At 38.8% G+C, this 89043-nt stretch carries 75 protein-coding genes, 8 tRNA genes, 1 rRNA gene, 1 pseudogene, 4 riboswitches and 1 other annotated feature; of the genes and pseudogenes, 9 read left to right on the forward strand and 76 right to left on the reverse strand.

What is annotated here, in order from left to right:
* Window positions 1–254: 254 nt before the first annotated feature.
* From ACFVSW_RS17235 to ACFVSW_RS17255, 5 genes are all read right to left on the reverse strand, one after another.
* Window positions 255–641 (reverse strand): FxsA family protein, encoded by a 387-nt coding sequence (locus ACFVSW_RS17235; protein ID WP_387317885.1) that lies wholly within the window; start codon window positions 639–641, stop codon window positions 255–257.
* Between the two features lie 152 nt (window positions 642–793).
* Window positions 794–967, reverse strand: coding sequence for a DUF4017 family protein (locus tag ACFVSW_RS17240; protein ID WP_387317886.1), 174 nt, complete (start codon window positions 965–967; stop codon window positions 794–796).
* Window positions 960–1673, reverse strand: a complete 714-nt coding sequence (locus ACFVSW_RS17245; RefSeq protein ID WP_387317887.1) for an ATP-binding cassette domain-containing protein — start codon at window positions 1671–1673, stop codon at window positions 960–962. Before ACFVSW_RS17245 ends, ACFVSW_RS17240 begins: the two co-directional genes overlap by 8 nt.
* Window positions 1674–2036 (reverse strand): GntR family transcriptional regulator, encoded by a 363-nt coding sequence (locus ACFVSW_RS17250; protein ID WP_387317888.1) that lies wholly within the window; start codon window positions 2034–2036, stop codon window positions 1674–1676.
* Window positions 2037–2777, reverse strand: coding sequence for a hypothetical protein (locus ACFVSW_RS17255; RefSeq protein WP_387317889.1), 741 nt, complete (start codon window positions 2775–2777; stop codon window positions 2037–2039).
* Between the two features lie 172 nt (window positions 2778–2949).
* On the opposite strand from ACFVSW_RS17255, the gene ACFVSW_RS17260 reads away from it, so the two are divergent.
* Window positions 2950–3699: a glucose 1-dehydrogenase gene (locus tag ACFVSW_RS17260; protein WP_387317890.1), complete on the forward strand. Its 750-nt coding sequence runs from the start codon at window positions 2950–2952 to the stop codon at window positions 3697–3699.
* 109 nt (window positions 3700–3808) lie between these two features.
* On the opposite strand, the gene ACFVSW_RS17265 is transcribed toward ACFVSW_RS17260, so the two are convergent.
* From ACFVSW_RS17265 to ACFVSW_RS17275, 3 genes are all read right to left on the reverse strand, one after another.
* Window positions 3809–4735, reverse strand: coding sequence for a D-alanine--D-alanine ligase (locus ACFVSW_RS17265; RefSeq protein ID WP_387317891.1), 927 nt, complete (start codon window positions 4733–4735; stop codon window positions 3809–3811).
* Window positions 4736–4739: 4 nt separating this feature from the next.
* Window positions 4740–6188: a MocR-like pyridoxine biosynthesis transcription factor PdxR gene (gene pdxR / locus ACFVSW_RS17270; protein ID WP_387317892.1), complete on the reverse strand. Its 1449-nt coding sequence runs from the start codon at window positions 6186–6188 to the stop codon at window positions 4740–4742.
* A gap of 257 nt (window positions 6189–6445) precedes the next feature.
* Entirely contained in the window at window positions 6446–7438 is a 993-nt protein-coding gene (locus tag ACFVSW_RS17275) for a glutaminase (RefSeq protein WP_387317953.1), read from the reverse strand.
* A gap of 164 nt (window positions 7439–7602) precedes the next feature.
* Window positions 7603–7842 (forward strand) — a binding site (T-box leader).
* A gap of 55 nt (window positions 7843–7897) precedes the next feature.
* Between ACFVSW_RS17275 and ileS the strand changes: the two genes are divergently transcribed.
* A complete protein-coding gene (ileS, locus tag ACFVSW_RS17280) occupies window positions 7898–10993 on the forward strand; it encodes an isoleucine--tRNA ligase (protein ID WP_483872257.1) in 3096 nt (1031 codons plus the stop codon).
* A 311-nt stretch (window positions 10994–11304) separates the two neighbouring features.
* Here ileS and ACFVSW_RS17285 read toward each other — a convergent pair whose 3' ends face one another.
* From ACFVSW_RS17285 to ACFVSW_RS17295, 3 genes are all read right to left on the reverse strand, one after another.
* Window positions 11305–11784, reverse strand: coding sequence for an SRPBCC family protein (locus tag ACFVSW_RS17285; protein WP_387317893.1), 480 nt, complete (start codon window positions 11782–11784; stop codon window positions 11305–11307).
* Window positions 11785–11901: 117 nt separating this feature from the next.
* Window positions 11902–13344: an amino acid permease gene (locus ACFVSW_RS17290; protein ID WP_387317894.1), complete on the reverse strand. Its 1443-nt coding sequence runs from the start codon at window positions 13342–13344 to the stop codon at window positions 11902–11904.
* A 383-nt stretch (window positions 13345–13727) separates the two neighbouring features.
* On the reverse strand, window positions 13728–14930 hold the full coding sequence (locus ACFVSW_RS17295; protein WP_387317895.1) for an ornithine--oxo-acid transaminase: 1203 nt from the start codon (window positions 14928–14930) through the stop codon (window positions 13728–13730).
* Window positions 14931–15187: 257 nt separating this feature from the next.
* On the opposite strand from ACFVSW_RS17295, the gene ACFVSW_RS17300 reads away from it, so the two are divergent.
* Window positions 15188–16588 (forward strand): sigma-54 interaction domain-containing protein, encoded by a 1401-nt coding sequence (locus ACFVSW_RS17300; protein ID WP_387317896.1) that lies wholly within the window; start codon window positions 15188–15190, stop codon window positions 16586–16588.
* A 191-nt stretch (window positions 16589–16779) separates the two neighbouring features.
* On the opposite strand, the gene ACFVSW_RS17305 is transcribed toward ACFVSW_RS17300, so the two are convergent.
* A complete protein-coding gene (locus tag ACFVSW_RS17305) occupies window positions 16780–18516 on the reverse strand; it encodes an ABC transporter ATP-binding protein (protein WP_387317897.1) in 1737 nt (578 codons plus the stop codon).
* A complete protein-coding gene (locus tag ACFVSW_RS17310) occupies window positions 18513–20255 on the reverse strand; it encodes an ABC transporter ATP-binding protein (RefSeq protein ID WP_387317898.1) in 1743 nt (580 codons plus the stop codon). Before ACFVSW_RS17310 ends, ACFVSW_RS17305 begins: the two co-directional genes overlap by 4 nt.
* 479 nt (window positions 20256–20734) lie before the next feature.
* Between ACFVSW_RS17310 and ACFVSW_RS17315 the strand changes: the two genes are divergently transcribed.
* The gene (locus ACFVSW_RS17315) at window positions 20735–21487 is read left to right on the forward strand and encodes a CPBP family intramembrane glutamic endopeptidase (protein WP_387317899.1); all 753 of its coding nucleotides are present in this window, start codon (window positions 20735–20737) and stop codon (window positions 21485–21487) included.
* Window positions 21488–21599: 112 nt separating this feature from the next.
* On the opposite strand, the gene ACFVSW_RS17320 is transcribed toward ACFVSW_RS17315, so the two are convergent.
* From ACFVSW_RS17320 to ACFVSW_RS17335, 4 genes are all read right to left on the reverse strand, one after another.
* On the reverse strand, window positions 21600–22658 hold the full coding sequence (locus ACFVSW_RS17320; protein WP_387317900.1) for an LLM class flavin-dependent oxidoreductase: 1059 nt from the start codon (window positions 22656–22658) through the stop codon (window positions 21600–21602).
* A 15-nt stretch (window positions 22659–22673) separates the two neighbouring features.
* A complete protein-coding gene (locus ACFVSW_RS17325) occupies window positions 22674–23615 on the reverse strand; it encodes a ring-cleaving dioxygenase (RefSeq protein WP_387317901.1) in 942 nt (313 codons plus the stop codon).
* Between the two features lie 52 nt (window positions 23616–23667).
* Complete coding sequence (locus ACFVSW_RS17330; RefSeq protein ID WP_387317902.1) at window positions 23668–24111, reverse strand: MarR family winged helix-turn-helix transcriptional regulator; 444 nt, start codon at window positions 24109–24111, stop codon at window positions 23668–23670.
* A 181-nt stretch (window positions 24112–24292) separates the two neighbouring features.
* Window positions 24293–25303 carry a serine hydrolase domain-containing protein gene (locus ACFVSW_RS17335; protein WP_387317903.1) on the reverse strand — a complete coding sequence of 337 codons (1011 nt, stop codon included), beginning with the start codon at window positions 25301–25303 and terminating at the stop codon, window positions 24293–24295.
* 216 nt (window positions 25304–25519) lie between these two features.
* On the opposite strand from ACFVSW_RS17335, the gene ACFVSW_RS17340 reads away from it, so the two are divergent.
* Complete coding sequence (locus tag ACFVSW_RS17340) at window positions 25520–26383, forward strand: pentapeptide repeat-containing protein (RefSeq protein WP_387317904.1); 864 nt, start codon at window positions 25520–25522, stop codon at window positions 26381–26383.
* A gap of 156 nt (window positions 26384–26539) precedes the next feature.
* Here the strand turns inward: ACFVSW_RS17340 and ACFVSW_RS17345 are convergent, their stop codons facing one another.
* The 38 genes and pseudogenes from ACFVSW_RS17345 to ACFVSW_RS17530 all read right to left on the reverse strand — a co-directional run bounded on the left by ACFVSW_RS17345 (window position 26540) and on the right by ACFVSW_RS17530 (window position 70826).
* Window positions 26540–28627: a GAF domain-containing protein gene (locus ACFVSW_RS17345; RefSeq protein WP_387317905.1), complete on the reverse strand. Its 2088-nt coding sequence runs from the start codon at window positions 28625–28627 to the stop codon at window positions 26540–26542.
* Between the two features lie 328 nt (window positions 28628–28955).
* Window positions 28956–29912 (reverse strand): sugar ABC transporter substrate-binding protein, encoded by a 957-nt coding sequence (locus ACFVSW_RS17350; RefSeq protein WP_387317906.1) that lies wholly within the window; start codon window positions 29910–29912, stop codon window positions 28956–28958.
* Window positions 29913–29942: 30 nt separating this feature from the next.
* Window positions 29943–31538 (reverse strand): ATP-binding response regulator, encoded by a 1596-nt coding sequence (locus tag ACFVSW_RS17355; protein WP_387317907.1) that lies wholly within the window; start codon window positions 31536–31538, stop codon window positions 29943–29945.
* Window positions 31480–32334 carry a CheR family methyltransferase gene (locus tag ACFVSW_RS17360; RefSeq protein ID WP_387317955.1) on the reverse strand — a complete coding sequence of 285 codons (855 nt, stop codon included), beginning with the start codon at window positions 32332–32334 and terminating at the stop codon, window positions 31480–31482. Before ACFVSW_RS17360 ends, ACFVSW_RS17355 begins: the two co-directional genes overlap by 59 nt.
* Before the next feature lie 9 nt (window positions 32335–32343).
* Window positions 32344–35094: a response regulator gene (locus ACFVSW_RS17365; protein ID WP_387317908.1), complete on the reverse strand. Its 2751-nt coding sequence runs from the start codon at window positions 35092–35094 to the stop codon at window positions 32344–32346.
* A gap of 313 nt (window positions 35095–35407) precedes the next feature.
* Window positions 35408–35467: riboswitch (Fluoride riboswitch) on the reverse strand.
* Window positions 35468–35477: 10 nt separating this feature from the next.
* Window positions 35478–35945 (reverse strand): 6,7-dimethyl-8-ribityllumazine synthase, encoded by a 468-nt coding sequence (gene ribH, locus ACFVSW_RS17370; protein ID WP_387317909.1) that lies wholly within the window; start codon window positions 35943–35945, stop codon window positions 35478–35480.
* 12 nt (window positions 35946–35957) lie between these two features.
* A complete protein-coding gene (locus ACFVSW_RS17375; protein WP_387317956.1) occupies window positions 35958–37151 on the reverse strand; it encodes a bifunctional 3,4-dihydroxy-2-butanone-4-phosphate synthase/GTP cyclohydrolase II in 1194 nt (397 codons plus the stop codon).
* A 19-nt stretch (window positions 37152–37170) separates the two neighbouring features.
* On the reverse strand, window positions 37171–37809 hold the full coding sequence (gene ribE / locus ACFVSW_RS17380; RefSeq protein WP_387317910.1) for a riboflavin synthase: 639 nt from the start codon (window positions 37807–37809) through the stop codon (window positions 37171–37173).
* Between the two features lie 10 nt (window positions 37810–37819).
* Window positions 37820–38902 carry a bifunctional diaminohydroxyphosphoribosylaminopyrimidine deaminase/5-amino-6-(5-phosphoribosylamino)uracil reductase RibD gene (gene ribD, locus ACFVSW_RS17385; RefSeq protein ID WP_387317911.1) on the reverse strand — a complete coding sequence of 361 codons (1083 nt, stop codon included), beginning with the start codon at window positions 38900–38902 and terminating at the stop codon, window positions 37820–37822.
* 180 nt (window positions 38903–39082) lie between these two features.
* A riboswitch (FMN riboswitch) is annotated at window positions 39083–39216 on the reverse strand.
* Between the two features lie 147 nt (window positions 39217–39363).
* Window positions 39364–39495, reverse strand: a riboswitch (FMN riboswitch).
* Window positions 39496–40134: 639 nt separating this feature from the next.
* A complete protein-coding gene (locus ACFVSW_RS17390) occupies window positions 40135–40380 on the reverse strand; it encodes a LapA family protein (protein ID WP_387317912.1) in 246 nt (81 codons plus the stop codon).
* A 194-nt stretch (window positions 40381–40574) separates the two neighbouring features.
* Window positions 40575–41720 carry a mannitol-1-phosphate 5-dehydrogenase gene (locus tag ACFVSW_RS17395; protein ID WP_387317913.1) on the reverse strand — a complete coding sequence of 382 codons (1146 nt, stop codon included), beginning with the start codon at window positions 41718–41720 and terminating at the stop codon, window positions 40575–40577.
* Window position 41721: 1 nt separating this feature from the next.
* Complete coding sequence (locus ACFVSW_RS17400) at window positions 41722–42159, reverse strand: PTS mannitol transporter subunit IIA (RefSeq protein WP_387317914.1); 438 nt, start codon at window positions 42157–42159, stop codon at window positions 41722–41724.
* Window positions 42156–44285: a BglG family transcription antiterminator gene (locus tag ACFVSW_RS17405; RefSeq protein ID WP_387317915.1), complete on the reverse strand. Its 2130-nt coding sequence runs from the start codon at window positions 44283–44285 to the stop codon at window positions 42156–42158. The genes ACFVSW_RS17400 and ACFVSW_RS17405 overlap by 4 nt, the downstream gene beginning before the upstream one ends.
* Window positions 44286–44483: 198 nt before the next feature.
* A complete protein-coding gene (locus ACFVSW_RS17410; protein WP_387317916.1) occupies window positions 44484–45914 on the reverse strand; it encodes a PTS mannitol transporter subunit IIBC in 1431 nt (476 codons plus the stop codon).
* Window positions 45915–46096: 182 nt separating this feature from the next.
* Window positions 46097–47239, reverse strand: a complete 1143-nt coding sequence (locus tag ACFVSW_RS17415) for a mannitol-1-phosphate 5-dehydrogenase (protein ID WP_387317917.1) — start codon at window positions 47237–47239, stop codon at window positions 46097–46099.
* A 5-nt stretch (window positions 47240–47244) separates the two neighbouring features.
* The gene (locus tag ACFVSW_RS17420) at window positions 47245–49335 is read right to left on the reverse strand and encodes a BglG family transcription antiterminator (protein WP_387317918.1); all 2091 of its coding nucleotides are present in this window, start codon (window positions 49333–49335) and stop codon (window positions 47245–47247) included.
* 85 nt (window positions 49336–49420) lie between these two features.
* Complete coding sequence (locus ACFVSW_RS17425; RefSeq protein WP_387317919.1) at window positions 49421–51325, reverse strand: PTS mannitol transporter subunit IICBA; 1905 nt, start codon at window positions 51323–51325, stop codon at window positions 49421–49423.
* A gap of 667 nt (window positions 51326–51992) precedes the next feature.
* The gene (locus ACFVSW_RS17430) at window positions 51993–53330 is read right to left on the reverse strand and encodes a glucose-6-phosphate isomerase (protein WP_387317920.1); all 1338 of its coding nucleotides are present in this window, start codon (window positions 53328–53330) and stop codon (window positions 51993–51995) included.
* A 75-nt stretch (window positions 53331–53405) separates the two neighbouring features.
* Window positions 53406–54074: a fructose-6-phosphate aldolase gene (gene fsa, locus ACFVSW_RS17435; RefSeq protein WP_387317921.1), complete on the reverse strand. Its 669-nt coding sequence runs from the start codon at window positions 54072–54074 to the stop codon at window positions 53406–53408.
* Between the two features lie 30 nt (window positions 54075–54104).
* Window positions 54105–54998: a phosphogluconate dehydrogenase (NAD(+)-dependent, decarboxylating) gene (gnd, locus tag ACFVSW_RS17440; RefSeq protein ID WP_387317922.1), complete on the reverse strand. Its 894-nt coding sequence runs from the start codon at window positions 54996–54998 to the stop codon at window positions 54105–54107.
* A gap of 29 nt (window positions 54999–55027) precedes the next feature.
* Window positions 55028–57022, reverse strand: coding sequence for a transketolase (gene tkt / locus ACFVSW_RS17445; protein ID WP_387317923.1), 1995 nt, complete (start codon window positions 57020–57022; stop codon window positions 55028–55030).
* 27 nt (window positions 57023–57049) lie between these two features.
* Window positions 57050–58552 carry a glucose-6-phosphate dehydrogenase gene (zwf, locus tag ACFVSW_RS17450; protein WP_387317924.1) on the reverse strand — a complete coding sequence of 501 codons (1503 nt, stop codon included), beginning with the start codon at window positions 58550–58552 and terminating at the stop codon, window positions 57050–57052.
* A 54-nt stretch (window positions 58553–58606) separates the two neighbouring features.
* Complete coding sequence (glpX, locus tag ACFVSW_RS17455) at window positions 58607–59554, reverse strand: class II fructose-bisphosphatase (RefSeq protein WP_387317925.1); 948 nt, start codon at window positions 59552–59554, stop codon at window positions 58607–58609.
* A gap of 41 nt (window positions 59555–59595) precedes the next feature.
* A complete protein-coding gene (locus ACFVSW_RS17460; protein ID WP_387317926.1) occupies window positions 59596–59730 on the reverse strand; it encodes a BA3454 family stress response protein in 135 nt (44 codons plus the stop codon).
* Between the two features lie 304 nt (window positions 59731–60034).
* Window positions 60035–60355, reverse strand: coding sequence for a winged helix-turn-helix transcriptional regulator (locus ACFVSW_RS17465; protein WP_387317957.1), 321 nt, complete (start codon window positions 60353–60355; stop codon window positions 60035–60037).
* Between the two features lie 44 nt (window positions 60356–60399).
* Window positions 60400–60897, reverse strand: coding sequence for a hypothetical protein (locus ACFVSW_RS17470; RefSeq protein WP_387317927.1), 498 nt, complete (start codon window positions 60895–60897; stop codon window positions 60400–60402).
* A gap of 406 nt (window positions 60898–61303) precedes the next feature.
* A complete protein-coding gene (locus ACFVSW_RS17475; protein WP_387317928.1) occupies window positions 61304–62629 on the reverse strand; it encodes a glycoside hydrolase family 18 protein in 1326 nt (441 codons plus the stop codon).
* A 43-nt stretch (window positions 62630–62672) separates the two neighbouring features.
* Window positions 62673–63296, reverse strand: coding sequence for a sporulation-specific diadenylate cyclase CdaS (gene cdaS / locus ACFVSW_RS17480; RefSeq protein WP_387317929.1), 624 nt, complete (start codon window positions 63294–63296; stop codon window positions 62673–62675).
* A gap of 190 nt (window positions 63297–63486) precedes the next feature.
* On the reverse strand, window positions 63487–63972 hold the full coding sequence (locus ACFVSW_RS17485; protein ID WP_387317930.1) for a hypothetical protein: 486 nt from the start codon (window positions 63970–63972) through the stop codon (window positions 63487–63489).
* Between the two features lie 14 nt (window positions 63973–63986).
* Window positions 63987–64472: a CBO0543 family protein gene (locus tag ACFVSW_RS17490; protein ID WP_387317931.1), complete on the reverse strand. Its 486-nt coding sequence runs from the start codon at window positions 64470–64472 to the stop codon at window positions 63987–63989.
* A gap of 238 nt (window positions 64473–64710) precedes the next feature.
* Window positions 64711–64986 (reverse strand): hypothetical protein, encoded by a 276-nt coding sequence (locus ACFVSW_RS17495; protein WP_387317932.1) that lies wholly within the window; start codon window positions 64984–64986, stop codon window positions 64711–64713.
* On the reverse strand, window positions 64986–65699 hold the full coding sequence (locus tag ACFVSW_RS17500) for a pirin family protein (RefSeq protein WP_387317933.1): 714 nt from the start codon (window positions 65697–65699) through the stop codon (window positions 64986–64988). Before ACFVSW_RS17500 ends, ACFVSW_RS17495 begins: the two co-directional genes overlap by 1 nt.
* Before the next feature lie 186 nt (window positions 65700–65885).
* Complete coding sequence (locus ACFVSW_RS17505; RefSeq protein ID WP_387317934.1) at window positions 65886–66440, reverse strand: NADPH-dependent FMN reductase; 555 nt, start codon at window positions 66438–66440, stop codon at window positions 65886–65888.
* A 405-nt stretch (window positions 66441–66845) separates the two neighbouring features.
* Window positions 66846–67463, reverse strand: coding sequence for an alpha/beta hydrolase (locus tag ACFVSW_RS17510; RefSeq protein ID WP_387317958.1), 618 nt, complete (start codon window positions 67461–67463; stop codon window positions 66846–66848).
* A 32-nt stretch (window positions 67464–67495) separates the two neighbouring features.
* Window positions 67496–68104: a flavin reductase family protein gene (locus tag ACFVSW_RS17515; protein ID WP_387317935.1), complete on the reverse strand. Its 609-nt coding sequence runs from the start codon at window positions 68102–68104 to the stop codon at window positions 67496–67498.
* A gap of 23 nt (window positions 68105–68127) precedes the next feature.
* Window positions 68128–69066, reverse strand: a complete 939-nt coding sequence (locus tag ACFVSW_RS17520) for a ring-cleaving dioxygenase (protein ID WP_387317936.1) — start codon at window positions 69064–69066, stop codon at window positions 68128–68130.
* Between the two features lie 117 nt (window positions 69067–69183).
* Window positions 69184–69606 (reverse strand): MarR family winged helix-turn-helix transcriptional regulator, encoded by a 423-nt coding sequence (locus ACFVSW_RS17525; RefSeq protein WP_387317937.1) that lies wholly within the window; start codon window positions 69604–69606, stop codon window positions 69184–69186.
* Window positions 69607–69828: 222 nt separating this feature from the next.
* A pseudogene (locus ACFVSW_RS17530) lies at window positions 69829–70826 on the reverse strand (NADP-dependent oxidoreductase).
* A 405-nt stretch (window positions 70827–71231) separates the two neighbouring features.
* On the opposite strand from ACFVSW_RS17530, the gene ACFVSW_RS17535 reads away from it, so the two are divergent.
* From ACFVSW_RS17535 to ACFVSW_RS17550, 4 genes are read left to right on the forward strand one after another with little or no spacing between them, the layout of a single operon-like run.
* Window positions 71232–71567 carry a PadR family transcriptional regulator gene (locus ACFVSW_RS17535; protein WP_387317959.1) on the forward strand — a complete coding sequence of 112 codons (336 nt, stop codon included), beginning with the start codon at window positions 71232–71234 and terminating at the stop codon, window positions 71565–71567.
* Window positions 71561–71911 (forward strand): DUF1048 domain-containing protein, encoded by a 351-nt coding sequence (locus ACFVSW_RS17540; RefSeq protein WP_387317938.1) that lies wholly within the window; start codon window positions 71561–71563, stop codon window positions 71909–71911. Before ACFVSW_RS17535 ends, ACFVSW_RS17540 begins: the two co-directional genes overlap by 7 nt.
* Window positions 71904–72662, forward strand: coding sequence for an ABC transporter ATP-binding protein (locus ACFVSW_RS17545; protein WP_387317939.1), 759 nt, complete (start codon window positions 71904–71906; stop codon window positions 72660–72662). The genes ACFVSW_RS17540 and ACFVSW_RS17545 overlap by 8 nt, the downstream gene beginning before the upstream one ends.
* Window positions 72663–72664: 2 nt before the next feature.
* The gene (locus ACFVSW_RS17550; RefSeq protein WP_387317940.1) at window positions 72665–73429 is read left to right on the forward strand and encodes an ABC transporter permease; all 765 of its coding nucleotides are present in this window, start codon (window positions 72665–72667) and stop codon (window positions 73427–73429) included.
* 362 nt (window positions 73430–73791) lie between these two features.
* On the opposite strand, the gene ACFVSW_RS17555 is transcribed toward ACFVSW_RS17550, so the two are convergent.
* The 21 genes from ACFVSW_RS17555 to rrf form a co-directional block, all read right to left on the reverse strand.
* The gene (locus tag ACFVSW_RS17555) at window positions 73792–75087 is read right to left on the reverse strand and encodes an NCS2 family permease (protein WP_387317941.1); all 1296 of its coding nucleotides are present in this window, start codon (window positions 75085–75087) and stop codon (window positions 73792–73794) included.
* A 154-nt stretch (window positions 75088–75241) separates the two neighbouring features.
* Window positions 75242–75348, reverse strand: a riboswitch (purine riboswitch).
* Window positions 75349–75548: 200 nt separating this feature from the next.
* Entirely contained in the window at window positions 75549–76325 is a 777-nt protein-coding gene (locus ACFVSW_RS17560; RefSeq protein WP_387317942.1) for a helix-turn-helix domain-containing protein, read from the reverse strand.
* A gap of 25 nt (window positions 76326–76350) precedes the next feature.
* Window positions 76351–76926, reverse strand: coding sequence for a LysE family translocator (locus tag ACFVSW_RS17565; protein WP_387317943.1), 576 nt, complete (start codon window positions 76924–76926; stop codon window positions 76351–76353).
* 392 nt (window positions 76927–77318) lie between these two features.
* Window positions 77319–77573 carry a DUF3888 domain-containing protein gene (locus ACFVSW_RS17570; protein ID WP_387317960.1) on the reverse strand — a complete coding sequence of 85 codons (255 nt, stop codon included), beginning with the start codon at window positions 77571–77573 and terminating at the stop codon, window positions 77319–77321.
* Window positions 77574–77927: 354 nt separating this feature from the next.
* A complete protein-coding gene (locus ACFVSW_RS17575) occupies window positions 77928–78365 on the reverse strand; it encodes a hypothetical protein (protein ID WP_387317944.1) in 438 nt (145 codons plus the stop codon).
* A 604-nt stretch (window positions 78366–78969) separates the two neighbouring features.
* On the reverse strand, window positions 78970–80772 hold the full coding sequence (gene glmS, locus ACFVSW_RS17580) for a glutamine--fructose-6-phosphate transaminase (isomerizing) (RefSeq protein WP_387317945.1): 1803 nt from the start codon (window positions 80770–80772) through the stop codon (window positions 78970–78972).
* A 475-nt stretch (window positions 80773–81247) separates the two neighbouring features.
* Window positions 81248–82597, reverse strand: coding sequence for a phosphoglucosamine mutase (gene glmM / locus ACFVSW_RS17585; protein ID WP_387317946.1), 1350 nt, complete (start codon window positions 82595–82597; stop codon window positions 81248–81250).
* A 36-nt stretch (window positions 82598–82633) separates the two neighbouring features.
* Complete coding sequence (locus ACFVSW_RS17590) at window positions 82634–83869, reverse strand: CdaR family protein (protein WP_387317947.1); 1236 nt, start codon at window positions 83867–83869, stop codon at window positions 82634–82636.
* Window positions 83862–84689, reverse strand: coding sequence for a diadenylate cyclase CdaA (cdaA, locus tag ACFVSW_RS17595; protein WP_387317948.1), 828 nt, complete (start codon window positions 84687–84689; stop codon window positions 83862–83864). The genes ACFVSW_RS17590 and cdaA overlap by 8 nt, the downstream gene beginning before the upstream one ends.
* 312 nt (window positions 84690–85001) lie before the next feature.
* Window positions 85002–85625, reverse strand: a complete 624-nt coding sequence (locus ACFVSW_RS17600) for a zf-HC2 domain-containing protein (protein WP_387317949.1) — start codon at window positions 85623–85625, stop codon at window positions 85002–85004.
* 18 nt (window positions 85626–85643) lie between these two features.
* The gene (gene sigW / locus ACFVSW_RS17605) at window positions 85644–86207 is read right to left on the reverse strand and encodes an RNA polymerase sigma factor SigW (protein ID WP_024030703.1); all 564 of its coding nucleotides are present in this window, start codon (window positions 86205–86207) and stop codon (window positions 85644–85646) included.
* Window positions 86208–86420: 213 nt separating this feature from the next.
* Entirely contained in the window at window positions 86421–87320 is a 900-nt protein-coding gene (gene rocF / locus ACFVSW_RS17610; RefSeq protein WP_387317950.1) for an arginase, read from the reverse strand.
* Between the two features lie 875 nt (window positions 87321–88195).
* Window positions 88196–88268, reverse strand: a tRNA-Lys gene (locus ACFVSW_RS17615).
* Between the two features lies 1 nt (window position 88269).
* Window positions 88270–88344, reverse strand: a tRNA-Gln gene (locus ACFVSW_RS17620).
* 40 nt (window positions 88345–88384) lie between these two features.
* Window positions 88385–88469: transfer RNA gene (locus ACFVSW_RS17625), tRNA-Tyr, on the reverse strand.
* Window positions 88470–88490: 21 nt separating this feature from the next.
* Window positions 88491–88563: transfer RNA gene (locus ACFVSW_RS17630), tRNA-Thr, on the reverse strand.
* 23 nt (window positions 88564–88586) lie between these two features.
* Window positions 88587–88662: transfer RNA gene (locus ACFVSW_RS17635), tRNA-Val, on the reverse strand.
* 8 nt (window positions 88663–88670) lie between these two features.
* Window positions 88671–88745 (reverse strand) — tRNA-Glu (locus ACFVSW_RS17640).
* A 19-nt stretch (window positions 88746–88764) separates the two neighbouring features.
* Window positions 88765–88837: transfer RNA gene (locus ACFVSW_RS17645), tRNA-Thr, on the reverse strand.
* Window positions 88838–88865: 28 nt separating this feature from the next.
* A tRNA-Asn gene (locus ACFVSW_RS17650) sits at window positions 88866–88940 on the reverse strand.
* Window positions 88941–88949: 9 nt separating this feature from the next.
* Window positions 88950–89043, reverse strand: a 5S ribosomal RNA gene (gene rrf / locus ACFVSW_RS17655); the annotation flags it as partial.

Raw genomic sequence — 89043 nt, forward strand, 5'->3', positions numbered from 1 at the left:
TAGTGTCCTTCGGGATGCCGCCGATGGACACTTCTCACCTAAAATTAAGAGAAAGTGTCCTTCGGGATGCCGCCGATGGACACTTCTCACCTAAAAATCAGGGGTAAGTGTCCTTCGGAATACCGTCGATGGACATTTCTCACTTAAAAAGCAATTGGAATGTCCTTCATATAAACTTAGAACCATTCAAATATAAATATACAAACGGAGAAAGTAAAAAAACGTCAACTCCCGATTAAGATAATTGACGTTTGTTATCTGATTATTTTTATATTCCCTCTTTGAATCTTTTTCCTTAGTGAATTAATCATTAGGAATTTAAAGACGCGCCTTGTTGGCGGGAATAGCATTAAAAAGCCGCTAATGTCTGTAATGAAGCCCGGTAATAGCAGAAGTATTCCGCCTGCTAATATACAAATTCCATCTAATACCGCCTCACCTGGCATTTGACCGTTTTGCAGCTGGGCCTGGGCTTTCCGAATCGTTTGCAAGCCCTCTCTTTTTGCTAAATACGCACCAATTACGCTGGTCAACATAATGAGAAGCAATGTTGGCCAAACGCCAATTGTTTTTCCGGAAAAGAGGAGTAACCCTATTTCAGCTGCAGGAATCGCAATGATCAAGATAAACAAATAACGCATTTTTAGGGTCTCCTTCCAAACGATTTAATTCTATTATACAGGAATGACTTTTTAATTGAAAATTCCCGGATTATTTGTTTGGAGAGGTTTCTATTAAAATTCCCTTAACCTTGAATATCCTAGAATTATCAGGGACAAGGAACAGTCCCTGTTTATCTGCTTCTAAAGTGGAGCGTTGCAAATACGATTAAAGTAATCGGAATGGCAAATACTTGCCCGACAAACAGCTTCCAGCTCCACGCATCGTATCCTTGACTCCCCTTACTTAATACCGCGCCGATGCACACAATTACATAGACAGCCAATGAAATTGTCCATTTATTCATCCTCAGTTCTCCCCTTATTTTTATAAAATGATGTAAACCATTCCTTTGCTTCCATTCCATGAACGCTACGAACATCATCTAAATTTTCATGAGCGATGATCTTTCCGTCTTTCAAAATCATGATTTCGTCTATGATTCTTGATACATCGTCAATTTCATGCGTACTCATCAGTATCGTTGCCTTTTCTAAATCAACAAATTGAATCAAGCTTTTTACTACATCCTCGCGCACGAGCGGATCGAGTCCTGAAAACGGCTCATCAAGCAGATAATAGCTCGCATCTCTTCCAAAGGTGGCAGCGAGTTTTAAGCGGCTTATGTTCCCCTTGCTCATCTTGGAAATTTTTTTTGTTAAATCAATCCGCAAGTAATTTGCCATTTCCTGCGCTTTTTCCTTCTGAAAATCATGAAATTGTGTTTCAAAAAAGGTAAACAGTTGATCCCCGGTAAGATATGAATAATAGTGTTGATCATCAGACATAAATGCAATTGCTGCCAGTGATGCTCTTGTCGTTTCTGAACCGTTCAATAAGACTTGACCGCTTGATGGCTGTAACAAGTTTGCCAGCAGCTTTAGGAATGTTGATTTTCCACTGCTGTTTTCGCCGACAAGGGCAATGATTTTCCCTAGTTCAATTTGAACATTGACGTTTTGAAGCACAGGTTGCTTATGATAGTGGAATTGGAGATTTTTCACCTCTAGCACTCATCTTTCACTCCTTTCTTTTAACGTCTGCAGTACTTCATCCTGGCTAAATCCCATCATTTCCACATTGTTCAAAAAACGGTCAACCAGCTGCTCCTTTAACTCTTCCCGCATGGAGCTTATTTTTGAAGAATCGGGTGTAATAAAAGTGCCCTGGCCACGCTTCGTTTCCGTTAACTCCATTTGTTCAAGCTGCTTGTAGACGTTTTGCACCGTGTTCGTATTGACACCAACTTCCAGCGCGAATTCACGGACGGATGGCAGTTTATCTCCCGGCTTCCGGACGCCGCTCACAAGCTCGCCACAAATTCTTTCCACCAATTGCAGATAAATTGGCCGGTCTTTTTCAAAATCGATGCCCATTTAATCACCGACCTTCGTTTTTAAAAGTCTGGCGGACAGGAGCAAACCAAGAGCAATGATGAACACGCCTGATAATATTTCACCTGCGTACAAGTTTTGTAAAGAAAATAATCCCAGCGAATTACTTTGCATAATTATCCCACTAATATCAAGAGGTATTGCTCCCACTTGAAGTAGATCATAATAATTCGAATATACGATGATCGAGATTACATACATTACCGGGATAACAAATAGTGCTAAGGTTTGCGAATAGACTGTAACCGCTTGAGAAAGACTCCAAATGAGTAAAAATAAAAGCTGCATAACGACTACTTTAAAAAGTGCGATAATGCTGAGCATAACATACGGCATTAGCATCGATTGAAGGCTTGCGTTTTGAACGATGAATTCACAAATCCATCCACCCATACACAGGAAAACAATGAAGACCGTACAGACAAGAACTAGAAACAGTACTTTTACATGTAAGAGCTGCCGGAGCGAAGCTTTTGTATAAAGCCAAAGATGCCGATCTTTCAAGTCCTTCTCTAGCATAATAAACAGTGGGACGACAACTAGGAATGGCAACACAATGAGCCAAAAATAAATGTAATTTCTCACAAAATCACTTACGGAACTGACCTGGCTCACATAGCTAATCACCGATAGTCCGATTCCAAGCAAAACAATGATGACAAAGGACGTGATTACTTTCTCACGCTGTTTCAACCATTCCAGATACAATTGTCCTTTTATCAAAACATCCTTCTCCTTTATTATTAGTGTATTACCTTAATGGTACACTGGTACGAATAAAAAAGCAACTATTTATTTCCAGAAATATTCTTATCCCTTCTCCTCCCCTTCCTCTTTTGTGATATTTTTATAAGTAGGAAGATGTAATGTATTTTATAAAGGATGTGTAAATACAATGAATTTTTCTAATAAAACAGTGGTCATAACAGGGGCTGGAAATGGAATTGGAAGAGGAATTGCTTTTCTTTATGCAGAAAAAGGGGCTAATGTCGTTTTAGCAGATATAGATGAAAAAGCAGGTACTCAAACAGTAGGGATGATAAAAGAACAGGGTGGAGAAGCACTTTTTATCCAAACAGATGTAAGACTGGAACCAGATATTGAGCGATTAATGGAAGTAGCTAATCAAACATACGGTCAGATAGATATTTTAATCAATAATGCAGGCAAAGGATTATTCAAGTCTCCCTATGAAGTATCGATTGATGAATGGGATGACGTCATTAACACAAACTTAAGAAGTGTGTTCCTGGGGTCACGTGAAGCAGCAAAATATATGCGCCATAACAAGGAAGGCGGTTCGATTGTGAATATTGCCTCCACAAGAGCCATCATGTCTGAGCCTAATTCAGAATCTTATGCAGCTACAAAAGGCGGAATCGTGGCGATTACACATGCTCTTGCCGCCTCGTTTAGCAAAGATCGGATTACAGTTAACGCCATTTCTCCAGGTTGGATTGAAACTGGTGATTATACAAAATTAAGCCCACTGGATCATGAGCAGCATCTTTCACGGCGTGTTGGAAAGCCTGATGATATCGCACGGGCTTGTCTTTATTTAACTGCAACAGAGAATGATTTTGTTACCGGGATTAACCTTGTCGTAGACGGTGGAATGACGAGGAAGATGATTTATGAGGAATAGAAAGGAATCTTTTCAATTAATAAAAGAAGGACAAAATACTTGAACCTAAACAATAGACTCCAGCCCCATGCTGGAGTCTAAATGCGCCTTTTCATTGGTCTCGCATTCTTTATAATCTATTGTTCATCCCTTCAATCGCTCTCACTTTTAGTGAGTTTTCTATAATCAAGTCAAGTAATTCACTATAAGGGATCCCAGCTGATGCAGCACTTTTTGGCAGCAGGCTATTCTTCGTCATCCCAGGTAATGAATTAACCTCTATGACATAAGGGTTACCGTTTTGAATCATCATATCGATGCGGGCATAAACGCTGCATTTCAATGCTTTATAGGAGGTCAATGCCGCATAAGCAACTTTTTCATATATTTCAGACGAAAGTTCGACCACCTCTTCAATTGTCGCGGCATCATCATATTTGGAAGTATAATCAAAAAACTCCGCTTTATGACGAATAGAAACAATAGGCAAGAGCTCTCCATCTAGCATAGAACACGTGATTTCTTCCCCTTTTACATACTTTTCAATGATCACTTCAGCATCCCATTTAAATACTTCAGCAATTGAAGACTTTATCGTATCTGGATTATAAACTATTTTTACGCCTACACTCGAACCGCCCGAATTAGGTTTCACCACTACTGGGTACCCCATCTTGTCTAGTTCATCCAAATTAAGTTCTTCTATATTGGTAAGGTGAATCCAATCCGGTGTCTGCACGCCTTCATAGCGGATGATTTTCTTTGAGATATTCTTATCCATGCATAAGCTGCTGGACAGTACCCCGCTCCCTGTATAAGGAATACCAAGGGTTTCAAGGGTACCTTGAACGGTGCCGTCTTCGCCGTACTTCCCATGAAGTGCAAGTAATGCAACATCGAGGTTTTTGACCTTATCTGTCAAATCTTCCTTGTTATCTATTTGAATTGGGGCAATTTCATATTTATTTTTATTTAAATTCGCAATCATTTCTTCACCTGTCATAAGTGAAACTTGTTTCTCGGAGGAAACGCCTCCCATAATTACGCCAACCTTCATTTTCTTAACCTCCAAAATCATTTCTTACTGTGTCACCTATGATTTTAATTCCCTGAGTAATCTCTCTTTCTTTCAGCCTAGAAAATCCTAACCGTAACGTGTCCTTTCCACTATCGTCCGTGTAAAAAACATCACCTGGCAAAAAAACTACACCCTTTTGAGAGCATTTTTCTAAAAGACTTCGTGAATCGATATTATTTTCAAGTTGTAAAAAAAGATGAAGTCCGCCGTCTCCTGTCATTCGTTTAAAAGGAATCGCTTGTAGGCAGGAATGAACAGCTAATTCATATTTTTTCTTATAAACTGATTTAGCTTTTTTTAGATATTTCTCAAAGCAGCCATCATTTAAATATTGGAATAACACCGCTTGATCTAAAGTAGATGTATGAATGGTACGAGCTCTTTTCATACTTTCCAAGTAATAAATCAAATCCTTGTCTGCTAAAATCCAGCCCACGCGTAAGCCGGGAAAAAGAATTTTAGAGAAGCTGCTAATATAAATGACATTATTACCGGCTCCTGCAAAGGCAGCCAACGGCGCCAGATGTGATCCCGAATACCGTAATTCTTCATTAAATCCATCTTCAACGACAGGTAGTTGATAGGCAGAAAAAAGCTCCATAATCTCCTTTCTTTTCTCTGAGGACGTAACGATTCCAGTGGGATTATGATAGGACGGGATTAAGTAGGCAAAATCATACTCCTTTTTTGATAAAGACGATTCAAGCTTAGAAGCATCGACACCATCATCTTCCATATCAATACCTTCGATTTCAAAGCCATGTAATCGAAACAGCTTTAGCGCCGTATGATGGGTTGGATTTTCACAAAGAATACGTCCGTTCTTTTTATGAAAAGAGGATAATAGGAGATCTAAACCTTCGGTGAATCCATTGGTAATCAATATATCTTTATTCCTAATGTCAACACCTTTAATTTCCATATAATGAAGCAAGTATTCGATCAGTGGTCTATAGCCTTTGGCATAACCATAGTTAAGAACGATATTGCCTTCAATGGCCATCCGATTTAAGAAGGCTCTTTTAAAATTTTCTACATCAAAAAGCTTTTCATCGGGGGCGATACTATTAAAGGAGATCATTTCATGATTCCAGCGAACTCCATGCTTCATTAGGTCCAATTCATCTGCCAAATACGTCTGCTCATTGAGTTTTTCTGTCCAATTCAATTGGATAGATGGGGCGTTGAAGGTCTCTACTTGACTAACAAAGTTTCCTTTTCCCTTTACCGCATAAATAAGACCTTCCTGTTCCAAATCGGCATAAGCTGTTAACACGGTATTTCGGCTTACTGATAGTAAAGAGCTAAGTTCACGGGTGGATGGAAGCTTTTGGTTCTCAAGCAAGTGCCCGTTCGTAATCATTCTTTTCAAGTATTCCTTCAGTTGAATATAGACAGGACGGCCTTCTATAAGCTTAAAATCGTTAAACACTACTTTTAATCCCCTTTCCAACATTTTTACACGTTTGGAATGATTCCAAAAGGTCCACACTATATCTAATTTTACAATCTTGTGGTATGGTGCCGAAGGATTTAATCAAACATTTTTTCAATTTTTGTACCAAAGTCTTGAAGTGGGATCTTACGGCCCGTTAATACGGGATAAATAGAAAGACTCCAGTACAACACCGGAGTCAACTAGTAACAACTTAAAGCGGGACAAGGAGCCTGTAAACTGTACCCTTTCCCCTAGAAAATGCTTAGATCCCAGCGATTGGCTATATGTTTTAGTAACATTAAACCAGCAACACTGCTTCCGTATTCGTCAACAGCAGGCCCATAAATACCTATTCCACATCCCTCCATAAATGGAGATGCTTCGGTTCTAACACGATTGGGAACGCTCACCATAATTCCACCAGACACTCCGCTCTTTGCTGGCACACCAATAAAGGCAGCGAATTTCCCTGAAGCATTATAAATTCCACAGGTTAACATTAAACTTTTTGCTATCCTAGCTAACTCTTTAGGAAGAACTTGCTCTTTTCGGATTGGGTGGTAACCATCATATGCAAGGACTAAGCCGATTAACGCAATATCTTCGGTATTAACTTCGATTGAACAATGCTTCAAATAAACCTCTAATGCTAGTTCAACATCCCCTTCTAAAAAACCTATCTCTTTCAAATAATAGGCAATCGCTTTATTTCGATAGGCCGTTAGCCATTCTGACTGGAATACTTCTTCATTGAATGGTGGACGTTTTCCGATCATTTTCTCCATTAATAAACAGATCGGTTCTAATTTATCATTAGCAGTATCTCCCGGAAGAAGGGAAGAAACTGTTATCGCTCCAGTATTAATCATGGGATTAAAAGGCTTTCCAGGTTTGTTTATTTCTAAACGAACAATGGAATTAAAGGGATCACCAGTTGGTTCTAAGTCTACTCTTTCTAATACATAAGGAATTCCATAGTGCAAGCATGCTGCGATAAAGCTAATCACTTTAGAAATACTTTGCAAGGTAAATGTAACATCCCCATCGCCAGATTTAATCATTGTTCCATCCGGTCCTATGATACATATACCTAAATGTGATGAGTTCGCTTTTTCCAGCGCAGGGATGTACGACGCGTTTCTTCCCTTCGTAGTAAATGAGCGATAATGCGATACCCATTTATCCACTAAATTTATATAATGTTCCTCGTTTAGAGCTTTAACAGTTTTTGTTGTATTTTTCATCATTCTCAACACCCCACCTTTATTGAGACCCAGATATATTTTCTCCTTCTAGCTATTCCCCAACATTTTAGCTATCAAAGACCGTTCGTAATAATTACACATTTTCCCCAAAATACTTTGACAGCCATTTTTATTTCTGTTACAATGTACCCCAATAAAAGCATACAAATTCGTTGATGAGAAAAAGTAGCGTTTCGTCTTGATCCACAGAGAGCCGACACATTGGTGCAAGTCGGTGTTCGAGTGTTTCGTGAAAATCCTCTCTGAGAAGTTAGGCTGAAACTTGTAGTAAGTCTAACCGGGCGTCTACCGTTACAAGGAACACGTATGATTGTACGTTGCTAAGTGCTATTGGATCGGTTCAATAGAATTAGGGTGGTATCGCGGTTAACCCCGTCCCTTTCATGGGACGGGGTTTTTTGTATGTTTTTTAACCATTTTTGAAAAGGAGCGATATCGATGAATGCAAATGAAAGAATGGAATCTGTTGTCCAGCGTGAGGAGAATATCCGTCATTATTGGACAGGAGAAAATACTTTTAAGCAATCTGTTCAATTAAGAGAAGGTAAAACCCCTTTTGTTTTTTACGAAGGTCCGCCAACGGCAAATGGTCTGCCCCATGTAGGTCATGCATTTGGGCGAACGATTAAAGATGTGGTCGCACGGTACAAAACCATGCAAGGATTTCAAGTGGAACGAAAGGCCGGCTGGGATACACATGGCCTTCCGGTTGAGTTAGGTGTCGAAAAACAGCTAGGGATCTCAGGGAAACAAGAAATTGAACGCTATGGTATTGAGCCTTTTATCAATAAATGCAAGGAAAGTGTATTCACCTATGAGAAGAAATGGCGCTCCTTTACAGAAGAGTTAGGCTATTGGGTTGACATGGATAGCCCTTATCTGACGTTAAGCAATGAATACATCGAGACTGTGTGGCATATTTTAAGCAAAGTTCACAAGGATGGACTCCTCTATAAGGGCCATCGTGTCTCACCATACTGCCCGAGTTGCCAAACTTCATTAAGTTCGCATGAGGTCGCACAAGGCTATAAAGATGTGAAGGATTTATCTGCTACTGTTAAATTTAAACGGCTTGATGCGGAAGATGAATATTTCTTAGGCTGGACAACAACACCTTGGACATTGCCGGCAAACGTTGCCCTCGCCATGAATCCAACCTTAACCTATGTTCGTGCCTTAAAAGGAAATGTCGTTTATATCGTTGCTAAATCATTAGTAGAAAAAGTCCTTGGGGAACATGTCACGGTATTAAGTGAGCATAGCGGCAGTGAATTTGCAGGTGTACAGTATGTAGCACCATTCAATTATGTGGCTGTGGAGAATGGACATCATGTTGTTTTAGCCGATTACGTCACGGAAGCGAGTGGAACAGGGATTGTTCACATTGCCCCAGCTTACGGAGAAGATGATTATAAAACCGTTCAGCAAAATGGTTTATCGTTTATCAATGTTGTCGATCTCCAAGGTCGTTACACAGAAGACGTTACCGAGCTTGCCGGGAGATTTGTCAAGGACTGTGACGTGGATATTATTAAAATGCTATCAGAAAAAGGCACACTCTTTCATAAAGAAAAATATGAGCACAGCTACCCACATTGCTGGAGATGTGACTCACCGTTACTTTACTACGCTACGGATAGCTGGTTTATCAGGATGTCGGCTTTAAAGGAGAAGATGCTTGCAAACAATGCGACCGTTACGTGGTATCCGGACCATATTAAAGACGGACGCTTTGGGAACTTCCTTGAAAACCTCGTTGATTGGAATATAAGCAGAAATCGCTACTGGGGTACACCTTTAAATGTTTGGCAATGTTCTGATTGTCAGCATGAAGTGTCACCAGGCAGTATCGAGGAACTCCAAAAACTAGCGGCAACACCAGTACCAAATGATATCGAACTGCATAAACCTTATATCGATGATGTAAAGTGTTTCTGTCCGAAATGTAAAGGCACCATGCAACGAACACCTGAAGTCATTGATGTGTGGTTTGATAGTGGATCAATGCCATTTGCACAGTATAACTATCCATTTGGCAATAAAGAAAAATTCCAAACACAATTCCCTGCCGATGTCGTCATCGAAGGAATTGACCAGACGAGAGGATTTTTCTATAGCCTTCTCGCTGTTTCCACCCTATTCACAGGAAAAGCAGCGTACAAAAACGTCTTGTCACTGGGGCACGTACTTGATGAGCATGGTCAAAAAATGTCTAAAAGCAAAGGTAATGCATTAGATCCTGTTGAACTCATCAAGGAATACGGTGCGGATGCACTTCGCTGGGCCTTCTTAGTCGATAGCTCGCCATGGAATCCGAAACGTTTTTCGAAAAAGACTGTCCAAGACGCAAAATCAAAATTGGTTGATACACTGGATAATACGTTTAAGTTTTATACGATGTACGCAAAAATAGATGGTTTTATCTACGATCCCAAACAGACAGGCACAAAAACAATCCTGGATGAATGGATCCTTTCACGTCTTCATAGTACAGTTAAGCTGGTTGTGAGCCATATGGATCGATATCAATTTACGCAAGCAACACGCGAGATTGCAGCATTAGTTGAAGAATTAAGTAATTGGTATGTACGGCGGTCAAGAAGCCGCTTTTGGGCTTCCGGACTTTCAGAAGATAAACGAGCTGCTTATTCAACACTATTTGAAACACTCACGACAATCAGTCGTTTGTTGGCTCCATTTGTACCATATGTGGCAGAAGATATCCATTTGAAGCTGCATCAAGATAGTGTTCATTTACAAGACTATCCGAAAGCTAATGATTCCATGATTCATCCTGATTTGGAGGCAGACATGCAAACAATCCTGAAAATCGTGGAGCTCGGCCGCAGTATTCGCAATGCGACAAACATGAAGGTTAAGCAGCCTTTACAGCAAATGATTGTATGGCAGCAAGAAGGCAGCCGTAATTTTCAAACCTACGAAAATGTCATTAAAGATGAGTTAAATGTTAAAGAGGTTGTTTTTACAGAAGATCTATCTCAATATGAATCGCTTGTTTTTAAATTAAATTTTAAAACAGCAGGTTCGGCATTCGGTAAGCTGGTAAATACGGTCAAGGGTTACGTCGAACAAATGCCAGATCATGAGAAAAAATCATTATTAGCTAATGGTCAACTTGAAATCGATGTTAACGGACAAACGGTAACATTACTAAGTGAACATATTACTGTCGAATATATGGTTTCATCTGGATTTGAGATGGCTGGCGATCAGCAGTTAAAGGTATTGTTAGATACAAAACTCACACCTCAATTAGTGGACGAAGGCCAAGTGAGAGAACTAATCCGAGCGATTCAAGATAAACGTAAAAAATTAGATCTACCTGTTGAGAAGTATATATCACTCGATTTTTCAGCAACGGAGAATGGTAAAAAAACCATTCAACGCTTTGAGGGGCTCATAAAGGAGAATGTACTTGTCCAGCAGATTAGCTTTGATATGGTAAATGACTTTGAAAAGTTAATTGAAGTAAATTTCGGAGATGAGATAGTAAAGGTTTCATTGAGGTATTAGTTTTCTTATTAAAAGAGGCACTGCAAACAGTTATATTTTGCGAACTGTTCGCAGTGCTTTTTTAACTTAAAATGGATAAAACGGAAAACTTAATTGGTACCTCTTAATTGACTTCAGAAATTTAATCAAACGTTTGATTTGTTTTCTAACCAGACATTTCATTGACTCTAGTAATTTAATCAATTGTTTGATTAGTTTAAATGTAAGGGATTTTGTTGAAAATTGCCGGTTTATAGTGAAGGATCTATTTCGTATAGTAAGGGTTCCCCTACCACTTAACATCTTAATCATGGGGGGCTAGCACCTTGATTCTAACTTTGAGTCACTTCTCCAATAACCTGTATATATTCTTCATACCATTTTTTCCATTCTTCCATCCTAGCGATGGTTTTGCCGTCCATTAATGCCGCAATCACATCGAGACATACGTGCCAGCCGGCAAGGTCCTTTGGAGTATGATCTGTAATTTTCTCGATCCGTTCGATTAAGACTAATTTGCAACCGTTCGATTCCTGTGCCAACTCAAAACGAACACTGTCTGCCCACCAGGAGAATTCAAATACTGCATGCTTTTTTAGTTCAGTTATTGGTAGCTCTTCAACTGTGCCATCCGGCATATTAAACTTCATGAACCCGCCTTCACGAAGCTCGCCGACTCGAAGTTCGTTAAACCATTGGGCTAGTTTTTCGTTTTCAGTCAACCATGACCAAACTTCTTTAACGGAATGCTCTACGTGGCGTTCGAAATGAGCGATGCAGCCTCTTTCCTTTTTTTCAATTTTTGCTATCATGATTTATTCCTGCCTCTCGATAATTTATATACCAACATCCTACTAGTTTGGAGTTTCAATCTCAATTATAAACTAAGCCCCCGCCGCTTTACCGCAACAGGGGCTGAATTCATAAGTTTAGATAATCATTTTTTTATTTTCTTGCAGTTGTAGTTCTTGTTCGCCGACACCGTCGTGCTCGCGGTTCTTTTTAATTCTAAAATGATAAATGAGGTAACATGCTATTACAAATGGTACTCCTAAATAAAGGGCTAAGCGTTGTTCTGAGTCAAAAGCTAAGCTCGCCAATACGATACAGTTTAAGGTTAGAGCGATTATCGGAAGCACAGGATATAGCGGTGTTCTAAATTTAAGATCCTCCACTTTACCGCCTTCGCGGATGAATTTTCTGCGGAAAGCAATCTGTGAAGCCGTAATAGAAATCCAGCCAACTTGCGCACCTAAACCTGCAACAGAGAGCAGCCAAACAAATACCGTTTCCGCAGCGAAAAAGCCTGATAATAACGATAATAATGCGATTCCAATCGTTAACACTAGGGCGTTAAACGGAACTCCTTGTTTATTTACTTTTGTCAGTTTAGGGCTGGTCATTTTCTCTTTCGACATCGCATAGAGCATCCGTGTTGCTGCATACAGCCCAGAGTTTGCAACGGATAGTAATGCCGTAAGGATGACAAAGTTCATTATGTCTGCTGCATAAGGAATACCGATACTATCAAAAACAACCACAAAGGGACTTTCAACAACGCCTGCTTGTTTCATAGGAATCAAACTGGCTAAGACAAAAATGGCTAAAACGAAGAAAAACAGCGTCCGCCAAACTGTTTGCTTAATCGATTTAGGGATGGTCTTTTCTGGTTCTTCACTTTCACCGGCAGCAATCCCGATTAATTCTGTGCCCTGAAACGAAAAGTTAACTGCAATCATCGTAATAATTAAAGCCGTAAACCCATGCGGCAGGAGACCATGTGCTGTAAAGTTTGAGAAAAACGGTGCTGGTTGTCCGCCTTTCATGTGAATTAAACCAAACATCGCCGCTCCGCCAAGGACAATAAAAGCAAGGATAGCGAAAATTTTAATACTGGAGAACCAAAATTCTGTTTCACCAAATGCACGTGCTGAAAGAGCATTCAGTGAGAATAATACTACGGCAAATATCGCACACCAAATCCAAATAGGTGTACCCGGAAACCATCTTTGCATGAGCTGCCCCGCAGCTAATAGCTCCAGCGCTACCGTTACAGACCAGCCAAGCCAATAAAGCCAGCCAAGTGCAAAGCCCGTTCCGGGACCAATAAATTTGGTCGTATAGGTTTGGAATGATCCCGATACAGGCATCGCAACCGATAATTCCCCTAAACAAAGCATCGTTAGAAACATAATCATGCCTCCAACAAAATAGGAAAGAACTGCCCCGGCTGGTCCCGCTTGGCTAATCGTGTAACCCGATCCTAAGAAAAGCCCCGAACCAATTACCCCGCCTAGAGAGATCATAAATAAATGCCTTGTTTTCATTGTTCTTTTTAATTCATGTGTTGCATTGTTCTCCTGTAAATTCATTAACCTTCCCCCTTATCCCTGAAAACAAATATTGCATTACAAGCCACCATCAATGCTGATTCGCTTTTGCGCCGCTCCTCCCCACTTCCATAGAAAGAATACGCTTTCAATATTTTAAAACCCTTTTTCTAAAATAGTAAACCGTAGTTACTCAAAAAGATTAGTGCATTAGCGTATTTCTATCAACGACTAAATCTTTCTAATATTTTTACTATTTCAATACATATTAAGTATGCAATTTATATGCCAATGTAAAATTCCCTATATTTGAACAATTATTGAAAAAAGGTGCCAATAATTTTGGCACTATTTTAAAATAATTTTGCACCATAGATGCAAAAAAATACTCTTCCCATTTGAATGGAAAGAGTATTTCAAGATTTTTATGATAAGACGTTCTGAATTTTCTCGACTGCCCAATCAATCTCTTCTTTTGTAATAATTAACGGCGGTGCAAAGCGAATAACCGTATCATGTGTTTCTTTGCATAATAAACCTGCTTCTTTTAATTGTTCACAATAAGGTCTTGCGGCTTCGGTTAGTTCAACCCCGATAAACAAGCCTCTGCCCCGGATTTCTTTAATGATTGGATTATTAATAGTTTTTAACTGTTCAAGAAAATAATTTCCTAATTCAAGGGACCGTTCCGCTAACTTTTCTTCCTCTATTACATCTAAAGCAGCAAGAGAAACTGCACATGCTAGCGGGTTTCCTCCAAACGTGGAACCATGTGAACCTGGATTAAAGACGCCAAGGACATCAGAATTAGCGACAACACAGGAAATTGGGAAAACTCCGCCGCCAAGGGCTTTACCTAAAATTAACATATCAGGTTCTACTTCTTCCCAATCGCAGGCAAACATTTTTCCAGTCCGCGCTAAACCAACCTGAATTTCATCAGCAATAAACAAGACATTTTCTTCTTTACATAGCTCGGATGCTTTCTTTAAGAATCCTTCAGGAGGTAAAATGATCCCCGCTTCGCCTTGAATTGGTTCTATTAAGAATGCTGCCGTATTAGGTGTGATCGCTTCCTTTAATGCTTCCAAATCTCCATAAGGAATTAACTTAATACCAGGCAGCAACGGACCAAAACCGCGTTTGTATTCCGGATCAGAGGATAACGATACCGCTCCCATTGTCCGTCCATGGAAGTTTCCTGTGCAAGCGATGATTTCTGCTTGATTTTCAGCAATTCCTTTGACATCATAACCCCAGCGGCGGGCAGCTTTTAGAGCGGTTTCCACTGCTTCAGCACCTGTGTTCATCGGCAAAGCCATGTTTTTATTTGTAACCTGACAAATTTTTTCGTACCAAGGCCCGAGCTGATCATTATGAAATGCCCGTGAAGTTAAGGTTACTTTGTCTGCTTGGTCCTTTAATGCTTGAATGATTTTTGGATGACGGTGCCCTTGGTTCACAGCGGAATAAGCACTTAGCATATCCATGTACCGATCTCCTTCTGGACTTTCCACCCATACACCTTCCGCTTTTGCGATCACGATTGGCAGTGGATGATAGTTATTGGCACCAAATTTAGTTGTTTGTTCAATAATTTTTGTTGTTTTTGTGGTTACTTCAGTCATGAAAAATTCCTCCTTTATTTTTATGGAGCATCCCGTTGCCCACCTTGATTTTATTCGATTAGCAGGATTAACATTTTATATTGCAAGTTTCATGCCAATAATTTTTTTGCGGTTTTACTAGGGTTTTCCGAAATTTAGTGCCACGAAATTTTGCAGAAAAATCCCATTCCCAAAGAATAGTGCCAAATTATTTTGCATTATTACGTTTTTTTTGATTAAATAAGTGCATAAGGAAAAAACAAAGGGAATGAACCGTTATGATGAAATCACAAAATGATTTGTATTATTTAACACGGATGTATGAACGGATTTTGGACGAAGTGGACGTTGGAATCCACGCGGTGGACGAAACGGGCAAAACGATTATTTATAATAAAAAAATGATGCAAATGGAGTCGATGGATCTCCATGATGTTATTGATAAAAATCTTCTAGACGTGTTTATGTTTAAAGACGACCAATCTAGTACCCTTGTAAAAGCGTTGCAGGAAGGGAAAATAACGAGGAACGTAAAGCAAACCTATTTTAATAATAAGGGTCATGAAGTTACAACGATCAACAATACCATCCCTATATATACAGCTGAAAAACTCGAGGGTGCTGTTGAAATTGCCAATGATGTTACAAAACTTGAACGGCTCATAAAAGGCAATATGAACAAGGGGTCCACGAAATATACCTTTGATAAAATAATTGGGAAGAGCCCTGCTATTAAGGAAGTGATTGAAGCGGCTAAACGAGCAACACGAACCTCTTCCTATGTGTTGATCGTGGGAGATACAGGGACCGGGAAAGAGCTTTTTTCCCAAAGCATCCACAACGGGAGCTCGCGTTTATCGGGTCCATATATCTCGCAAAATTGTGCGGCTTTGCCTGATAATTTAATCGAGAGTCTTCTATTTGGCACGAAGCGCGGTGCCTTCACGGGCGCCGTTGATACCCCGGGATTGTTTGAACAGGCAAACGGCGGCACCTTGCTGCTTGATGAAATCAACTCATTGAATCTAAATCTTCAGGCAAAATTGCTCCGCGTCCTTCAGGAAAAATCAATCAGGCGCATTGGCGATACGAAGGATACGCCCGTTGATGTAAGGGTCATTGCCAATATGAATGAGGATCCTATTGATGCCATTGCCCATCTGCGGCTGCGCAAAGATTTATATTATCGGCTTGGAGTGGTAACGATCTTTGTTCCGCCGCTAAAGGACCGCAAAGAAGATATTCCATTATTGGTTGAGAATTTTATTGAAAAATACAATGAGCGTTTTCAAATGAATGTAAAAGGGTTGTCGGAGGAGGTCAAATCGTCTTTCCTAGAGTATGATTGGCATGGGAATGTCCGTGAACTTGAGCATATTATCGAAGCAGCGATGAACATCATGATGGATGAGGAATACATTACGTACTTGCACTTACCCTATCAATATCGGAGCAAAATGCAATTGAAGGAGAGAATGATGCCTCTTTCCACGGTTGAAACCTTCTTGAAAGGCAATTCAGATATAACGGTGCCACTAAAGGACCAAATGGAGTTATTTGAAAAAACCTATATCGAACACGTTTTATCGAAACACGATTTCAATATTTCAAGAGCTGCTAAATCACTCGGCCTAAGCCGCCAAAGCCTGCAGTATCGGATGAAGAAACTAGGCATATAGGGACATGGGTACAGTTTACAGCTTACAGGCTCCTTGTCCCACTTCGTGACAAGGAGCCTGTCCCAATTCATTAAATTTGGTATTGTGTTGCATCCCAAACCATACCAAAAAGAACCACTAAGAGCATTAGTGGTTCTTCTTTGTGAGCTCCAGTCCATACACCGCGCAAAGGAAACTTGCGCTTTCTTTCTTTATACCTGAAGAGATTTTGCCTGCATTTGATACATTTGCTCATAGATGCCGCCTTGGGCAAGTAATTCATCGTGCGTTCCCTGTTCTTTAATCACGCCTCGTTCTAATACAAGAATACGATCAGCATTTTTTATCGTCGAAAGACGGTGAGCAATAATAAAGGTCGTGCGTCCCTTCTTAAGAACATCCATTGCATGCTGAATAATTTCTTCCGTCTCTGTATCAATATTGGAGGTTGCTTCATCCAAGATTAATATTGCAGGATCAAAAGCGAGCGCCCTTGCGAATGAAATAAGCTGTCGCTGGCCCGAAGAAAGTGTGCTGCCTTTTTCAATAACAGGTTCATCGATCCCTTTTTCAAGATTCCTAAGGACACTTTCGGCACCAACCGCTTTCAAGGCTGTTTCTACTTTTTCCCGCGAGATACTTGGGTCATTCAAACTTACATTCGAGGCAATCGTTCCGGTAAATAAATAAGGATCTTGTAACACAATGCCCATATGTTTGCGCATCGTCTGCCTTGGCACAGAAGTAACATCAATCCCATCAATATAAATCTTCCCTTTTGATGGATCATAGAAACGGAAGAGCAAGTTCATAATCGAACTCTTTCCAGAACCCGTATGGCCAACAAGCGCCACTGTTTCGCCGCGATTCGCTTCAAAGGATAAATTCTTCAACACATAATCATTGTTTTTGTAAGCAAATGACACATCTTCAAATAGTACATGCCCATCGTATCTAGGCATCATTTCTTGTGATACATTTTCACCAGTGGTATCTAACACTTCAAACACTCGTTTCCCGGCAACGAGTGAGCGTTCCAGCTGGGAAAACTGATTGACCACATTCGTAATTGGATTAAATAATCTCGTTAAGTAATCGACAAACGCATAGAGTGTACCCGAAGAGACAATTTGTACTGTCGTTAACGATTGTGTCCCAAAATAGATGATGAAAATCGTAAACAAGGTGAGACGTAACATATTCACTAAGTTAAATGATGTTGCCGAATCTAAAAACAATAGTTTGCGCTGATAAGCATAATGCTCTTCATTCATCTCATCAAATTCCTTCGTCATTTGCTTTTCACGACGAAAGGCTTGAATAATCGTCATGCCCTGAATGGATTCATTAATCATTGCATTAATATCCGCAATTTTTGTTCGAATCACATCATTGTATTGCGCTGCATACTTCCGGTATAAAATCATCCACAGATAGACGATTGGCATCATGATTAAGGCAATCAGCGCCATTTTCCAATTTAAAATAAACAGCGCGATATAGACACCCGCTATCGAAATGAAACTTGTGGCAAAGTTAGAAAGTACTTGCACATATAAATTTCTTAATGCTTCGGTATCATTTGTGACCCGTGCGACAATTTTCCCTGCCGGCAATTGATCAAAATACTGAATCGGCAACCTTTGAATATGCCCAAATACGTCTTGACGTAATCTTTGGACAACACGATTTGCTCCCATTTGCAAATAAATATACATAAAGTACCGTAATATGGCAGTTGCCACCGCTAAGATAAAATATAAACAAAGCAGCCAGGCAATCGGCTTGATTTCAATTTTTCCAATGGTCATATGTTCATCGATAATATTTTTTGCAATAAATGGACCTGCAAGTTCCGCAAATACAGCGGCCGCTAAGAATAATAGCCCCAGAAAAATTGGCCGCTTAAAGTACATCGCATATTTCGTTAAACGTTTCCCCGTACTCATGACTCGCCCCCTTCCAGCTGTTGACGGTCAAATTGTTCTTTATACCAGCCATTTTGTCCAATAAGCTCTTCATGTGTTCCTTGCTCGTTAATTTGCCCCTCATCAAGCACGATAATTTGATCTGCATGCTGCACACCAGATAAACGATGGGTTGTAATAATCGTTGTCTTACCACTTCGCTCATTCTGAATGTTGCGGAGTATTCTAGACTCCGTTTTTGCATCGACTGCGGATAATGAATCATCTAGGATTAATATTTCCGGATTTTTAATAAGCGCCCGTGCAATCGATACCCGCTGCTTTTGCCCGCCTGATAAAGAAACCCCTTTTTCCCCGACAAGCGTTTCGAGCCCCATCGGTAAGTTTTCTAAATCCTTTTTAAAGTAGGCAAGGTGAATAGCTTCCTGTAAATCCGCTTCTGTTGCATCTTCTTTCCCAAATAAAATATTTTCGCGAATCGTCCGTGAAAATAATACATGATCCTGTGGTACATACCCAATCCAATCCAGAATCTGTTCTTTTGTTTGCGCGGCAATATCAACACCGGCAATAGTTAATTGTCCTTCATCAAGTGGATATTCACGCAATAATTGTCTAAGGAAAGTTGTTTTTCCTGCACCTGTTTTCCCAACGATCCCAAGCGTCTCCCCCCTTTTTAGTGACAAGGAGATTTGCTGTAAATTTTTCACCTGACTCGTTGGATATTGAAACATCAAATCATCAAAACCAATGGCACTCGGCGTCGTGATAGCAACCGTATCTTTCGCGTTTTGGACGTCAGCCTCACTGTTAAGGGTTTCTTGGACTCGATCAAGTGAGGCATTTCCTTGCTGCATGACATTTATTAACTCACCAATAGCGAAAATAGGCCACACTGCTAGCCCTAAATAGACATTAAAGGTAACAAGCTGACCGACCGTCAAGTCACCATTAGAGACAAGAATTGCACCGTAACCAAGGGCGACAACATAGCTGATGCCGGTTCCGACTTTTGTTATCGGCCCGAATAGGGCATTAATTTTTGCTGTATACATATTTTTCGCGTATACTTCTTCACTCATGTCCGCAAAATTCTTTTCATCCTTTTTCTCCTGCACGTAGGCACGGATCACCCGCACGCCGGCAACGGATTCTAGAACACTATCATTCAATTCTCCAAATGCGTCCTGTGCCTTCATATATCGCTCATGCACAAGTTTGCCTAGATACTGAATTAGCACAGCCATTATTGGCACTGGCAGCATGGCAAAAAACGTTAATTTCCAAGAAATCATAAACCCCATCGCACAAATGATGGCACCCATATATAACGTGGAATCAATCAGCGTCATAATCCCAAATCCCGCTGTAATCGAAACGGAATTTAAATCATTGGTTGCCCGTGCCATTAAGTCACCCGTACGGTTCTTTTCATAAAATGTAGGGGTCATTTTTAAAAATTGCAGCATTAATTTCCGGCGCATTATCCTTTCAAGATTAATGGCCCCTTCAAACAAACGATATTGCCAAACGAAATTTAAAAAATAGCCAAATATTATAATCGAAATAAATATTAATACATATTTAACTAATAATGCCTTGGACATTTCGCCAGCCGTTAATACATCGATAATGGAGCCAAGTATATACGGGGGAACCACTTCCAGCACACTGGCAATCATTAAAAAGGAAATGGCAATTGTATATTGCCTCCAATACTGTTTAAAAAACCAGCCTAATTTACCTAATACATCAAACATGTAGCATCCCTACTTTCCCGAACATCTGTGAACAATAGCTACCCACAATCTAGCAGCTCCTTTTTGAAAATCAATCTTCTTTGTTTGTTCCACATCTTCATCTTCTCCTTTTTTAACAATTCACCAAAATCTTCCGCAACACAAAAAAGAGAAGCATACCCTAAAAAGAGCGTGCATCTCTGGAAAAGGTATCGAAGGCGTGCCCGTACCTTTCATCGCGTTAGGAATTCACCATGTTACAAATCACAGGTATGGACAATATATGAAATTAGCAGTTATGAAGTACACATGAAGATCTCTCATTGTCCATTCCTCCTTTGTAAAATAATGTTTAGTATCCTTGAAGATTATCATTCTTTTCGTACAATTGTCAACAGTCAGATGATTGGGATTATGGACAGGCTCCCTGTCCCGTTAAAAAGGTTTCACACATAAACCTAAAGATTTTTGAGTATTTTCTAAGTGGGAGGTGCCGCTTTTTGAAAAACGCTTGGCTTGTTTCGTTTATTCGATTTCCAATGTTAATCATGGCGCTGTTATTACTTTTTTTATTGCTAAAAATATGTGGTTTATCTTTTCGATTTCCCTTTCTGCCGGAATTTTCAAATGTTTATTTTACTATCGTTAATGTGTTTTGTTTTTATTTGTTACATCGCCTGTTAAAAAAAGAAGGTCGTTCCATTAAAGATATAATCAATTTTCGTATGGACCGAGTTGTAAAGGATATTTTGTTCGGTATGTTATGGCTTGTGGTTTTGTATGTCCCTTTCGTGGTTACAATTTTGGGAATCATGTTTGTCATGTATGGGCCGGATTTATTCGAACACTTTCCGACTGTTTTTGCCGGAAATGAAGATATCTTTTCATTTCCACGCCCCGGATGGCTACTATGGTTTACGGCCAGCATTTCTTGCGTTTTTCCGTTTCTAAATGCACCGATTGAAGAACTAATGTACCGCGGCTATGCCCAGCCGTTATTTATCAGCCATTTTAAAAAAGTGTGGGTTGGTATATTCATCCCCTCTGTCGGCTTTGCTTTGCAACACGTTATACTGGCTGTAAGTTTACAAGGTGCCATTGTCTATGCTGCGGCTTTTTTCGTATGGGGGATTGGGAGCGGGATCATCTTCCACAAACAAAAAAGATTGTTTCCTCTCATCGTATGTCATTTCTTCGTTAACATAGCATTCGGGATCTTGCCGCTGGTTTTTCTCATTTCAGGGCAAACTTAATAGAAGAAAGGGTCAGTCCTCTGCTGCTTTAACACAGCAGGGAGGACTGACCCGATAATTCACAATACATTTTGGACAATTTGTTGTGGGACAAGGTGTCCCTTTGTCCCTCCTAATTCTTAGTTGAAAATTTTCTTACCGCAGGTATAACTTCTGTTGCAATCAACTCAATATTTTTCGCAATTTTATCGAATGGAACGCCGCCAAAGTCAATTTGGGCCATGAATCTCTGTTGACCATATAATTCATATTGGTAGAGCATTTTTTCAATAATTTGCTGTGGGCTGCCAATCATTAACGCGTCACGATAGTCTGTTGCCTGCTCGAATTGTTGCTTTGGATAGCCGCCGCCTCTTAACGCCTGCATCCCTAAATTCAGATGTGGATAGTATTCTCGAAGGGCATCCTGTGAATTTTCTGCTGTGTAAAAAAGACTAGTTGTCGCAATAGGCAGTTCCGCCGGGTCAAAACCGCTTCGCTCTAATGCCTCACGATAAGCATCCACAGATCCTTTAAAATTGATTGCTGGTCCGCCAAGTGTCGTCAGCATCATCGGTACGCCTGCATTGCCTGCTTTAATGGCACTTGCAGGGGGTCCGCCTACAGCACGCCAAATCGGCAAATGGCCATTTCGGGGCTGTGGAAGAATGGACGCATTTTCCAATGGTGCCCGGAATTGACCTTCCCATGTCACCTTTTCTTCGGCATTTATCTTCAGCAGAAGCTCTAATTTTTCCTCAAATAATTCTTCATAATCACGGACATCATACCCGAGCAAGCTATACGCCCCAACACGGGAGCCACGTCCTGCCACAATTTCAGCCCGGCCGTTTGAGATTAAATCGAGAGTTGCAAAATCTTCATACACACGAACAGGGTCTGAGGTACTTAACACCGTTGCCGAGCTGGCAATTTTAATCCTTTTTGTCGCTTGAGCAATCGCACCTAATATGACCGTATGCGCCTGGGTAGTGAAATACGTTTGATGACTTTCCCCGACGGCAAATACATCAAGCCCCGCCTCATCTGCCAGCTTACTTGCCTCTATTAATTCATAGATCCGTTGTTCTGCGCTAATCCGACTTCCTGTAAATGGGTTTAGTGTATGATCACCAATCGAATATAAACCGAATTCCAATCCTTTACTTGGATCAATGCGATATTGTTTCATGGCTGCTCTCTCCCCTTAATCAATTGGCTTTAACTTTGCTTCAATTTCTGCCCGTTTTTCTTCTAAAAATGGTGGCAAATCTAAGTTTTTTCCTAACGCTTCAACTGTCGAATCGGCTGTAAATCCAGGACCATCTGTGGCTATTTCAAATAAAATCCCATTCCTATCACGGAAATATAAGCTTTGGAAGTAGTAACGATCGACGACGCCCGATGAATGGAAACCACGATCTTTCACCTGTTCCTCCCAATAGCGCAGCTCATCCATGTTTTTCACACGAATCGCCAAATGATGAATACTGCCTCGACCTGGCTTTTCACTCGGCCCCTCCTGCTGCTTTAGAACAATTTCACCAAATGCCCGCCCTGCGATAGACTGAAAAATAGCCTCATTTTCAGAACGGGTCACTTCTACATATCCCAACATATCCGTTAATGTTCTAACTGTTCGTTCCAAATAACGGACGGTTATTTCCACCGTTCCCATCCCTAAAATACGATGCTTTTGTACAACATTGGAATCTTCCCAAGCAGACCAGTATTCTGGTGTCACTGCGTCATTATTATTCAGCAGGATCATTCGTAAACCCTCTGTATCTTCAAAATATAAAGCATCGCGGCCTGCATAGGTTGTGATTTCTCCGTGCTTAACATCTAATAGCTCAAAACGCCTTTTCCAATATTCCAGACTTTCGAATGATGGTACAAGTAAGCCAATTTGCGTAATGGCATTGGTTCCGCGAACAGTCCTTCCTACGATCGGCATTTCAAAGAAGGTTAGCTCTGTGCCCGCACTTCCTGTTAAATCTCCATAAAATAAGTGATACATCGAAGGATCATCTTGATTGACGGTCTTTTTCACACGTCGTAAACCTAACACGTTTTGATAAAATCGATTATTCATTTGCGCGTTTTTTGTAATCATTGAAATATGATGATGCCCAGGAATTTTATACATAGTGGTTCCTCCTTATATTTAACTTGATTAGTCAAGTGATTGCCTGAAAAAATTACTCAGGCGGCAACTCTTTTTTCTGGCTATGTTTATGAACACGTGTCATTAACCTGTATAATGTTTTCGTTTCTTCCTCATTTAAAACATCTTCAAAAAATGACGTTTGAAACGCAAGCTGCGCTGGCATAGCCTCGTCTAAAATCGCCTCACCCTTCTTAGTTAAGCTAATCGTTTTCGTTTTCCAATCTTGTTTACGAACAATATAGCCTTCTTTCTCAAGCCGGGATACCATACGAGAAATACCACCTTGCGTGACAGTTACTTTTTCAGCTAACTCTGTTTGCGTGAGCGGCTGGTATACATGAATTTGCATAAGTACATCAAATTGTGCAGTCGTTATATTAAATTGTTTTAAAAAGTCGTTGGACAACTGGTTACTGAGGTTTGTAAAACGCACTAAACGTAACCAAATTAACGATCCTAGCGTATTATTACGCATATCGTTTCCTCCTCATCTGAGCTCACTATCACTTTACCACTCAAGTGATAGTGAGTCAAGGAAAATATCTCGAATTCGAGATTTATGTTTTGCCGCTTTAACACAGAAGGGACCTACCCAATTGTTCACAATACATTTTGTACAATTTGTCGTGGGACAGGGTGCCTGTCCCACTGCGCCTTTATAAACACCCCATAACAGTATCCCCAAATGATCTAATATCAGATAAATAATCGTATTCAGGAGTAGATCCAAAACTATTAAACATGCGAACAGCCACAATATTATGCCTTGGTATAACTAATACTGCCACGCTTGTATATCCCAAGATTTGATAGGAACCTTGAGGCACAAGGTCGCCAATTTCCGTTTGCTTTGCAGGCAAATCCTTCACGAACCATAAAAAGCCATTTTGAGGAAGGTCTTTATTTACGAATGGACTCTGAAGGGATGTCGCTAATTTAATGATATCGTTAGTTACCAATTGTTCCCCATCGATAAAACCTTGCTTCAAGTGGACATATCCCCAATAAGCAAGCTCACTTGTGGATACATACATATTCTTCTGATCCCCATCGGTACCTTTGCTCGTTGACCAAAACTTATCGTTTTGTTCTTTGATAACTTGCACTAATTTTTCATTTGCTTCATCATGCCAACCAGTTTCCTTAAACGCTAAAGGATTAAAAACCTGTTCTTTCAGAATTTCAGCTATTGTCCTACCTGTCGTAGATTTGACAATATCCGTCAACATTTTAATATTGATATCACGATAAGCCCATCCTTTCCCCGGACCAAATTCTCGGATAATCCTGCCCTCTTGTGTGTTTAACCCATGGGTATGTGTAAGTAGGTGTCTAATCGTTGTTTTATCAAATAGTTCCTTATCAGCAACAGACAGATATTTTGTTACTTCATCATCAATTGAGTCTATGTATCCATTATGTACAGCGTATGCCACCGCAAAGCCAATATAACTTTTCCGAACAGAAGCTATATGGAACTGTGAGTCTTCCTGGATCGGTCTTGCATCAGGTTCTTTGGAATGTTTCCCCCAATATTCCTCTACAACAATTTTATCATTTTGTATAACCATTACACCTGCACCAGAACCATCAACCAAATCATACGTATTCTTAACATGAGATACTACAGAGTTAAACTTTCCATTTATTCTTTGCTCAAGAAACATGAAATTCTAACCTCCTACTAAAAAAATCTATCAAGCTAATCAACAACAGTTTGCCCCACTGTGAACGGTTTCGCAATATTCCAATATTGCATTTTTTAAAAATATGATTTTTAATAAAAATAAACGGCAGAAATTTGGCAGCTATAAAATATTTATCAAATAAACCTACTAATATAGTAAACCATCCAAGGATTCAAAAACAAAGGGGATGTACTCATGTCCGAGAACCGTGATAGTCCAAATTTAAAAGGGAATCTTAGTCGAGACAGCCTCCGGGCTGACTGCGAGAACTGCTTCGGCTTGTGCTGTGTTGCCCCAACCTTCGCGGCTTCTACAGATTTTGCCATCGATAAAGATGCTGGCAAACCTTGCCCAAATCTGCAATCGGACTTTCGTTGCAGCATTCATAAAAACCTCAGACAGCAAGGATTTAAAGGGTGTACCGTTTTTGACTGCTTCGGTGCAGGGCAAAAGGTTTCCCAAATCACTTTTGGAGGAATCAATTGGCAGGAAAGCCCAGAATCGGCGGAGAAAATGTACAAAGTATTCCCGATTATGCAACAACTCCATGAGATGCTCTCGTATTTGACCGAAGCTCTAGCGTTGAAAGCAACGCGTCCAATTCACAAAGAGCTTCGCATCGCACTTGACGAGACAGAAAGACTTTCTCACCTTAGTCCTGATTCACTCATGGACTTAAACGTTCCGTCCCACCGAGCAGAGGTGAACGCTCTTCTATTAAGGACAAGCGAACTAGTATGGACGGAGTCACGCCGACAGCAAAAGAATGGTAAGAGAATTAACCGCCGGGGAGCAGATCTTATGGGAACAAATCTCAAAGGTGCGAATCTAAGAGGGGCCAACTTAAGAGGATCCTACCTTATTGCTGCTGACCTTCGAGATGCTGACTTAAGAGAGGCTGACTTAATCGGCGCTGATTTACGAGACGCCGATCTTAGAGGAGCAGATCTCACTGATAGTATCTTTCTCACTCAAGTTCAAATTAACTCGGCGAAGGGTGATGCCCGGACAAAATTACCGCACCTAATTGTTCGTCCAACACATTGGACTGCTTTCTAGTAAAAGACAAATAAAAGAATCCATTTTGAAAAAAGATTGTTCAAAATGGATTCTTTTAATTGAATGCTATCGAGTATCCGGAAAAAATGGATTCTTTTAATTGAATGCTATCGAGTATCCGGAAAAATTAGTTATACCAAGGTTTATTTACCAATTTCACTCTGCCAAAGTTGAGTTAAATATAATAAAAAAAGTAGTGCCCTCTGATCCTGTTTGAATTTCAATTTTTGCATTATGACGAGCAGCAATGGCATAACATATGCCTAATCCTAGGCCAGTGCCATCATCTTTGGTAGTAAAAAATGGCGTGCCCAATTTTTCTAAAATTTCTGGCCTAATCCCTTCTCCTTGGTCCTGCACTGCAAGAACTACACAATCATCTTCTTTGTAGGTTCTGATAGATAGAATTTTCCCTGTGCTCATTGATTCCAAGCCATTACGGTATAGATTTATTAATAATTGCCGTATCTCATTACGATTTAACAGTAATTCTGGGATGTCTTTAGTATCAACATGAATATATTTATTTTGATTAAATGCATCAATTTTAATTAATGGAGTAATATCATGAATAATTGAATTTAAATCTAACATTTGTAAATCTGATGTCCTTGTATTGCCCATTGAGAGAAATTCAGTAATAATTGAATTTGCGCGGTCAAGTTCTTCAATCATTAAATTAAAGTAATCAATATGTTTCGCAAATTCACCCTCTTTTTTTAATACCTGCAAGAATCCACGTACCGTTGTCATTGGATTTCTAATCTCATGGCTAATACCTGCTGCCATTTGTCCTATTAATTCTAGGCTGGATAACCTTTTCAATTCCTTCTCATATTTCTTTTTTCCCGTAATGTTTTTACAAAGACAACAGATCCCCTCATCAAACGGGTAAGCTACTATTTCGTGCCAATATTCGTCTGAGGCTGAACATATTTCGAATTGGACGGGTATCCGCTCTATCATCGCCCGATGAAATTCTTTATATAAGACCGTATCAACCGCTTTCGGGAAGACGTTCCATATATTCTTGCCTAAAACATCTTTTGTGTTTTTTATTGGTGGTAAATGTTGATGTTTATTTATGTAAATAAATTTCCATTCTTTATTCAAAGCAAAGAAACCATCCGTAATACTTTCAATGACACTTGTAACTTTTTCGTTAGCAGCAGCTAGTTCCCTTGTTCGCTCTTCCACCATGTACTCAAGTCGGTCCATATATTGCAGGTTTGAAAATGTAGGGGCTGTGGCATCAACAATAGATTTTGCCAGTTTAATCTGGGATTCAAGGTAATGGAGATCTTTTCCCTGTAATTTGACATCAGCAATTACTCCTAAAACTTCTCCCATTGAAACCAATGGTATCATAAGTAGACCCTTAATCTTGAAGCTCCGACAAAAATCATGGTCTAGTCTTTCATTTGTGAATACATCTGGGATGGTAATTACATTCTTTGTATGAATAACCTCTTGGATCATCGCTTCATAGCTTTTGGCTTTATGGATCTCCATCCAATCTGCTTCTGTCCAATCACTATCTTTACTTAACTTTGTTGAGCTAATTGAGTTTTTGTCTAGCGGATCTAGGAGGTGGACAGCTAAATTGTTGCTTTCTAAAGTCTTTCTTAAGTAGTAAAAACATTTATCAAGGCTTTCCTGTATCGAGGAACACTTCGATAAATCACTTGTAACATCAAGTAACAACTGCTTTTCAGCAATAAGGTTTTCCTTTTGTATTAAATTTTTCGCGTTTTGTATTGCGACTGCAGCCATATTCACATAAGCTTCGACACTTTGAATTTCTGATTCTGTTAGATTCATTGGAGTTCCATAATCAAATAAAAAAACTAGACCAAATAACTCTTGTTCAACTGAGATAGGGAGAGCTAATAAGGATTTAATTTTAAAGGCCGCGACTGATCTCGGATCCGGCCGATTATCCTTAGAAGTATCAGGGATGTAGATGGTTTTTTTGGTTTCTATAACTTCTCTTGCCAATAAATCTTGTACAGGTTCAATTACCTGCATATCAAGCGTCATACCATTTATGATATCCGGTTTTCCTGCAAATCCTCTGAACGTTCCATCTTCCTGGGGTAAATAAATACCAACAGCATTACATTGAACAATTTCTTCAGATATGGCCGTTGTTACATGCTGTAAAACTTCTCGTAGTTCTAACTTTGTATTTATTATTTTTGTTATATTCGCAAGGCGAGAATATCTCGTCTGTTCCCTTAACATTTACACGGTCTCCAATCATAGAGGATAATACAACTAACATTATAAATTCCCGTTAATAATTATGGCCTATATGTTATTTTCAAGTTTAATTCATGTCCTCTATTCTCCTCTTATTTTACATATTTTGCATTAATTTAATATAAGGAATAAAGAATTTCATGAAAAGATACTAAACTATTAAATATATAAAAAAAGAGACTCAAAGGCAAGGGGTTCAGACATCACAAGCAATTCTAGTTATTTTCAAAAGACTTTCTTCTATTATTTCTTCTAATAACTCCTGTAACGGGAAGCTGACTCCAGGAATGACCGTAGGCTAGTGAGTATTTTATTTCAACACCTTTTTCAAGAAGTCCAGCTTCTCTTTCGCATTATCTTTCGTGACAATATCGACACCGCTATCAATGTTCCTTTTGATCGTTTCTCCCTTTGTCACCTTTAATGCAGCTTGAACGCTTAAATATCCCATATCATAAGGGTTTTGCGCTACTGTACCGGTTATTGTACCTTTTTCTACTAACTCAAGCATTTTGCTTATTCCATCTGCTCCTGTGACGGGAATGGAAAGGCCTTGTTCTTGAAGATCCTTAATTACAGGAATGGCAAGATAATCAGTTGAGGTAACAATACCTTTAAGATCTGGATGCTTCTGCAAAATGGTTTCCATTACCTTGGTCACTTTTTGATTTTGGTTCTTATCATTAATTGATATTTTTATACTTTCTGCCGCTATGTTGATCCCTGCAGCTTCTAAACTGGCTTTAGCACCTTTTATCCGTTCTTTTTCCACTGGTGATTCTCTACCGATAAGGGCCACTTTATCTCCGGGATGCAGCATTGAGGCCATCAATGCCCCTGCTTTTCGCCCTAAATCTAGGTTATTGGTACCAATATATGCCGTTTTTTTTACCGTAAGCTCATCTGTATCAATCATCAATACGGGAATGTTTCTTCTAACAAACTCTTCTAATTTAGGAATGATATCAGATGAAATGTCCGGAGAGACTACTAGTACATCAGGATGTTCTTCAAGAACATTATCTAATATCTTGATTTGTTCTTCGCTTGTTCCATTTCTTGATGCCATAACCTTACCATCTATCCCAAAATCTAAGCATCCCTGCTCAATACCTGCGCGAATAATCTCCCAATACTCATTGTCCAAGGTTCTTAATACAAATACGGCTTCTGGCTTTTTATCGACAAGTTGTTTATAGCTAAAAACAATTAAAATTGCAGAAATAATAGTAAGAGTAAGAAGAAATAGCTTGCTCCTATTTAACATGCAAACCTTCCTTTTCTATTTTGATGTTCCTTAGTTTGGTTTGAAACGAATGAAAAAGGTTGTCCCTTCGTCTCCCGTTTCGATGTCAATATCTGCCTGATGGCGTTCAGCTACACTATAGCAGATCGCGAGGCCCAATCCTGTTCCATGTTCCTTCGTTGTGAAGAACGGTGTTCCGATTTTTTCCAAAACCTCTGGGCTAATCCCTTTCCCCTGATCTTTTATTTCCAAAATGACTGCTTGTTTTTCTGCATATGTTTTTATCGTAAGCTGCCCTCCAGACGACATAGAATCAAGACCATTTAAGACAATATTTAAGATTAATTGGCGAATTTCTTTTTCATCTACGGAGAGGTCGGGGCAATCATGTAAATCGAGCACAGCTTGTTTTCTTGAACGTAAGGCTTCAGCTTGAATAAGCGGAAATAATGCCTCAATTATCGTATTTATGTTTTGGATTTTTTTATAGCTTACCTTATTTTTAGCCAAATTAAGAAATTCAGTAATAATAGAATTTGCCCTGCTTAATTCGTCCAACATGAGGTCAACAATTTCTTTTGGCAATCCATCACGGTTGCCTCTTGCCACCTGCAAAAATCCATAAACGGTGGTCATCGGGTTGCGAATTTCGTGGGCAATCCCTGCAGCCATCTCGCCAATTAAATTCAATCGATCCAGTCGTGACATTTCCTGATTTAATTGCTGTTTTTTAACTTCTTCCATCTGCTTTCTTTCCGTCACATCACGAATGGTACAAATAAAAATTTGTTGACCCTCTACTGCCGTCTCACCAATCTGGATATCCGCAGGAAACGCGCTTTCATCCTTCCTTAATGCAACCGCTTCGATCACACCACCCAGAAATGGATTGATTAAGGAAAAGAACAAATCCGGAGGGTGATTTCCATCGTCTCCCTTCACATGTAGAAAAAGATTGCTGATAGGCTGTCCGACTAATTCATTCAAACTATAGCCAAACATCGTTTTTACAGCTGGATTTACCGATAGGATACACCTTTGACCGTCAAAGGTAACAATGGTATCGAGTAACGTTTCACTAATTACCTTTGCTAACGCTTCTGTCCTCTGCAAATCCAAGGTTGTCTCATCTAACTTTTTATTCACTTCATTTAATTCCGCAGAAAGCTGTATCTCACTCTTGCTAATTTCCTCTTTATGTTTTTGATAGATTTCTACAAATTTCTCTATCTTTTGTTTCAATGCTTCAGGTTGAAATGGTTTAAAGATATAATCAATTGCCCCTACGGAGTAACCGCGTTGAACATGTTCCATATCTTGACTGATAGCTGTTATGAAAATAATCGGAGTATGCTTTGTTTTTTCTCTGGCCTTAATTAGTTTAGCTGTTTCAAAGCCATTTAGTCCCGGCATTTGTACGTCTAGTAAAATAACAGCAAATTCTTGTTTAAGCAGACTTTTCAGCGCCGCGTTTCCTGACGTAGCACTAACTAAGTTATAGTGCGGAGCTGAGAGGACCGCTTCCAATGCCAGTAGATTCTCAGGATGATTATCCACCATTAAAATATTAACTTTTTGAGTAGTGGTGCTATTTAAATTTACGGTATAGTCTTTCTGTTGTATTAAATTCTTCGTAACAGTTTCCATAACTTGTAAATCTAATCCCCTCTCTTTTTCCCAGCCCTAGAAATCCTGATAAACTCAAGGACTCATAGAGGAGCCGATGGACATCATTTTGCAAATCCTTATTAAAATAAATGAGGACATTCCGACAAATAATTAGATCAAACTCATGAAATGAAGAGTCTGTTACTAAATTATGCTCAGCAAACACCACGTTTTTTTGGAGATCAGGGTGAAAAACAACTTGGTCGAAAGCCACCTTGTAATACTCTGAAAAAGCCCTCGTCCCGCCAGCTAATAAATAATTTTTGGTGTAGAGCTGCATATTTTCTAAAGAAAAAGTAGCTTTCTTCGCCTTTTCCAATACATTTGTGTTTATATCAGTGGCATAAATTTTCGTCTTTTCATATAGGCCCTCTTCCTGTAACAATATGGCCATTGAATACACTTCTTCCCCAGTTGAACAGCCCACATGCCAAATTCGAATTTCAGGATAATCTCTTATTAATGGAATGAGATTTGTTCGCAGGCACTTAAAAAAGTAAGGATCACGAAACATTTCCGTTACATTTATAGAAAAATCAGAAAATAGACCATTCATAACATTCGAATCACGCAATATTTTTTCTTGCAAAGCAGAAATACTTGGTAGATTCTCTTTTTGCACACGTTGCCAAATTCTTCTTTGAATGAAGGGGCGGGCATAATTTCGAAAATCATAGCCGTAAAAGCGGTAAATCGCTTCAAGAAGCAGATCAATTTCAATCGTTTCTACCACTTGGCTCGGTGTTTGCTTTTGTAGGTTTTCTTTTTTTTGAATCGTAATCACTTATCCTTCCTTTTTATACAACCATACATGCATAAGCGAGAATAACTGATCTAAGTTTAGCGGCTTACTGATATAGTCCGTTGCTCCTGCATTTAAACATTCTTCGCGACTGTGTTTCATCGCCTTAGCTGTAAGGGCAATAATCGGTAAGGTTGTAAATTTAGACCTGCTCCGAATTGCCCGTATTGCCTCAAATCCATCCATTTCGGGCATCATAATATCCATTAAAATGATATCTGTATCTGAATTTTCTTCTAAGATATCAATCCCTTCGCGGCCATTTTCTGCTACAAGAATTTCCATTTCATATTTCTCTAAGGCAATCGTAAGTGCATAAACATTTCGGATATCATCATCGACAATGAGGACCTTTTTATTTTTTAGCGATGAGGTTCCGATTTGTTTATTACTACTATCTTCTTCATCCTTTGTGTTAGGAACTTCTGGTGTATCATGTTCAGTCTCGAGGCCTGCCGAAGCTTCCTTAATATAAGCTTTTACCTCTTTCTGCTCGTTTACTTGATCGTAAGGCAGATATAAAGTAAAGGTGCTGCCCTTTCCTACTTGACTCGTTAACTCAATAAACCCGCCTAATAAATAAGCTATTTCTCGGCAAATAGATAATCCTAGTCCTGTACCCCCATATTTTCGACTTGTCGTTCCATCCGCTTGTTTAAAGGCATCAAATACCGTTCCATGATTTTCTCTAGCTATGCCAATACCTGTATCAATCACAGAGAAGGCAAGCATAGATTCTCCGTGTAAACGCTGCTGCCGGGAAGTTTCTTTTATTACCTTCCGAACAAGTAGTGAAACACTGCCGCTTTCAGTGAATTTAAAGGCATTTGAAAGCAGATTTTTTAAAATTTGCAGCAAACGATGTTCATCCGTATAGAAAATTGATGGTAAATCAGGTGCGACTTGAACGATTAATTGAATATTTTTCTTATTGGCTAGCAGTGAAAATTGCTGTTTGATGGAATCTTCTACATTATGTAAATCTACTTCTCTATGAATCACTTCTAGTTTACCTGATTCTACCTTTGCTAAATCGAGAATATCATTGATTAAATGTAATAAATCATTTCCAGATGAATAAATTGTGCGAACATACTCTGCTTGTTTAGCTGTCAGATTGCCCTCACCGTTTTCGGAAAGGATTTGTGCTAAAATGAGTAAACTATTAAGTGGTGTTCTTAACTCATGGGACATATTAGCAAGAAATTCTGATTTATATTGGGAGCTGATTTCTAATTGTTGCGCTTTTTCTTCTAGTTCCTCTCTTACTTTCTCCAGCTCTTCTTTTTTTAGGACGGAGGCTGCAAATTGCTCCTCCAGTTGTTCATTTGTCGTCCTTAGTTCTTCTTGCTGTAATTGCAGTTCTTCAGATTGAGCTTGAAGTTCTTCTGTTAAGGTTTGTGATTCTTGTAATAATCTTTCCGCCTTCATGTGATTTAACATACTTTTTAGCGTAATTCCTGTAGTAGGAATCACTTCTTCAAGGAGCAGGATTTGGGAAGGACTGAACGCTTCAAAGGAGGCAATTTCGATAACAGCCAGTACCTCATCTTCATTTTGTATCGGTAAAATAATAATATTTTTCGGTGACGCTCCTCCCATACCGGACTGTATTTTTATATAATTATCGGGAACATGATTTAGGAAGATGGGCTTTTTCTCAAGTGCACATTGCCCAATTAGACCCTCTCCTATCCGAAAGGATTCAAAGTCCCTATTTTGATTAAAAAATGCGTAAGCAGCGATTTTTTTCAAATACTGCTCGTTCCCTTTTCCTGTCTTTATATAAAACACACCATTACTAGCTCCTACCATAGGTACAAGCTTTAATATGAACAATTCTGCCAGCATTTTCACATCTTTAGCTTCCGGATACATCGCTAGTAATTCAGCAATTTTTGTTTTAAGCCAGCTGTGCTCCTCTGCTTCTTCTATTAATTGTTTCTCTCGTTTGCTATGTTCCTCTAGCTCTGAAACCATTTTGTTAAAAGCAGCGGCGATAGCACCAATTTCATCTTTAGAGAAAATCTCAATCCGCGGCAGAGCATTGGTGCCGCTATTGGTCACACTTTTCATGACAGTCGTTACCTGGTTGAGATTCTTTGTCATCCCCCTAATGATCCAAATGATAATTCCTATTCCTAAACTCAAACAGATGGCAAGATACACATAAATTGTCGTAACAGCCCAATGGTAGGTGTCTCGGGATCGATAAAGTTCATTTTTCATCTCTTGTTCTTGCAATCCGCGGAGAAGTTCCGCATTTTGAAGCATTCTTTCCCTGGTGAGCTTCAAATCGTTCAACATCTCTGGTTGGATTACCACTTTAGGATCGATTTTTTTAATAGCAATTACTTGCTGTACTTTAGTTAGATAAGATTCCCGGAGTACTTTATATTTTGCAATAAATTCATGAGTCTTTTCTTTACTATCTATCCTTTCAAGTGACTCCATCGCTTGGTTGATATTGATGTTCGAGTCTTCCAAAGCATTAATGGAAGTATCAATCGTTTCATTTGATTGATTGAGGATAATCCCATTCAACTCTCGGGCAATATTAACTGTCTCGTATTTAATCGTTGAAGCCATATTGATTCGTTCATATTTATCGGAAATAACTACATCGATATTCACCAAAGATTGTTCCAGCATATTCATTAAAATAATGACACAGATTGAAATTAAAACGATTATTGATCCTGTGCTCATATAGAGCTTTGTTCTAAATTTCATACAGCCTCCTACCATGTTGTCCCTTTATATTAATGTTTCAACGATTGTTTATAGTTTCACAATATTCAGATATCAAAAAACATAATAAACCCTTTAATTGTTAGACTAAAAAACAACCTTTTTACGACAAATTATAGCACATTTTACAAAACACTAAACAAAATTTTTTTTACAAAAATAAGGCCAGTCACCGCTACTTACCGTAGCAAGGACTGACCCCAAATTTAATTAATAGACCTTTTTCGAGATAAATAACCCGCTAAAATTGATATTTTCCCACCTAAAAAACAAACTTCTACCAGAAATAATGACTTCTCTGATAGAAGTCATTAGCCTTAAGGCGGTTTTGGCGAATTCCATCGCCTATTTAATTTAGAAATAATTTATTTAAATAAACGATTCAAATTGGCCATTTCAATGGCGGATACAGCCGCATCGTAGCCTTTGTTACCAGATTTTGTCCCAGAGCGCTCAATCGCTTGCTCAATCGTTTCTGTTGTTACAATACCGAACATAACTGGCACACCAGTTGTTAAGCCCACATTGGCAATCCCTTTAGCTGCTTCATTACATACGTAATCGTAATGAGTAGTTGATCCGCGAATGACGGTACCTAATCCGATAATTGCATCATACTTTTTTGTTTCCGCCATCTTCTTCGCGATGAATGGCACCTCGAACGCACCTGGCACCCATGCGATATCAATAGCTTCTTCAGACACACCATGACGTTTCAAGCCATCCATTGCACCACCCAACAATTTAGATGTTAAAAACTCATTAAATCTTCCTACCACTATACCAATTTTTAAATCTGTTCCGATTAATTGTGCTTCAAATACTTGTCCCATTTGTCATCTCTCCTATGCTAAAATATGATTCATTTTTATTTTTTTTGTCATTAAATAATGTTTATTTTCTGCTACGGCATCAATTTCCAGCGGCACGCGCTCGACCACTTCAATGCCATATTTCATTAAGCCTTCCATTTTTTCAGGATTGTTTGTCATCAAACGCACCTTCGTAATCCCTAAATCGCGCAGCATTTGTGCGGATAAACCATAATCACGCATTTCTGCTGGGAATCCTAATTTCTCGTTTGCTTCAACCGTATCATAACCCTGCTCTTGCAGCTCATAGGCCTTTAATTTATTTAGCAAACCGATATCTCTGCCTTCCTGTTCCATGTAGAGGACAACACCTCGGCCCGCTTCTTCAATCATTTCTAATGAAAGATGCAATTGCGGCCCACAATCACAGCGTTTTGAATGAAAAACATCACCTGTCAAACACTCAGAATGGATTCGTACAAGCGGTGCCTCATCTTCTTTAAGCAGATCCCCCTTCACGATCGCTACATGCTCTTTCCCGTCTAGATGATTGGAATAGCCAATCATCTGAAATTCGCCAAATGATGTTGGCAGCTTCACTGATGCCTCACGTTTCACTAACTGCTCATGTTGATAACGATAGCGGATTAAATCGGCAATCGTCACCAGTTTCAACTCATACGTTTCAGCAAATTTCATTAGTTCCGGCACCCTTGCCATTTCACCGTTATCACTCATAATTTCGCAAATGACCCCGGCAGGTTGAGCTCCGCAAAGTTTCGCAAAATCAACCGCTGCCTCCGTATGTCCATTTCGCTCAAGTACACCATTTTCCTTGGCTACAAGCGGAAACACATGACCAGGCCGGCGAAAATCTGAGCTGATTACGTTTGGATCTAACAGTTGTAAAATCGTTTCAGAACGCTCAAATGCACTAATACCAGTCGTTGTATCTTTGTAATCAATACTAACCGTAAAAGCCGTTTGATGGTTATCTGTATTGTGCTGGACCATCGGATGTAAATCGAGACGTGCCGCTAATTCCTTCGTTATGGGCGTACAGATTAAACCGCGGCCATGTGTAGCCATAAAGTTTATATTCTCCGGTGTTGCATAATCCGCCAGCACCAAGAAATCTCCTTCATTTTCACGGTTCTCATCATCGACCACGATAATAATTTTACCTTTTTTCAAATCTTCAATTGCTTCTTCAATGGTATGAAACACAGTCAAAACACCGCCTTTTCTAAAATCCATTTTGTCGTAAAAAATCCATCGTAATCGGCGAACTCTCTTGCTTGCGCTCCAATTGATGAATAACATATTTTCCAAGCATGTCATTTTCAATATTCACGACATCATGTTCTCTTTTAATCCCTAGTATCGTTTCACTAAACGTGAGGGGAATAAGCGAAACAGTCAGCTGTCTAGGCTGCACATCAAAAATCGTTAAACTGATTCCATCAATCGCTATCGAACCTTTCAGTACGCAATATTTACTCAGTTCTTCTTTGATGCCAATATCAACATATACCGCATTTTCAAGCTTCCTTTTTCGTAAAATGACACCTGTTCCATCCACATGCCCTGAAACGAAATGACCACCAAACCGGCCATTTGCCGGCATCGCCCGTTCCAGGTTGACCACATGACCAATTTGGAACGACTGGATATTGGTTGCCTTCACCGTTTCCGGCATAACATCAACTGTAAATGTGTTGGTTGAAAAAGCGGTGACGGTTAAGCAGACGCCATTTACCGCGATACTATCACCCAAATGAATGTCTTCTACAATTTTTTTCGATTCTAACGTTAACTGCATACTATTGGACCCACTTTTGATCGCTTTGACCTTACCTAAATCTTCTACAATTCCTGTAAACATGATTTACACCTCATTTCAGTACCGACGTTATTTTCAGGTCCTCGCCAATCACTTCTACATGTTGAAATTTCAATTCGTAAGCGTCTGTCATTTGCAGGACATCTAAATCAGCAAACATGGGTACTGCCCTATTCCCGCCGACAATTTTCGGTGCAATATAGGTGATCAATTGGTTTACCAAGCCTGATTTCAAAAAGCTTGCATTGACGGTTTTACCGCCTTCTACATAAAGTTTCATCACCTGACGTTTTCCAAGCTCCGTCAGTAACTCGGTAATGTCGATGGTTGGCTGCGAAAGTTGGATGATTTCTACATGCGGCTGTTGAAAACTAGCAATCCTTTCAGCCGCTGCCTCCGATCCGGTGAAAATCCACGTCTGTGACTGCTCATCCGTAATAACTTTTTTATCGTGCGGCATCGTTAAATGTGTATCTAAAATGATTCGAATTGGTTGTTTTTTCGTCTTGCCAAGCCGATTCGTTAGACTCGGATTATCCGATAAAACGGTCCCAAGACCGACTAAAATCGCATCATACTTCTCGCGGGCATTGTGCACATCTTGTTGCACCTCGCTGCCGGTAATTTTTTCACCACAACCCGTCTGTGCCGTTATCTTGCCATCAAGTGTAATTGCCTGTTTCAATGTCACAAAAGGTTTATTTTGTTGAATGAAATGAAAGAATGCCTCATTTAAAACATCAGCCTGGTCTTTCAAAACACCTGTTTTCACTTCAATCCCAGCGTCTCTCAAAAGAGCAACGCCTTTGCCCGCGACTAAAGGATTAGGATCCATCGAGGCAATGACTACACGTTCCACACCGGATTCTACTAGGGCCATGGCACATGGAGGTGTTTTTCCATAATGACTGCATGGTTCGAGCGTCACATAAACTGTACTTCCTTTAGCCCGATTTCCTGCCATTTGCAATGCATGGACCTCTGCATGCGGGCATCCCGCTTTCAAATGAGCACCGAATCCAATAATTTCTCCATCTTTCACAATCACAGCACCCACAACGGGATTCGGGGCAGTTTGTCCCTCAGCAACTTGCGCCAATTTCAAGGCAAAATCCATATAAAACTCATCCGTCATCTTGATCCCCTCCAATCACGGTTTACAGGAAGCTGGGGACGGTTCTCCTGCTTCCTTCCAAAAATAAAACCCCTTAGAATACGTCACTAAGGGGTTTAGGAGGAGAGTATGGAATAACGGCAGTACTAAATAAGCCTTCTGAAGGTTATTTTTTCTTCAAAAGCTTGATACCATTGCTCATACATCCTTCTCCCATCCAGACTATACTGTCGGCTTTGGATTCACACCAAATCCTGCCTTTATAAAAAGGCTCACGGGCTTAGAATTTCTTCATCACCGTCGATTGGGACTTTCACCCGACCCCGAAGGACATTGCATATGAAATTTTGTTTGGGTTTTATAAAAATAATAAAACCCCATAGATCATCTCTACGGGGTGGTTAGGAGTTTTCGTGTTGTAAGCATCACTAAATAAACCTTCTGAAGTGTGTTTTTCTTCATAAGGAAATAAGGCATGCTCATACGTCCTTCTCCCATCCAGACTATACTGTCGGCTTTGGATTCACACCAAATCCTGCCTTAAAAAAGGCTCACGGGCTTAGAATTTCTTCATCACCGTCGATTGGGACTTTCACCCGACCCCGAAGGACTATTCATATTTATAACATATTATAACACTGTTAGCATTAGAAATCACATTATATGACTAACTTGTAGAAAAAGGGAGATTCCCCCGCTGCTTTAATGATACTTGAATTCTCCATTATGATAAATCTTTTCTTAACTAATCTCATTTTCTCGGACTTTTTCCACCCTCTATTTTCCAACAAATTTCTTCGTAGTTTTATGATAAGAAGCCTAATATTTCAAGGAATACTACATTTTCAATCAAACGATTGATTAGTTTCAAAAAAACTAATCAATCGTTTGATTGAAATCAGATCAAGTGCTTATAAATAAGGGGTTTACAACTTAAAATCAGTAAATATATCGTCGAATATAGGATTCTTCTTGTTTATTTTATGTGCAATTCGTGGCGGAAAATAAGTATCTGCCGCTCATAATACACGTTTCGACAGGTATTCCTATATTTCCGTATTAACTAAACGTTTGATTGAATCATGACTATTTCCTTCTGCCGTTTGGCTTTTTCCCGGGAAATTGATAAAAATAACGTCGAAACCCGCTCGACTTTTTTCATAAAATAGGTCCTCTTATAGAGATTCTAAGTAAATGGAAAAATGAGTCCCCCATTGCTTTAATACAATGAGTGACTCATTCTAAGTCAGAATTTATTGGTCATCTGTTTTTACTGCAGCCTTTTTCAAAGTTCTTTGAAGTTGATAAATTTTCATCATACCAATTAAACCAGCTAATAATGCTCCTAGTAGGACTGATCCAATGATGACGAGGATCAATGGCCATTCCGCTTTTCCAAATAAGTAATTAACCGTTACAGGTTCAACATTAATAACTGAGAAGACCGCGATAATTAAGATCAAAAGTAGGGCAAATATTAGGTTCCATTGCTTTTTCATACGTCACCTCATGGAAAGTTTTGATTAACATGGGACTAGGGACAGCCTTCTTCCCCCAAATGGAAAAGACTCTTTCGTTAAGGAAGCACTAAAAATCTATCCTTAAGTAAACAATTCTATTATACTAATCTTTTCAGTTTTTTCCTATTAGCGTTGCATTCAAAATAAAATAGGGACAAGGTGTCCCCTTGTCCCTACAACTGATGGTATTGTTCAATAATTCCTTTGATTAATGAGGAAGTTCCGTCGAGTTGTGTCAACTTCTCTATTGTTGTTTCTAATCCTTGTTCATTGATGGCCGCTTGAACTTGGACTGCTTCTTCATCCCCTTGAAAATCGTACATGAGAGCTGCGGCAATCCCTTTTAATAGATATTCAGGGTTCTTTCCGACGATCTCCTGATATTGTCTTGCGGGACTAACGAGGCGATCGTTTGGTCCAAGCTTGCGGATTGGCGAGCGCGCTACTCTTGTCACTTCGTCAACAATATAAGAATTCGAGAAGCGCCCGATAATCTTTTGAATATATTTGTTATGTTCCTCTTCGTTAAAGCCATATTTTTCAACTAGAAACGCACCGCTTTCTTTAAGGGCACCTTCCACTAACTCAAGAATTTGTTTGTTCTCCATCGCACGATTAATCGTATCCATTCCAAAATAATAACCAAAATAGGCCGCTAGGGCATGACCTGTATTGACCGTGAATAGCTTACGTTCAATATAAGGCACTAATTCCTGAACATAGGTGATCCCCTTAACCGGAGGTTTCTCGCCAATGATCTTCGGTTCTTCTACCACCCATTCATAGAATGGCTCCACTTTTACCATCAGCTTATCTACATTGACTTGATTCGGTACAATCCGGTCGACAGCGGAATCAGGAAAGCCTATACGCCCATCAAATTGTGATTGTTCATCAGCTGTTAATTTTTCAAAGATCTTCGCTTTTAAAAGCGAGCTCCCGCCAATTATATTTTCACAAGCAATAATATTGAGCGGCTTATCTGTTTGTTCAACACGTTTGCGCAGACCATCTGCAATCAAACCGGCGATCAGCGGAAGAATGTTCGGTCCGATCGCCGTAGTAACTAGATCTGCTTCAGCAATGGTCGCTATCACTTGCTCCGGGTTTGATGCACTATTAATGGCTCTTACATTTTTTATCGTTACTTCTTCTTGAGTTGGCTCAGCAAGTACGACGCGATATTCATTCTTTTCATTTAGTAAATTTACAATTTCACTATTTACATCGACAAAGCAAGTTTCATATCCTGAATGATATAATAAATTCCCGATAAACCCCCGGCCGATATTTCCTGCTCCAAAGTGAACAGCCAACATCTTAGTTCACCTCTTCAAAAATTGCCAAAATTTCATCGGCTGTTTTTGCTGCAACAAGCTTTTCAATATTTTCTTCCTCCGAACAGACAATCGCAATATTGGATAGAATATCTAAATGTTCGTTGTCTTTACCAGCTATCCCAATGAGCAGTTTTACAATGTTTCCGGAACCAAAGTCTACCCCTTGTGGAACTTGAACGAATGAAATTCCTGATTCCTTAACAAAAGACTTCGAATCCTCGGTCCCATGTGGAATAGCGACAAAATTACCCATATAAGTAGAAGTTAACGCTTCTCTTTCCAGCATCTTTTCAATATAGTTTGCATCTACATAACCTTTTTCCACAAGAATCCTTCCTGTTACGCGAATAGCTTCTTCTTTTGTCCCTACTGCTGTATTTAATAAAATATTTTCTTTAGCCAAAATGGATTTCGTCATAACGAAACACTCCTTAATTCTTTTAATTTCTCGGTAAAAAATTGATCAAATCTGGCTGTTAGTAATCCCATTATCTTACCGTAGTCACCTGATTGAAAAATGGCTATATTTTCATCACTTTCAATTAGCAATGAGCTTATATAACTTAACACTTCTAATGCATTATCTGAGCTGTTCATAGGCGATAGCAGCAAAATGAAATAAATCATGTTCATTTCATTTTCATCCATGCCGACAACCTTAATGGGCGTTTGCAGAACAGAAATGACAAAGCACGGCTGCTGCACATGTGGTGTTCGCGCATGAAATAATGCCATCGCCGTTTCCGGAATCCCTATTCCTCCAAGTTTTTCTCTTTCTAGGACTTTCTTAACAACGGCTTCCACATCGTCAATCTTTTGTTTTTCATATAGACTTTGACAAAGCTGTGTTAAGATTTCTTCTGTTGTCTTCTTTTCGCTTACTTCGTTTAATTCGAAGTCTTCAAGAATGATAGCAATCGCCCTTGTATATTCTTGGATACCCCGCATTTCCTCTATTAACCCAGCTGCACTCTTTTTGCTCACATTAGCATTCAACGTGACAGGTAGGTGTTTTTCGGAACTATTCACAATCTTATATTCATTGATAAAGGAACGAATCTTCTCGATCTCATCTTTATTTAAAAAGGGATTGACCACAATATAATCCGATTCGTAATCTGGAATAGGGATTGTGGATATTACTAATTGATAATTATCCTTTTTCATCTTTTTAAATTCCATTACTGACACATTCTGAATATGTTTTAGCTCTGGGAACTCTTTTTGTAATCTCGTGGCCAGCATTTTAGAGGTGCCAATTCCACTTGAACAAACCACTAGCGTTCTAAAATTTATAAGATCCCTGCTGCCCAATATTGCGGCACCAAAATGCATAACGAGATATCCCGTTTCCTCATCTGGAAGATAAAAATCATCAAAAACCTGATTTCCTGCCTGTTTGACAATCGCAAACAATTCAGCATAATCTCGTTTAATTTTATCTAACAACGGGTTACTAATCCCCATCTTTTGTTTCATTCGATAAATAGCAGGCTTTAAATGCATGACGAGCCCTTCAAATAAGGATCGATTTGCCGCTAAGTTTAAGCCCACTAAATTCCCAACAAGATCAATCAATTTTTTAGTTCTGATTGCAACCTGTAAGCTGGTATCTTCGTTTATATATTCATGATCATGCCTTAACTTCGCGCCTTTTAAGTGCATCGTGATGTAGGCAACCTCTGCCTCAGGTATATTAATCGTAAAAACCTGCTCCAACCCGGCAACTATTTTTTCTGCGAATCTATATTCCTTTGTTGCTTTTTGATTTTCTAAATACGATGAATTGATGGTAATCCCTTCGCCTTTTTGAATCCGTTCCACCGCTAGGGCTAAATGAACCACTAACCCAATATAGGCGCTGTCTGCCATCGAAAAGGGTAATTCCTGAACAATTGAATTGACAATTTTTTCGACAATAACAAGCTTTTTCTTTTCAACAAATCCCATAAGTCTTTCAGATATGGTATGAATTTGCTGGGTCGACCGCTTTTGAATATTTTCTCGTGTTAAGGAAAGAATTTCGGATTCATCAAGATGCACAGAGATAAGACTGCTCATGGCCCTTCGTTTAGCACCTTCATCTCCTTCGATTTCAACACCATAGCCTCTTCTTCGAATGAGTGCTAATCCAAAGGTTTGTAATCTCTCTTCCAGTTTGGTTAGATCAGCACTGACTGTAGCAATTGTGACATTTAAATCGTTAGCAAGACCAAGCAGTTTAACGGGCGCATTTGTTTCTAGCAGCTCACAGAAAATAATCGTTTGTCGTTCTTCAGGCGTGTATTCTGTATGTGAGAGATTAAACAAATATAGTTCTAGTTCGTGAATCTTGGTTTGGTCACCTGTGATTTGGACGCCAACCCCTGATTTTTTTTGTAATGACAGGTTATATTCGCCCAAAATATCTTCTACATTTTTTAAATCCCGATGGATCGTCCTTCCACTAACACCAATTTGTTTGGCAAGGTCTTTCACGGTCATTTCATCCGTATTCTTAAATAAGATTTCAAGGATTTGTCTTTCTCTTGCGGAAATATACATATTTCTCACTCCCTAAAAGTTGACCGTCAAACACCAATCATATGATGTTGCCAAAATTAAATTTTTCTAATTACACTATCATTTTAATCCCGTAAATCCCTTTATACAACGGAAGCTATTTATATTTTAGTCAACTGCATTGTTGACAACATTAAAATAAGAAGGGCCTAGCACATTTTGTCTAGGCCTTTCGTTCAGTTATTTTTGCAGATCATTTATTAATTCGTCATATCTGGGACTATTTAAAAAGTTTTCTACCGAAATATGTTTCACATTCGGAAGCTTTGCTTTAGCACGGTCTGTTAAATCTTTGTGCGTAACAACAACGTCAGCATCATTTGGTAAGTTGTTAATCGCTGTGTTTATCACAGTAACATCTAAACCGGCCTTTTTTACCTTATTTCTTAAAATGGATGCACCCATGGCACTTGAACCCATACCGGCATCGCAAGCAAATACAATTTTGTTTACATTTTCAGGAATGATTGCATCTTGTGAGTTTGTTAACACTGAAGAAACAGAGCTTTTCTTGCCTTTCATTGCTTCCATTTTCGCTGCCGCTGTTGATAAATCTTCATCAGTAGCTTTACTTGTTTTCAAGATTAATGATGCCACTGCGAAAGAAACAGCTGTTGCTACTAATACACCAGCTACCACTCCAACATAATTTCCTTTTGGAGTCATTGCAAGCAGGGCGAAGATACTTCCTGGTGATGGAGCAGCAACTAGACCTGCGTTGAAAAGATTAAATGTAAATACTCCACTGATTCCGCCAGCCATAGCCGCAAAAATTAGCATTGGCTTCATTAAGATGTATGGGAAGTAAATTTCATGAATACCACCTAAGAAGTGAATCACGACTGCACCAGGTGCTGTCATTTTCGCTGAGCCTTTACCAAACAACCAGAAAGCAAGCAGGATACCTAATCCCGGTCCAGGATTTGTTTCTAGCAAGAAAAGAATCGACTTCCCAGCTTTTGTTGCTTGTTCAATCCCTAAAGGACTTAAGATACCGTGGTTAATCGCGTTATTTAAAAATAATACCTTTGCTGGTTCAATTAAGACATTTGCAAACGGTAACATATTATGATTGACAATAAATTGAACGCCTGAAGCTAAAGTATTACTTAAGGCCTCAACAACCGGACCAACACCTTTATAGGCTGCTAAGGTTAACCCGCCGCCGAGAATTCCTGCAGAGAAGTTATTCACAAGCATTTCGAATCCTGATTTCACTTTTCCTTCAATAAGTTTGTCAAAGTACTTAATGAGCAATCCGCCAACTGGACCCATAATCATGGCCCCTAAAAACATTGGGATATCTGTTCCGACAATGACGCCCATTGTTGCTGTGGCACCAACTACACCACCGCGAATATCATAAACCATTCGACCGCCGGTAAAACCAATTAATAATGGCAATAAAAATGTAATCATCGGACTTACTAGTGTTGCTAGATCCTTATTCGGTGCCCAGCCCGTCTCGATAAATAACGCTGTGATTAGTCCCCAAGCAATAAACGCTCCAATATTCGGCATAACCATACCACTTAAATAACTGCCGAACTTCTGTATCTTCACTTTTACGTCTGCTTTTTCTTTTGCTGTTGCCGTTGCTGTTTCAATCATCTCTTTTCCCCCTTAACTTATTTGTAGAACTTTCTATATTCAGATTAAAGCGTTTTCAGAATTCAATCAATTAATACAAAACTTCATTTTGTCTTAATCATTGTTGCCAGTATTAATTATTACAGAAAAAAGGGTCAATCCTCCGCTACATGAACCGTAGCGGGTGATTGACCCAGAAGTTATTATTTCTTTATAGCATCGTAGTTCCTTAAAATCATGCGGCTAATTTCGCTGTTTTCATCCAACCCGCTTACTTCTTTGAGCGCAACTGGAAGCCCCTTTTCTTTAATGATCGCTTGCAGCTTTACTGCTTCGGCATCTTCTTGGTAATCAAAAAGCAGTGCCGATGCGATTGCCTTTGCAAGATTCGTGTATGAGAGTCCCGCTTTTGCTGCTTCAGTAGCAGGACGCACGAGACGATCGTTTGGACCAAGCTTACGAAGCGGTGAACGGCCTACTCTTGTCACATCATCATTCAAATAGGCATTTTTAAAACGGCTAATAATTTTTTCGATATATTGGCTGTGTTCCTCTGGATTTAAGCCATATTGATGAATCAAATAGGCACCCGTTTCGCCAAGTGTCGCTTTAACTTGTTTCACAATCTTCTCATCTGCTAATGCTTGATCAATCGTAGTCTTGTTCTCTAGATAACCAAGGTAGGCAATAACAGCATGCCCCGTATTCACCGTAAACAGCTTTCGCTCAATAAATGGAGCGAGGTCTGAAACAATCTTCATCCCTTCAACCGGTGGAATGCTATCGCTTGTCTCTACAACCCATTCATAATAAGGTTCAACCAGTACATCGAGGGAGCCTTGATTATTTTGAATCGGGACGATCCGGTCTACTGCCGAATTAAAGAAATACACCTTGCCCGCCAAATTTGCCTTCGTCTCATCATCTAAATGTTCGAAAATATAACCTTTTAACAAATCAGTCGCCGAAATTTGGTTTTCACAGGCAATCACATATAACTTTTCTGTGTTTGTCTTAACCCGTTCGCTTAACCCTTTCGCAATTAACGGAGCAATCCGCGGGAGGATATTCGGGCCTATCGCAGTCGTAAGGTAGGCTGCATCCTTTATTGCTGCGACCACTTCATTTTCTTGTGTCATATTGTTTAATCCTGACACGTTATCTACCGTGAGCGTTTCTTGTTTATCTGTAGCCAATTTTACTTGATAGTGCTTTTTCTCATTTAACTGGTTAATAATTTGATCGGCAATATCAACAAAGGTCACATGATAACCCGATTGTGAAAAAAGTGCGCCGATAAATCCTCTGCCAATATTCCCTGCTCCAAAATGGACGGCTCGTTTCATTTTTATCATTCCTTTAGTATATTTGTGTGAAGATAATCCAAAAAGATGGATTCCAATTTTGTCCGAATCATCTCTTCATTTGCGGATGAAAAAATCAGAATGGCGGCATGATTTTCAATTAAACTTGTGCTAATCAAGCTTACGATCTCCTGCTCTCTGACACTTAATTCCTCAGGTGCCATCATGAGCAGTACATTCTTCATGTACATATTCTTTCCGTCCATACCTTTTACAAGTATAGGCTGCTCTAAATGAGAAATCTGGAAGATGAGTTCATGAACGTTCTTATTTCTGCAGTGAAATAGTGCCAACCCGGTATTTGGAATACCGAGCCCACTTTTTCGTTCCCGAGCTTCTATCGATTCCAGAACATCACTTGAATCTATTAACAGCCCATTCTTTTCAGCCAGTTTTACCATTTCTTCTAAAATCTGATTATGGACTTTTAGATGCGGCATCCGATAAACGCAGAAGTTATTTAAAACAGACTGAATACTTTGATATACATCCTTTATCTCCTGTAATAATTCCCCTAAAGTGACACTTGTAAAACTGGCTGCGTGAGCCTTATTGGGAGTTGTTTTTAGATAATTCTTATTTTCTGTTATAGTCTCGATGTTATCCCTTATGAAATTCCTGATGGTTACGATATTTTCTTCACTTAATAGTGGAGAAACAAGGATATAGTCTAGATTTGTAAATGGGAGTTTAACGGTAGAGATAATCAGATCATAGCTGCTTAAATTATTTTGCTGCTGCATTTCTTTCATCGATTTGATCTCGATAGACCCAATTCCTACGATTTTCTTCTTAATTCTGCTGGCCAGCATCTTAGACGTTCCAATGCCTGTGGGGCATACAACCAGTGCCTTTATCGACAGATCTTCTTCCTGCATCACTAAAGCCGAACCAAAATGGAGAACGATGAAGGCAATTTCATCATCAGGAAAGTCTGGAATATCGATAAAATACTTTTCAACACTATTCTTAACAGCTAAAAACAGAAACGGATATTTTCGTTTAATTTCCTCTTTTAACGGGTTAAACAATCCCATTTCTTGTTTAATTCGATATAGTGACGGCTCCATATGGGCAAGCAGCCCCTGATACAAAGAAAAATCCTTAGTTAGATTCACATGAAGTTGTGAAGATACATGTTCGATTACGTTTTTTATCCTTTTGCTAAGGACAACACTATCATATGGAACAATATCGACGGCTTGAAGTTTAGAACCTCTAAGGATTGCCGCCAAAAAGAGTACATCCTCTTTCGTAAACTCGACCGAAAATGATGATTCAATACGCTGACAAATTTCCCTGATAAGGTTATATTCATTCGTCTGCTCATTGAGAAAATCTGCATCTTCCTCTAATAGAAAAGAGCCTTCCGTCCTTTGCATGGTAATACAAATATGTACGATTAGACCGATATAATCGCTATATGCAAGACTTTGCTCCAATTGATTAAAAGTAGTATTTACTTCTCGATTTATCGCAAGAAGGTAGTCTGGACGAAAATAAAACAAAATGACTTCTTGAAAGCTCTTTTCATTTTCCAACAAAAACAAACTTTCCATTAGTTCTTCATTAAAATGAAGCAATAGATAACTTGCCAGGGCTCTCCGTTTGTTTGATTCCGAGCCGTTTAGATCGACTCCGACTCCCCTTTTTCTAGTAATTTGTACATTAAAATGACGAAGCCACTCTGTCATTTCATCCAAATAGATTGTTAGGGTTGTGATACTAACACCAAGGTCATTGGCTAACGTCTGAATTTTATAGGACTCCTCTTGCACCAGGGATATTAGGAGCAGCAGTTTTTTTTCCTGTGGTGTTTGATCAATAGGGTCAATGTTCATTAAATACTGAATCAGGCGAAATATTTGCCCATTCTTCCCCTCAATCATGAGTCCTTTATCGATATTACGGACTAAATGAAGCGCAAATGAGTCAATAATTTTTTCTACCGCTTTTAAATCCCGTTGGATCGTTCGTCCACTCACATTTAAGTATGCAGCAATCGACGCAGCGGTATGTTTACCTGATGTTTTAACGATTAATTCAATGATTGCTTTTTCCCTTGAAGTTATATACATGCAACCAACTCGATTCTGATAAAAAGTACATGAGGAAAAGTGAATAGAAAAGCTGCAAATGCGGCTTTTCTATTCTGCAAATAAATTATTTATCATTTAAAATGTCCATGATTTCTCTTGCTGATTTTGCTTCAACTAGTTTTTCGATATTGGCCATATCAGAACAAGTAACGGCAATGCCAGATAAGATTTCAAGATGTGTCCCATCTTTCCCGGCAATACCGAAAATCAATCGTACCTTCTGACCGTCAAAGTCTACACCATTCGGTACTTGTAAAACCGTAAAACCAGAATTCAGGACATCCTTTTTCGCTTCTTCAGTACCATGTGGAATCGCGACATCATTGCCCATATAGGTGGATGTCATTTCGTCACGTGCGATCATCGCATCAATATAGCTTTCCTTTACATACCCTGATTTGACCAGTACATTGCCAGCGAAACGAATCGCCTCTTCTTTCGATACAAATTCTTGGTTAAGGAAGATATTTTCTTCACGCAGTAAAGCATCATCAGTGTGTGGATCACCGCTTGGAACAACTGCTTCTGCGTCTTCCACGATTTCTTGAAGTTCAGCCGTTTCAGGATTTTTTAACCGATTAATTAACTGATCGTATTCTGGACTTGATAGGAAGTTATCAACCGAAATATGATAGGCATTCGGCACTTGCTTCATGGCTCTTGGTGTCAACTCTTCCTGTGTTATAACGATTTGGGCATCAGAAGGCAGGTTACTAATCGAAGTATTGGTAACCGAAATATTCATTCCTGATTCCTTTACTTTTTTCCGAAGAAGGGACGCGCCCATTGCACTTGAACCCATTCCCGCATCACATGCAAAGATAATTTTGCTGACTTTTTCAGGCATTGTGCCAGTGTTAGCAGCAAAGACATTTGCAACAGAGCTTTTCTTGCCTTTCATTTCTTGCATTTTTCTTGCTGCCTCTTCAATGTCTTCATCCTTTTGCTTACCCGTTTTTAGAATGAAAGATGAAAGCACAAAGGAAACTATTCCAGCTACTAGGACACCAGCAATGTTGGCTAGATAAGCACTAGCTTGCGGCGGAGTAACGGCCATAATGGCAATAATACTACCCGGCGATGAAGGCGAAGCTAATCCCCCACCTAAAAGCATCAATGTAAAGATACCGCTCATTCCGCCTAGGATGACGGCAAAGAACAACATCGGACGCATTAAAATATATGGGAAGTAAATTTCATGAATCCCGCCAAAGAACTGAATAATAGCAGCGCCTGGTGCTGACCTTTTGGCCGTCCCTTTTCCAAAAATACTGAAAGCTAGCAGTACTCCGATACCAGGTCCTGGATTTGCTTCAAGTAGAAATAGAATGGATTTTCCTGTTGTTTTCGCTTGCTCTAACCCAATTGGCGACAGCACCCCATGGTTAATCGCATTATTTAAGAACAATACTTTTGCCGGTTCTATAATGATACTTGTCAATGGCAGCAATCCTGTTGCCAATAACCAATCAACACCGGTAATAAGCCAGCCTGTAAACGTGGTAACGGCAGGACCAATGGCTAAAAAGGCTAAAATCGCAAAAAATCCGCCTAGTATCCCTGCCGAGAAATTGTTAACAAGCATTTCAAAGCCTGCTTTAACTTTACCTTCAATCAGCTGGTCAAACTTTTTAATCACATATCCGCCAAGCGGTCCCATGATCATTGCACCGAGAAACATCGGAATATCTGCCCCGACAATGACACCCATTGTCACAATCGCCCCGACGACACCACCGCGTTGATCGTGTACAAGCTTACCGCCCGTATATCCGATTAAAAGCGGAAGCAAATAAATGACCATAGGATCAACCAATTTGGCAAGGCTTTCATTTGGGAGAATACCAGTAGGAATAAATAGTGCAGTAATTAACCCCCACGCGATGAAAGCTGAAATATTCGGCATTACCATCGAACTTAGGAAGTTACCGAACTTCTGGACAGCTACTTTTATATTTGATTGAGCCATAAGTCTCATCCCTTCATTATGATAGTACCTTATTAATGGTAAAGTACAAATCCTTTGCATTCAATAAAGAGGAAAACTAACTTTGTCACAACTAAGGTGACAAAGTTAGTTTTGCTCAAAGAACAAGCGGTTATGCCTCCCCATCATTGCACTAATATCTCAAATTTTTTAGCAGTTCTATGATGAGAATCCCCTTGTTTCAAGGAATAATACGTTTTCAATCAAACGATGGTTAGTTTTTAAAATACTAATCAATTGTTTAATTAATATCGGATCAATGGCTTATAAATAAAGGGTTTTATCCTTGAAATCGGATAAAATACTGTCGAAAATAAGACTCTTCTTTTTATCTTTATGCGCAAACCGTGACGAAAAATAGGTCTTTTCCGCTCATATTACACGCTTCTACAGGTATACCCATATTTTCTTATTAACTAAACGTTTAATTGAATTTGGACTTAGTCCTTCTCCCGTTTGGTTTTTTCCCGGGAAATTGATTAAAAAAATGTCGATAACACGCTCGACTTTTTTTTCATAAAATACCCTTTCCTCAAAAAAGACAGAGACTACCAGGTGTTGAACCTGATGATAAATAATAGAATACCCTTATATGGAGCTGTCATTAACTATGCTCACAAATAAGGGTATTTTTATACTTTATATATCGTTATTTATTTAACCGTTTTAGCAAAACTTCTTTTTCCGCTTCATAACCTGGCTTACCTAGTAAAGCAAACATATTTTTCTTATATGCCTCTACACCAGGTTGGTCAAACGGGTTTACACCTAGCAAATGTCCACTTATAGCAGTAGCTTTTTCAAAGAAGTAAATCATTTCACCGAATGTAAATTCATTTAATTGATCCAATTCGACGACTAAATTTGGAACACCGCCGTCTACATGAGCCAATACAGTTCCTTGAAAGGCATTTTTATTTACTTCATCCATCGTTTTTCCAGCCAAAAAATTCAAGCCATCAATATTATCTGGATCATCTTTTATGGTTAATTCAATTTTGGGCTTCTTCACCTGAAGAACCGTTTCGATTAAGTCACGGCGACCTTCCTGCACATATTGTCCCATCGAGTGTAAGTCAGTTGAAAAATCAACAGAAGCAGGAAATAGCCCTTTTTGATCTTTCCCTTCACTCTCACCATTTAATTGTTTCCACCATTCTGATACATAATGAAGCGATGGTTCATAGTTTACTAAAAGTTCAATTGTTTTTCCTTTACGATAAAGAGCATTACGTACGGCTGCATATTGATAACTTTCATTTGTTGAAAGCTCTGAGTTATTATATTTTTTAGCAGCGGCCATTGCTCCTTCCATCATTTTATCGATATCCAGACCAGCTGTCGCAATTGGTAAAAGACCTACTGCAGTTAAAATGGAATATCTTCCACCAACATCATCAGGAATCACAAATGTTTCATACCCTTCTGCATCAGCTAATTGTTTTAGTGCCCCTTTTGCTTTGTCAGTGGTCGCATAAATACGTTTTTTTGCTTCTTCTTTGCCGTATTTTTTCTCTAAATAGTCACGGAAAATACGGAAGGCTACAGCCGGTTCGGTTGTTGTACCAGATTTAGAGATAACATTTACAGATATATCTTTACCCTCAAGCAACTCTAGCAAATGTGTAATATATGTAGAGCTAATGTTTTGACCTGCAAAATATACTTGAGTTGTATCGCTCATTTGATTATGGAATGTATGAGAAAGTGCCTCAATGGCAGCTCTTGCTCCTAGATAGGATCCACCGATTCCGATCACAATTAAAGCATCTGAATTACTGCGAATTCGTTCAGCAGCCTTTTTAATTCTTGAAAACTCTTCTTTATCATAATTATTCGGTAAATCTACCCAACCAAGAAAATCAGATCCTGGCCCCTTTTTGTCGTGTAATCTATTATGAGCAACTTTCACAAATTCATCTAAATAATCAACTTCGTTCTGATTCATAAATGATAAGGCGTTAGAGTAATCGAAAGAAATGGTCATGTAAAGCCCTCCCAAATTAGATGTAAAAATAGGAGCAATCAGCGATTTCACTGATTGCTATATGTCTAAAAAACCCTAGTTTTTTGTCTTTTTAGCCCAATCAGCAGCAAATTTCTCAATCCCTTGATCAGTTAATGGATGTTTAGTAAGCTGCTCAATAACACTGTAAGGAATCGTAGCGATATGAGCACCTGCCATCGCTACACGTGTTACATGGTCTGGGTGGCGAACGGATGCAGCAATGATTTGAGCATCTAAGTTATGAATGCGGAATAATTCTGCGATTTTACTTACTAATAGGACACCATCTTCAGAAATATCATCTAATCGGCCTAAGAATGGTGATACATATGCTGCACCTGCGCGAGCAGCTAATAGCGCTTGGTTCACCGTGAAGATAAGTGTCACATTGACCTTAACACCCTTTTTAGCAAGATAACGTGTAGTCTCTAATCCCGCAACATTCATAGGAACTTTAATAGTGATGTTTTTATCTCCGCCGTTAATTTTAATCAGCTCGTCAGCTTCTGCGATCATTTCTTCAGCTGTTACTGCGTTTGGAGTTACTTCTGCAGAAACAGATTCAACTTCTGGTACAGCTTGTAAAATTTCTGCGATACGATCTTCGAATTTAACGCCTTCTTTAGCAACTAATGATGGGTTGGTTGTTACACCAGATAAAACGCCCATTTTATAGGCCTTTTGAATATCCTTTAGGTTAGCAGTGTCGATAAAAAATTTCATGAAAATATTCCTCCATTTTAATAAGAGTTTTTAGTTTTTTTCTACTGCATGTCCACCAAACTCGTTGCGAAGAGCGGCGACAACTTTTCCTGTAAATGTATCATTTTCTAGTGAACGGTTGCGCATCAACAAGGACATGGTGATAATTGGAGCGGCAACTTGGAGATCAAGTGCGGTTTCAACCGTCCATTTCCCTTCACCGGAAGAATGCATAATACCTTTGATTTGATCCAGCTTCGCATCTTTAGAAAAGGCATGTTCAGTTAATTCCATTAACCATGAGCGAATGACTGAACCGTTATTCCATACTCTTGCGACTTTTTCATAGTCGTAATCAAATTCGCTTTTTTCTAATACTTCAAATCCTTCACCAATTGCAGCCATCATGCCATACTCAATTCCATTATGAACCATTTTAAGGAAATGGCCGCCTCCTGCTTTACCTGTAAAAATATAGCCATTTTCTACAGCAGTATCACGGAAAATAGGTTCTACAACCGCCCAAGCTTCCGGATCTCCCCCTACCATATAGTTTGCTCCATTACGAGCACCTTCCATCCCGCCAGATGTTCCTGCGTCCATATAGCTAACGCCAATTTCCTTTAGTTGATTATAACGGCGGATGGATTCTTTATAATGGGAGTTCCCAGCTTCAATTACGATATCGCCCTTTTCCAAAAGCGGTGTCATTTCACTAAGAACCGAATCCACAACTGGATGTGGTACCATAATCCAAAATACTCTCGGTTTGTCTAACGATAAGAAAAGTTCACTTAAATTAGTTGTTCCTTTCGCCCCATATTGTTGTATTTCTACTACAGCATTAGGATTTAAATCATATGCTGTAACTTGATGTTGATGATCAATTAAGTTTTTCCCAAGATTTAACCCCATTTTACCTAAACCAATTAAGCCGACTTGCATGTTTTTCACCCCTGATGTTATGTCTAGATTTAAGAATTTAATAAACTTTTAGTTGTTTGAACAATGTTTGCTGTTGTAAATCCAAATAACTCCATTACAGCTGCTCCAGTTCCCGAAGCACCATATGTCTCGATAGATACAATTTTCCCTTCATGCCCTACATAACGATCCCATCCAAGAGAGATTCCCATTTCAATTGCCACTCGTTTGGTGATGGAAGAAGGTAGTACGAATTCTTTATATTGCTCTGATTGACGATTGAATAGTTCCCAACTTGGCATAGCCACAACACGTACTGAGATATTGTCTTTTTCAAGTTCTGTTTTAGCGTCGACAGCTAAAGAAACCTCGGAACCTGTGGCCAGAAGAATAACATTTGGTTCTCCATTTGTTTGAGTTAACACATATGCACCTTTTGAAAGATTATCAATATTTGCTTTTGTTTCATCAAACACCGGTAAGTTTTGCCGGCTTAAAACTAATGCAACTGGACCTTCCGTTTGATTTAAAGCGTAGCCCCACGCACTTGCTGTTTCATTTGCATCGGTTGGACGAATGACTGTAAGTCCTGGAATGGCACGAAGAGCTGCAAGATGTTCAACTGGTTCATGGGTCGGACCGTCTTCACCTACCGCAATTGAATCATGTGTAAATACATAAGTAATAGGCAGTTTTTGTAATGCAGCTAAACGAATAGATGGGCGTAAGTAATCATTGAAAACAAAGAATGTACTTACAAATGGTTTCACACCACCATGGAGAGCCATGCCATTACCAGCTGCCCCCATTGCATGTTCACGAACGCCAAAGTAGACGTTTCTGCCTGCATATGATTCAACCGCGAAAGGCGCTTCCCCTTTTATATCAGTCATCGTGGACCCAGAAAGGTCTGCACTGCCTCCAAAGATTGAAGGAACTTTTTTAACAAAATGATTGATTGCCATGCCGCTAGCTATACGTGTGGAAACGGCCTTTTCAGTTGAAAAAGTTAATATATCTTTAACATCAAGCAGCACTTTTCCCTCGATTGCATCTTCAAGTTCGCTTCCTAGTTGTGGATAGGCAGCTTTATAGGCTTTGAACAATTCATCCCATTTTTTTTCAGCTTGTACCCCATTTTGTTTCAATGCTTCAAAGTGAGCTTTTACTTCTTCCGGTACATAAAAATCATTTTCGTACTCCCAGCCATACACCTTTTTGGTTTCTTTTGTTTCCTCAGCTCCAAGTGGATTACCGTGTGCTTTATTCGATCCGGCAACCTTAGGACTGCCAAAACCGATAATCGTTCTAACTTCGATTAAAGTTGGCTGGTCTGTATTTAATTTAGCTTCTGCAATGGCTTTTGTGATTTCTTCGACATTATTTCCATCTTCTACTCGAAGATATTGCCAACGAAGCGATTCCGCTCTTTTTTTAATATCTTCAGAGAAGGAAAGATTTAATTCCCCATCCAGTGAAATATCATTGGAATCATATAAAGCAATTAACTTTCCTAGTTTCATATGGCCAGCCATTGACATGGCTTCATAGGAAATACCTTCCGATAAATCGCCATCGCCAACTAATGTGTAAGTATAGTGGTCAACCACTGGGTATGCATCTTTATTAAATTTCGCAGCTACATGAGCTTCTGCCATTGCCATCCCCACAGCATTGGCTATTCCTTGTCCTAATGGGCCAGTTGTTACATCGACACCATCCGTATGACCAAATTCAGGGTGACCAGGTGTTTTACTGTTTAATTTTCGAAAGCTTTTCAAATCTTCGATAGAGACATCATAGCCGCTAAGATGAAGCAAGCTATATAACATACTAGAACCATGACCCGCTGATAAAACGAAGCGATCACGATTGAACCATTTTGAATGATTGGGATTATGTGATAAATGATTTGCCCAAAGTGCATAAGCCATTGGTGCTGCTCCCATTGGCAAGCCTGGATGACCAGAGTTTGCTCGGTTGATGGCATCGATTGATAAAGTACGAATCGTATTCACAGCTAAAGTTTCAATTGCTCTACTCATAAAATTTCCTTCCTCCTCGGAACTTTCTTATTGTGCTACTAATTCTTGAACGGGCTCACTTAAATCTTGTACCTTTTCATCATCCAGCCACCATTTGAATCCATCCTCATCAAGCAATCGATCTGCTGCCGCAGGACCGTTGGAACCTGCTGGATATAAATGAAGGGGTAAGAGATTTTCTTTAAAAGCCTCCAGAATAGGCTGTACCCATTCCCATGACAATTCAACTTCTTTCCAATGAGCAAAGAACGTGGAATCACCAAGAATAGCATCAAATATCAAACGTTCATATGCTTCAGGTACTTCTTTTTGTTCAGTTGAAAAACCAATTTTCACGGGTTCAACTTTTCCATTTATAGGATTCCTGCTGTTTAGTTGTAAGGTTACTTTTTCATTTGGACCGATCTCGATAATCAAAAGATTGGATGCCACTTTTTTTGCCGAACCCTTATGGCCTGCATTTTTGAATTCAATGACAATCCGTGTAGATTTTTCAGCCATTCTTTTTCCTGTTCGAATATAGAATGGCACCCCTTGCCAAAATGGATTGTCAATCCAAAGTCTGGCTGCCACAAAGGTATCATTTTGGGAGGAAGCTTCAATTCCCGGTTCATTTCGATAACTTACAACTGGCTGCCCTACTATTTCTCCTGAACGATATTGACCACGAACAACATTTAGGTTTACATCTTCTTTCTTTAAGTTACGGACAGATTCGATCACTTTCTTCTTTTCATTTCGGATTTCCTTCGGGCTGATTTTCTTTGGCATATGCATGGCTGTCATCATCAAAATTTGCAGCATATGATTTTGGACCATATCGCGAATGGCACCAGAATGATCATAATATCCGGCGCGTTCCTCAACCCCAACCGTCTCACTTGCCGTAATTTGGACATTTGCAATATGCTGATTGTTCAATAACGTTTGAATGACAGGATTTAAAAATTGTAACTCTCCCAAGTTTTGAATCATTGACTTACCTAGATAATGATCAATTCGATAGATTTCATCTTCTTCAAAAGCTTTGCTTAAGTTTGCATTTAGCTCCCGAGCTGACTCTAAATCTCGTCCAAACGGTTTTTCAATGATCAGTCGTTTCCAACCTTTTGTGGAACCCAATCCACTTTCTTTAATATTCAAAGCGATTGTCTCAAAGAAAGATGGTCCGACAGATAGGTAGAACATCCGATTTCCGGAAATATTTAGTTCACTTTCACGTTGTTGAACAAGATTTAAAAGTTTTCCATAGTCATCAACGTTTGTTGCATCTAGAGTCTGGTAACGAAATGCACCAAGAAAAGCATCCATTTTGTCGCGATCGTCCACAACGCGCCTTGAAAATGTCTTGATTGATTGCTCAACATGATTTTGAAACTCACTATCGGACTTTTCACGTCTACCTAGGCCAATGATTGAAATGGACTTAGGCATTTTTTGATCAAGATATAAATTATATAAGGCAGGGAATATTTTCCGTTTCGCTAAATCACCTGTTGCGCCAAATAAGACGAAAGTCATTCCATCCATATTCGTTCCTCCTTGCTGCTGCTTTCTTCAAATTATTTCCACTGTTATTTCTTCTTATTTCTTGTTTAAACCATGTTGTCCCTCGATAAACCGTACTGTCCCAGTTTTAGCACGGATAACTACAGAATGTGTTGTCCCAACATTCCCTTTATATTGGACACCTCTCAGAAGTTCACCATTCGTTACACCTGTTGCTACAAAATAGGCATCATCGCCTTTTACAATGTCATCCATTAATAAAACTTTATTAAAGTCGTTAATACCCATTTTCTTCAAACGGATTTTTTCCTCTTCTGTGTGGGGAAGAAGCTTGCCTTGGAACTCTCCTCCTAAGCTTTTCAATGCGGTGGCAGCCAATACACCTTCAGGGGCGCCCCCTGAACCAAGCATGATATCAACACCCGTATTTTCAAATGCAGTATTTATAGCAGCTGCCACATCACCGTCTTGCATAAGTTTAATTCTGGCTCCAGAATCACGAATTTCCTGAATCATTTTTTTATGTCGTTCACGATCTAAAATAGCCACAACTAGGTCTTCTATATTTTTATTTTTTGCCTTTGCGACTGCTGTTAGATTGTCTATGACTGGTGCATTAATATCAATTTCCCCCACAGATTCAGGACCAACAGCGATTTTTTCCATATACATGTCTGGTGCATGCAATAGATTTCCATGCTCTGCGACGGCTATAGTAGCAAGTGCATTCCATGTTCCCGCAGCAACAATATTGGTTCCCTCTAATGGGTCAACAGCAATATCTACTTCAGGTCCATCACCTATACCCAGTTGTTCACCAATATATAACATAGGGGCCTCGTCCATCTCACCTTCACCAATAACAACGGTACCTCTCATATGAATGGAATTAAACATGTCTCTCATTGCTTGCGTTGCTGCTTCATCTGCTTCGTCCTTTTTCCCTCTACCCATCCATCTTCCAGCAGCTAAAGCCGCGGCTTCAGTAACTCGAACAAGTTCCATTGAAAAATTTCTGTCCATCTGATATTCTCCCTTCGTTATTAGATTTTTAATTTGACTATTTATTCACTCCATTGTTTTAATACCTGTTTTTCGGCAATACTCTTAATTGCTTTATTGGTTATACCTTTTTTAGCAATGACATTTGTTTTATATTTTCTTCCTTTAAATGAAACTGTAACCGTTACTTCGATCATGTCCTGCCTCTCCTTTCGACAACTTTTTAATGTTACTCCTATATCTGCTTAAATTTCCTTTTAATTTAAAACTCTCGAATTCGAGATATTACCGAAAAAGAAAAGCCCCTATTGCCTCTCAAAATACCAAATTACTCATTGTATTTTTGTTCCTAGGTAACTTTATGTAACCATAATAATACTTATTTATTCGTTCGTCAAGATATTTGTGTCTAATTTGTGAACTGGTAAATCATTGAAGTGTTCACCATGAAATCAAAAATTAAAATATCCCAAAAGATTGTACTTTTGGGATTGCCTCACTCTATTTGATTTTCATCCATTTATTGGCCCATTGACTAATAGGTCCGAGAATTTTTGCTAACTCATTTCCTTTTTTGGTTAATAGGTATTCTGTTCTTATTGGTCTTTCAGGAATTACATGACGTAATACTATCCCATGCTCTTCCAATTCTTTCATTCTCTCCGTTAGCACTCGCTTACTTAAATCAGGGATCATCGTATGAATTTCACTAAAGCGTTTCGGTCCACTTAATAATACATAAATAATTAAACCCGTCCATCTTTTTCCAATTAATTCAAAAGATTTTTCAATCTCCGGACAAAGTTCTGCCTGTTCTTCTATCAAATATCTCACTCTCCTTTTTTATTGGAATCAGAAAAAAATTATCAACAAGCTATATTTTTCTTTTGTAAAGCAATTTTAACATCTAGATTACGAACGTTTAATAATCCTTCTAACACTAAAAGTTTTGCATTATGTTCCTGGATTTCTATATCACTAACTACGTTTGCTTGTTTATAATTATAGATCATTTGCCTTACTAATTCCTTGAATTTTGGAGATTCAATTAATAAATAATCAATTAGTTCGATTGCAGCCTGCTTTTCCAGTTCATTCTTAACTGCAAAGATACTTTGTTGATCCGGTTCAAATACGATGATAGATTGTAAATCCTCTGTAATTCTTAAACCAAAGTAGCTTTTTTTCGTTCCATAAAATTCATTATTCCGTATCCGCATTAAATCTAAGCCCACCATCATTTCATAATAGGGAGAGTTCTTAAATGGATATTGAAAACCACTAAGTTCAATGTTTGAACTTTCGTCAATAAATATTTCCTTTTCAGACTTAGTTTGGATAACCTTTGATTCTAACAAGTTCATTATAAAGACCTCACCTTTTTATTTTTTATATAATAATTTTTTTAAACAAAAAGTAACATGGGTATAAAAAGTAACCTTATAGGCAAAAAAAAGAGTAATCATTAATTTCCGTCCATATTTTCCGTTTTTACTTCATAAATTCGTTTGATGATTTGATATGGTCCTGGTTTATGCAATATTACTTCCATTAAACCACCTCCAACACATTATCTCAAATTTTAATATCTCGAACACAAGATAATTGTAATACCTTTTCTGTTTTATGTCAATAACTCATACTCTTCCAATCGAGGTAGTTACAAAAAAACTAATCGGGAAATTTCCAATTAGTTCTTCATTATTATTGATTTTCTTTTTTATTTTCTTCTTAAAATAAATATCCCAAATTAATAATAAATTATTATACTCAATGCACATTGAATTCATCTAGTATCATTTCCTCGGTCTGAGGCATAGTTAGACCAAGATGCCAGCAGCCCATCCCCGCTAATCCATATTGTCGAATAACACGGAGTTTAGCAAGCAAGCTTCGTGGGTCTTCAAACCATACTTCATGTAACTTTCCTTTATTATCAACATAACGAAACGCTGGAGCAGCCGCATTTTCATCATAGTGAATCGGACTTTGATATCCAGTATATATATCAATGGCATGTTGGGTCGAATAAGCAGAGCCAGAACGCTTATTACTTCCTATTACCCAATCATACGCATATTGTGGAATTCCCAGCATCAGCTTTGATCTATCGACAACTGAGACAGCATAATCTAGCGTGGCTTTGACTCTGTCTATTGGGGCAATTGGACCAGAAGGACCTCCAGGCCAATGCCAATCATATGTCATCAAAAACATTTTATCCAGGTATTTCCCTAGCGTTTTGTAATCATAAGCTGTGGAATAGGACGGGACCCGATCTCCTTCTTTTGGAGGAACGGCCATCATAACTTCCATTCCTGTAGGATGAAGCTTTGCAGCTAATTCTTTAATAAACAGATTGAGGTTATCTCGATCTTGCGTTTTCACCTGTTCAAAGTCAACGACCACCCCTTTGTAATCATGACTATCTAAAAGGGAATAAATATTATTAACCAGCTTTTTCCTTAACCAAGGCGTACCTATTAATCGATGAGTAAGATTTGGATCAAACCCTTTTTCGCTTAAATTTGTAATTGTAGCATATGGTAAGAGGTTCTCTTTCCAAGCTATCTTATGTGCCTGGTTTTCAGGTGTTTCAACGATGTTGCCTTGTTCATCGGAACTATACTCAAACACGAAAATACTTGAAAGAGTATTTTTATAATTATTCAGCATCCAAGCGTTGGTATTCTTATCTTTTGGAACAAAATAGGTTCCGGTCCATACATTCATTTTTGGAGGGCGGGGAATACTTAATTTCTGACCGGGCACAATGACACGACTCTTTAAATGATTCTGTTGCATTAATGTTTCTTCGCTAATGGCATGACGGTTAGCAATCGCCCATATACTGTCACCCGCTTGCACAAAATAAGTGGAACCAGGTATCAACATCGCCTGGCCAAGGACTAATTGGCTATTCTTAGCTAAACCATTTAGTTTAGCAAGTTCATCACTGTCAATTTTGTATTGTTTTGATATTTTGGTAAGGCTATCTCCTGACTTCACTTCATGGATGACTTGCGCGTAAGTCAATATAGGAGTCATTACTACCATATAGGCTGCAATGACCAATATCAATAAATTCTTAGCCATAAAAATCCTCCTGAAAAAATTTTTCCTAATCCTTTTAGATACCTTAGAACACAATTTGTTGTGTCGTGTTAATCGGATATAATTTTCCATTTAAGGCAAATGAAATTTTACCTGTTTCTTCAGAAACAACCAGTGCAAGAGCATCACTTTGTTCCGATACTCCTATAGCAGCACGGTGACGTGTGCCAAGTTTTTTTTCTGTAATCATCTTCGTTAATGGAAGAATATTAGCTGCTGAATAAACTTCGTTACCTCTGATTAATACTGCCCCATCATGCAGCGGGTTACCCGGGTAAAAAATCGATGCCAATAGCTTTGGTGTAACCATTGCACCGATAGTTGTTCCCTTTTGGATAATGTTGTCAAGAGAGTCACTTCGTTCAATTACAATCAACCCACCATGTTTACGTTTCGATAGATGCTGAGCTGTAGCGGTTAAATCCTCATATGTGTCAGTAAAGGACGATAAATAACAATTTAAATAAAAGGAGGCCGCCATTGATTCAATTGAATTCAGCTGTTCTTTAACATCCTCTAGACTTCCTAAAACACAAAAGTTTTCGTTTCCGAGTACTTTTAAATTTGATTGGAGTAGATGAATTAGGTGTTGAATTCCATCTTCTAGATTTTGTTTCATTGGTGAAAAATCGCAATTTTGACTGTCCATTCGTTTCCCTCCAACTACTGTTTTATCTTTTTAAACCTATTTAATAGAGAAATTCTTTTCCACGCAATCTTCTGAGCCCCATTCTCATTCACCATAATAAGCTGCCCTTTCTCGTTTGGATGATAATCAAAAACAAATAACCCAGCTAATCTTCCTCAAAAAAAGCCCATGTAGAAGGGCTTTTTTGAAATTAAGAAGGTCTCCCACTATACTTGGTTTTAGAAGTAATTTTTATTAATATATAACGAATTATAAATCCAATTCCTAACCCAGGTATCAAAGACAATATTGGAAGCCAAATAGGACCAAATGATATACCGAAAAATATTTTCGGTGAGTACATAAGACCTACTGTGACAAAATAGGCTCCAAAAGCAAATGGGACAAACGATAACCGAGGATTATCACCTTCCGCATATTTATAGGCATCATACATTGCAAACATATAAACACACGGATAAAACATAAGCCATTGGTAATCCACCACTCTGGCAGCATCATTTATTTTCCCAAGAAAACTAAACATGATCGCTTGATTAAATAAACTGTTTACATTGATGGTGAATTCTAAAAGGATAAAAATAACACCTTTTAAAAGGTGACCATTTAATAGTTGACCAAAACCCGGAAAAGCAATGCTCCAAAGAATTGCTTCTAACTTATACGTTTTATTCATAATATCAACCTTTATTATTCGGTTATATTTTGATTACCCTTTATTTTATCTAATTTTTTTATTAATCCCACAAAACCTCTAATCGTAAATAAAGTAAAATTCACACTTCCGAATGTATGGAATGGGGACCATTTTTTCCATTTAAATAATCTAGAATTCTTTTCAAAATACCACTGACCGATACTCATCGGAACACTAAATACCAAACTTTTTAATAAGATTTTTCCAAAATTATCGTTATAGGACATTTTCACCCAAATGACACTTAAAATAGGAAAAAACAACATGTCATAAATAATATTAGTTTTAAAAATTTTCCCTAAAGGACGAACTGGATATTCAATTCTTTTGGTTCCGACAACATAAGCATCAACCAGAGTCGCAAGAACCCCTTTTGAGAAGAAAATAAGAAGATTTTCTCTCATTTTTGAACCTCTAAATAAGAATGGCAGGGCAACTACACACAAACCAGTAAGTAAATTTAACAACTTTTTCTCCATTAAGCATCATCCCTTTTAGCATTATTATTTTTTAAAATTACCCTCAAAAAATTATTTATACCTGTTCTTTCCTGCTTGAGTAATATTATTTAATAAAACAAAAACGGTATATAAAGGAATAAAAAAATAGAACTAAAATGTATTTAAAATCGTATGTCCAAAAACTAGAAAAACTAATCGGAGTTCCGATTAGTTTTTTATTAAAAAATATGAGCGTTTTCTATTGATGCAACTTCTTTCATTGAGTCGGATAGACAGTTTTATAGTCTGCAAGGATTACCAATTGTTTTTCCTTAGATTGATATTTTATTTTTGCATCAGATGAGTAATACCAAATCTTTTCGTTTTCCTTTACTTCAAATATATTTAACTCATCCTGAAAATCCAAAATTCCCGAAGCAGTTTCCACATCAACAGGCAGCGAGATCTGCCAGTGGCGGTCTTTTTTTTCAATAGTGTATATATTAGTTTGACATAGCAATCGGCTGCCTATAGAATGACGAATCATTATCATTAAAATTCGCCTCCAGGTAAATCAATTAATAAAAAGAAACTATCTTGATTTCCCTGAATGGTAATTTCATGGGTATCAGTGATTCGAGCAGCGTCCCGGGACTTTAAAATGGAATCCTTATTTATTAATATTTCCCCCTCTATGTTAAAGACATAAATCTTCCTGCCTGCTTCCTGTTGAAAGTTAAGTGTCTTCTTTTCTTCTAGCTTTGATAAATAAAGGGTTAAATCTTGATGGATTTTAGCCACCCGATCTGAGCTGGTACGGGATATTACCGGTAATAAGTGATTATGTAATTGTTCAATATCATATGAAATGTCTTCATAGGACGGTATTAGCTTCTTTTCATTAGGTAAAAACCATAACTGTAAGAATTGTACTTCTTCCTGATTGGACGCGTTAAATTCGGAATGAAGCACACCAGTTCCGGCACTTATACGCTGAATGTTCCCATGGATAATAATTCCAGCATTTCCTAAGTTATCTTCATGTTTAAGCTGCCCCTTCAATACAATCGAAACAATTTCTGCTTCACGATGCGGATGAATCCCAAAGCCTTTTCCCGGCTGAACGGTGTCGTCGTTAAAGACACGTAACGGACCAAATTGGAGATTAGAAGAATCATAATATTCACCAAAGGAAAAACCTAGATTACTCTCCAGCCAATCATTTTTTACAGTGTAGCGTTTACCTGCAGGATAAAGTTCAATCAACTCTTTCCACTCCTTAGCTTAAATTTATTTAAAGGTTTTCCAGCGTAATTAATTAGTTATCAATTCTTTCTTTCAAAACAAAAAAAGTTGGAATATATAACCGGATTTCTTCAGCTATATGCTCCAACTCTTTCTTACTTCTGCTAGAGTTCATTTCATATTCTTTGGTTTAAAAGTCAAAAGTTTTTACGATTGATATTTCTTAATCAAATCAACAAACGCATCTGCGAAAGATTGTAAGAATTGAACAGTTTTTTCATCTTTAATTTTGCCGTTTTCATCTAATAACGCAGCAACATTGCCAATATAAGCTTCCGGCTGTTGAACGATTGGCATATTTAAGAAAACAAGTGATTGACGTAAATGATGGTTTGCACCAAATGCGCTCAAATTACCAGGAGATTGGCTGATAATGGCTGCAGGTTTAGCATTCCATACACTTGCTCCATAGGGGCGTGATCCTACATCTAGCGCGTTTTTTAATACAGCTGGAACAGAACGATTATATTCAGGAGTTACAAATAAAACAGCATCGATTTCTTTCATCGTATTTCTAAAGGTGGTATATTCTGCTGGAGCATTGTTTTCATCATCAAAATCTTGATTATATAAAGGGAGATTTCCGATTTCTACAATTTCCGTTTCATATCCTTCAGGAAATAAAGCAGCAACATTCGCTGCAATTTTTTTTGAAAAAGATTCTTTCCGCAGACTACCAAGTAAAATTCCAATTTTCGGCATTTAACATCTTCCTTTCTTCCAACAAATATTTTTAATTCAAGATAATCGTAACCGAGATAAATTTTATTGTCAAAAAAAAGCATTTCGAACAGATAATCTTTATTTTGAAGCTTTATATAAAGAATTCGAAAAAGTCCTGATTGCTGAAGATTTAATAGTTAAGCTAATCGAAAGATTTGGCTGTGTTAAAAGTGAATGTTGATTTCCGTTCCAGGCGCGAGCGGTTCGCGGGGCGGGCGGTGAGCCTCCTCGGCGCTAAAGCGCCTGCGGGGTCTCACCTGTCCCGCTGCTCCCGCAGGAGTCTCGCGCCTTCCACTCCAATCAACATTGTGCTCAAAATCAACAATGTTCTTTAAAACAGCCTTCTTTTTAAATCTATTTCAACATTAAGCAGCTCTTTTTAACTCATTTGAATCTTTGTGAATTTTGATACCAAGTCGCAGCGGCTTCGACTTCTTGCCTTGTTAATTGATGACCTCGGTCCTCCCAATGAAGTTCTACCTTTGCATTAGCCTTTTCCAATAAAGATTGTAATTCAGCCGATTCCAATGGTGAGCAGATCGGATCATTTGTCCCAGCTGCTATAAACACCGACTTGCCAGATAGATCAGGGAGCTCAATTCCCTTTCTCGGTACCATTGGATGATGAAGAATCGCACCTTTTAAGGCATTTTGATAATGAAATAATAAACTTGCTGCTATATTGGCTCCATTTGAGTATCCTATTGCGATAATATTATCTCGGTCGAAACCATACTTTTCCGCTGCTTCATCTAGAAACTCATTTAATTCTTTTGTTCGAAAAATTAGATCTTCTTCATCAAAGACACCTTCTGCTAATCTGCGGAAAAACCGAGGCATCCCATTTTCTAATACATTCCCACGAACGCTTAATACATTTGCTGCATCATCGATCATTCCTGCAAGTGGCAGCAGGTCTAATTCATTGCCGCCAGTACCATGAAGCAATAATAACGTTGGTTTTGTTGGATCTTGTCCTTTATTGAATATGTGTTTCATAATTTATCTCCCTCCAGAAATGGGTTTTTTACTAACTATTTAGGTCTTTCTATTTCAAAAACTTCACCAATTTTGGCGTAATTATTTCCCGCCAATCGACTTACAGCAGCTAAGCCCCTAGGGTCAATTCTTCCATTTTCATAAATATCGCTTTCGATATGAAATTGAACAACTTTTCCTATAATCAGCTCACACCCCGGAGTACCCGAGCCTCCCAATTCTAAGGAATGCTCTAATGAACATTCCATTCTAATTTTCGCTTCCTTAACTCCAGGAACTGCTATTTTTATGCTTTCTACTGGAGTTAAGTTAGCTAACTCAATCTCACTTTGATCAGGTGGAAGGTTTGCCGCTGTTTTATTTATTTTTTCAACATTTTGGTCATCAACAATATGAACCACGAATTGCTTGGATTCGATGATGTTTCTTGCTGTATCCTTTTGTCTCCCCGCTGAGCGTTGAATTGATAATGAAATCAATGGTGGATTGGATGACACGATATTAAAATAACTAAATGGTGCCCCATTTAAAACGCCGTCTTTCGAAATGGTTGTGACGAAAGCAATTGGCCTGGGTATGATGCTGCCGATTAGAAATTTATAATTTTCTCTTTCAGACAATGAGGCTGGATCAATTGAAAGCAAAGAAATCATTCCTTTTCGTGAAATCAGTCTAGTTTTCTTACTTCAAACGGTAGCAATGCTCGTTCAATTTGTGCTCTATGAGGCTCATACTGTTCAGGCAGCTTCAAATTTTCACCCATAGTTTCATGTGATTCATCATGAGCGAACCCTGGAGGATCAGTTGCGATTTCAAATAGGATTTCCCCATGCTCTCTGAAGTAAATGGCATTAAAGTAGTTCCTATCTTTTACAGGTGTTACTCCATAGCCTTTGGATGCCACATATTTTTGCCAATCCAATTGATCTTCGTCATCAATCGCCCGCCATGCAATGTGGTGAACTGTGCCCACACCCATTTGTCCACGTCCCATAGGAGTTAATTTAAGGTCGATAATATTTCCGATTTCCGCAGTGGAACTGAAACGTGCTAAGTCTCCTTCTTTTCCGACTAATTCTAGTCCCATTACTTTTTCTAATAAATCAGCCGTTTTGTTAGGCTGGGTTGATAATAGAGTTGCTCCACCAAAGCCTTTAATAGCAACTTCAGGTGTTACATCGCCGAAAGTCCAATTGTTGATTTCTCCTTCTTCTCTTTCAACAATTTCTAGGTGAAGACCATGTGGATCATCAAATTCCAAATATTGCTCTCCAAAGCGTTCCATTTTAGTAAAAGGAATGTTGAACTTTTTTAGTCTATTTTCCCAAAATTCCATGGCACCCTTCGGAACAACATAAGATGTTACTCCTACTTGACCGTCTCCAATAATTCCTTGTCGAGCTCCTGCCCATGGAAAAAATGTGATAATTGTTCCTGGCTTTCCACCTTCATTACCGAAATAAAGGTGATAGGTGCCTGGATCATCAAAATTGACAGTTTGTTTTACCAGTCGTAATCCTAATACACCAGCATAAAAATCTACATTTTCCTGTGGGTGTCCTACGATAGCCGTAATATGGTGAATGCCCATTGTTTTTTTGCTCATTTTTTACACTCCTTTTTCATGTAACTTCGAATTTTTTCAAAGAGCTTGATACCTTATTTTGTCCCTGTTTGATATTTTTTATCTCTAATTCGAGATATCAGTTAAAAAAAATGAAATTTAAGCATTATTCCTTACTTTTTTCAAAAGCTGCGCCAATGTCTCAACCTCATCAGAATTTAATGAATCAAACATATGATTAATGACCTCATGATATTTCGGCATGATTTCGTTCATCAATTCATTTCCATCAACAGTTAATGTTACATGTATCGCTCTGCGATCATCTGGACAGGCATTTCTGTTTAATAAACCTCTTTGTTCTAACTTATCTATAACATAGGTCATCGAACCACTTGAGATTAATATACAATTTCCAATTTGTTGAATCGTTTGTTTCCCTTTTTGGTGAAGGACTTCTAAAACAGAAAATTCCGTAATACTCAACTTGTTTTTTGTCATTTCTTGCTTTATTCGTTCATGAATTACTTTCGATGTTTGCATTAATTCCAGAAAGGGCAAATTGTTGCATCTCTTCTCCATTTATTTCACCCCCCTGATAATCTTGAATTAAAGTATCTTGAATATGAGATAATGATAATACTTATAACTTTATTTGTCAATAGCATTTAATTTTCACTAACCTTTTTGAAGAGGAGCCCCCGTGGACAAGGGGCATTTATTAATAAGTAATTTCTGTAATCAAATCAAAAAAAGACACAATCCTAAAATTAGAACGACTTCACTAATGTGACGAGAGGCTACTTATTTTATTCTTAATACAATTTTTCCTTTTGCTCTACCTGATTCAGAGTACTCTATCGCCTTTTGAGCTTCCTCAAATGGGTATTCACGATCAATAACAGGAATAATTTTTTCAGATTCAATTAGCTGAGTAATGATTTTTAACTGTTCACCACTCGGTTTCATAAACAAATAGGTATATCTAACATTACATTGCTTCTCTAGCTTTGTTATTTTATGAGTAGCAATTCGGAATAAATTGGTTTTAAGAAAACCTGAACCATATTCTTTTCCAAAACGGGCATTGGGTAAGCCTGCAATAGAAACGATTTGTCCACCTGATTTCACGATTTTAAATGCTTTTTTCAAAGTTTCTCCACCGATTGTATCGAATACTCCATCATAGTTGTGTAAGATTTCATCAAATTGTTCAGTCTTATAATCTATAATCTGATCCGCGCCTAAAGACTTTACTAATTTAAACCCAGCTTCGCTTGCAGTCGTTACAACATAAGCATTCATTGCTTTCGCAAGTTGTATTGCAAAGGTACCAACCCCTCCAGCCCCAGCTGGAATGAACACTTTTTGTCCAGCGGTTACTTGTAAAATATCATGTAACGCTTGATAAGAGGTAAGCCCGACTAAAGGAATGGAAGCTGCTTCAACAAAAGATAGGTTTTGTGGCTTTAAAGCAATAGCACTCTCAGCGATTGCGATATATTCTGCAAAAGTTCCTATTCTACCCTTTGCAGCTCGACCGTAAATTTCATCGCCTACCTTAAACTTTTTTACTTTTGAACCCACTTGTTTAATAACACCAGAAAAATCATTCCCTAAAATAAGTGGCATATGATATTTTTTAACATTCGTACTTTGCCATCTCTTATTTTAAAGTCGACTGGATTGATACTTGCCGCATGTATTTCTGCCAGTACGTCATTTTCTCCAACCGTCGGAATGGGCATGTCAGCCAGTTTAAGTGGGTACTTCCCATATTTTTCAATAATCATTGCTTTCATAAAATCAAACCCTTTGCTAAGTTTTTGGTTGAACATTACGTTAATAGGTTATGGTATTATCCTAAATTCTTTTAGGAATGAATATTCATCAACCAAGGATGATAGCATTTATTTATAAAATCTTTGCTGCTTTCAAAGCCTTATGAACCACGAGTGAATACAAGTAAAATTTACTAGCTCCTTAGACTCTTCTATAAACCCTCATTCCGAATATATATAAGATGATTGTATCATGATCACTATTTTTCTCCTCAACATCTACAACAAAAACACAACTGCAACCCCACCATTTTAAATTTAGAAATTTTTTCAATTTACACTTGACACCCCCGCTACTCAGTAGTACGATATACCTGTACTCGGTAATACTGAATACCAGTATTACTTATTAGTTAGGAGGTGTATATTACGGATAACTTGACTGAATTGCTAAAAGGTGTGTTGGAAGGTTGTGTCCTCGAAATTATCAGCCGTGGAGATACTTATGGCTACGAAATTACCCGGCGTCTGAATGATTTAGGCTTTACTGAAGTTGTCGAAGGTACTGTTTACACCATTTTGGTTCGGCTGGAAAAGAAAAAGCTGGTGAATATTGAGAAAAAACGTTCGGAAATGGGTCCACCTCGTAAGTTTTATTCATTAAACGATGCTGGGCATGAAGAATTACAACAATTTTGGAAAAAATGGAATTTCGTATCTTCAAAAATGAATAGCTTAAAGGGGGAAAAACAAAAATGTTAGAGATTCTAAAAAAATTAGTTGGAGATAAAAAAGAGTATAAACAAATGATGGCAAGGGTAGAAAAACTGCCTGCGGATTATCAATTCGTCTATAAAAAAATCCAAGGATATATGTGGAATTTTGCAGCAGGAAATGGTTATGATATGTTGAAAATTCAATATGAATTAATTGATTTATTTGAAGCCGGCGCAGCAGATGGCAAACAAGTTTTGGAGATTACTGGCGAAGACGTTGCTTCCTTCTGTGATGAACTATTGGAAAATGCCAAAACTTACACCGCTAACTGGCGGAAGAACCTAAATGAAAGCATCATGAAAGAATTGGGAGGGAAAAAAGATGAGTAATCTTGCTGTTTCAGTAAGAGGACTTGAAAAATCCTACAAAAATGTCCCAGTATTAAAAGGTGTGGATTTTGAAGTAAAAAAAGGCAGTGTTTTCGCTTTATTAGGCTCAAATGGTGCCGGTAAAACCACTATTATAAAAATTTTAACAACTTTACTGCAAGCAGATAAGGGTAAAATTGAAGTTTGCGGTGCCAATCTTCAAACAAACCCACAACAAGTACGAGAGAAAATCAGCCTAACCGGACAAAATGTGGCGGTAGATGATATTTTGACAGGGCGGGAAAATCTCGACCTTGTAGCAAAACTTCGCCACTTGCCTGATCGAAAAAAAGCTGTGGAGGAAAGCCTATATCGTTTTGATTTACTAGAAGCTGGCGATCGAGCTCTTGCTACTTATTCAGGCGGTATGAAACGACGCTTGGATTTAGCAATGACAGTACTTGGCTCACCGGAACTTGTTTTTCTTGATGAGCCTTCTGTCGGACTTGACCCGGAAGCACGTTTGGCTTTGTGGGATGTGATTCGTGATATGGTGAAAGCTGGTATTACCGTTTTTCTCACTACCCAATATTTAGAAGAAGCCGAACAACTAGCTGACTGCATTGCTATTTTGCATGAAGGAAAAATTCTCGTACAAGGCACAATGGATGAACTAAAAGCAATTCTTCCACCTAAAAAAGTGGAATACGTGGAAAAACAGCCGACACTTGAGGAAATCTTCCTCGCTATCACTGCAAAGAAAGGAGAATAGTCATGAGCGGAAAACATTTTTTCAGCGATACTTTTACCATGAACAGACGGGTGATGAAACATTCACTCCGAAGTGTTGACACGATTATCACAACGATTCTCATGCCGATTATGCTTATGCTTGCTTTTGTCTATATTTTCGGTAGTGCCATGACAATGGATAAAGTTGATTATGTGAATTTTATTGTACCCGGTGTATTGCTTATGTGTATTGGAATGGGGATTTCCTATACAGCAGTCCGAGTGAATACAGATATGACTAGAGGGATTTTTGACAGATTCCATTCCATGCCAATCGCCAGATCATCCATATTGGGAGGGCATGTCATCTCAACTTTGCTATTAAACTTATTATCAGTTGTTGCGGTGATTCTCATTTCTTTTCTCATGGGATTCCGTCCTCACGCTGATTTTGTGGAATGGCTACTAGCAGCGGGTATGATACTGCTCACCATTTTCGCTTTCACTTGGATGGCAGTAGCATTCGGGCTTATGGCAAAATCTTATGAAGGTGCGAGCGTGTTCTCTTATCTGCTAATAGGGCTGATGTTTGTAAGTTCCGCCTTTGTTCCGACAAATAATATGGGTAGCGGGCTTCGGGCTTTTGCCGAAAATCAGCCGATGACACCACTTGCCGGAAGTGTGCGTTCCTTGTTAGAGGGACAACCGGATTCTAGTGCCATTGTTACAGCTGTTATCTGGTTAGTGGGAATCTCTATTTTGTTTTATGTGATTGCGATGAAGGTTTATAAACAACGAATGAAATAACTTGCTAGGATGTATCGTGTTGCACTATATATGAAAATTCATCAACCAAGGCTGATAATCTACTCCAATACTAGAACCGCTACCTTGTTTAATCCACTTTTCTATTTCAGATCTTCTTCTTCTTTTGGACTTAAAAACGCCCCTTTAGACAAAAATATCCAAAGGGGCAAAACATTGCAACTTTTTTATAAACGATACAGCTTTGTTCAAAACGATACATCTTTTAATAAATGGTACGCCTTGTGGCAGCTTATTCTGCCCTGATTCCCTGCTGGTCGGAAACCGACTATGTGGCTGTTGGTACCGACTTTTTAGCATGGGAGCCAACTATAAGGCAGGGAGATAAATTCTCTTTCCTAAAGCTACACGATAAAAGCAAAGTATAGAATGAATAACAAACAAAGCACATACATTATTGGATGAATTTCTTTAAAACGCTTTTGTACTACTAAACAAAGTGGATAAAGAACAAAACCAAATGCAAGACCTATTGCCACACTAGAAGTGAGGGGCATCATGATAATCGTTAAAAAGGATGGAATTGCAATCTCCAACTTATTCCAGTTGATTTTACTTATTTCCATTACCATGAATGTCCCCACAATAATTAATGCAGGTGCTGTAACTTCCAATGTAATAACGGAAAGCATTGGTGAAAAGAACAAAGCAATCGTAAAACAAGCAGCAATAATGACAGCAGTAAAGCCTGTTCTTCCTCCGACAGCAATACCAGCGGAAGATTCAACACTCGTAGCAGGTGTGGATGTTCCCAATATAGCTCCAACTGCACCAGCGGAAGAATCAGCAAGTAATCCTTTTCCTATATTTGGAATAGTATTACCTTTCATCATTCCCGCTTGACTGGTAAGTGCAATTAATGCACCAGCCGTATCAAAAAAGGCAACAATTAAAAAAGTGAAGATAACTGCCATTATTTCAGGGGTGAAAATCTCATTAAAATGGGAAAACACGACACCAAATGTTGGTTTAATGCTCGGTATACTTCCAACAATGGTTGAAGGAACATGAATTAATCCGACAATCATTCCAATAATCGTTGTAATTATCATCGCATAGAAAATTCCTCCATTTATTCCACGTACTAACATAACAATCGTAATGACAAGGCCAATAATAGCTAGAAAGGTCGTAGGTGAGGTTAAGTTTCCAATGGAAACAAATGTATCTGGATTGGAAATAATAATCCCTCCATTTTTTAACCCAATAAATGTGATGAAGAATCCAATTCCAGAAGCTATTGCATGTTTTAAATCCAGTGGAATGATATTAATAATTTTCTCTCGGATTTTCATTAAACTTAATAACATAAAAATGATTCCTGCAATAAAGACACCGGTCAAAGCGACTTGCCATTTTATTCCCATCCCAATACACACAGAAAAAGTGAAAAATGAATTCAATCCCATACTTGGTGCAATTGCGATTGGGTAGTTAGCAAGCAAACCAATAAGTAGTGTACCGATGATAGCAGTAAGAGCTGTTGCAGTAAATACAGCCCCACTATCCATCCCAGCTTGGCTTAGGATAAGTGGATTTACAACTAATATATAGGCTATGGATAGGAAGGTTGTCAGTCCTGCTAGTGTTTCCTGCTTAAAGGAAGTATTCCGTTCTGTAAATTTAAAAAAGTTTCTCATGTTGTAATCTCCTATTCTGCTAAATTAAAGAATGAACGGGAATGATTCCGAGGTTAGTTTTCCAGCCAATTCATTTTATTATTCCCTTGAAATTAAAAAAACTTTGGCCACAGTTTAGCCAAAGTTTTTTTCTACAAAACGGAATATAAAATATCATTTATTTCCCATTCCTTGTAGACAAGCTATTTATATTTATGGTAGCTGGTAGAAACTTTCAAGCCGTATTCTTGAATTTATACAAGGTATATCTATTCTTTTAAAAACAATAGGAGAATGATAACAAGTTTAATTTAGAACGTCAATAGAATATAGTATAAATTGAAGGTGGAAAAATATTGGAGAAAAGAGCGAAAAAGTCGAAAAGATACTTTTTCCAGCAAGGAAGAAAATTTGCAACTGTTGGCTTTCGCTCTTCTGCAATACCTATCAAACCTGAGGCCAGTTGTTCTATTAAACTCTTCTCAATGTAGATGTAACATATATTCAAATGCCGTTATTCCATATACTCTTTTAAAGTGCTTATTTAAATGAGTTAAATCAACAAAACCACATTCAGCTACTGCTGCATAAATATCTAGATTTTTATCTATCAATTGCTTGGCTCGTTCGATCTTGCAGTTAAGAAAGTATTGGTATGGGGTAATCCCAGTATGAGACTTGAACAATCTGATAAACTGAAATTTTGATAGATTAAGCTCTTTACTAATCTCGTCAAGTTTAAGTACATTTCCTAAGTCAGAATAAAGCATATCTTTTGCTTTTCTAATTAGACTGTTATCTTTCTGAACATCTGCTGAAAGATCTGTTTGAATAAGGCTATCTGTGAGGGAGAAGAGTAATTCACTGCACAACGCCTCATCTTTTTCGCTTAGTATTGCCTTAGCTAGACTTAATACTCTTTGTTCAAGTCTATCATCATACACAATCGGGGTCCTAAATAATACAATATCCTTTTTCCGACTAACCTCTAAAAGCAATTGTGGATCAATATATAGCATCACATAATCAAGGCCTGCCTCATCATGTGCCATTCCGTCATGTGCCTGTTCTGGATTAAAAAGCATCACACCATTCGGATAGGATAATTGTAAACCGCCATTCAAGTTATAATGTTGAATACCACGCAGTGTTACTCCAATTGCATACTCCTGATGAGAGTGCTTTTTATATTTAAAATCAGTGATATTAGCCGACAACGCCGTAATATCTGCTGCCTTTTTATAGATAAATTTATCCACTTCATTCACCTCTTTACACACTACCCTATACCCAGATCATGATGGTAGCATAAACTAAACTTAGGGCCATTATGACATTTACAACCCTTTTATGCTTTTGTAAAAACTGCTTGAAGATGGCACCGAAAAGAACCCATGTAATAAATGCTAAAAATCCGATGATTGTTATAACAATAACACTTATTGACAACTCAGGCATGTCAGTATAATAGGGCAAAACAAAGCTAGGAATGACAGTCAGTGTAAATAATACTACTTTGGGATTTAAAAACTGCATAAGGAAGCCTGAAGCAAAAGTGCCAGTTTTGTTGTCAGTTGGTTCTGATGAATCCATTTTGTAGATTTGATAAGAGAGATATAACATATAAATGGTTCCGATCATTTGCATACCAATTAAAATTTTTGGAATGACAGTTATCAGCACCGTATTCAACAAAGCAGATATACCAAGTAATAAACCAAATGCAATCGTTGCTCCATACGTATATTCCATTGCTTTTTTTGATCCATAATTATGTACTGTGGTTAATATGACGATATTCGTAGGTCCCGGAGTAAAAGTCACAATAAAACAGTAGATGATAAAAGATGTAATATCCATGATAAAAACTCCTTTCAGGCGTTCTCATATTAATATACATCTAAAAATTGTATGGGATATAGTATATTATTGCAGGATTGAAATCCGCAGGAAGGGCGAAGAGGGATTAGCCTATAAAAGTTTTCTGCTGCTTCTTTTACTTCTGGAGGCAACGCAGAGGCAGATATACCATCTTGAGTTTTCATATTAATATTTAAATCCTCAAATGTGCATTTTCAATCACTCCTCAAAATTCCTAAAGGACGATATGCTATTTCAGGAACAAAACCACCATAAAATTAGTCCAATTACTACCACCATCTTTTATAACATCAATATCTACTACCGTAGCAGCCATTTGTTATGTAACGGACAATAGCAAAAAGACACCCTTTTACTAAGGATGAATGCATTCAGTTTTCGTTTGGCTTTAACCTTCTGCTTTTGACATCAATAGCCCGCCACTCCATACTATATTTATTACTAAAAGTGATAGTCACTAAATCATATGGGAAATCGTGAGCACCTTCAAATGTTGTTAGCTGCACGGTGACATTAAAGTAACGGTAGGTTTTGTGTTCTACCTTCTCTTTGATTTGGAGAATCTGTTGGCAATAAAACTGTTTTGGTTTGCCAAAATGTTTTTCGATTGCTTTGTGGGTAGAAATAGCAAATTGAGGATTATATCATCACGCAACTGTACATCATTTTTAGTTACGGTTTCGGCTTGAACGGGAGAAAAAGAGAAAAGAGTTAGGCAGGCAATCAATATTAACAGGCTTTTTTTCATAAAGAACCTCGCTTAAAGACTTTTTCTCATCTTTCCCAATGTAGAAATGATTGATGCGAATTAAATACAAACATTTTCATAGAAGCATTTTAATAAAAAAGACCCAATCCTAAAATTGATTAGGTCTTACCTGTTCATTTTTTACATAAATGTTGTTTGACAATTTTATGTCAGTTCCCGACTTTGTTGTCATTCAACACCATGATAAAGCGTCGTTATAATAATAACAGTATTAATTTTTTGATGGTTGAGCGACATGGAATAAGCTTGCGAAAAATGTCAAACCAGCAACAATTGGAGCGATTCCAAAGGAGTTTATTTTTAACATCAAGAACGAGATATCAGCACCAAAGGAAGAATCCGAGGGTGTATTTGAAACAAAAGTGAAAACGACAGGCATATAAAACGTAACAATAAGGCATGGAACGGTTACACACAGAAATAAAGATGGATTAAATTTAAACGACCATCCCTTTACGAAAAGTAAAGAAATATATAAGCCAAATATGAATGGTACTGTTCCATGAAACCAAAACAATGGTAATACCTTGAATGTGCTATCAACTTTTTGTTGGATTGCCTGTTGAAACTCATAACCAATGAGCAATAATCCAAATAAACCTACAACCCATAATAACTTCAAACCCCATATTAACCACTTGTGACGCATAATGAAACCTCCCTTTATCATTATATATCTATTTTAACATGAATAAGCCACCCCCCTCCCAAAAATAGGTAAATATGGATTGAATCGAAAATTATAATGCGACAAATTTAGTTCATTTTTTAAAAAAGAAAAACCCATAGACAATATGAAAAAAAGGATGCCAAATGACATCCTTTTTTCTTATTTATTTCCATTGTTTATACCGTCAATTTATTTGCCAAAATATATGCCAAAATAAATTTTCCACCTTCTAACTGAACCCGTTTAAAAAATATTAGCCTACCTTTTCCTATTTCAAATATTTTCTGCAAAATCCTTACTAAAAAGACTCAACCCCGAAATCGGATTGAGTCTTACTTGATCAGTTTTCTTACATAACCGCCGTTAAGTCGGTTCCCGACTTTTTTGTCTTTCAACAATAGAATCATTTTAATAAAAAAAGACCCAATCCTAAAATGGGATTGGGTCTTACCTGATCATTTTTTACATAAATGTTGATTGACAATTATTAGTCAGTTCCCGACTTTTTTGTCCAGTATCCAACTTTGTTGTCGAGTACCCGACTTTGTTGTCATTTACCAACATGGCCAACTGTCCCATATTCCTACTCCACAGTCACCGATTTCGCAAGGTTACGTGGTTTGTCGACGTCGCAATCGCGGTGTAAGGCTGCATAGTAGGCAATTAATTGCAGTGGTATGACAGAGATAAGCGGTGTTAATAATTCATGTACTTCTGGGATGACGAAGCTGTCTTCGTCCATATTTAGACCCTTCATCGAAATGATGCATGGGTTTGCTCCGCGGGCAACGACTTCTTTAACATTTCCGCGAATACTTAAGTTGACGCTTTCTTGAGTAGCTAGAGCAATTACTGGTGTCCCTTCTTCAATTAAAGCGATGGTACCATGCTTTAATTCTCCGCCGGCAAAACCTTCCGCTTGGATATAAGAGATTTCTTTTAGCTTTAGGGCACCTTCTAAGCTTACATAATAGTCAACACCACGGCCAATGAAGAAGGCGTTGCGTGTTACCGATAAAAATTCTCTTGAAATATGCTCGAACAACTCTTTTGAATCACAAAGAACTTCCATTGCGTTTGCAACAATACCAAGCTCATGCATAAGATCAAAATCGACGTCAATGCTCTTGCTTTTCGCCGTCACATCAGCCAAAATAGCTAAAACCGCTAACTGTGCTGTATAGGCCTTTGAAGAAGCAACCGCAATTTCAGGTCCTGCATGTAACAATAGAGTATAATCCGCTTCACGTGAAAGAGTCGATCCAGGAACATTGGTAACCGTTAATGTACGATAGCCCATTTCTTTCACTTTAACAAGTACGGCACGGCTGTCCGCCGTTTCACCGCTTTGGGAGATGAAGATAAACAACGGCTTCTTCGTTAGAAGCGGCATGTTGTAAACAAATTCACTGGCAATGTGAACTTCAACCGGAAGTTTCGCGATGCTTTCAATGAACTGTTTGCCAACAAGACCGGCATGATAAGAAGTTCCAGCAGCAATTATATATACACGATCAGATTCGTTCATAGCGCTGATGATTTCAGGGGCAATTGTTAATTCCCCTTGCTCATTTTGATACATTTGAATGATCTTACGCATTACAAGCGGCTGCTCATCAATTTCTTTTAGCATATAGTGCGGATACGTACCCTTTTCAATGTCACTGGCATCAAGTTCAGCTGTATACGGCTCACGGCTCATGATTTCACCGTTAAGATTTTGAATCGTTACCTCATTCTTTGTGATGATAACTATTTCTTTGTCCATTAATTCTACGTATTGGTCAGTCACTTGCAGCATCGCCATCGCGTCACTAGCAACTACATTAAAGTCATTACCTAGACCCACTAGAAGCGGGCTTTTATTTTTTGCAACAAAAATGGTGTCATTGTTCTGTTCATCTAAAAGGGCAAGAGCGTAAGAACCATGTAGAAGGGTGAGGGTTTTACGGAACGCTTCTAAAACCTCTAGTCCTTCCTGAACAAACAGCTCAATTAGCTGAACAATGACTTCCGTATCTGTTTCACTGATAAAGGTAACGTCTGTTAAATATTCACGCTTTAAAATGTCATAGTTCTCGATCACGCCGTTATGAACAAGCGTAAAGCGTTCAGAAGTGCTTTGATGAGGGTGAGAATTCACTCTGCTTGGCACACCGTGTGTTGCCCAGCGTGTATGGCCAATTCCGATGTTTGCCATAACATCCCCATTAACAATTTCGCGTAAATCCGCAATGCGGCCTTTTTCTTTAAAAACATGAATGCCGTTTTCGTTTTTAAGGGCAATACCCGCCGAATCATAGCCTCTATATTCAAGTTTTTCTAAACCTTTTAGTAAAATGTCTTTCGAGTCGTCCTGTCCAATATATCCAACAATTCCACACATTTTTTGTGTCCTCCCTAATACAGGGGGCAAGGTGCTTATGGGGCGTACTTGCCCCCTTATCTCTGTTTTTTTTGTAAGGTATCTGTCTATACCTGTTTAAACATTATGTTTAGTATGCGCATTTTCTTCTCTTTGTGCACAGAGTTGCCTCTATGTTTTAAAGAAGAAATTTTCGGTTGTGCGTCCCCAACCGGGAGGTATCCGCCGAATTTTCGATAAACCTCCACCTCGTCAACTAATCAAACCGTCTGATGATTAGTTCAGGCGCTTTTAAAATACTGATTCTTCCTGCTACCCTCCTTTCAAAGAATCCTATCAAATACTGCTTTAAAATAGCAAAGCAGATTAATCTTACATGATTTGTCAGTGGTCCGTCAACAAAAAAGATAAATGTTAATACTTTGTTCAAAAACCATTCATAATATAATATGCATAAGGGATTGGAATCGTTCCCTTATGCATATTTGAGAAAAGATTATTCCTTTAATTCCATTTCTTCTTTCACAATTGTGACGATACGGTTCACATAGGATTCACATAGTTCTTCCGTTGAAGCCTCTGCCATAACGCGGACAAGCGGTTCTGTTCCTGATGGGCGGACAAGGATTCTCCCGTTCCCGGCCATTTCCGCTTCTACCTGGTCAATAATCTCTTTTACTCGAGGATTATCGGTCACATGATGCTTATCCGTTACTTTCACATTCACAAGCTTTTGCGGGAATTTTTTCATTTCGCCAGCAAGCTCTGACAACGGCTTCCCAGTAGCCTTCATGATATTAACTAATTGCAGCCCAGTTAATAAACCGTCACCTGTCGTGTTATAGTCCAAGAAAATGATATGACCTGATTGTTCGCCGCCTAGAATATAACCATTTTTCTTCATTTCTTCGACAACATAACGATCACCAACCGCTGTTGGTACACTATGGATGGCATAATTCTCAAGCGCTTTATAAAAACCAAGGTTGCTCATGACAGTTGAAACAATCGTATTTTGCTTTAAACGACCGTTTTCTTTCATGTATTTGCCGCAAATATAAAGGATTTGGTCGCCATCAACAATATTTCCCTTTTCATCAATTGCAATCAAACGGTCGCCATCGCCGTCAAAGGAAAGTCCGACATCAGCCCCCTTCTCCTTCATCATTGCAGCAAGTGCTTCAGGATGAGTCGAACCGACACCTGCATTGATATTTAATCCATTTGGTGAGGCACCCATTGTTGACAGGTCTGCATCCAAATCAGCAAATAAATGCGTTGCAAGCGAAGATGTTGCCCCGTGTGCACAATCCAAAGCAATATGGATGCCAGAGAAATCTTCCTCAACAGTATTTTTCAAGTATTGCAGGTATTTTTGCCCGCCTTCAAAATAATCCATCACCTGACCAAGGTCTTCACCGGTTGGACGAGGTAATTGATCCTCTGGCAAGTCAATTAGTTCCTCGATTTCGTCCTCTTGCTCATCGGAAAGCTTAAATCCATCAGAGCCAAAAAATTTAATCCCATTATCGGCCACTGGATTATGTGAGGCTGAAATCATTACGCCTGCCTGGGCTCCTAACGCTTTGGTCAAATAAGCGACACCAGGAGTTGATATAACTCCGAGGCGCATGACTTCTGCCCCAATCGATAGCAAACCTGCCACAAGCGCCCCTTCCAGCATATGTCCGGATATCCGCGTATCACGGCCGATTAGTACCTTTGGACGATTCTTATCTTTCGTTAACACATATCCGCCAAAACGGCCTAATTTAAAGGCTAGCTCAGGGGTTAATTCGCTATTTGCTACTCCTCGCACCCCATCGGTACCGAAATATTTTCCCATTATAAAAATCTCTCCTTCAACATAAATTGCTGGATATTAGGCATTAGTTTTTGAAATTGTAATTTTTGCCTTCGCTTTATCAGGTTTCCAATTCACATTTGGCGGACCTTCCACCTGAATATTTACTTCATGGTCCCCCTCCGATAGACTAGTCAGATCAATATAGACTGAAAAGTCATCAGGCTTCAAAGAGCTTAATGCTGCGGTTGGACCATTTATTAATAAATTTATCAACTGATTTTCCGGGTCATTTATCTCCGCTTGATAATCTTCGGATAAGCCCTGAATTTTTACCGGAATACCCGAAAGGGTCTTCTCATCCTGCTTATTGACATTGACCACCACAGTTACTTTTACCGTTTGCGGGCTGACCTTGGTAATCCCATTTGAGATGATCACAGGTAAAGTAAGGGTTGTATTCTCGGTAATTTTACTAATATCTACTTCCACCCGGACATTTTCCGTCGTCTTCAGCACATCTTCTTGTCCCATAATAGTCGCTTCATTTGTATCAAGTTCTATCGATTGAATCGTAACACCCTCTTGGGCTGTTCCTTTTCTCACAATATTAATTGGAACGGTCTTGGTGATACTTTTTACAGGAATCGTAACCTTAACTGTCTTAGGTTCCACCACGACATTTAACTTATTTAAATCTTTGTCTAGAACTTGGATTGGAGCTTCTTTAGTAATGGATTCTTTCAGTTTACCTTTCCCATCAATGGTGGCCTTTACATAGGAAATTCGGTCAATCACACTTTTAGCACCGGTAATTTTCACTTTATTTGGCTCTACAACAGGCTGCCCTGCGGAATAGCCCTCTTCTATCTGACCTGAATTAAACTCTGCCTCGACTTTGAATTCCTTAGTAATTTTCTCTTGAACTGTTACGGTCACACTGTCTGGGCTTAAGGTTGCAGACAATTTATCAGATAAATCTCGTATTTTTAGTTTCACTTTCTGTTTGCCGATCTTTGCATTTTTCAAATCGAGATAAACCTCGAAGTTCTTTGATGCCTTGGCTGCCTGAACGTGGGTTTTCGGTCCTTTTAAAGTTATATCGATTGTACTGGGAATTCCGGACACGACTAAATTCTCCACATCATAATAAACTGTTACAGGAACATCCGTTATTGTTGCTGTCGATTGTTCGCCCGGTACATAGACATCTGTAATCTTCTTGCCTGTATGTGGTACCGAAGAATATAAGAGCACAGCTAATAACAAAGCAAGGATTTTGATAAACCAAGGATTACCCATCCATTTATCCATTATTCTTTCCCCTCCAGTTCCAACGAGCGGAAGAAGCCTGTTTCGTTTTGTTATTGATTAATAATTCGCTTGTCAGTAATTCTTTCAATCCCTCTGTATTTACATCGCGATGAAGTTCGCCGTTCTTTGTAAGTGAGATATTTCCCGTCTCTTCTGATACGACGACGGTTATACTATCCGTGACCTCACTTATTCCTAATGCCGCCCGATGCCTTGTTCCCAGTTCCTTGGAGATAAATGGGCTTTCCGATAACGGAAGATAGCAGGCTGCAGCCGCGACATTATTTCTTTGAATAATCACAGCTCCATCATGAAGCGGTGTATTCGGGATGAAAATATTAATCAACAGTTCCGAAGAAATGGTCGAGTTTAATTGGATACCGGTTTCTATGTAATCACTCATGCCCGTTTCTCTTTCAATCGATATTAAAGCTCCAATGCGGCGCTTTGCCATATAATCCGTTGCTTTAATGATCGCTTCAACAGCTTTTTCCTGATCATCGTCATCCGGATTACTGCTTCTCGAGAAGAATCGTCCCCTCCCTAACTGCTCAAGGGCACGACGCAGTTCAGGCTGAAAAATAATAATAATCGCAAGAAACCCGTATGTTATCACTTGCTCCATCATCCAGCTTAACGTTTGTAAGCCGAGAAACTCACTGACAACTCTGACAAGAAGAATGACCAATATACCTTTTAGTAACTGGACGGCCTTCGTTCCCTTTATCACGTTAATCAGCTTATAAATGACATACCACACGAGGACAATATCAACAATACTAGCTAAATACTTCCATATTGTGAAATCAGCAAACGGCATTGTTTTTCCTCCGTAACTTTCTAAAAACGTAGATTGAATACAACTTACTCATTATAACATAAATACTCCATGTACTTATTATATCTATCTCCCAAAAATTAATTAGGAGTTATATACTACTATAAACTATAGAAAATTATTCAGAGAACCATCCCTGCCAATAAAGGCGGTGTGAGCAAAGCAAAGCCTAACTAAATCAAAGTGTTTTTTGTACTTCTCCCACTACTAATGGATTATCTGGTCCCTTATGCGGCGCTCCGCCCCTTTTCCATAAAAAAACAAATCACTCGTTAAAGAAGAGTGATTTGCCATTTATTCGGTTTCCGGCTGATCGAAGATATCAATGACTTCTTGTGCCGTCTTCTTCATATGATACCAAACCCAGTCGAAGACCTCATTAACTTCATCAATTTGCCCGGTTACACGGCCCGCAGAAGCCAGATATTTTTCTCCATTAATGACCGTCACATTGCCTTTAATTTCACCTTCAATTTCCAACTTTCCATTTCGAACAATGACATCGCCATTGACGGTTTCTCCTTTAGGAACAATGACAGTATTGTTTTTAACAACTAAGTTTTTTTGCTTGGAAACGGAAAATTCCCGGTCCTGATTCCAAGTGGAATATAAGCTTCCCATCATTAATACCAAGAATAGCGAGGCGGCCGCCAGCATTGGATGATTTTTCAGCCACCGCCCCAATTTAACCTTCTTCTTCTCCTTAGGTAATCGGGAAAGGACATTAGCCGTGAAATTTTCTGGTGCCTGCATATGTGAAATGCTTTTTACGAAAGCAATCGTCTTTTTTAATTCATTGAAAATTGTTTCACACTCTTTACAAGTTTGGAGGTGATCTCTTAATATTCGTTCCTTATCGGGTTCGATTTCCTCGTCTAAATATTCGTGCATTAGTTCGATGATTTGTTCTGGACACATATTTTGTTTCACCTCTTATCACACATATTGTAATTGTTGTCTTAAAGCTTCCCGGCCGCGGTGAATTCTTGTTTTTACTGTTCCTAAAGGTAAATCAAGAATTTCACTAATTTCATTTAAAGACAACTCTTCAATATATTTTAGTACAATGGCGGATCGATATTTTTCAGGCAGTTTTAATATTTCCTTCTGGATTGTTTCATGAAGCTCTAAACTTTCCACCTCGTTTTCTGGCAGCGGCGTCTTGTCGGGAATCTGCGAGTACATCGTTAACCCCTCTGTTCCTGCCACTTCTGCATCTAAATAATAATCCGGTTTCTTTTTTCGAATTCTGTCAATACAAAGATTGGTTGCAATTCGAAAAAGCCAAGTCGAAAACTTTAAATCTTGGTTAAAGGTATGGATATTAACAAAAGCTCGGATAAAAGCTTCCTGTGCCATATCCTCTGCTTCATGCCGGTTCCCAAGCATTCGAAAACACAGCTGATAGACACTGTTTTTATATATTTCAACGATTTCACCAAAGGCATTTTGATCACCTTTAATGACTTGTTTAATTCTCTTTTTTACAATAGCTTCCATTAAGTTTCCTCAGCTCCAATGCTGCTATACGATAATACGAATCGCTAGCAAAAAGGTTTCGCTTTAAACGAAAAATTTATCGACACCCTTAATATTAACAAATATTTACTAACGTGGTGAAATAATAAGATTGAAGATTTTTTGGTTTGGAGGAAAGTATTAAGAGGTCATGAAAAAAACAGCTGCTTTTTATGGACGCAGCTGCTTTTTTGTTTATAATAATTTTTCACCGAATAATGAACCCATTAATCCAACAGCTATAGAGGCTGTTTTATTCTTTTCGTCTAAAATTGGATTAACTTCCACAAATTCAGCTGATGTTATGATTTTTGCTTCTTCCAGCATTTCCATAGCCAGATGGCTTTCCCTGTAGCTAATGCCGCCAATTACAGGTGTTCCAACTCCGGGCGCATCATTTGGGTCTAAGCCATCCAAATCAAGTGAGAGGTGGACGCCATCGGTTCTATCCTTAAAATAGGCAATCGTTTCTTCCATTACCTTCGCCATGCCCATACGATCAATTTCATGCATCGTATAAACTTTAATTCCTGTTTCTTTAATTAGAGCTCTTTCGCCTTCATCCAGCGACCTTGCTCCAATAATAACTACATTCTCTGGCTTTACTTTTGGAGAATAGCCTCCAATCTCTGTTAATGCCGGGTGCCCTAATCCAATGCTGGCTGCTAACGGCATCCCATGAATATTACCGGAAGGGCTTGTCTCAGCTGTATTCAAATCACCATGAGCATCATACCAGATTACGCCAAGATTCTTATAGTGTTTCGCAATACCAGCTAATGTTCCAATCGCAATGCTGTGATCTCCTCCGAGTACAAGAGGAAATGACCCAGTTTGAATAGCTTCATCTACCTTTTTTGCAAGTAATTCATTTTTTTCAGCAACTAAATCTAAATTTCTTAAATTTGATTCTTTATCAACGACCACTTCTGGTCTGCCAATTGGTATATCACCTAAATCGTGGATATCATCAAATAGCGGCTTAAGTCGTTCATTAATTCCAGCATAACGGATGGCACTCGGCCCCATATCAACCCCGCGCCGCATTTGCCCTAAATCCATTGGCATCCCAATAATCGATAATTTATTGCTCATAGTAAATTCCCCCCAACCCCTTTATATCTACTATTTTAACCGCTTACATAGAAATGACTCAACTCGACAAAGTTGTGTATATATATGCGTTAGGATAGTCGGGACCTCATGGATTGAACTCTCATGTGATGCGGGGGAAATGTCTTTTTGATGGGCTCTATTGGACAAAACCTGAGGAAAAAAGCAGCTGGCCGGGCATTGTGATCAAAACCCAGAAAAAAGAGGAGGTTCGGGAACAAAGGGAGGCTTATTGTGACTAAAACCCAGGAAAGAGAGGCGGTTCGGGCACAAAGAGAGACCTATTTTGACCAAATCACAGAAAAAAGGAGCGGTTCAGGCACAAAGAGGGGCTTATTGTGACCAAACCTCAGAAAATAGGAGCGGTTCGGGCACAAATAGAGGCTTTTGTGACCAACCACTTCATGAGAAAAATAAACAAAACGGGCTCCCATGAGGGTTATTGGCGACCGCTTTATAAGAGCGATTCATACAGCCCTTTTCGTAGGAAACCAAGTCGTAACGGTTCATAAGAGCGGTTCATAAAGCCCTTTTCGTAGGAAATCAAGTCGTAACGGTTCATTAGAACGGTTTATACAGCCCTTTTCAAAGGAAACCAAGTCATAACGGTTCATAAGAGCGGTTCATATAGCCCTTTTCAAAGGAAACCAAGTCGCATCGGTTCATAAGAGCGGTTCATACAGCCCTTTTCGTAGGGAACCAAATCGTAACGGTTCATTAGAACGGTTCATACAGCCCTTTTCAAAGGAAACCAAGTCATAACGGTTCATAAGAGAAAGTCTAAAATTTTGTAAACCACTTCCAAAAATCCACAAAATAAAAACCTAGGGATAAATTTCCCTAGGTTAACATTTTTATGAGCCATGAAGGACTCGAACCTTCGACCCTCTGATTAAAAGTCAGATGCTCTACCAACTGAGCTAATGGCTCATGGCTGGGCTAGCTGGATTTGAACCAACGCATGTCGCAGTCAAAGTGCGATGCCTTACCGCTTGGCTATAGCCCAATAATATAATTAGTTTGTCCAGTTTTTTTAAAAATATGAATGGTGGAGGGGGACGGATTCGAACCGCCGAACCCGGAGGGAGCGGATTTACAGTCCGCCGCGTTTAGCCACTTCGCTACCCCTCCATATTCAATTAAAAAACAAGGTGCCGGCGAGAGGACTTGAACCCCCAACCTACTGATTACAAGTCAGTTGCTCTACCAATTGAGCTACCCCGGCAAAAAGTTGAAATAAGATTTTTATGGTGGAGGATGACGGGATCGAACCGCCGACCCTCTGCTTGTAAGGCAGATGCTCTCCCAGCTGAGCTAATCCTCCAAAATATATGGTGACCCCTACGGGATTCGAACCCGTGTTACCTCCGTGAAAGGGAGGTGTCTTAACCACTTGACCAAGGGGCCATAATTATTAAAATAGGTAAGCTTCCAAGCGGGCTCGAACCGCTGACCTCTTCCTTACCATGGAAGTGCTCTACCTACTGAGCTATGGAAGCATAGCTGAATTTCTTGATGTAATAAAAGTGGCTCCGCAGGTAGGACTCGAACCTACGACCGATCGGTTAACAGCCGATAGCTCTACCACTGAGCTACTGCGGAACAATATGAGCCTGGCAGCGTCCTACTCTCACAGGGGCGCCTGCCCCAACTACCATCGGCGCTGAGAAGCTTAACTTCCGTGTTCGGTATGGGAACGGGTGTG

Origin of the sequence: Neobacillus sp. NPDC058068, from assembly GCF_042885335.1 — a bacterium.
In the GTDB taxonomy this organism is placed as follows: Bacteria; Bacillota; Bacilli; order Bacillales; family Cytobacillaceae; genus Neobacillus.

Bases quoted from the DNA above. Each gene is read 5' to 3' on its own strand.
- ACFVSW_RS17235 (WP_387317885.1), bottom strand. From the start codon at position 641: ATGCGTTATTTGTTTATCTTGATCATTGCGATTCCTGCAGCTGAAATA.
- ACFVSW_RS17240 (WP_387317886.1), bottom strand. From the start codon at position 967: ATGAATAAATGGACAATTTCATTGGCTGTCTATGTAATTGTGTGCATC.
- ACFVSW_RS17250 (WP_387317888.1), bottom strand. From the start codon at position 2,036: ATGGGCATCGATTTTGAAAAAGACCGGCCAATTTATCTGCAATTGGTG.
- ACFVSW_RS17260 (WP_387317890.1), top strand. From the start codon at position 2,950: ATGAATTTTTCTAATAAAACAGTGGTCATAACAGGGGCTGGAAATGGA.
- ACFVSW_RS17265 (WP_387317891.1), bottom strand. From the start codon at position 4,735: ATGAAGGTTGGCGTAATTATGGGAGGCGTTTCCTCCGAGAAACAAGTT.
- ACFVSW_RS17275 (WP_387317953.1), bottom strand. From the start codon at position 7,438: ATGAAAAATACAACAAAAACTGTTAAAGCTCTAAACGAGGAACATTAT.
- ileS (WP_483872257.1), top strand. From the start codon at position 7,898: ATGAATGCAAATGAAAGAATGGAATCTGTTGTCCAGCGTGAGGAGAAT.
- ACFVSW_RS17285 (WP_387317893.1), bottom strand. From the start codon at position 11,784: ATGATAGCAAAAATTGAAAAAAAGGAAAGAGGCTGCATCGCTCATTTC.
- ACFVSW_RS17290 (WP_387317894.1), bottom strand. From the start codon at position 13,344: ATGAATTTACAGGAGAACAATGCAACACATGAATTAAAAAGAACAATG.
- ACFVSW_RS17295 (WP_387317895.1), bottom strand. From the start codon at position 14,930: ATGACTGAAGTAACCACAAAAACAACAAAAATTATTGAACAAACAACT.
- ACFVSW_RS17300 (WP_387317896.1), top strand. From the start codon at position 15,188: ATGATGAAATCACAAAATGATTTGTATTATTTAACACGGATGTATGAA.
- ACFVSW_RS17305 (WP_387317897.1), bottom strand. From the start codon at position 18,516: ATGAGTACGGGGAAACGTTTAACGAAATATGCGATGTACTTTAAGCGG.
- ACFVSW_RS17310 (WP_387317898.1), bottom strand. From the start codon at position 20,255: ATGTTTGATGTATTAGGTAAATTAGGCTGGTTTTTTAAACAGTATTGG.
- ACFVSW_RS17320 (WP_387317900.1), bottom strand. From the start codon at position 22,658: ATGAAACAATATCGCATTGATCCAAGTAAAGGATTGGAATTCGGTTTA.
- ACFVSW_RS17325 (WP_387317901.1), bottom strand. From the start codon at position 23,615: ATGTATAAAATTCCTGGGCATCATCATATTTCAATGATTACAAAAAAC.
- ACFVSW_RS17330 (WP_387317902.1), bottom strand. From the start codon at position 24,111: ATGCGTAATAATACGCTAGGATCGTTAATTTGGTTACGTTTAGTGCGT.
- ACFVSW_RS17335 (WP_387317903.1), bottom strand. From the start codon at position 25,303: ATGTTTCTTGAGCAAAGAATAAATGGAAAGTTTAACTCTGTAGTATCT.
- ACFVSW_RS17340 (WP_387317904.1), top strand. From the start codon at position 25,520: ATGTCCGAGAACCGTGATAGTCCAAATTTAAAAGGGAATCTTAGTCGA.
- ACFVSW_RS17345 (WP_387317905.1), bottom strand. From the start codon at position 28,627: ATGTTAAGGGAACAGACGAGATATTCTCGCCTTGCGAATATAACAAAA.
- ACFVSW_RS17350 (WP_387317906.1), bottom strand. From the start codon at position 29,912: ATGTTAAATAGGAGCAAGCTATTTCTTCTTACTCTTACTATTATTTCT.
- ACFVSW_RS17355 (WP_387317907.1), bottom strand. From the start codon at position 31,538: ATGGAAACTGTTACGAAGAATTTAATACAACAGAAAGACTATACCGTA.
- ACFVSW_RS17365 (WP_387317908.1), bottom strand. From the start codon at position 35,094: ATGAAATTTAGAACAAAGCTCTATATGAGCACAGGATCAATAATCGTT.
- ribH (WP_387317909.1), bottom strand. From the start codon at position 35,945: ATGGGACAAGTATTTGAAGCACAATTAATCGGAACAGATTTAAAAATT.
- ribE (WP_387317910.1), bottom strand. From the start codon at position 37,809: ATGTTTACAGGAATTGTAGAAGATTTAGGTAAGGTCAAAGCGATCAAA.
- ribD (WP_387317911.1), bottom strand. From the start codon at position 38,902: ATGACGGATGAGTTTTATATGGATTTTGCCTTGAAATTGGCGCAAGTT.
- ACFVSW_RS17390 (WP_387317912.1), bottom strand. From the start codon at position 40,380: ATGAAAAAGCAATGGAACCTAATATTTGCCCTACTTTTGATCTTAATT.
- ACFVSW_RS17395 (WP_387317913.1), bottom strand. From the start codon at position 41,720: ATGTTGGCTGTTCACTTTGGAGCAGGAAATATCGGCCGGGGGTTTATC.
- ACFVSW_RS17400 (WP_387317914.1), bottom strand. From the start codon at position 42,159: ATGACGAAATCCATTTTGGCTAAAGAAAATATTTTATTAAATACAGCA.
- ACFVSW_RS17405 (WP_387317915.1), bottom strand. From the start codon at position 44,285: ATGTATATTTCCGCAAGAGAAAGACAAATCCTTGAAATCTTATTTAAG.
- ACFVSW_RS17410 (WP_387317916.1), bottom strand. From the start codon at position 45,914: ATGATTGAAACAGCAACGGCAACAGCAAAAGAAAAAGCAGACGTAAAA.
- ACFVSW_RS17415 (WP_387317917.1), bottom strand. From the start codon at position 47,239: ATGAAACGAGCCGTCCATTTTGGAGCAGGGAATATTGGCAGAGGATTT.
- ACFVSW_RS17420 (WP_387317918.1), bottom strand. From the start codon at position 49,335: ATGTATATAACTTCAAGGGAAAAAGCAATCATTGAATTAATCGTTAAA.
- ACFVSW_RS17425 (WP_387317919.1), bottom strand. From the start codon at position 51,325: ATGGCTCAATCAAATATAAAAGTAGCTGTCCAGAAGTTCGGTAACTTC.
- ACFVSW_RS17430 (WP_387317920.1), bottom strand. From the start codon at position 53,330: ATGACCATTTCTTTCGATTACTCTAACGCCTTATCATTTATGAATCAG.
- fsa (WP_387317921.1), bottom strand. From the start codon at position 54,074: ATGAAATTTTTTATCGACACTGCTAACCTAAAGGATATTCAAAAGGCC.
- gnd (WP_387317922.1), bottom strand. From the start codon at position 54,998: ATGCAAGTCGGCTTAATTGGTTTAGGTAAAATGGGGTTAAATCTTGGG.
- tkt (WP_387317923.1), bottom strand. From the start codon at position 57,022: ATGAGTAGAGCAATTGAAACTTTAGCTGTGAATACGATTCGTACTTTA.
- zwf (WP_387317924.1), bottom strand. From the start codon at position 58,552: ATGGATGGAATGACTTTCGTCTTATTTGGCGCAACAGGTGATTTAGCG.
- glpX (WP_387317925.1), bottom strand. From the start codon at position 59,554: ATGGACAGAAATTTTTCAATGGAACTTGTTCGAGTTACTGAAGCCGCG.
- ACFVSW_RS17460 (WP_387317926.1), bottom strand. From the start codon at position 59,730: ATGATCGAAGTAACGGTTACAGTTTCATTTAAAGGAAGAAAATATAAA.
- ACFVSW_RS17470 (WP_387317927.1), bottom strand. From the start codon at position 60,897: ATGAACTTGTTAGAATCAAAGGTTATCCAAACTAAGTCTGAAAAGGAA.
- ACFVSW_RS17475 (WP_387317928.1), bottom strand. From the start codon at position 62,629: ATGGCTAAGAATTTATTGATATTGGTCATTGCAGCCTATATGGTAGTA.
- cdaS (WP_387317929.1), bottom strand. From the start codon at position 63,296: ATGGACAGTCAAAATTGCGATTTTTCACCAATGAAACAAAATCTAGAA.
- ACFVSW_RS17485 (WP_387317930.1), bottom strand. From the start codon at position 63,972: ATGAATAAAACGTATAAGTTAGAAGCAATTCTTTGGAGCATTGCTTTT.
- ACFVSW_RS17490 (WP_387317931.1), bottom strand. From the start codon at position 64,472: ATGGAGAAAAAGTTGTTAAATTTACTTACTGGTTTGTGTGTAGTTGCC.
- ACFVSW_RS17495 (WP_387317932.1), bottom strand. From the start codon at position 64,986: ATGATAATGATTCGTCATTCTATAGGCAGCCGATTGCTATGTCAAACT.
- ACFVSW_RS17505 (WP_387317934.1), bottom strand. From the start codon at position 66,440: ATGCCGAAAATTGGAATTTTACTTGGTAGTCTGCGGAAAGAATCTTTT.
- ACFVSW_RS17520 (WP_387317936.1), bottom strand. From the start codon at position 69,066: ATGAGCAAAAAAACAATGGGCATTCACCATATTACGGCTATCGTAGGA.
- ACFVSW_RS17525 (WP_387317937.1), bottom strand. From the start codon at position 69,606: ATGGAGAAGAGATGCAACAATTTGCCCTTTCTGGAATTAATGCAAACA.
- ACFVSW_RS17540 (WP_387317938.1), top strand. From the start codon at position 71,561: ATGTTAGAGATTCTAAAAAAATTAGTTGGAGATAAAAAAGAGTATAAA.
- ACFVSW_RS17545 (WP_387317939.1), top strand. From the start codon at position 71,904: ATGAGTAATCTTGCTGTTTCAGTAAGAGGACTTGAAAAATCCTACAAA.
- ACFVSW_RS17550 (WP_387317940.1), top strand. From the start codon at position 72,665: ATGAGCGGAAAACATTTTTTCAGCGATACTTTTACCATGAACAGACGG.
- ACFVSW_RS17555 (WP_387317941.1), bottom strand. From the start codon at position 75,087: ATGAGAAACTTTTTTAAATTTACAGAACGGAATACTTCCTTTAAGCAG.
- ACFVSW_RS17565 (WP_387317943.1), bottom strand. From the start codon at position 76,926: ATGGATATTACATCTTTTATCATCTACTGTTTTATTGTGACTTTTACT.
- ACFVSW_RS17575 (WP_387317944.1), bottom strand. From the start codon at position 78,365: ATGCGTCACAAGTGGTTAATATGGGGTTTGAAGTTATTATGGGTTGTA.
- glmS (WP_387317945.1), bottom strand. From the start codon at position 80,772: ATGTGTGGAATTGTTGGATATATTGGACAGGACGACTCGAAAGACATT.
- glmM (WP_387317946.1), bottom strand. From the start codon at position 82,597: ATGGGAAAATATTTCGGTACCGATGGGGTGCGAGGAGTAGCAAATAGC.
- ACFVSW_RS17590 (WP_387317947.1), bottom strand. From the start codon at position 83,869: ATGGATAAATGGATGGGTAATCCTTGGTTTATCAAAATCCTTGCTTTG.
- cdaA (WP_387317948.1), bottom strand. From the start codon at position 84,689: ATGCCGTTTGCTGATTTCACAATATGGAAGTATTTAGCTAGTATTGTT.
- ACFVSW_RS17600 (WP_387317949.1), bottom strand. From the start codon at position 85,625: ATGTGTCCAGAACAAATCATCGAACTAATGCACGAATATTTAGACGAG.
- sigW (WP_024030703.1), bottom strand. From the start codon at position 86,207: ATGGAAGCTATTGTAAAAAAGAGAATTAAACAAGTCATTAAAGGTGAT.
- rocF (WP_387317950.1), bottom strand. From the start codon at position 87,320: ATGAGCAATAAATTATCGATTATTGGGATGCCAATGGATTTAGGGCAA.